This window comes from Modicisalibacter luteus DSM 23508 (genome assembly GCF_000378505.1).
Classification (GTDB): Bacteria; Pseudomonadota; Gammaproteobacteria; order Pseudomonadales; family Halomonadaceae; genus Modicisalibacter; species Modicisalibacter luteus.
Genome location: NZ_KB899993.1, coordinates 1 through 112,848, shown reverse-complemented (window position 1 = coordinate 112,848; position 112,848 = coordinate 1). Strand labels below are relative to the sequence as shown.

The 112,848-nt window shown below is 58.7% G+C and carries 114 protein-coding genes and 2 tRNA genes (1 of these 116 only partly in view); 42 read left to right on the top strand and 74 right to left on the bottom strand.

Annotated features, from left to right (window positions below):
• Positions 1–639: the 3' portion of a posphoenolpyruvate synthetase regulatory kinase/phosphorylase PpsR gene (gene ppsR / locus F568_RS0108875; protein WP_019018366.1), read on the top strand. Its footprint begins 195 nt before the window's first position; only the last 639 of its 834 coding nucleotides appear in the window; the start codon falls outside the window, past its left edge; its stop codon occupies positions 637–639.
• Positions 640–645: 6 nt separating this feature from the next.
• Here the strand turns inward: ppsR and F568_RS0108870 are convergent, their stop codons facing one another.
• The 6 genes from F568_RS0108870 to F568_RS0108845 all read right to left on the bottom strand — a co-directional run bounded on the left by F568_RS0108870 (position 646) and on the right by F568_RS0108845 (position 6,815).
• Positions 646–2,046, bottom strand: coding sequence for an MATE family efflux transporter (locus tag F568_RS0108870; protein WP_019018365.1), 1,401 nt, complete (start codon positions 2,044–2,046; stop codon positions 646–648).
• A 61-nt stretch (positions 2,047–2,107) separates the two neighbouring features.
• Entirely contained in the window at positions 2,108–2,692 is a 585-nt protein-coding gene (locus F568_RS0108865; protein ID WP_019018364.1) for a DJ-1 family glyoxalase III, read from the bottom strand.
• A 76-nt stretch (positions 2,693–2,768) separates the two neighbouring features.
• Complete coding sequence (mmsB, locus tag F568_RS0108860; protein WP_019018363.1) at positions 2,769–3,674, bottom strand: 3-hydroxyisobutyrate dehydrogenase; 906 nt, start codon at positions 3,672–3,674, stop codon at positions 2,769–2,771.
• A 33-nt stretch (positions 3,675–3,707) separates the two neighbouring features.
• Positions 3,708–4,817: an enoyl-CoA hydratase/isomerase family protein gene (locus F568_RS0108855; protein WP_019018362.1), complete on the bottom strand. Its 1,110-nt coding sequence runs from the start codon at positions 4,815–4,817 to the stop codon at positions 3,708–3,710.
• A 2-nt stretch (positions 4,818–4,819) separates the two neighbouring features.
• Positions 4,820–5,608 (bottom strand): enoyl-CoA hydratase, encoded by a 789-nt coding sequence (locus F568_RS0108850; RefSeq protein WP_019018361.1) that lies wholly within the window; start codon positions 5,606–5,608, stop codon positions 4,820–4,822.
• A 37-nt stretch (positions 5,609–5,645) separates the two neighbouring features.
• On the bottom strand, positions 5,646–6,815 hold the full coding sequence (locus tag F568_RS0108845) for an acyl-CoA dehydrogenase family protein (RefSeq protein WP_019018360.1): 1,170 nt from the start codon (positions 6,813–6,815) through the stop codon (positions 5,646–5,648).
• A gap of 195 nt (positions 6,816–7,010) precedes the next feature.
• On the opposite strand from F568_RS0108845, the gene F568_RS0108840 reads away from it, so the two are divergent.
• Positions 7,011–7,460 carry a MerR family transcriptional regulator gene (locus tag F568_RS0108840; RefSeq protein ID WP_019018359.1) on the top strand — a complete coding sequence of 150 codons (450 nt, stop codon included), beginning with the start codon at positions 7,011–7,013 and terminating at the stop codon, positions 7,458–7,460.
• A 46-nt stretch (positions 7,461–7,506) separates the two neighbouring features.
• Positions 7,507–9,219: an AMP-binding protein gene (locus F568_RS0108835; RefSeq protein WP_019018358.1), complete on the top strand. Its 1,713-nt coding sequence runs from the start codon at positions 7,507–7,509 to the stop codon at positions 9,217–9,219.
• A gap of 51 nt (positions 9,220–9,270) precedes the next feature.
• Here F568_RS0108835 and F568_RS0108830 read toward each other — a convergent pair whose 3' ends face one another.
• The 4 genes from F568_RS0108830 to F568_RS0108815 all read right to left on the bottom strand — a co-directional run bounded on the left by F568_RS0108830 (position 9,271) and on the right by F568_RS0108815 (position 12,569).
• Positions 9,271–9,999 (bottom strand): S-methyl-5'-thioinosine phosphorylase, encoded by a 729-nt coding sequence (locus F568_RS0108830; protein WP_019018357.1) that lies wholly within the window; start codon positions 9,997–9,999, stop codon positions 9,271–9,273.
• A gap of 39 nt (positions 10,000–10,038) precedes the next feature.
• Complete coding sequence (locus F568_RS0108825) at positions 10,039–10,617, bottom strand: hypoxanthine-guanine phosphoribosyltransferase (RefSeq protein WP_019018356.1); 579 nt, start codon at positions 10,615–10,617, stop codon at positions 10,039–10,041.
• Positions 10,618–10,729: 112 nt separating this feature from the next.
• Entirely contained in the window at positions 10,730–11,746 is a 1,017-nt protein-coding gene (gene nagZ / locus F568_RS0108820; protein WP_019018355.1) for a beta-N-acetylhexosaminidase, read from the bottom strand.
• A gap of 166 nt (positions 11,747–11,912) precedes the next feature.
• Complete coding sequence (locus F568_RS0108815; protein ID WP_019018354.1) at positions 11,913–12,569, bottom strand: TetR/AcrR family transcriptional regulator; 657 nt, start codon at positions 12,567–12,569, stop codon at positions 11,913–11,915.
• A gap of 203 nt (positions 12,570–12,772) precedes the next feature.
• Here F568_RS0108815 and lexA point away from each other — a divergent pair, with 203 nt between their 5' ends.
• Entirely contained in the window at positions 12,773–13,417 is a 645-nt protein-coding gene (gene lexA / locus F568_RS0108810; RefSeq protein ID WP_019018353.1) for a transcriptional repressor LexA, read from the top strand.
• A gap of 13 nt (positions 13,418–13,430) precedes the next feature.
• Positions 13,431–14,486 (top strand): DNA polymerase IV, encoded by a 1,056-nt coding sequence (gene dinB / locus F568_RS0108805; protein ID WP_019018352.1) that lies wholly within the window; start codon positions 13,431–13,433, stop codon positions 14,484–14,486.
• 89 nt (positions 14,487–14,575) lie between these two features.
• On the opposite strand, the gene purU is transcribed toward dinB, so the two are convergent.
• Positions 14,576–15,430, bottom strand: a complete 855-nt coding sequence (gene purU, locus F568_RS0108800) for a formyltetrahydrofolate deformylase (protein ID WP_019018351.1) — start codon at positions 15,428–15,430, stop codon at positions 14,576–14,578.
• A gap of 240 nt (positions 15,431–15,670) precedes the next feature.
• On the opposite strand from purU, the gene F568_RS0108795 reads away from it, so the two are divergent.
• Complete coding sequence (locus F568_RS0108795) at positions 15,671–17,260, top strand: ribonuclease J (RefSeq protein WP_026300426.1); 1,590 nt, start codon at positions 15,671–15,673, stop codon at positions 17,258–17,260.
• A gap of 110 nt (positions 17,261–17,370) precedes the next feature.
• Here F568_RS0108795 and F568_RS0108790 read toward each other — a convergent pair whose 3' ends face one another.
• The 7 genes from F568_RS0108790 to mobA all read right to left on the bottom strand — a co-directional run bounded on the left by F568_RS0108790 (position 17,371) and on the right by mobA (position 22,675).
• Complete coding sequence (locus F568_RS0108790) at positions 17,371–17,658, bottom strand: H-NS family histone-like protein (protein WP_019018349.1); 288 nt, start codon at positions 17,656–17,658, stop codon at positions 17,371–17,373.
• A gap of 181 nt (positions 17,659–17,839) precedes the next feature.
• Entirely contained in the window at positions 17,840–18,829 is a 990-nt protein-coding gene (gene moaA / locus F568_RS0108785) for a GTP 3',8-cyclase MoaA (RefSeq protein ID WP_019018348.1), read from the bottom strand.
• Positions 18,826–19,278 (bottom strand): molybdopterin synthase catalytic subunit MoaE, encoded by a 453-nt coding sequence (moaE, locus tag F568_RS0108780; RefSeq protein WP_019018347.1) that lies wholly within the window; start codon positions 19,276–19,278, stop codon positions 18,826–18,828. The genes moaA and moaE overlap by 4 nt, the downstream gene beginning before the upstream one ends.
• Positions 19,279–19,280: 2 nt before the next feature.
• The gene (gene moaC, locus F568_RS0108775) at positions 19,281–20,147 is read right to left on the bottom strand and encodes a cyclic pyranopterin monophosphate synthase MoaC (RefSeq protein ID WP_019018346.1); all 867 of its coding nucleotides are present in this window, start codon (positions 20,145–20,147) and stop codon (positions 19,281–19,283) included.
• Between the two features lies 1 nt (position 20,148).
• Positions 20,149–21,402 carry a molybdopterin molybdotransferase MoeA gene (moeA, locus tag F568_RS0108770; protein WP_019018345.1) on the bottom strand — a complete coding sequence of 418 codons (1,254 nt, stop codon included), beginning with the start codon at positions 21,400–21,402 and terminating at the stop codon, positions 20,149–20,151.
• A complete protein-coding gene (mobB, locus tag F568_RS0108765) occupies positions 21,402–21,968 on the bottom strand; it encodes a molybdopterin-guanine dinucleotide biosynthesis protein B (protein WP_019018344.1) in 567 nt (188 codons plus the stop codon). Before mobB ends, moeA begins: the two co-directional genes overlap by 1 nt.
• A gap of 92 nt (positions 21,969–22,060) precedes the next feature.
• Complete coding sequence (mobA, locus tag F568_RS0108760; RefSeq protein ID WP_019018343.1) at positions 22,061–22,675, bottom strand: molybdenum cofactor guanylyltransferase MobA; 615 nt, start codon at positions 22,673–22,675, stop codon at positions 22,061–22,063.
• A gap of 224 nt (positions 22,676–22,899) precedes the next feature.
• Between mobA and F568_RS0108755 the strand changes: the two genes are divergently transcribed.
• Complete coding sequence (locus F568_RS0108755; RefSeq protein ID WP_019018342.1) at positions 22,900–23,481, top strand: helix-turn-helix domain-containing protein; 582 nt, start codon at positions 22,900–22,902, stop codon at positions 23,479–23,481.
• A 48-nt stretch (positions 23,482–23,529) separates the two neighbouring features.
• Here the strand turns inward: F568_RS0108755 and F568_RS0108750 are convergent, their stop codons facing one another.
• From F568_RS0108750 to F568_RS0108690, 13 genes are all read right to left on the bottom strand, one after another.
• Positions 23,530–24,774 (bottom strand): uracil-xanthine permease family protein, encoded by a 1,245-nt coding sequence (locus tag F568_RS0108750; protein WP_019018341.1) that lies wholly within the window; start codon positions 24,772–24,774, stop codon positions 23,530–23,532.
• 379 nt (positions 24,775–25,153) lie between these two features.
• Positions 25,154–26,893, bottom strand: a complete 1,740-nt coding sequence (locus tag F568_RS0108745) for an ABC transporter substrate-binding protein (RefSeq protein WP_026300425.1) — start codon at positions 26,891–26,893, stop codon at positions 25,154–25,156.
• Between the two features lie 55 nt (positions 26,894–26,948).
• A complete protein-coding gene (locus F568_RS0108740; RefSeq protein WP_019018339.1) occupies positions 26,949–27,221 on the bottom strand; it encodes a DUF2160 domain-containing protein in 273 nt (90 codons plus the stop codon).
• 11 nt (positions 27,222–27,232) lie between these two features.
• Positions 27,233–28,126 carry a carbohydrate ABC transporter permease gene (locus F568_RS0108735; RefSeq protein ID WP_019018338.1) on the bottom strand — a complete coding sequence of 298 codons (894 nt, stop codon included), beginning with the start codon at positions 28,124–28,126 and terminating at the stop codon, positions 27,233–27,235.
• Position 28,127: 1 nt separating this feature from the next.
• The gene (locus F568_RS0108730; RefSeq protein ID WP_019018337.1) at positions 28,128–29,009 is read right to left on the bottom strand and encodes a carbohydrate ABC transporter permease; all 882 of its coding nucleotides are present in this window, start codon (positions 29,007–29,009) and stop codon (positions 28,128–28,130) included.
• Complete coding sequence (locus F568_RS0108725; protein ID WP_019018336.1) at positions 29,002–30,102, bottom strand: ABC transporter ATP-binding protein; 1,101 nt, start codon at positions 30,100–30,102, stop codon at positions 29,002–29,004. The genes F568_RS0108730 and F568_RS0108725 overlap by 8 nt, the downstream gene beginning before the upstream one ends.
• 1 nt (position 30,103) lies before the next feature.
• Positions 30,104–31,192, bottom strand: a complete 1,089-nt coding sequence (locus F568_RS0108720) for an ABC transporter ATP-binding protein (RefSeq protein WP_019018335.1) — start codon at positions 31,190–31,192, stop codon at positions 30,104–30,106.
• A gap of 351 nt (positions 31,193–31,543) precedes the next feature.
• Complete coding sequence (upp, locus tag F568_RS0108715; protein WP_019018334.1) at positions 31,544–32,173, bottom strand: uracil phosphoribosyltransferase; 630 nt, start codon at positions 32,171–32,173, stop codon at positions 31,544–31,546.
• A gap of 108 nt (positions 32,174–32,281) precedes the next feature.
• Positions 32,282–32,968: a uracil-DNA glycosylase gene (gene ung, locus F568_RS0108710; RefSeq protein ID WP_019018333.1), complete on the bottom strand. Its 687-nt coding sequence runs from the start codon at positions 32,966–32,968 to the stop codon at positions 32,282–32,284.
• A gap of 9 nt (positions 32,969–32,977) precedes the next feature.
• On the bottom strand, positions 32,978–33,466 hold the full coding sequence (gpt, locus tag F568_RS0108705) for a xanthine phosphoribosyltransferase (protein ID WP_019018332.1): 489 nt from the start codon (positions 33,464–33,466) through the stop codon (positions 32,978–32,980).
• 26 nt (positions 33,467–33,492) lie between these two features.
• The gene (locus tag F568_RS0108700) at positions 33,493–34,041 is read right to left on the bottom strand and encodes an adenine phosphoribosyltransferase (RefSeq protein ID WP_019018331.1); all 549 of its coding nucleotides are present in this window, start codon (positions 34,039–34,041) and stop codon (positions 33,493–33,495) included.
• Positions 34,042–34,049: 8 nt separating this feature from the next.
• Positions 34,050–35,354 (bottom strand): NCS2 family permease, encoded by a 1,305-nt coding sequence (locus F568_RS0108695; protein WP_019018330.1) that lies wholly within the window; start codon positions 35,352–35,354, stop codon positions 34,050–34,052.
• A gap of 177 nt (positions 35,355–35,531) precedes the next feature.
• Positions 35,532–36,152 carry a riboflavin synthase gene (locus F568_RS0108690; RefSeq protein ID WP_019018329.1) on the bottom strand — a complete coding sequence of 207 codons (621 nt, stop codon included), beginning with the start codon at positions 36,150–36,152 and terminating at the stop codon, positions 35,532–35,534.
• Between the two features lie 451 nt (positions 36,153–36,603).
• Between F568_RS0108690 and F568_RS0108685 the strand changes: the two genes are divergently transcribed.
• The 4 genes from F568_RS0108685 to msrC all read left to right on the top strand — a co-directional run bounded on the left by F568_RS0108685 (position 36,604) and on the right by msrC (position 39,731).
• A complete protein-coding gene (locus F568_RS0108685) occupies positions 36,604–37,647 on the top strand; it encodes a methionine ABC transporter ATP-binding protein (RefSeq protein ID WP_019018328.1) in 1,044 nt (347 codons plus the stop codon).
• A complete protein-coding gene (locus F568_RS0108680) occupies positions 37,628–38,281 on the top strand; it encodes a methionine ABC transporter permease (RefSeq protein ID WP_026300424.1) in 654 nt (217 codons plus the stop codon). Before F568_RS0108685 ends, F568_RS0108680 begins: the two co-directional genes overlap by 20 nt.
• Positions 38,282–38,354: 73 nt before the next feature.
• Positions 38,355–39,185 carry a MetQ/NlpA family ABC transporter substrate-binding protein gene (locus F568_RS0108675; protein WP_019018326.1) on the top strand — a complete coding sequence of 277 codons (831 nt, stop codon included), beginning with the start codon at positions 38,355–38,357 and terminating at the stop codon, positions 39,183–39,185.
• Between the two features lie 81 nt (positions 39,186–39,266).
• Positions 39,267–39,731 (top strand): free L-methionine (R)-S-oxide reductase MsrC, encoded by a 465-nt coding sequence (gene msrC, locus F568_RS0108670; protein ID WP_019018325.1) that lies wholly within the window; start codon positions 39,267–39,269, stop codon positions 39,729–39,731.
• A gap of 41 nt (positions 39,732–39,772) precedes the next feature.
• On the opposite strand, the gene F568_RS0108665 is transcribed toward msrC, so the two are convergent.
• Positions 39,773–39,849, bottom strand: a tRNA-Val gene (locus tag F568_RS0108665).
• Positions 39,850–39,866: 17 nt separating this feature from the next.
• Positions 39,867–39,943, bottom strand: a tRNA-Val gene (locus F568_RS0108660).
• A gap of 261 nt (positions 39,944–40,204) precedes the next feature.
• On the opposite strand from F568_RS0108660, the gene F568_RS0108655 reads away from it, so the two are divergent.
• Positions 40,205–41,275 (top strand): endonuclease/exonuclease/phosphatase family protein, encoded by a 1,071-nt coding sequence (locus F568_RS0108655; RefSeq protein ID WP_019018324.1) that lies wholly within the window; start codon positions 40,205–40,207, stop codon positions 41,273–41,275.
• A 28-nt stretch (positions 41,276–41,303) separates the two neighbouring features.
• Here F568_RS0108655 and F568_RS0108650 read toward each other — a convergent pair whose 3' ends face one another.
• Complete coding sequence (locus tag F568_RS0108650; RefSeq protein ID WP_019018323.1) at positions 41,304–42,683, bottom strand: class II fumarate hydratase; 1,380 nt, start codon at positions 42,681–42,683, stop codon at positions 41,304–41,306.
• Positions 42,684–42,892: 209 nt separating this feature from the next.
• Between F568_RS0108650 and F568_RS0108645 the strand changes: the two genes are divergently transcribed.
• Positions 42,893–43,423 carry a carboxypeptidase-like regulatory domain-containing protein gene (locus tag F568_RS0108645; protein WP_019018322.1) on the top strand — a complete coding sequence of 177 codons (531 nt, stop codon included), beginning with the start codon at positions 42,893–42,895 and terminating at the stop codon, positions 43,421–43,423.
• Here F568_RS0108645 and F568_RS0108640 read toward each other — a convergent pair.
• The gene (locus F568_RS0108640) at positions 43,407–44,384 is read right to left on the bottom strand and encodes an alpha/beta fold hydrolase (protein WP_083933004.1); all 978 of its coding nucleotides are present in this window, start codon (positions 44,382–44,384) and stop codon (positions 43,407–43,409) included. The two genes, F568_RS0108645 and F568_RS0108640, sit on opposite strands and share 17 nt — an antisense overlap.
• Before the next feature lie 62 nt (positions 44,385–44,446).
• Between F568_RS0108640 and F568_RS0108635 the strand changes: the two genes are divergently transcribed.
• On the top strand, positions 44,447–44,833 hold the full coding sequence (locus F568_RS0108635) for a Rieske 2Fe-2S domain-containing protein (RefSeq protein WP_019018320.1): 387 nt from the start codon (positions 44,447–44,449) through the stop codon (positions 44,831–44,833).
• A 76-nt stretch (positions 44,834–44,909) separates the two neighbouring features.
• Here the strand turns inward: F568_RS0108635 and F568_RS0108630 are convergent, their stop codons facing one another.
• A complete protein-coding gene (locus tag F568_RS0108630) occupies positions 44,910–45,434 on the bottom strand; it encodes a gamma carbonic anhydrase family protein (protein WP_019018319.1) in 525 nt (174 codons plus the stop codon).
• Positions 45,435–45,644: 210 nt separating this feature from the next.
• On the opposite strand from F568_RS0108630, the gene hmgA reads away from it, so the two are divergent.
• From hmgA to F568_RS0108610, 4 genes are all read left to right on the top strand, one after another.
• Positions 45,645–46,955, top strand: a complete 1,311-nt coding sequence (hmgA, locus tag F568_RS0108625) for a homogentisate 1,2-dioxygenase (RefSeq protein WP_019018318.1) — start codon at positions 45,645–45,647, stop codon at positions 46,953–46,955.
• Between the two features lie 38 nt (positions 46,956–46,993).
• A complete protein-coding gene (locus tag F568_RS0108620; RefSeq protein ID WP_019018317.1) occupies positions 46,994–48,013 on the top strand; it encodes a fumarylacetoacetate hydrolase family protein in 1,020 nt (339 codons plus the stop codon).
• 12 nt (positions 48,014–48,025) lie between these two features.
• Positions 48,026–48,667, top strand: a complete 642-nt coding sequence (gene maiA, locus F568_RS0108615) for a maleylacetoacetate isomerase (protein ID WP_019018316.1) — start codon at positions 48,026–48,028, stop codon at positions 48,665–48,667.
• A gap of 125 nt (positions 48,668–48,792) precedes the next feature.
• Positions 48,793–49,212 carry a secondary thiamine-phosphate synthase enzyme YjbQ gene (locus F568_RS0108610; protein ID WP_019018315.1) on the top strand — a complete coding sequence of 140 codons (420 nt, stop codon included), beginning with the start codon at positions 48,793–48,795 and terminating at the stop codon, positions 49,210–49,212.
• A gap of 33 nt (positions 49,213–49,245) precedes the next feature.
• Here F568_RS0108610 and hda read toward each other — a convergent pair whose 3' ends face one another.
• Together hda and F568_RS0108600 are read right to left on the bottom strand one after the other, a co-directional pair.
• Positions 49,246–49,947 carry a DnaA regulatory inactivator Hda gene (gene hda / locus F568_RS0108605; RefSeq protein ID WP_019018314.1) on the bottom strand — a complete coding sequence of 234 codons (702 nt, stop codon included), beginning with the start codon at positions 49,945–49,947 and terminating at the stop codon, positions 49,246–49,248.
• Positions 49,947–51,023: an AI-2E family transporter gene (locus F568_RS0108600; protein WP_019018313.1), complete on the bottom strand. Its 1,077-nt coding sequence runs from the start codon at positions 51,021–51,023 to the stop codon at positions 49,947–49,949. The genes hda and F568_RS0108600 overlap by 1 nt, the downstream gene beginning before the upstream one ends.
• Positions 51,024–51,131: 108 nt before the next feature.
• On the opposite strand from F568_RS0108600, the gene purM reads away from it, so the two are divergent.
• Positions 51,132–52,208 carry a phosphoribosylformylglycinamidine cyclo-ligase gene (purM, locus tag F568_RS0108595; RefSeq protein ID WP_026300421.1) on the top strand — a complete coding sequence of 359 codons (1,077 nt, stop codon included), beginning with the start codon at positions 51,132–51,134 and terminating at the stop codon, positions 52,206–52,208.
• Positions 52,205–52,942 carry a phosphoribosylglycinamide formyltransferase gene (gene purN / locus F568_RS0108590; protein ID WP_019018311.1) on the top strand — a complete coding sequence of 246 codons (738 nt, stop codon included), beginning with the start codon at positions 52,205–52,207 and terminating at the stop codon, positions 52,940–52,942. Before purM ends, purN begins: the two co-directional genes overlap by 4 nt.
• Positions 52,943–53,091: 149 nt before the next feature.
• On the opposite strand, the gene dcd is transcribed toward purN, so the two are convergent.
• The 3 genes from dcd to F568_RS0108575 all read right to left on the bottom strand — a co-directional run bounded on the left by dcd (position 53,092) and on the right by F568_RS0108575 (position 55,821).
• On the bottom strand, positions 53,092–53,658 hold the full coding sequence (gene dcd / locus F568_RS0108585; RefSeq protein WP_019018310.1) for a dCTP deaminase: 567 nt from the start codon (positions 53,656–53,658) through the stop codon (positions 53,092–53,094).
• 92 nt (positions 53,659–53,750) lie between these two features.
• Positions 53,751–54,551, bottom strand: coding sequence for an iron-sulfur cluster carrier protein ApbC (gene apbC, locus F568_RS22500; protein ID WP_169338669.1), 801 nt, complete (start codon positions 54,549–54,551; stop codon positions 53,751–53,753).
• An 85-nt stretch (positions 54,552–54,636) separates the two neighbouring features.
• The gene (locus F568_RS0108575) at positions 54,637–55,821 is read right to left on the bottom strand and encodes a M24 family metallopeptidase (RefSeq protein ID WP_019018308.1); all 1,185 of its coding nucleotides are present in this window, start codon (positions 55,819–55,821) and stop codon (positions 54,637–54,639) included.
• 138 nt (positions 55,822–55,959) lie between these two features.
• Here F568_RS0108575 and F568_RS0108570 point away from each other — a divergent pair, with 138 nt between their 5' ends.
• On the top strand, positions 55,960–57,282 hold the full coding sequence (locus F568_RS0108570) for an erythromycin esterase family protein (protein WP_019018307.1): 1,323 nt from the start codon (positions 55,960–55,962) through the stop codon (positions 57,280–57,282).
• 99 nt (positions 57,283–57,381) lie between these two features.
• On the opposite strand, the gene F568_RS0108565 is transcribed toward F568_RS0108570, so the two are convergent.
• On the bottom strand, positions 57,382–58,671 hold the full coding sequence (locus F568_RS0108565; protein ID WP_019018306.1) for a coiled-coil domain-containing protein: 1,290 nt from the start codon (positions 58,669–58,671) through the stop codon (positions 57,382–57,384).
• Positions 58,672–58,984: 313 nt separating this feature from the next.
• Positions 58,985–59,398: an alternative ribosome rescue aminoacyl-tRNA hydrolase ArfB gene (gene arfB / locus F568_RS0108560; RefSeq protein WP_019018305.1), complete on the bottom strand. Its 414-nt coding sequence runs from the start codon at positions 59,396–59,398 to the stop codon at positions 58,985–58,987.
• Positions 59,399–59,607: 209 nt separating this feature from the next.
• On the opposite strand from arfB, the gene F568_RS0108555 reads away from it, so the two are divergent.
• Positions 59,608–61,371, top strand: a complete 1,764-nt coding sequence (locus F568_RS0108555; RefSeq protein WP_169338665.1) for a sensor domain-containing diguanylate cyclase — start codon at positions 59,608–59,610, stop codon at positions 61,369–61,371.
• Between the two features lie 12 nt (positions 61,372–61,383).
• Here F568_RS0108555 and F568_RS0108550 read toward each other — a convergent pair whose 3' ends face one another.
• The 4 genes from F568_RS0108550 to F568_RS22495 form a co-directional block, all read right to left on the bottom strand.
• Positions 61,384–61,743, bottom strand: a complete 360-nt coding sequence (locus F568_RS0108550) for a HopJ type III effector protein (RefSeq protein WP_019018303.1) — start codon at positions 61,741–61,743, stop codon at positions 61,384–61,386.
• A gap of 14 nt (positions 61,744–61,757) precedes the next feature.
• Positions 61,758–62,354 carry an exopolysaccharide biosynthesis protein gene (locus F568_RS0108545; RefSeq protein WP_019018302.1) on the bottom strand — a complete coding sequence of 199 codons (597 nt, stop codon included), beginning with the start codon at positions 62,352–62,354 and terminating at the stop codon, positions 61,758–61,760.
• Between the two features lie 48 nt (positions 62,355–62,402).
• On the bottom strand, positions 62,403–63,368 hold the full coding sequence (gene corA / locus F568_RS0108540) for a magnesium/cobalt transporter CorA (protein WP_019018301.1): 966 nt from the start codon (positions 63,366–63,368) through the stop codon (positions 62,403–62,405).
• A gap of 249 nt (positions 63,369–63,617) precedes the next feature.
• Entirely contained in the window at positions 63,618–64,097 is a 480-nt protein-coding gene (locus tag F568_RS22495) for a Mut7-C RNAse domain-containing protein (RefSeq protein ID WP_019018300.1), read from the bottom strand.
• Positions 64,098–64,214: 117 nt separating this feature from the next.
• On the opposite strand from F568_RS22495, the gene F568_RS0108530 reads away from it, so the two are divergent.
• A complete protein-coding gene (locus tag F568_RS0108530) occupies positions 64,215–65,123 on the top strand; it encodes a YihY/virulence factor BrkB family protein (protein ID WP_019018299.1) in 909 nt (302 codons plus the stop codon).
• 3 nt (positions 65,124–65,126) lie between these two features.
• Here the strand turns inward: F568_RS0108530 and F568_RS0108525 are convergent, their stop codons facing one another.
• The 3 genes from F568_RS0108525 to F568_RS0108515 form a co-directional block, all read right to left on the bottom strand.
• Positions 65,127–65,768 (bottom strand): DUF6064 family protein, encoded by a 642-nt coding sequence (locus tag F568_RS0108525; RefSeq protein ID WP_019018298.1) that lies wholly within the window; start codon positions 65,766–65,768, stop codon positions 65,127–65,129.
• Positions 65,769–65,923: 155 nt separating this feature from the next.
• Positions 65,924–66,871: an aldo/keto reductase gene (locus F568_RS0108520; RefSeq protein ID WP_019018297.1), complete on the bottom strand. Its 948-nt coding sequence runs from the start codon at positions 66,869–66,871 to the stop codon at positions 65,924–65,926.
• Positions 66,868–67,332, bottom strand: a complete 465-nt coding sequence (locus F568_RS0108515) for a tellurite resistance TerB family protein (RefSeq protein WP_019018296.1) — start codon at positions 67,330–67,332, stop codon at positions 66,868–66,870. The genes F568_RS0108520 and F568_RS0108515 overlap by 4 nt, the downstream gene beginning before the upstream one ends.
• Positions 67,333–67,427: 95 nt before the next feature.
• Here F568_RS0108515 and F568_RS0108510 point away from each other — a divergent pair, with 95 nt between their 5' ends.
• Entirely contained in the window at positions 67,428–68,498 is a 1,071-nt protein-coding gene (locus tag F568_RS0108510; protein WP_019018295.1) for a serine hydrolase domain-containing protein, read from the top strand.
• 3 nt (positions 68,499–68,501) lie between these two features.
• On the opposite strand, the gene F568_RS0108505 is transcribed toward F568_RS0108510, so the two are convergent.
• From F568_RS0108505 to F568_RS0108495, 3 genes are all read right to left on the bottom strand, one after another.
• Positions 68,502–69,971 carry a phospholipase D-like domain-containing protein gene (locus tag F568_RS0108505; protein ID WP_229804078.1) on the bottom strand — a complete coding sequence of 490 codons (1,470 nt, stop codon included), beginning with the start codon at positions 69,969–69,971 and terminating at the stop codon, positions 68,502–68,504.
• A gap of 141 nt (positions 69,972–70,112) precedes the next feature.
• A complete protein-coding gene (locus tag F568_RS0108500; RefSeq protein ID WP_019018293.1) occupies positions 70,113–71,723 on the bottom strand; it encodes a BCCT family transporter in 1,611 nt (536 codons plus the stop codon).
• Positions 71,724–72,005: 282 nt separating this feature from the next.
• A complete protein-coding gene (locus tag F568_RS0108495; protein ID WP_026300418.1) occupies positions 72,006–72,284 on the bottom strand; it encodes a peptidylprolyl isomerase in 279 nt (92 codons plus the stop codon).
• 170 nt (positions 72,285–72,454) lie between these two features.
• Between F568_RS0108495 and F568_RS0108490 the strand changes: the two genes are divergently transcribed.
• Entirely contained in the window at positions 72,455–73,072 is a 618-nt protein-coding gene (locus tag F568_RS0108490) for a rhomboid family intramembrane serine protease (RefSeq protein WP_019018291.1), read from the top strand.
• 77 nt (positions 73,073–73,149) lie between these two features.
• Positions 73,150–74,619 (top strand): tRNA uracil 4-sulfurtransferase ThiI, encoded by a 1,470-nt coding sequence (gene thiI / locus F568_RS0108485; RefSeq protein ID WP_019018290.1) that lies wholly within the window; start codon positions 73,150–73,152, stop codon positions 74,617–74,619.
• Here the strand turns inward: thiI and F568_RS0108480 are convergent.
• From F568_RS0108480 to F568_RS0108470, 3 genes are read right to left on the bottom strand one after another with little or no spacing between them, the layout of a single operon-like run.
• Positions 74,607–75,374 carry an alpha/beta fold hydrolase gene (locus F568_RS0108480; RefSeq protein ID WP_019018289.1) on the bottom strand — a complete coding sequence of 256 codons (768 nt, stop codon included), beginning with the start codon at positions 75,372–75,374 and terminating at the stop codon, positions 74,607–74,609. The two genes, thiI and F568_RS0108480, sit on opposite strands and share 13 nt — an antisense overlap.
• Positions 75,374–75,916: a DUF421 domain-containing protein gene (locus tag F568_RS0108475; protein ID WP_019018288.1), complete on the bottom strand. Its 543-nt coding sequence runs from the start codon at positions 75,914–75,916 to the stop codon at positions 75,374–75,376. Before F568_RS0108475 ends, F568_RS0108480 begins: the two co-directional genes overlap by 1 nt.
• A gap of 57 nt (positions 75,917–75,973) precedes the next feature.
• On the bottom strand, positions 75,974–78,331 hold the full coding sequence (locus tag F568_RS0108470; RefSeq protein WP_019018287.1) for a DNA polymerase II: 2,358 nt from the start codon (positions 78,329–78,331) through the stop codon (positions 75,974–75,976).
• 399 nt (positions 78,332–78,730) lie between these two features.
• Between F568_RS0108470 and F568_RS0108465 the strand changes: the two genes are divergently transcribed.
• From F568_RS0108465 to metG, 3 genes are all read left to right on the top strand, one after another.
• Complete coding sequence (locus F568_RS0108465) at positions 78,731–79,936, top strand: saccharopine dehydrogenase family protein (RefSeq protein WP_019018286.1); 1,206 nt, start codon at positions 78,731–78,733, stop codon at positions 79,934–79,936.
• The gene (gene nspC / locus F568_RS0108460) at positions 79,936–81,093 is read left to right on the top strand and encodes a carboxynorspermidine decarboxylase (RefSeq protein WP_019018285.1); all 1,158 of its coding nucleotides are present in this window, start codon (positions 79,936–79,938) and stop codon (positions 81,091–81,093) included. Before F568_RS0108465 ends, nspC begins: the two co-directional genes overlap by 1 nt.
• A 122-nt stretch (positions 81,094–81,215) precedes the next feature.
• The gene (gene metG / locus F568_RS0108455; RefSeq protein WP_019018284.1) at positions 81,216–83,258 is read left to right on the top strand and encodes a methionine--tRNA ligase; all 2,043 of its coding nucleotides are present in this window, start codon (positions 81,216–81,218) and stop codon (positions 83,256–83,258) included.
• An 88-nt stretch (positions 83,259–83,346) separates the two neighbouring features.
• Here metG and uxuA read toward each other — a convergent pair whose 3' ends face one another.
• The 8 genes from uxuA to F568_RS0108405 all read right to left on the bottom strand — a co-directional run bounded on the left by uxuA (position 83,347) and on the right by F568_RS0108405 (position 91,960).
• Entirely contained in the window at positions 83,347–84,525 is a 1,179-nt protein-coding gene (gene uxuA, locus F568_RS0108450) for a mannonate dehydratase (RefSeq protein WP_019018283.1), read from the bottom strand.
• Positions 84,526–84,527: 2 nt separating this feature from the next.
• The gene (locus tag F568_RS0108445; RefSeq protein WP_019018282.1) at positions 84,528–85,997 is read right to left on the bottom strand and encodes a mannitol dehydrogenase family protein; all 1,470 of its coding nucleotides are present in this window, start codon (positions 85,995–85,997) and stop codon (positions 84,528–84,530) included.
• Between the two features lie 5 nt (positions 85,998–86,002).
• Positions 86,003–87,283: a TRAP transporter large permease gene (locus tag F568_RS0108440; protein WP_019018281.1), complete on the bottom strand. Its 1,281-nt coding sequence runs from the start codon at positions 87,281–87,283 to the stop codon at positions 86,003–86,005.
• A complete protein-coding gene (locus F568_RS0108435; protein ID WP_019018280.1) occupies positions 87,283–87,855 on the bottom strand; it encodes a TRAP transporter small permease in 573 nt (190 codons plus the stop codon). The genes F568_RS0108440 and F568_RS0108435 overlap by 1 nt, the downstream gene beginning before the upstream one ends.
• A 69-nt stretch (positions 87,856–87,924) precedes the next feature.
• Complete coding sequence (locus F568_RS0108430; protein WP_019018279.1) at positions 87,925–88,893, bottom strand: TRAP transporter substrate-binding protein; 969 nt, start codon at positions 88,891–88,893, stop codon at positions 87,925–87,927.
• 49 nt (positions 88,894–88,942) lie between these two features.
• Positions 88,943–89,965 (bottom strand): Zn-dependent oxidoreductase, encoded by a 1,023-nt coding sequence (locus F568_RS22490; RefSeq protein WP_019018278.1) that lies wholly within the window; start codon positions 89,963–89,965, stop codon positions 88,943–88,945.
• Positions 89,966–90,008: 43 nt separating this feature from the next.
• Complete coding sequence (gene manD, locus F568_RS0108410; protein ID WP_019018277.1) at positions 90,009–91,220, bottom strand: D-mannonate dehydratase ManD; 1,212 nt, start codon at positions 91,218–91,220, stop codon at positions 90,009–90,011.
• A complete protein-coding gene (locus F568_RS0108405) occupies positions 91,217–91,960 on the bottom strand; it encodes a GntR family transcriptional regulator (RefSeq protein ID WP_051087950.1) in 744 nt (247 codons plus the stop codon). Before F568_RS0108405 ends, manD begins: the two co-directional genes overlap by 4 nt.
• A gap of 226 nt (positions 91,961–92,186) precedes the next feature.
• On the opposite strand from F568_RS0108405, the gene F568_RS0108400 reads away from it, so the two are divergent.
• From F568_RS0108400 to F568_RS0108360, 9 genes are all read left to right on the top strand, one after another.
• The gene (locus F568_RS0108400; protein WP_169338664.1) at positions 92,187–93,758 is read left to right on the top strand and encodes a sensor domain-containing diguanylate cyclase; all 1,572 of its coding nucleotides are present in this window, start codon (positions 92,187–92,189) and stop codon (positions 93,756–93,758) included.
• 132 nt (positions 93,759–93,890) lie between these two features.
• Entirely contained in the window at positions 93,891–94,472 is a 582-nt protein-coding gene (gene rsxA, locus F568_RS0108395; protein ID WP_019018274.1) for an electron transport complex subunit RsxA, read from the top strand.
• Between the two features lie 23 nt (positions 94,473–94,495).
• A complete protein-coding gene (rsxB, locus tag F568_RS0108390) occupies positions 94,496–95,131 on the top strand; it encodes an electron transport complex subunit RsxB (RefSeq protein ID WP_019018273.1) in 636 nt (211 codons plus the stop codon).
• Positions 95,124–97,181, top strand: coding sequence for an electron transport complex subunit RsxC (gene rsxC, locus F568_RS0108385; protein WP_019018272.1), 2,058 nt, complete (start codon positions 95,124–95,126; stop codon positions 97,179–97,181). Before rsxB ends, rsxC begins: the two co-directional genes overlap by 8 nt.
• On the top strand, positions 97,178–98,248 hold the full coding sequence (rsxD, locus tag F568_RS0108380) for an electron transport complex subunit RsxD (RefSeq protein ID WP_019018271.1): 1,071 nt from the start codon (positions 97,178–97,180) through the stop codon (positions 98,246–98,248). Before rsxC ends, rsxD begins: the two co-directional genes overlap by 4 nt.
• Positions 98,245–98,886, top strand: coding sequence for an electron transport complex subunit RsxG (rsxG, locus tag F568_RS0108375; RefSeq protein WP_019018270.1), 642 nt, complete (start codon positions 98,245–98,247; stop codon positions 98,884–98,886). The genes rsxD and rsxG overlap by 4 nt, the downstream gene beginning before the upstream one ends.
• Complete coding sequence (locus F568_RS0108370) at positions 98,883–99,587, top strand: electron transport complex subunit E (RefSeq protein ID WP_019018269.1); 705 nt, start codon at positions 98,883–98,885, stop codon at positions 99,585–99,587. Before rsxG ends, F568_RS0108370 begins: the two co-directional genes overlap by 4 nt.
• Positions 99,588–99,636: 49 nt before the next feature.
• Complete coding sequence (nth, locus tag F568_RS0108365; protein WP_019018268.1) at positions 99,637–100,275, top strand: endonuclease III; 639 nt, start codon at positions 99,637–99,639, stop codon at positions 100,273–100,275.
• A gap of 104 nt (positions 100,276–100,379) precedes the next feature.
• On the top strand, positions 100,380–101,141 hold the full coding sequence (locus F568_RS0108360) for a YdcF family protein (protein WP_019018267.1): 762 nt from the start codon (positions 100,380–100,382) through the stop codon (positions 101,139–101,141).
• Positions 101,142–101,176: 35 nt separating this feature from the next.
• Here F568_RS0108360 and F568_RS0108355 read toward each other — a convergent pair whose 3' ends face one another.
• From F568_RS0108355 to F568_RS0108345, 3 genes are all read right to left on the bottom strand, one after another.
• On the bottom strand, positions 101,177–101,848 hold the full coding sequence (locus F568_RS0108355) for a glutathione S-transferase (RefSeq protein WP_026300412.1): 672 nt from the start codon (positions 101,846–101,848) through the stop codon (positions 101,177–101,179).
• Positions 101,849–102,039: 191 nt separating this feature from the next.
• Complete coding sequence (locus F568_RS0108350; RefSeq protein ID WP_019018265.1) at positions 102,040–102,327, bottom strand: HlyU family transcriptional regulator; 288 nt, start codon at positions 102,325–102,327, stop codon at positions 102,040–102,042.
• Between the two features lie 44 nt (positions 102,328–102,371).
• The gene (locus F568_RS0108345; RefSeq protein ID WP_019018264.1) at positions 102,372–103,592 is read right to left on the bottom strand and encodes an argininosuccinate synthase; all 1,221 of its coding nucleotides are present in this window, start codon (positions 103,590–103,592) and stop codon (positions 102,372–102,374) included.
• Positions 103,593–103,804: 212 nt separating this feature from the next.
• On the opposite strand from F568_RS0108345, the gene rnt reads away from it, so the two are divergent.
• Positions 103,805–104,470, top strand: coding sequence for a ribonuclease T (rnt, locus tag F568_RS0108340; RefSeq protein WP_019018263.1), 666 nt, complete (start codon positions 103,805–103,807; stop codon positions 104,468–104,470).
• 102 nt (positions 104,471–104,572) lie between these two features.
• On the opposite strand, the gene F568_RS0108335 is transcribed toward rnt, so the two are convergent.
• Together F568_RS0108335 and F568_RS0108330 are read right to left on the bottom strand one after the other, a co-directional pair.
• Positions 104,573–105,211, bottom strand: coding sequence for an HPF/RaiA family ribosome-associated protein (locus F568_RS0108335; protein ID WP_019018262.1), 639 nt, complete (start codon positions 105,209–105,211; stop codon positions 104,573–104,575).
• A 197-nt stretch (positions 105,212–105,408) separates the two neighbouring features.
• Positions 105,409–105,756: a Grx4 family monothiol glutaredoxin gene (locus F568_RS0108330; protein ID WP_019018261.1), complete on the bottom strand. Its 348-nt coding sequence runs from the start codon at positions 105,754–105,756 to the stop codon at positions 105,409–105,411.
• Between the two features lie 278 nt (positions 105,757–106,034).
• Here F568_RS0108330 and argF point away from each other — a divergent pair, with 278 nt between their 5' ends.
• Together argF and F568_RS0108320 are read left to right on the top strand one after the other, a co-directional pair.
• Positions 106,035–106,955 (top strand): ornithine carbamoyltransferase, encoded by a 921-nt coding sequence (gene argF / locus F568_RS0108325; protein ID WP_019018260.1) that lies wholly within the window; start codon positions 106,035–106,037, stop codon positions 106,953–106,955.
• Between the two features lie 233 nt (positions 106,956–107,188).
• The gene (locus F568_RS0108320; protein ID WP_019018259.1) at positions 107,189–107,371 is read left to right on the top strand and encodes a hypothetical protein; all 183 of its coding nucleotides are present in this window, start codon (positions 107,189–107,191) and stop codon (positions 107,369–107,371) included.
• A gap of 66 nt (positions 107,372–107,437) precedes the next feature.
• Here the strand turns inward: F568_RS0108320 and F568_RS0108315 are convergent, their stop codons facing one another.
• Positions 107,438–108,046, bottom strand: a complete 609-nt coding sequence (locus F568_RS0108315) for a DUF4142 domain-containing protein (protein ID WP_019018258.1) — start codon at positions 108,044–108,046, stop codon at positions 107,438–107,440.
• A gap of 161 nt (positions 108,047–108,207) precedes the next feature.
• Positions 108,208–108,480 (bottom strand): hypothetical protein, encoded by a 273-nt coding sequence (locus F568_RS22485; protein WP_019018257.1) that lies wholly within the window; start codon positions 108,478–108,480, stop codon positions 108,208–108,210.
• A gap of 568 nt (positions 108,481–109,048) precedes the next feature.
• On the opposite strand from F568_RS22485, the gene F568_RS0108305 reads away from it, so the two are divergent.
• Positions 109,049–109,813 (top strand): hypothetical protein, encoded by a 765-nt coding sequence (locus F568_RS0108305; protein ID WP_019018256.1) that lies wholly within the window; start codon positions 109,049–109,051, stop codon positions 109,811–109,813.
• Positions 109,814–110,559: 746 nt separating this feature from the next.
• On the opposite strand, the gene F568_RS24890 is transcribed toward F568_RS0108305, so the two are convergent.
• The 3 genes from F568_RS24890 to F568_RS0108285 form a co-directional block, all read right to left on the bottom strand.
• On the bottom strand, positions 110,560–110,898 hold the full coding sequence (locus F568_RS24890) for a hypothetical protein (protein ID WP_156817386.1): 339 nt from the start codon (positions 110,896–110,898) through the stop codon (positions 110,560–110,562).
• Positions 110,899–111,211: 313 nt separating this feature from the next.
• Positions 111,212–112,234 carry a zinc-binding alcohol dehydrogenase family protein gene (locus F568_RS0108290; protein WP_019018253.1) on the bottom strand — a complete coding sequence of 341 codons (1,023 nt, stop codon included), beginning with the start codon at positions 112,232–112,234 and terminating at the stop codon, positions 111,212–111,214.
• Positions 112,235–112,488: 254 nt separating this feature from the next.
• On the bottom strand, positions 112,489–112,848 hold a 360-nt coding region (locus tag F568_RS0108285; RefSeq protein ID WP_019018252.1), incomplete at its 5' end, for an oxidoreductase.

Sequence of the window (112,848 nt, the reverse complement as noted above, 5' to 3'; positions counted from 1 at the left end):
ATCATCGACACGATCGTCGACCAGACGATTCGCGAAATCATCACTCGCGCACCGGGCTTCAAGGTGGATATCTTCACTACCTTCCTCGCCCCGCTGGAAGAAGAGCTCAATACCCACTCCAGCTATTCGGTCGGACGCACCCACGCCATCGGCCACGACGACGCCTACATGCAGCGTATCGACTCGGTCCAGTTCGCGCTCGATAACGACGATGGCGCACGAGTGCATCACTACGATAAGGCGGACATCATCCTGGTCGGGGTATCACGCTGCGGCAAGACACCTACTTCGCTTTATCTGGCACTTCAGTTTGGCATTCGTGCCGCCAACTATCCTTTCACCGAGGACGACCTCGACGAAGACGGCATGCTAAAGATGCCCAAGGCGCTGGCGCCCTATCGGCACAAGCTGTTCGGGCTGACGATCGACCCACGCCGCTTGGCGGCAATTCGTACCGAGCGCCGTCCCAACAGCCGCTACTGCTCGATCGATCAATGCTTGCAGGAAATTCATCAGGCGGAGTCGCTATTCAAGCGCTATAACGTCCCCTACATCGACACCACGCGCTTCTCGATCGAAGAGATTTCCACGCGCATGATTGCCGAGACGGGCCTGCAGCGACGTATTCGTCCCAGGTAGCCCCTGTTAAACACCTAACCGATGACTAAGGACCGAGCGAATCTGGCGCCACGAAATCACTGCCATGATCACATTGGCGCCGAGCATGCCTGCGAAGATCCCCATGGGTCCGGCTAGCCGGCCACCCAGCCAGGCCAACGGCACGAATAACACGAACAGGCGAATCACCGAGAGAACCAAGGCGCGGCGTGGCCTATGCAGGGCATTGAAAGAAGAGTTGGTCAGGATCACCACGCCTTGCGCACCCAACCCCAGCGGTACCAGCCAGAGGAAAGTACGCAACACTTCACCTACCTCCGGCGTCTGGGCATAACTTTCGGACAGCCAGGGGGCCAGCCCCTGCAGCACGCCCCAGATCAGTAATTGCCAGACAAGGACGAAAGCGAAGCAGCCAAGGATTGCTCGCCTGACGCGTTCCGGCTGGTCGGCCCCTTGGTTTTGGCTGATGAATGGCGACAATGTCATCGATAGGGCCAGCACAACGATCTGGGCAATGGCGTCGATACGCGTTCCTACCCCGAACGCCGCGACGGCGGCATGCCCGTAATCGGCAACGATGCGTGTCACCAGGGCCATGGCAATGGGCGTGAATACGCTGGTAATGGCCGCTGGCAGCGCAATTTTTCCTAATTCGGTCCAGGACGCCATCAATGCGGGAAAAGTTAGTCCACGCAAGTCGATCAATGCCTTGAGATCGCGCTGGGCGAATAGTCCCAGCGTCATCACGCCCCAACTGATCACGGTGGCCAGCGCCGCCCCGCTGACGCCTAGTCCAGGCACCGGCCCTAGACCGAAAATCAGTAGCGGGTCGAGCAACGCATTGAGCAAGGCGGCGGCGCCCATCAATAGGCCAGGTATTAGAGTATTTCCCTGGGCACGCAGCACGCTGTTGAGTACGCGCGGCGCAATCACGAATGCCGCCCCGAAATACCATACGCCCATATAGGCGTGGATATGCGGCATCAATGTCTGATCGGCCCCTAGCGCGGTGAACAATGGTGAAACCGTCATTAACCCAGCCACGCTGACAATGATTCCTACTAGCAATGACAGCAGGAAGGCGTCCGTCGCCCGACGCCGGACGGTTTCCACCTCGCCGCGTCCCAGCCGTCGCCCGACCACAGCGGAAGTGCCGATCCCCAAACCAATCGCCAGACTGATCGCCGCAAAAGACACCGGAAACGTGAACGATACTGCCGCCAGCTCCGCAGTGCCCAGTCGAGAAACGAACCATGCATCGACGAGGTTGAACAGCATCATCGCGATCATGCCAGCGATGACGGGAAGCGACTTGTTGAACAGCGTGGAGGCAATTGGCCCTGTCAGCAGGATAGAGTTGGATGGAGCGCATCGATTCGCGCCGGAAACGGAGGCTGAGTGGGCGGCGGTGCGTTCGCTGGATGGCATGCTTGGGCTCCTGACTCGAGGAGGCCCATTGTGCCCAAGCCGAGTCAGGAGCCCAAGTGAATCAGCAGTGGCGTTCGGACGAAGCGACGTCCACCAATAGACCTTCTGCGATACGCGCCTCGGTTTCCTCATCGACGAGCAGACCCACCAGATGCAGGGCAAACGCCATGGCGGTTGCCGGACCTTGGCTAGTCACCAAACGACGATCCTCGACCACACAGCGCTGGCTGAGGTGACCTCCCGCATCGGCCAATGGTGCCTGAAAGGCAGGATACCCAGTAACGTCGTGCCCACGCACCAGATCGTGTGCGGCCAGCACGACGCCAGGCGCGGCGCAGATCGCCGCAATCCAGCGCTGAGCCTCGCGCTGCTGTAGCAGGCGCTGCTTGAGCGCCTCGCTATCGCGAAGCCGTGACGCTCCAGGCATGCCGCCCGGTAGGACAATGGCATCGAATGTCTGCGACTCATCCACGGCATCCAGCGTGACGTCCGCTGTCAGCAGGGTACCCCGCGCCAAGGTTACATCGACCTCTCGCATGACCGAGGCTACCAATACATCAACTTCGGCACGCCGCAACACGTCAATCACGGTGACCGTTTCGATATCCTCGCTACCGTCGGCTACGGGCAAAAGTACCTTGGCCATATCACCCCCACGTATCGAATGGCTAACCCCTCAAAGGGTAGTCAACAGTCAGCACATCGTATGCATGACAATTCACTCATTCACGCGCATCACCACTCCGATACAGCCACTGGATGCTGGAAAAATCCAACCGACCGTTGCCTTGGGCGGCATGCAGCGCAAATAGATTACGTGCCTGAGATCCCATCGGTACCGTCGCTTTCGAATCCAGCGCCAGGTTCCAGGCCAGCCCGAGATCCTTCATCATTAGATCGACCAGGAAGCCGCCTTGGTATTCCTTCGAGGCCGGCACATTCTCCATTACGCCAGGCCAGGGGTTGTAGACGTTCAAGGCCCAGTTACCGCCGGAACTCTGCTTCATGATCTCGGAGAGCGTGGCCGGGTCGAGACCATTCCTGACGCCAAGCGCCAATGCCTCCGCCGTCCCGCTCATCAGAATTCCCAACAGCATGTTGTTGCAGATCTTGGCGACCTGCCCTGCCCCGGCTTCTCCGGCGTGAAAGATATTCTTCCCCATGGCTTCGAGCACCGGCCGCGCACGCTGGAAGGCGTCTTCGGGACCGCCCACGATGAAGGTCAACGTGCCCGCCTTGGCACCGCCGACTCCACCGGATACCGGGGCATCGAGGAAGGGAACGCCACGCCTGTGTGCCGCCTCGGCGACGGCGCGGGCGTCTTCGGGGGCAATGGTAGAAGCATCGATGACCAAGGGTTGGGTATCGAATGCCTCGAGCAGCCCTGCCTGACCTTCCTGGCCGAGATAGAGCTCGCGCACGTGGATCCCTGCCGGCAGCATTGAGACGATGACCTCGGCTTGGCGTGTCGCCTCGACGGCAGAACCCGACGCCTTGGCACCCTCGGACACAAGCTGTTGCATGGCAGGTTCGACGAGGTCGAATACGGTGACCTCATGCCCGGCCTTGAGTAAATTGCTGGCCATGGGGGCGCCCATGTTGCCCAGGCCAATGAAAGCGATACGCATGAATGTGGCTCCTTGTTGTTGTTAAGTATCGCGCTAGAGGTCACGCAGCGGATGCGATTGAGAGGACCATAGCGGCGCAAAAAAAGCCTCGATGTCACGTTCGGGCACGCTGGCTGTGTCTGCATGGGTCCAGCGCGGTGTCTTGTCCTTGTCAATCAGCAAGGCTCGCACACCCTCGGCGAGATCGCCTTGCCGACAGCACTGGACCGACAGGTTGAGTTCGTCACGAAACGCCTGGGCCAGGCTGCCGCGTTTATGGCGCTCCAGCATGCGCCAGGCGAGATGCGCCGTGATCGGACATCCCGCCGCAAGGCGTTGGCGATTGGCGGCCAACCATGCATCAGCCCGGCTATCACCGAGGATGCGCTTGACGGCCTCAGCGGCACTGCTGGCATCGACAAGCGACTGTATTGCGTCGAGGTGCGCCAGTACCTGCCCCTGCGGAGCGCGCGAGCGCTCCTCGTAATCGTGCAGGATTCTTCTCACGGTGACTTCTGGCAGGTCGAACGATGCATTAGCCAGCGCCTTGATGACGTCCTCGCGATACTCATGAGGAATCAGGCGGTCTGCTAGGCCCACATCGATGGCGTCACGAGCATTGAGTTGCGCCCCGGTCAAGGCCAGGTAGGCCCCCACCCCGGTAGGCATACGATTGAGGAACCAGCTGGCACCGATATCGGGGTACAGGCCGATGGTTATCTCGGGCATGGCAATGCGCGTGGTCTCCGTCGCCACTCGGTGCGCCCCCCCAGCCATAAGGCCCAGGCCACCCCCCATGACGATACCATCCCCCCAGATAATCAACGGTTTGGGATACGTGTGAATGGTATAGTCCAGGCGATATTCCGCAGCGAAGTAGCGGGTAGGATAATCGTCCGTCGTGTCGTCGTTAGATTCGCCGACGATGGCGCGGTAAAGGCCAACGACATCGCCTCCGGCACAGAATGCCTTGTCGCCAGCCCCTTCGAGCCAGACGACGGCCACCTCAGGATCATCGGCCCAACGAGCCAGCCGGTCGCCAAGCAGCTCTATCATCTCGAGAGAAAGTGCATTGAGCGACTTGGGCGCATTAAGCGAGGCCACGCCAATTCGCTTCTCGTCGCGCGTGGCAATTTCCTGGAACTTGACGGGCTGCTCAGCCATGTTCAGCGCTCCCTCTTAACCGGGGTCCACCTGGGCTCACGTTTCTCCAAGAAGGCGGTGACACCTTCCCGCTGATTGGGGTCGTCGAACAGATCGATGAACAATTCGCGCTCGAGCCGAAACCCATCTGATAACCCGCGCTCACGGCTGCTCATGATCAGGGTCTTGCAGTGCTCGAGTGCCTTCGGGCTTTGCCGGGCCACGCCTTCGGCCAAAGCCAGGGCGCGTTCCAGCGCCATGCCTGTCTCGACGACCTCTTCGGTCAAGCCGATGCGCTCAGCAGTTTCGGCATCGACCTGCTCGCCGCACAGAATCATGCGTTTGGCCCAGCCCTCGCCCACCAGGCGAGTGAGATGCTGCGTGCCGCACCCGCACGGCAGCACGCCGACCCGGGCCTCAGGCAATGCCAGTTTGGCCTGGCGCTCTACAATGCGGATATCGCAGGCGAGTGCGCATTCCAGGCCACCGCCCATGGCATAACCATTGACCGCGGCAATGCTGACGCCACGATAATTGGCCAATCGTTCAAAGGCATGCCCGAAACGTACCGCCATGGTCGCCGCCATACCTTTGTCGCCGTCGGCAAAGGTTTTCAGGTCGGCTCCGGCCGAAAAGAATTTTTCACCCTCGCCGGTGATCACCAAGGCAGTAATGCTGGTATCCGCTTCCAGGTCATCGATCAGCCCCTCCAGCTCGAGCAGCGAGTCGTACGTCCACGTATTGGCCGGTGGGTTGCTGATCGTTACACGAGCGATGTGACGATCCTTCTCCAAGATCAGGTTGCGGCTCATCATCTTCTCCTTGTCATTATCGGGTAGCATCGGGCCGTCATTGCTGCAAAGTCTCGACCACGCCGTCATCGAATAGCCGGCGCGACGCGATCAGGCGCATGATCTCGTTGGTGCCCTCCAGAATCTGATGGACTCGGGTATCACGCACCAAACGCTCGAGAGGATACTCCTTGATATAGCCGTACCCACCGTACAATTGCAGCGCCTCGTTACACACGTTGAAGCCGATATCGGTTGCCAGCCGTTTGGCCATGGCGCAGTGCGCCGGCGCCTGCGGGTCTCCCTGATCGAGACGCCAAGCGGCATGACGTACCATTAGCCGGGCACTGACGAGTTCGGTTGCCATATCGGCGAATTTGAACTGCAGCGCCTGGAACGACGCCAGCGTCTTGCCGAACTGCTTGCGGTCGTGAAGGTAGTCGCGCGCTAGTTCCAACGCATGCTGAGCTGCGCCCAGTGAACAGCTGGCGATATTGAGGCGCCCGCCATCGAGCCCCTTCATGGCGAGCTTGAACCCTTCGCCCTCTTCGCCGAGACGATACCCGGCCGAGACGCGCACCTCATCGAAGCTGACCAGGCGCGTAGGCTGGCTTTTCCAGCCCATCTTCTCCTCGTTCTTGCCATACTCGATACCCGCGCTATCGGCCGGCACCAGAAAGGTCGATATACCAGCCGCCCCGGAATCCGGCGCACCAGTACGTGCCATGACCACTAGCACGTCGGTGGCTCCCGCACCGGAAATGAACATTTTGCTACCGGTGAGGACGTAATCTTCGCCATCGCGTACAGCCCGGGTACGCAGATTGGCGGCATCAGAACCGGCTCCAGGCTCAGTCAGGCAGTATGAGGCCAGGCGTTCTCCACTAATTAACGAGGGCAACCAGGTGTCGCGTAGCGTCTCACTGCCCCAGGTAGCGATCATCCAGCTGGCCATGTTGTGAATGGTGAGATACGCCGTAGTCGACACGCACCCCTGGGAGAGCTGCTCGAAGATCAACGAGGCATCGAGACGAGACAGCCCCAGCCCCCCATGCAGCTCGTCGATGTAGATCGCCAGAAAGCCGGCGTCTCCGGCACGCTTGATGACATCGACGGGAAAATGCGCCGTTGCATCCCACTCGGCGGCGTGGGGGGCTAACTCGACCCGAGCAAAGTCGGCAGCGGCCTGCTGTAGCGCGCGCTGGTCGTCACTGAGAGCAAAATCCATCTCTGCGTCCTCATGGTGAGCATGAATATGCCTGGCCCAGCCTTATCATGCCGGTCCGCCATTCAACCTAGCATTTGCTTGGCTGCATGAAAGCTATCGCTTGGTCTACTTTACGTTAACGTAAACCTAATCTAGCCTAGGCACACGGGACGCTGAACGCCTAGTTCCATGCGTCCAGTAAAGCGAGGAAAACACATGCCAGACGCCCCCCATTCCATAGCTACACCTCCCCAGGAGGGCTCACGCTCGCGACGGACTTATACGATCGGCGAGCTCGCCAGACTCTTCGAAATCACTCCGCGAACGATCCGCTTTTACGAACAGGAAGGTTTACTGGAGCCGGAGCGTCGTGGCCAGACTCGCGTCTATCATGACAAGGATCGCGTCCGGCTCAAGCTGACCTTGCGCGGCAAGCGCCTGGGATTCTCGCTGGTCGAGATTCGCGAGGTTATCCAGCTCTACGACCACGCCCCCGACGGCGACGAACGCCAGCTTCGCCGAATGCTCGATATCCTGGCCGACAAACGCGCCGCCATGCAGCAACAGCTGGAGGATATCCGTGTCCTTCAACGCGAGCTGGATGACGTTGAGGCCCGTTGCCAGGAGTCGCTACAGGCCCTAACCCGTCAGCGAGCCAAGGGCTAACGATCAATACCGGTAATGCTTTTCACAACAACAAGCAGGAAGTTCCATGACACGCCACGCCACAACGACAACCGTCTCGCAGCGTCGTCTTAACAGCTATGTCAGCGGTATCAGCGAGCTGCCTCTCAAGGGACAAACCATTGGTGATTGCTTCGATGCTACGGTCGCCAGCCATGGCAACCGCGACGCACTTATCAGCCGACACCAGAACCTGCGCTACACCTGGAACCAATTACAAGAGGTGGTCGAACGGACCGCCCGCGCCCTGCTCGCCATTGGCGTTGCCAAGGGCGAACGCGTCGGCATCTGGGCACCCAACTGTGCGGAATGGACCATCACCCAGTTTGCCACCGCCAAGATCGGCGCCGTCCTGGTCAATATCAACCCCAGCTACCGCACCCACGAGCTCGAATATGCCCTTCGTCAATCAGGAACCTCGACGCTGATTCTGCAAGGCGCCTTCAAGAGTTCGAATTATGTCGACATGCTTGCCGAGCTGGTACCCGAAGTCGATAACGCCACGCCTGAGAGTCTTTCCAGCACGCGGTTGCCGGCTCTTAGACGCATCGTCTGCCTGGACGCTGAGCGCACCCGCCCGGGGATGCTGACCTGGGAGGATCTACTAGCGCGTTCCGAGGACATCGATGCCACTCAACTGGCCGAGCTGCAAGCCACGTTGCAGTTCGACGAGCCTATCAATATCCAATACACCTCAGGTACGACCGGCGCACCCAAAGGGGCGACCCTGTCGCATCACAACATCCTCAACAATGGCTTCTTCGTTGCCGAACGCATCGGCCTGACCTGCGAGGATCGCATGGTGATCCCCGTGCCGCTCTACCACTGCTTTGGCATGGTCATGGGCAACCTGGGCTGCATGACACATGGCGCCGCAATGATCTATCCGGGTGACGGCTTCGACCCGCTGGCCACCTTGCGAGCCGTCAGTGAGGAACGCGGCACGGCGCTCTACGGCGTCCCTACCATGTTCATTGCCGAACTCGAACATCCGGACTTCGAGCAGTTCGACTTGGGATCGCTGCGTACCGGGATCATGGCGGGATCCATCTGCCCCATCGAGGTGATGCGACAGGTCATTGAAAAGATGAACATGCGTGAGGTCAGTATCTGCTATGGCATGACCGAGACCAGCCCCGTGAGTCTGCAGACTCAGACCGACGCACCGCTGGACAAGCGTGTGACTACGGTGGGCACCATTCATCCGCATACTGAGGTCAAGCTGGTCGACCCGACGACCGGCACCGTCGTATCACGTGGCGAGAAAGGAGAGTTATGTACCCGTGGCTACAGCGTGATGCTTGGCTACTGGGACAACCCGGAGGCGACTGCCAAAGCCATTGATAGTGCCGGCTGGATGCATACCGGCGATCTGGCCACCATGGATGAAGACGGCTATGTGGCTATTGCCGGGCGCATCAAGGACATGATCATCCGCGGCGGAGAGAATATATACCCTCGCGAGATTGAGGACTTCCTTTACACCCACCCTGCCATCTCCGATGTGCAGGTCATTGGCGTACCCGACGAGAAATATGGCGAGGAAGTCATGGCCTGGGTCAAGCTGGTTGAAGGTGAAAGCCTCGACGAGGAAGGCCTGCGCACGTTCTGCCAAGGCCAGATCGCGCACTATAAGATTCCACGGTACGTGAAGTTCGTCGATGCATTCCCGATGACAGTGACCGGTAAGGTTCAGAAGTACAAGATGCGGGAGGAAGCCACACACGAACTGGGATTGTGAGCCAATGCCAACGAGCTGGATCAGCGCGTCCCTACGCTGCCCAGCTCGTGATTAACCCAACATCGCGCCGATGACTCGTTTGATCCGCTCAATACCGCTCGAAATGACGGCATCGATTTCGGTCAGGCTGATCTCTCGGTTCGTCACGCCAGCAGCGGGATTGACTACCAGCGCCAAGCAGGCATAGTCGATTTCCAGTTCGCGTGCCAGCGAGGCTTCCGGCATGCCGGTCATCCCAACCAGGTGACACCCGTCACGTGCCATGCGCGCGATTTCTGCTGCCGTCTCGAGGCGTGGTCCTTGGGTGCAGCCATAAACGCCCCCTTTTTCCAGTATCTCGCCAGCCTTCTCGCCTGCGCTCAGCAACTCCGAACACAGGGATGAGGTATACGGCCAGGAAAAATCGATATGCTTGAGCGGTTTGAACCGTCCGTCGAAATAGGTGCACTCGCGCCCAACCGTATAGTCGATGATCTGATCAGGCACCACCAGCGCCCCCGGCGAGAGCGATGGATCTATCCCCCCCACGGCATTCACGCCAACGACGCGCGTCGCCCCGGCCTGCTTCAACGCCCAGAGATTGGCACGATAGTTTATGCGGTGTGGCGGCAACTTGTACGGATGGCCATGACGCGCCAGAAACAGGATGTCGTATCCCTCATACGTGCCATGAACGACACTGGCGGATGCCGCCCCCAGCGGAGTTTCCGCCGAGTGTCGCTTGATCACGTCCAGCCCAGCCATCGTGGTCAGGCCGGTCCCACCGATGATTGCCAGCATCGCTTATTCACCCATCGCCACGAGAAAAGGTGTGATGCGTCACATGCCCTTGGGAGCGAATATCCCCGGCGCATTACGCCAGTAACCCTTGTAATCCATACCGAAGCCGAACACATAGCGATCCTCGACTTCGAGACTGCAGTAGTCCGCCTTGAGATCCGGAATGGCTTTACGATCATGCCGCTTGTCGACCAGCACTGCTGTTGAGATGCTGGCGGCACCGGCTTCCTTACAGTAGTCGAGGATCGCTGACAAGGTTGCGCCTTCATCGAGGATGTCATCGACGATGACGACATGGCGTCCGGCCATGGGAACTTCCGGCGAGACACGCCAGAACAGTTCCCCTCCCCGGGTGCCGCCGCGATAGCGTGTGGCATGCAGATAGTCGACCTCAAGGGGAAAGCCAAGGCGGGTCAACAGATGGCCGGTGGTAATCAGTCCGCCGTTCATCACGCAGTAGAAGACCGGCAACTTGTCACCGAGATTTTCGGTAATCTGCTCAGCCATGCGATCCAGGGCTCGCTCGACCTGTGCCTGGGAAATCAGGCAGTCGGCGTTGTCCATGATTTCACGCATGGTAGCTAGCGATTCGTGAGAGGCAGGGTCAAGCTTAGGCATCGGAGTCCTGATCAATGTCGATGACTTCACGTGTCGCCGCCACGCAGGATCGCTGGCGAGGCGACAGATAGTCGAAACGAACGGCCGCAGCCGCATGGATGATTGCGAAACGTTACGAAGCGCTCGCAAGCGCCTCCAGTCTGGCATGGGTTCGTCGCCAGCGACTTAGCGCAGGCAGGGTGTCGAGCTCCGGACGCGCACGCCCATAGCGCAGCTTGGCCTGGCGCTTCGAGGCCCGCCCCTGGCAGGCGTCGGCCACGGCCAATGCAGCCTCCCGGTCGTTGCAGACCAATACCATGTCGCAGCCGGCCTCAAGCGCGGCATGCGCACGCGCATCCGGCCCGCCGGCGACATGGGCACCAGCCATGGACAGGTCGTCGGAAAAGATAGCTCCCTTGAAGCCCAGCTCCTCGCGTAACATGCCGAGCCAACTGGGCGAGAAGCCAGCCGGACGATCGTCGAACGCCTTGTAAATGACGTGCGCCGGCATGATGCCATCGAGGCGGCTAGCCAGCTTCGCGAACGGGACCAGGTCATGTTCGCGCAGCGCCTGGAGGGAACGATCATCCAGCGGAAGCTCATGATGCGAGTCGGCCTCGACTCCACCATGGCCGGGAAAATGCTTGCCGACTGCTACCATGCCAGCTTCGTGCAGCCCATCGATGAAGGCACCGGCCAAGGCCGTGACTGCCAGAGGATCGCGGGAAAAGCTGCGATCCCCGATTACCTGCGAGCGCCCCACGTCGACATCGAGTACCGGGGCGAAGGTCAGGTCCAACCCGCAGGCGGCCATTTCCATACCCAGCAACCAGCCGGCATCATGACAGAGCTGCAGACCATCCTGAGGCACATCGGCATAGATGCTGCCCAGCTTTCCCATCGAGGGCAGTCGTGTCACGCCTTCCTTCAGGCGCTGAACCCGCCCCCCCTCCTGGTCGATACCCAGCAACAGGTCCGGCCGGATTCGCCGTATAGCGGCACATAGTTCACTCACCTGACCAGCGTCGACGATATTGCGGGCAAACAGAATTACCCCGCCAACCTCCGGGCGCATCAACAGCTTGCGCTCCGCACTGGTCAGCGCGGCACCTTCGAGATCCAGCATTACCGGTCCGAGCGGTTGGGTCATGATCGGGTTCCTTGGCCATGAAGGGGGCCGATTCTAGACCAATGAACGAGGCGACAACAGACGGAATTCATGAATCCGTCTCCAGTGGCGCTTCGCGATAGGCCATGCCCTGCCCGACAATGCAATCAACTATAGCCTATCGCCATGCATCGCTCCGCTTGCACCCTCAGGAGGCCGCTTTAGCCGGCTCAGGGAGGGGCGCATTCATGCCGGCCACGACCACAGGCCTCAACCGGCGAATAAGATCACGCACACTAACGTGTTCGCCATAATCCTTCTCGGCAATATCGCGTAGTGCATCCAGCCCCGACAAGGTAAATATGACGGTGCCGAGCATGAAGTGCAGCCGCCAGAAGCGCTCGGCATCCGGCAAATCCGGCGTGGCCCGACGCACCAGTTCGGCAAAGCGAGTGAACACGCTGCCGTAATGATCCTGAATGAAACGCCTCAGGTGGCCTTGCGCCTGGGTATAGGCCAGCCCCAGCAGGCGCATGAACACCTTGAGGCTATTGCGCTCTGCCGGCACCTCGAGCACGGTTCGCGCCATACACTCAAGAAGCACTTCCAGAGGAATCGGACGCTCTCCATATTCGCTCTCGAGCTCGTCCAACACAGTATGGAAGCGCTCGGTGAATGGATCGAGGTACCGCGCGAAGACAGCCTGAATCAAAGCTTTCTTGGAACCGAAATGATAGTTGACCGCCGCCAGGTTGACCTTGGCCTTGCTGGTAATGTTGCGCAGCGAGGTTTCTGCAAATCCGCGCTCGGCAAACAAGACCTCCGCAGTATCGAGAATACGCGTCACGGTATCGGTCTGGGCCATGAAGTGCCTCTGATTATAAACGGATGTTTAAAACGTCATCCAAATACTACGCAAGTTGCGGTCATACGACAAACGGTTCGAATCAGCCGCAAGCCGGCAAATCATGTGCATTTGCATGAAACCGATTACTGGATACAATGCCAGGCTGTATACTTGAACAAAGCCACGACTGATTTCTCACCGAGCGCAACCGCGGAGGCACCATGACTCGTCCCCTCACCCCGCGCCAGCAGAATGTCTATGATTTCATCGTCAAGACAATGAACGAGCTGGGCTATCCTCCGACCCGCGCCGAGATTGCCCGCGCACTGGGCTTTCGTTCCCCCAACGCTGCCGAAGAGCATCTACGCGCCCTGAGCAAGAAAGGGGTGATTCGTATGATTCCCGGCACATCGCGCGGGATACGTTTGCCTTCACAAGAAGCGGAAGAATCTCCCGGCGAGACGAACAACGGGCTGCCGATCATCGGTGAAGTCGCTGCAGGTAACCCGATCCTGGCCGCCGCACATATCGATCGCTATTGCCCACTGGCACCGGATTACTTCACACCACGAGCGGACTATCTGCTACGGGTTCGCGGGTTATCGATGCGAGACATCGGTATACTGGAGGGCGATCTGCTCGCGGTGCATCGCACCAATCGGGTTCGCGATGGCCAGGTCGTGGTGGCCCGACTCGAAGACGAGGTAACGGTAAAACGCTTTCGACGCGATGGGCATACGGTCTGGCTGCTTCCTGAGAACGATGAGTTCTCGCCCATCGAGATCGATCTGCGCCAGCAGGACCTCGAGATTGAAGGTGTCGGCGTCGGCGTCATCCGGGGCGGTAACGGCCAATCGTTGCACTGAGCCGTCTTAGCGCATGCGCAAGATCCTGCATGCCGATTGCGACTGCTTCTATGCTGCCGTGGAAATGCGCGACGATCCGCGGCTTCGTGATGTTCCGCTCGCCATCGGTGGAAGTGCCGAACGTCGAGGTGTAATTGCCACCTGCAACTACCCCGCACGCAGCTATGGCATACGTTCGGCCATGCCTACAGCACATGCACTTCGTCTGTGCCCCCAGCTTACCTTGCTGCCGCCTGATTTCTCTCGCTACCGCGCCGTCTCGGAGCAGATTCAGGCAATTTTTCATGAGTTAACGCCCCTGGTCGAACCGCTATCGCTGGACGAGGCTTTTCTCGATGTCAGCGACGTGACGCACTTCAAGGGAAGTGCGACCTGGATGGCACGCTGGATCAAGCAGGAAGCCATCAGGCGTACGGGAATTACGGTGTCGGTAGGCGCAGCACCGAGCAAGTTTCTGGCCAAGATCGCAAGTGACTGGGACAAGCCGGATGGATTACGCGTTATTACACCCGATGAGGTCGACACCTTCGTTGCCTCACTGCCAGTCAACAAGCTGCATGGCGTTGGCCCAGCTAATGCAGCCAAGCTCGCGGCCATGAATGTCAGCACATGCACCGACTTGCGCCAGTGGCCGCTCGACACGCTGCTGGAACGTTTCGGCAAGTTTGGCCATCGCCTTTACGGACTGGCTCGAGGCATCGATGAGCGTCCGGTCAAGGTCGAACGGGAGCGCAAGTCGGTGAGCGCCGAAAATACTTTTCACCAGGACCTACCCGACCTGGATGCCTGTCGTGCGGCCTTACCGGCACTGATCGACCGTCTCGACGAACGCCTCGATCGTCACGGTCGCCCACGCGTCAGAGGCCTGTTCGTCAAGGTCCGCTTCGACGATTTCACCCTTACCACCTTGGAATATGCAGGCTGGCAACCAGATCGCGAGCGTTTTCTGTTACTGCTTGAGGAAGCCTGGGCCCGGGGCAGCCGTCCGGTCCGCCTGCTGGGTGTCGGTGTCCGCCTGGCCTCCCCCGACAGTACGCGGCAACTTGACCTGTTCGGGAACCTTCAATAAAACAAGCAGCGCCAAGATTCGCGCACTACGCAGGTCAAAGACACCACGCCCCCCTGGCATCCGATCCAGGGCAACTTGGCACGGTCAGCTCAGGCAAATACAACCGTCTTGTTCCCGTGAATCAGGACACGATCCTGCAGGTGCCAACGCAGCCCCCGGGCCAACACGGCTTTTTCGACGTCGCGTCCAAAGCGCACCAGGTCGTCAGGCGTATGGCAATGGGAAACGCGGTGAATGTCCTGTTCGATGATCGGTCCGGCATCGAGTTCTTCCGTCACATAGTGACTGGTTGCGCCGATAAGCTTGACCCCGCGCTCGTACGCCTGATGGTATGGCTTGGCTCCGGCAAACGACGGCAGGAAGCTGTGATGAATGTTGATGACCCGTCCGGCGTAGCGTTCGCACAACCGCGGCGGCAGGATCTGCATGTAGCGCGCCAATACCACACAGTCCGCCTCTGCCTCATCGACCAGGCGTTCCACCTGAGCAAAGGCCGCCCCCTTGTCATCAGCACTCACCGGAACATGAAGGAAGGGAATGCCATGCCATTCCGCCAAGGGTTTCAGATCCTCGTGATTCGAGATGATACAGGGAATATCGCAATGCAGTTCGCCTGTCTTCCAGCGATACAGCAAGTCGACCAGACAGTGCGATGCCTTGGACACCATTAAAACCACACGTTTGCGACGCGATGCGTCATGCAAGGCCCAGTCCATCTCGAAGCGCTCGGCAATCGGCCGAAAGGCTTCGCGTAACACTTCTGCGCGTGACGCATCTGCATCGACCTGTATTTCATAGCGCATGAAGAAACGTCCGGAGGTCAGATCCGAATGCTGGTTGGCCTCGGTGATGGATCCGCCCTGACTGGCAATAAAGCCGGATACCTGAGCCACGATGCCCAGACGATCGGGACAGGAAACGACCAGACGAAAGAAGTGCGACATGTTGATCCGCTCGGACTCGAAGAATGAAGGGGTCAACGTGCCCTGAGGCACGCGGCCGGCTATTGTAGCGAATTCAGCGACTTTCGGCAGCGCGCATTGTGACGGTTGCCCGCGATCACGTATATTGAGCGATTACATGCTCAATACCTATCGATGATGTCACAAACACGCGTACAGATTCGTCCACGCCGCCGCCCGCCGTTGCATATCCTGCCATTGGGAGGATGTGGCGAGATCGGCATGAATCTGACCCTGTACGGCTACGATGGCGATTGGCTTGCGGTTGATTGCGGGATGATGATTCGTCAGGATTTACCCGATAATCCCTTGCAGGTTCCCAATATTGACGGGCTCCCTGCCTTGGGCATCAGGCCGCGCGCACTCGTGATTACGCATGGGCACGAAGATCATATCGGTGCCGTGGCCTGGTTATGGCCACGATGGGGATGTGACATATACGCTACGCCTCTGGCCGCGGGTCTGCTGCGCACCAAATTTGCCGAGAGAGGCTTGGCGACTGACGCAATCCGCATCGTCGAGCCCGGTGAAGCGCTGGAATGCGGCGCTTTCCTGCTGCGTTATCTGCCGCTGACCCATTCGATTCCCGAAAGCTGTGCGTTGCTGCTAACCACGCCGGCGCACCGCGTACTGCATACCGGCGACTGGAAGCTAGATCCCGAGCCTTTGATCGGCGCCCCGGTCGACGAGCAGCTGTTTCGCTCGTTGCCCCCCATCGATCTGGTGGTTGGCGATTCGACCAATGCCCCACTCCCGGGAAAGTCACGCAGCGAAGGCGATGTGGCCCGCGCCCTGCAAGGCACCCTTTCCGACTGCCAGGGACGGGTCATCGTCTCCTGCTTTGCCAGCAATCTCGCACGCGTGCTCGCCCTGGGACACGCTGCCTCACACTGCGGTCGCCGCGTCAGCCTGATGGGGCGCTCCATGGAGCGCATGGTGCGCATTGCAAGAGGCCTCGGCTATCTGGAAGAGTTTCCTGCATTGGTTCCCGTCAACGACCTGGGCTACCTACCTCCGGAAGAAGTGCTGGTGATTGCTACCGGCAGCCAAGGCGAGCCGAGGGCCGCTCTTTCCCGCCTCGCCCAAGGGCGCCACCCCGATTTCGAGTTGCAGGCCGGCGACACGGTTATTTTTTCCGCCAAGGCCATCCCTGGCAACGAGCGGCATATCGAACGGCTTCACCATGCCCTGCGCCAGCGGGATGTGCGCATACTGGAAGAAATACACCATCCAGAACTGCATGCCTCCGGCCATGCGGCTCAGGACGAGCTGAACCAACTCTATGAATGGATCAAGCCACGATATCTACTCCCCGTCCATGGCGAGCACCGCCATCAGCTTGCGCACCGTGAACTGGCACAAGCGCGAGGTATCGTCGCCCCTTTAACGCCCACCAATGGCGACCTGATCCGCTTCGATGAAGATGGATTGGCCGTAGAGGCGCGTTACGCCCAAGCGCCACGCATCATCACCCAAGATAATATTCAGCCTCTAGAGGGACTGATCGCACCCAAGGGGGACCCCAAGGAGCGACATGGCGATCTATTCCTATGGGTCGCGGTGATACCTGCCGATATGGGATGGGTGCGTATCGGGCGGCTGATTGTCGATTCCAGAGCCACCTCGACGCTGGACGAAACCAGTCTTTCCGATTGGCTAGACGATACACTTTCGCAATCGGAAGCGGACACACTGGCCCAATTGCGCACTCAGTTACAGCCTCGATTGATGCAATGGCTCTCAGACCACTTGCGCCACTTACCGACAGTCCACTTCCAGTTGACCGCTGCAGAAATTGACATGTATCGCTGACGTGGAATGTGTAGCAATATAAGAAAAACGGCGCTTAACGCCGTTTCTCCCCCTAAGCCATAACTATTGTTTCATGTCTTCCGAGCATGATAGGTCACACTGTATCGAGTTCAGGCTTCCTTTTTCTTCGGGGGACGACCACGCCGACGCTTGGGCTGCTCGCCGACAAGATCATCTAACGACAAACCTGCATCGTTAATCGCTTCGCGGATTTCCGCGAGCTTTCGCGCCTTGTCCGTTTCCTCTTCTTGGCGCTTGCGCTCCTCATCCTGTTTCTGCTCGATTACCTCGTTAATAACTTCAGATAATTTATGCAGCTGTTCCATGCTCAACTGACGCGCAGCTGCGCGAGCAACATTCTTGTTTCGGGCAATTCTTTCCAAAGACTCGGTCGACATGACTTCCTCCGTACTGAAGGTCTAGTTATCTTTTTAGCGCTGCATTTATCGTAAAAGTATATGCTCGAAGGGTTAGTTGGCAAGTCAGCGCAAAAAATAACCCGCTACGATTAGCGGGCTATAGAGAAGACTTATTTATCGATGGTCGGACCAATGACCTAGCGTAACGCAAAGGTGCCGTTCAGCCCCCCGTCATGTTCATGAACCTGACCACTTGGACATCTCCATCCGTTGTAAAGTGATGCCTCTCCGGCTTGAGATCCATGGCTTCGATAATGCGTGACTTGAGTGCCTCGATATCACCGGGATAGCGGCGCATGACTTCTCTAAGGTCTACGGAATGCTCGTTGCCAAGACAGAGCAGTAGCCGCCCTTCCACCGTCACCCTTACGCGATTGCAGGTCGCACAGAAATTGTGGCTATGTGGGGAGATGAAACCAATCCGGGTCGCGCTATCGGTCATGCGAAAATAGCGCGATGGCCCCAGTGTAGTCTCCGTTGTTGGAATCAGCTGATACCGGGACTCGATGACTGACTGTACATCGTCGCTTGAGAAGTAGGTCTCAGCACGTGAATGCTCGGAAACGTCGCCCAGCGGCATTTCCTCAATAAAACTGATATCCACCCCTTCCCGACGAGCAAAGTCCACCAGAGGCAAGACTTCATCGTCGTTCCTTCCCTTGAGGATGACAGCATTCAATTTGATGCGCTCAAAACCGGCGTCCTGAGCAGCGTGGATGCCGTCAATGACCTTATCCAGCCGCCCCGTGCGGGTCAGTTTTTTGAAGCGCTCCTCATCCAGCGAATCGATGCTGATATTGAGACGCTGGAGCCCGCCTTCACGCAGCCGGCGAGCCTGCTTGCCAAGCCCGGCACCATTGGTGGTCATGGCAAAATCTTTGAGCCCTTCCAGGCGACCGATCTCTTCCACCAAGTCTTCGATGCCACGCCTGACCAAGGGCTCACCGCCGGTGAGACGAATCTTTTCCACTCCCAGTTCGGTAAAAGCCTTCGCCACCAGTGCCAACTCTTCCAGCGAGAGGACCTGATCGCGAGGGAGAAACGTCATGTCTTCGCTCATGCAGTAGACACAGCGAAAATCACAACGATCAGTGACCGAGATCCTCACATAACGAACGACACGCTGAAAATTGTCGACCAGTTGCGTCATGTCGCCTCCCAGCGTTTCGCATCCTCAATATCCGTATTTCGCTCAGCAACCCAGTAGTGGCCACTGACAGTATGTTCCTTTTTCCAGAACGGAGCGCGTGTCTTCAGATAATCCATAATGAAATCGCAGGCTTCGAATGCGTGCCGACGATGAGCGCTTGCGACGGCAACCATAACGATCGGGTCACCCGGTTCCAGCCGGCCAACACGGTGTATCAACCGTATCCCCTGCAGAGCCCAGCGGGCTTCGGCCTCGGCTACGATGTCCTGCAAAGCCTGCTCTGTCATACCGGGGTAGTGCTCAAGAGTCAGTGCCTGAACGTCAGGTCGTTCATTGAAGTCGCGTACCAGCCCCGTGAAACTGACCACGGCGCCGATATCGGTACGTTTTCGTGTCAGTACCTGCTGTTCGGTACCGACATCGAAAGGCGCGGTCTGGACACTGATCATGGTTATCCTCCGGTCACCGGCGGGAAGAAAGCCACTTCATCACCGTCGGTCAATGACATATCGTCTGCGCTCATGACCTGGTTCACTGCGCAAAGCACCCGCCGCTCACCAAGGAGAGAAAACCGCGTGTCATGTGACTGAAGTGCCTGTTTAAGGCCGGCAACAGTCGGCGATGGCAAAGACTCCAATGGGATATCGATATCGCTGATGCCTAGACGTTCACGCAACTCGGCGAGGAACTTCACCTGTATACATGGCTGCTCGTTGCGTGGCGCGATGCTGATGTGGCCGTCCGGCGATTCGCCGGTAATCATGGGCATATCGCGGTTAGTGGCTGCATCACGGGACGGAGCGGCTAGCGATGAAGGCGCAGTCGCCCTCGGGTCATCAGCAGTCTCGTTACGACGGTAGTCGCCTGACTTGCCACCTGTCTTGGAGAGCAGTCGTACGCTATCGATACGCATATCCTTATCGACCGCCTTGCACATGTCATAAAGCGTGAGGCAGGCAACAGATACGGCGGTTAGCGCCTCCATTTCGACTCCCGTGCGCCCCGTCAGACGGCATGTCGCTTTAACCTCGACACAGGCGTTGGCTTCATCGAGTTCAAAGCCGATTTCCACCTTGGATAATGCCAGAGCATGGCAAAGCGGTATCAACTCATGGGTCTTTTTGGCTGCCTGGATTCCGGCGATGCGTGCCGTTGCCAATACGTCACCCTTGGGCAACCCACCTTCGGCAAGCAGTGCCAAGGTCTCGGATCGCATATGGATACGGCCACCGGCGGTTGCCTCACGGCGGGTTTCGGTCTTGTCGCCGACATCGACCATGTGGGCTTCGCCCCGCGAATTGAGATGGGTCAGGCTCATGTCAGCTCTCGAATGGTTGTATCGTTACGGTCTCACCCGGCTTCACCATGCTCCGGGCCGTGTCGATTTCGATCAGGCAGTTGGCAGCCACCATGGAGGTCAGGATGCCAGATCCTTGTTGCCCGGTGCTGCGCACGTGCAGCTGCCCCTGATCATCGCAGGCATAGACGCCACGCAGGTAATCCACGCGCCCCTCGCGACTGGACAAGTAGTCGTCGGCTACCGCCACCAGGCGTGGCTGGCGCCAGGCCATCTCGCCTTGCATGGTGCGTAGCAATGGCTGGACAAATTGCAGGAACGTCACCATCACAGCGACCGGATTCCCCGGCAGCCCGAAGAAAGGCACTTCCCGCTTGCCCAGCACCCCACATGCCAATGGCTTCCCGGGCCGCATGGCGATACGCCAGAAGCATAGCCGCCCCGCGTCGTGTAACGCGTGCTTGATCCAGTCCGCCTGGCCCACAGACACCCCCCCGCTGGTAATGACCATATCGGCCTCGTCAGCGGCTGTCATCAGCGCCTGCTCAACCTGTCCAGGCTCGTCGGACAGGATGCCCAGGTCGACGACATTGCACCCCAGTGACACGAGCAAACCGTGCAGCGAGAAGCGGTTGGCGTCGTAGATGCCATCCTGGGGCAAGGGGGTTCCGGGCGCTGTGACTTCATCGCCGGTGGAAAAGATAGCAACGTTCGGTCGACGGTAGACAACGGCCCCATCGCACCCCAGGGATGCCAGCAAGCCAAGGTGTTGCGCCTTGAGCCGCGTTCCGGCCGCTAACGCCAACGCGTTCCGGGCGATATCCTCACCCGCCATGCGGACGTTCTGTCCTTGCTTGACCGCCTTGGGCCGTTGGATCTCGACCCAGGAATTTCCTGCATCGCCACCAAATGCGAGCTGCTCTTGCATGATGACGGTATCCGCCCCGGCAGGCAGCGGCGCACCGGTTGTGATGGCTACAGCCTGGCCCTCAGTAATTTTTCCCTCGTAACGCTGGCCGGCCAACGACTCACCGATAACCTCAAGGCGTGTCTGCGTTGCGCTCGACCAGGCCAGGGCAATCCCGTCCAACGCCGCATTGGTATTCTGAGGTACATTGATCGGCGAGTGGATATCCTCGGCCACAACGCGCCCCAGCAACGAGGCCAACGGCAAGCGTTCTGTCGCTAATGGGTGGGGTGTCAGTTCGCGAAGTGCCGCAGCGGCATCATCGACACTGAGCATGCGTTCGCCACGCTCGAAACAAGAATCGCTCATTACCGAGCCTCCCGGCGAGGTTGCCGGCGTTGTGACCAATGCCCTGGCCAGGTAGCTACATACTCAGCTAGCGACGGGATATCGTTGAGCTCCAGCGCCCATACGTCAGCGGGCAAGTCCACCGGCTCGTCGCTGGCAACGGCGAGGATCCAAGGATCATCTTGGGCCAGTAATGGCTTGCCCAACGCCGGGCGATGCAACTCAAGCTTGGGCAGGGGCCACTCCTTGAATCCCTCGACAAGCACCAAGTCCGGCTGCTGCGGGCGCACCTGCTCGATAAGCATGGTCAGTTCGGGCTCCTGTCGTTCAGGCGTTTCCATCATCAGGGCGAACCGCTCCCTGGATGCCACCAGGATCGGGCTGGCTCCGGCATTCCGTAGCCGATAGCTATCCTTGCCTGGCTGGTCGATATCGAAGCTGTGGTGAGCATGCTTGATCACCGCAACCCGCAATCCACGTTGGGCCAAAGCAGGCAGCAACCGTTCGAGCATGGTCGTCTTTCCCGTTCCACTCCAGGCGGCTATGCCCAGCAGCGGTAACGTTTCGTTGCTAAGTTCGAGTGTCATGGCGTCCTAGTGATGCGAGGAAACGTGGTCCTGTGCCATGTAGCGTAACGCGGTCAATGCCTTACTGCGAAGGGCACGGACGCCTATCCTTCTCAAAGTGCCCGTTTCTTCGAGAGCCGACGCATCAGCATGGCACTGTCGTCAGGCGTATTGATATTGGCAAACGCATCGGGGCAATCACTGAAATCGACCTCGCAATAGGCGTGTCTTGCATACCAGTGCCGTATCTTGCGCTCGCCTGCCAGAAGCGCTGTCTCGAGGTCCTCAGCAAGTCCCCGGCGTATCAGGGCAACCACCGGATGTGCCCGCTCGCCGTCATGAGCCATGGCGATGTCATTATCATTAATGCCAGATACCATGCGCGGAACCAGATCGGCGGGGAGCGCTGGGCTATCGCAGGGCACGACAAGCACCCAAGGTGTGGATGCTGCAACAAGCCCACTCCAGATACCCATGAGCGGTCCTTGATAGCCCTCTTTACGATCCGTCACGACGTCGGCGCCCAGCTCACGGTAGGCTGACAGGGAGCGGTTGGCACTGATCATGACCCCGCTGACCTGGTCTTGAAAGCGAATCATGACATGCTCGATCAACGGACGCCCGGCAAGTGGCAACCACCCCTTGTCGATGCCGCCCATGCGCCGGCCTTGTCCGCCCGCCAGGATCAAGAGCGAGAGATATTCAGGTTGTATCGAGTCATCGGGCATTTGTTGATTCAACCAAGCAGGATGCCAAAAACGCGTCGCGACATAGCTGCCGTAACGCTCGCGTAGCGATTCGCCTGCCGGAGCCTCAAGCAGGCCAGTGATACATAGCCTAACGCAGACAATCGATGGACTCATCGATTGAACGCAGGTACCGGCAGCGGCAATTTTGGCAGGGAGAAATAACGCGGTATCATGCCGTCAAGTATGTTCAACAAGGATGGAAAATGAGCGGATTCGATGTAGGGGCACGCCTCAAGCAGCTTCGTCAGAAACGCGGGCTTTCCCAACGTGAATTGGCCAAGCGTGCCGGGGTGACAAACAGCACGATATCCCTTATCGAACAGAACAGTGTCAGCCCTTCCGTCAGCTCATTGAAGAAGATACTGGACGCATTACCTGTGTCGATCAGTGAGTTCTTTGCCGGCGAGGAGTTCGCTAAAGAACAAGTGTTCTATCGTGCCAGCGAGCTGACCGAGATCGGCGATGGCAAGCTATCCTGGCGCCTGGTCGGCGCCCGCCGGCCTAACCGCAGCATGTCGATCATCCACGAGTATTATCCGCCTGGCGCCGACACCGGCGAAGATATGCTTGAACACGAAGGGGAAGAGGGCGGCGTCATCGTGGCCGGAACCATCGAACTTTCCGTCAACGGCGAAGTTCAGTTGCTCACTGCCGGGGATGCGTACTATTTCGACTCCCGACTTCCGCATCGCTTCCGCAATGTCAGCGATAGCGACTGCGTTATCGTCAGTGCCAACAATCCGCCCAGCTTCGCTGAAGGAGGCACAGAAAAGCATCACGGTTGAAGCAGCAGGAGGGAAAGCGGCTCAGCCCTTCCCTCCTCCCAGCCGTACTTAGTGCTCTTCCTTGGCAGGCGGCAACACCAGGTTCAATACAATACCCACCAACGCAGCCAGACTGACGCCTTGCAGGACGAACTGCCCCCCACCGACCTGCATGCCACCGATCCCGAAGACTAGGATCAGGGAGACGACAACCATGTTACGCGGCACGGTCAGGGCCTTCCCTGCCCTGACCAGGGTATTCATGCCCACCACGGCAATCGAGCCGAATAGCAGTGTCATGATGCCACCCATCACTGGTGCAGGAATGGTCTGTAGTAGCGCGCCGAGCTTGGCCACGAAAGCCAGAACGATGGCCACGATTGCCGCGACGATCATGATGCGAGGGTTGAAGTTGCGCGTTAGCGTGACCGCCCCTGTCACCTCCGAATAAGTGGTGTTCGGCGGCCCACCGAACATTGCAGCCACCGACGTGGCCAGACCATCGCCCAACAGGGTCCGGTGCAATCCCGGCTTTTCCAGGTAATTTTTACGAGTTACTGACCCGATGGCGATCATGTCACCGATATGCTCAACCGCCGGCGCGATGGCTACCGGAATCATGAACAGTATCGCTGAAAGATGGAACGTCGGCGCAACGAAATTGGGCAGTTCGATCCAGGCAGCATCACTGACTGGCGTCAAGTCGACCACGCCCATGGCCAGGCCGAGCAGGTACCCGACCAGAATACCCCCCATGATCGGCACGAGCCGCAGTATGCCGCGCCCGAACACGGCCAGGATCAGCGTCACCAGCAGGCTAAGCATCGACAAGGTGATCGCCTGACCGTAACTGATGGTGTCACTGGTATTCCCAATTGCCATATCAACGGCGACCGGCGCCAATGCCAGCCCGATAACCATGATCACCGGCCCCACCACCACCGGCGGCAACAGCCGATGCAGCCAAGCGGTTCCTTTCACCCTGACCAGTTGCGAGATCGCTACATAAACCAGGCCTGCCACAAACAAGCCGCCTAGCGTGGCGGGGATGCCGAAATTGGCTATTGACCCTTGGATCGGCGCGATAAAGGCAAACGACGAGGCCAGAAATACCGGCACACTTTGTCGCGTGACGGCGTGAAACACCAGCGTTCCCGCTCCGGCGGTAAACAGCGCCACGCTGGGGTCTAGCCCGGTCAGCAAAGGCACCAGCACCAGCGCACCAAAAGCCACGAACAGCATCTGTGCCCCGGTCAGCAAGATGCGTGGCAGAGAATCGGCCGGCAAGGTGGCAGCCGATGTATTGTCGGTCATGTCAGGGGCTCCAGAGATTTCATCGGACAATGCGTATCGCGCGGCATTCTAACAGCACCCAGCCCGGTTGGGGCCCAGATCATACCCCGCGCTTCCAACGCTTCTGTTCGATGATTCCCGCCCCCCTGGAGACACAATGCTTACGCTTTTCGCCCAATTCATCTACCCGCGCCGATCATGAGGACAATTAAGATCTGGCCGGGAAGTTGGATATTGCTATCGCGTAGCTACATCACAGCCCCGTTCTGGAAGCAAAAAGCCCCGCTCGGTCATGCCAAGCGGGGCCCTGGGTTCCGTTCAGGCAACCGTTCACACGTTACTGGTCTCCTTGCCGGCCCATGACTGGGCCGGCAGGATACAACACCTGATCACAGGCTTCTCAGCGTGTACCGGCAGCCATCCACTGCTTCATCAACTCGTCGTAGGGCACGGTGGTGCCCTGCGGCATCTCGTTATCCAGCTTGGCCTTGGGCGATCCCGGTTGGGAAAGCCAATATTCAGGATCCCGCTCCTCGTTGAGATTGGGCGCATAGGTTTCGAAGACCTTGGCCCGGGCAAGGCGTGCCATGATGCTGTCCAGATCACCCGCCAGATTGTCGAGCGCTTCCTGTGGCGAAATATCACCGCTCACCGCTGGCGACAGGTTCTGCCACCATAGGGGCGCCATGCGCGGATAGTCAGGAACGTTGGTGCTCGAGGGGGTCCACTGAGACTCGTTGGGGCTACGATAGAACTCCACGAAACCGCCAAGCTTGGGAGCCATTTCGGTCATCTGTTCGGAAAAGATGTCCGATTTGCGAATCGGCGTGAGCCCGGCCATCAACTTCTCGAGCGAGACGGTCTTGGAAACGGCGAACTGGGCGAAAAGCCAGGCAGCCGTGCGTCGGTCCTCAGGGGTGGAGTCGAAGAAGGTCCAGGCCCCTACGTCCTGATAGCCGACTTTCATCCCTTCTTCCCAGTACGGCCCAGTCGGCGACGGCGCCATGCGCCACTTCGGTGTACCGTCTTCCTCGGTGACCGGCAGGCCCGGATCGGTCATGTCCGCGGTAAAGGCGGTGTACCAGAAGATCTGCTGGGCAATGTTGCCTTGCGCGGGAACCGGGCCGGCTTCACCAAAGGTCATGCCGCTGGCCTCGGGTGGCGCATATTCTTTTAGCCAATCGACCATTTTGGTCACCGCAAAGACCGACGCTGGTGAATTGGTGGCCCCACCACGACTCACACTAGCCCCCACCGGTTGGCTTTGTTCATTGACACGAATTCCCCAGTCATCCACTGGGTTGCCGAACGGTACGCCGTGACTGCCCATGCCTGCCATGGAAAGCCAGGAATCGTGGAAGCGCCAGCCCAGCGAGGGATCGCGACGGCCATAATCCATATGGCCATACACCTTGGTACCGTCGATTTCTCCGACGTGTTCCGTGAAGAACTCGGCAATGTCCTCGTAAGCCGTCCAGTTAGTGGGTACGCCCAGGTCATAGCCATAAATATCACGGAACTGTTTCTGGAGATCCTCACGCTGGAACCAGTCATAACGGAACCAGTAAAGGTTGGCGAATTGCTGGTCGGGCAACTGATAGAGACTGCCATCAGGGCCCGTGCCATACTGGATGCCGATGAAGTCGTTGAGATCCAGGCTCGGCAATGTGTAATCGGCCCACTCATTCTTCATGGCCTCGGAAATATTGACGGTGCTACCGTAGCGAATATGCGTGCCGATGGAGTCCGTATCATTGACGTAGCCATCGTAAATGTTGCGCCCCGACTGCATCTGCGTCTGCATGTTATTGACTACATCACCTTCGCCAATGATGTTGTGCGTCAGGTTGATGCCGGTCAGTTCGCTGAAGGCTTTGGCAAGTACATCCCGCTCATAGATATGCGTGGTCAACCCCTCGGCAACCGTATTGATATCCATGCCACGGAACGGCTCGGCCGCCTTGGCAAACCACATGAGTTCTTCGATTTGTTGCTCGCGCGTCAGCGTCGATTCTTGGAAATGCTCGTCGACCAGCCGTTCAGCGATGGCGCGAGTGTCGTTCTCGTCGGCGTGCAGCGCGCCGCTCGCCAGCATGACGCCAGCAGCGAGCAGAGAGAGTCGTATTCTTGTCGGTTTCATAGTGACCTCTTTGTTTGTGGTAGTTCGTCCGTGAATCTGCGGCTCCAAGTGGTTGTCAGCCCCAGCGCATCAACACCAGCACCCAAAGGATGGAAATTCCCAGGGCTATCCAGATGCTCAGTGATGTGAAGCCCACCACCAGCAGATGGATATAGGCAGCGGAAAGCAGCCCAATGAAGAGCCGGTCTCCCCGCGTGGTTTCGATCGGCAGGAACCCCTTGCGCTCGATCGATGGTGATGAGATTTCCCATGCCGTCATCCCAGCCAACATGGCAGCGATGACTGAAAAGAAGATCGCAGTCGGGGTGGTCCAGACCATCCATTCCATGTCGTTCCTCCTCAGGTCCGGCCCAGGGCAAAGCCCTTTGCGATGTGGTTACGCACGAAGTAGACGACGACGATGCCCGGCAGGATGGTCAGCGCACCCGCGGCGGCCAACGTACCCCAGTCGATGCCCGATGCTCCCTTTGTCTGGGTCATCACCGAGGCGATTGGCTGCGCATTGGTGGCAGTCAACGTGCTCGCCAGGAGCAGCTCGACCCAGGAGAACATGAACAGAAAGAACAGCGTGACACCGATGCCCGAACTGATCATGGGAATGAATATTTTCACGAAGAACTTCGGAAAGCTGTAGCCGTCGATGAAGGCCGTCTCGTCGATTTCCTTCGGCACACTGCTCATGAATCCTTCGAGAATCCATACCGCCAGAGGAATATTGAACAAGCAATGCGCCAGCGCCACGGCGATATGCGTATCGAAGAGCCCCACTGTGTAATAAAGCTGGAAGTACGGCAGGAGAAAGACAGCCGGCGGAGCCATCAGGTTGGTCAGCAGCCAGAAGAACAGGTGCTTGTCGCCAATGAACTGATAGCGGCTGAAGGCATAGGCTGCCGGTAATGCTACCGCAATGCTGATGACCATGTTCATCAGTACATAGGTAATGGAGTTCACGTAGCCCATGTACCAGTTCGCATTGGTAAAAATTTTGACGTAGTGCTCTGTCGTGAAATTCTCAGGCCAAAGTGTGAGCCCGCCCAGGATCTCTGTATTGGACTGGAAGGACATGTTGAGCAGCCAGTAGATCGGCAGCAACACGAATACGATATACGCAGCCATCAGGCCCCGACGGCGCCACTTCAGTAGTGCCGAGCGTGACTTACGGCGACGGCGTGCGGCAGTGGTTGCTGCGTGCTTGCGAACGGCATCGGGTGTGCCAATCAGCGAGTCGGTCATCTCAGGCCCCCTCCTGCTTCTTGTCTTTCTGCATGTTCATGATGGCGGTGTAGAAGACCCAACTGACGAGAAGAATAATCAGGAAATAGATCAGAGAAAACGCGGCCGAGGGGCCAAGATCCTGCTGCCCGATCGCCATGGTGGTCAGGGATTGGCTAAGGAAGGTGGTCGAACTCCCGGGCCCGCCTCCCGTCAGCACGAAGGGTTCCGCGTAGATCATGAAGGAGTGCATGAAACGCAGCAGTACACCAATAACCAGTACGTTGGTCAGCTTGGGAAGCTGGATATGTCGAAAGACAGCCCACTGGGAAGCCCGGTCTATGCGTGCGGCCTGGTAATAGGCATCAGGTATGGAGCGCAGACCACTGTAGCAAAGCAGAGCGATGAGCGGAGTCCAGTGCCAGACATCCATGAGGATAATGGTGGCCCAGGCATCCACGGGGCTCGCCGTGATGTTGTAGCCGTACCCGAGTTCGCGAAGGCTCCAGCCCATGAGGCCGATATCACCACGGGTAAAAATCTGCCAGATGCTGCCCACGACATTCCAGGGTATCAGCAACGGCATGGTCACCAGGATCAGTACCGCAGACGCCTGCCACCCCCGCTTGGGCATGATCAACGCAATGCCGATGCCCAACGGCACCTCAATCGCCAGCACCGTGAGCGAGAAGGCAAACTGTCGAAGCACAGCTGCCTGGAGGGCCGGGTCGTTGAGCATTTCCTTGAACCACTCGGTTCCTGTGAAGAACCGGGTATTGGCATCGAAGACGTCCTGAACCGAGTAGTTGACTACGGTCATTAAAGGAATGATTGCAGAGAAGGCAACCAACAGCAGCATGGGCAGGATTAACCACCATGCACGGTTATTCTGGACTTTATTCATGTGGAACCTCCACGCGAAACTCGTCGACGTAAAGGCCGACCCGGTCGTTCGGGAAGCGCAAATACGCCTTGCCGACAGGTGCATCCTGCTCCTCCTCGATGCGCGCCTTGAGAGAAGTCTCACCGAGCTTGAGATAGAGGATTGAGTAGGTGCCGAGGTCCTGAACGTGCTCGACGTCAACGGCCATGCTGCCCTCTACGGCAGTATCGTGAACCTCGATAAACTCGGGACGAATGCCTAGCTTGACGTTCGTCGTACGGACATCTTGCAGTGCCTTGGCGATTTCCCGACCGATATGTAGCTCCGTCTCCCCGGCCATGACCCGACCATTACGCAGCGAGACATCAATGAAGTTCATGCCGGGACTACCAATGAAATAGCCGACAAAGGTATGGTTCGGCGCCTCGAACAGTTCACGTGGCGTGCCAAACTGAACGACTTGCCCCTCGTACATCACGGCGATCTTGTCAGCGAAGGTGGACGCCTCGAGCTGGTCGTGAGTTACGTAGACCATGGTGATTTCGAAGCGCTGATGAATCTCCTTGAGCTTACGCCGCAGTTTCCACTTGAGCTGAGGATCGATCACGGTCAGCGGCTCATCGAACAGAATCGCGGAGACATCGTCACGTACCAGTCCACGACCCATGGAGACCTTCTGCTTCTCGTCGGCAGATAGGTTCTTGGCCTTGCGTTTCAAGTGCGGCGTCAGTTCCAGCGCATCGGCAACCTCCATCACGCGCTCGTGAACCCTGTCTTCCGGCGTCTTCACGTTGCGCAGGGGAAAGGCCAGGTTGTCGTAGACGGTCATAGTGTCGTAGACGACCGGAAACTGAAAAACCTGAGCAATGTTGCGCGCTTCGGGTGGCAATGAATTGACCCGTTCGCCATCGAACAACACCTCTCCACTGGAAGGCTCAAGCAAGCCGGAAATAATGTTGAGCAGGGTCGATTTGCCGCACCCCGAGGGACCGAGAAGCGCATAGGCTCCCCCCTGCTGCCAGACGTGATTCATTTCACGAATGGCATAGTCTCCCGGCTTGGTAGGATTGGGCAGGTAGCTGTGAGCCAAGGATTTCAATGCGATCTCTGCCATCTCAGAGGCCTCCCAGGTGCGTCGGAATATGTACCACGGCCCCATGCCGATCAAAGGCGTAGATCTTGTGCGTCGGGAAGTAGAGTGTGACGGGCGCGCCAACCTTGAAGTCATGCACGCCTGCGAGATGTACCGCCAAGTGAAAGAGTTCGTTATGCACGTGCAAAAAGGTCTCGGAACCGCTGATTTCCGCCAAGTCGACTGACATCTGGACCGCGATATCATCCTCGGCTCGAGGACTGAGTGAGATATGCGAAGCTCGCACTCCGAAGCGATATTCCCCCGGCGGCAAGGAGCGAAGATCCTCCTTGATCGGGAAGTGCAGGCGACTGTCGAACGTCACCTCAGAGCCGGAAATGATTCCGCGCAAAATATTGATGGGCGGCTCCGAAAACATCTCGGCGCTCAGAATGTCACGTGGACGGTGATAAACCTCCTCGGTGCGTCCATATTGCAACAGCCGCCCCTCGTGCAGGACGGCCGTATTGCCTCCCAGCGCCAAGGCTTCGGCGGGTTCGGTCGTCGCATACACGGCGATGCAGTTGCGCTCGCTGAAGACGGCACGCAACTCCTCTCGAAATTCTTCGCGTAGCTTATAATCGAGATTGACCAACGGCTCATCGAAGAGAACGATATCCGCATCTTTAACCAGTGCGCGGCCCATGGCAGTACGCTGCTGCTGCCCACCGGAGAGTTCCAGTGGCAAGCGGTCCAGGAAGGGATCGATATGCAGCATTTCGGCGATTTCGCGAACCCGCCGATCGATTTCGCCACAGCTGACCTTGGCCAGCTTGAGAGGAGAGGCAATGTTGTCGTAAACAGTGAGCCCGGGGTAATTGATAAACTGCTGGTAAACCATGGACACGTTACGCTTGCGTACCGAAACGCCCGTCACGTCACGTCCATGCATTATTACCCGCCCCTGGGTTGGAGAATCCAGGCCTGCCATGAGGCGCATGAGAGACGTTTTGCCTGACAGCGTTCGGCCTAGCAGCACATTGAACGAGCCGGGTTCCAGCTCCAGGCTTATGCCTTCGATGTAGGTTTCTCCGCCGACAACGCGATGGAGGTCTTCGAGGATCAAGGACATACTGTGCTCGGTTGTTCGTTGTTATCGAGGTATTCGTAAGCGGCTAGTCTGAACACTAGCCGAGATTCGAATACAAACACAAATGTCTACAACCGAAAATCAACAGCAAGGCCCAAGAACCCACCCATAAATGAGCGCTTCTTATTGTTTTATAATAAAAAATAGCTCTTATTAGACTTTTGACCAAGATCATAAGAAAGCTAGGCAAAAGAGGCCTTGCCTTCAGAAATGTTCGCTATTGATCACTTCCGAACATCAGTAATGACTAATCAGGCGGGTAAATAGAAAGGGCAGGTATTATTAAGCGGAGCGGCTGACCGGTTTTTCGGCCAGCCGAGGAAACAACCTTATTCAGCGTGTCCCGAAGATTTTGTCTCCCGCATCCCCCAACCCGGGCACGATGTACCCCTTCTCATCGAGCCGTTCGTCAATGGATGCAGTATAAATCTCTACGTCGGGGTGCGCTTCCTGTACGCGGCGTATACCTTCAGGCGCTGCAACCAGCACGATCACTTTCATCAGCGGACAGCCACGTTTTTTCAGCATATCCAGTGTAGCGACCATCGAGCCGCCCGTAGCCAGCATTGGATCGATGACGATAGCCAGGCGTTCCTCGATATCGTTGGTGAACTTCTCGAAGTACGGTACCGGCTCCAGCGTCTCCTCGTTGCGATATAGCCCCACCACACTGATACGTGCGCTAGGGATCAGGTCGGTCACCCCATCCAGCATGCCCAACCCGGCACGCAGGATCGGCACGATAGTAACCTTCTTGCCCTTGAGGTGCTCAACTTCGATAGGCTGGCCACTCCACCCCTGGATAGTTACAGGCTCCACTTCCAGGTCTTGGGTCGCTTCATAGGTCAACAGTTTGGCGACTTCGCCGGCAAGTTCACGAAAGCTCTTCGTGCTGATATCGGCGGTACGCATCAGACCCAGCTTATGCTTGACCAGCGGATGATCGATAGCGTGTACGCTCATGGCGAGATCCCTTGAAGGCAGTTAAAGGAGGGAGGGCACGGACCCGAAATTGCGCGCAATTCTATCGCGACGGGCGCCTCGGGTTAAGGGCCAATCTCCGCCGGCGCATCAAGTCGGGACAGCCGGCAGTTGCCAGTCGATGGAACCACGTCCTTTCGACTCGAGAAAATCGTTGGTGCGAGAAAAATGCCCCTGACCAAAGAACCCCCGGTGGGCGGATAACGGCGACGGGTGTGGTGCGTGGAGTACCAGGTGACGGTTGCGGTCCACGAATGACGCCTTCTTCTGGGCATAGCTGCCCCACAGCAGGAAGACCACATTGGTGCAATGTTCGTTGATGACCTGAATGGCACGATCAGTGAACGTTTCCCATCCTCGGTTCCGATGCGCACCGGCATTGCCTTGCTCGACAGTTAGAACACTATTGAGCAACAACACGCCCTGGCGGGCCCAGCTTTCAAGAAAACCATGATCGACCGGCGAGAAGCCAACGTCCTGCGCAAGTTCTTTGTAAATGTTCTGCAGTGATGGAGGCGTAGGCACGCCTGGGCGCACCGAGAAGCACAACCCATGGGCTTGGCCAGGGCCGTGATACGGATCCTGACCAAGGATCACGACCCGCACCTGGTCCAGGGGCGTCAATTCGAACGCCCGAAACCAGTCCGCCGAATGTGGGTAGATAATCTTGCGCGCCTGTTTTTCCGCCGCCAGATAGTATTTCAGCGACTGCATGTAGGGCGCCTCGAACTCGGCGCCCAGATAACGATCCCAGCTTTCGGGCAGCGGCGATGCCATATAGCGTCCTTAGCGATCCTGGCTGCGAACTTGATCCACCAAGGGCTCCACGTAGGCAATGCCCATATCCCAGGGGAACTGAATCCAGCAATCCTGAGCCACCTCGGTGAGACACTGGTCGACCAGTGGTCGCCCTTCCGGCTTGGCATAGACAGTCACGAAATGCGCCTTGGGCAGCATGTTGCGTACGGCACGTGCCGTCTTGCCAGTGTCGACGAGATCGTCCACCAGCAGCCAGCCTTCGCCATCATGATCGACGCCCTTCATGACATCCAATCCGCCCTGATCCATGTGGTCGTAGCTTTTGATACAGACCGTATCGATCAAGCGAACGTTGAGTTCGCGAGCGATTAACGCAGCCGGAATCAGACCGCCGCGGGTAATGGCCACGATGCCCTTGAAATCCCGCTCGATGAGCTGGTGGCACAAGGCGCGCACATCACGGTGCAACTGGTCCCAGGATACGGTGAAATGCTGATGGTAACGGTTGGCACTCATGATCAGATACTCTGCTGGTCAACGACTCAGTCGTCGTCTTCCGTGAAGGAGCACACAGCGAAGACGCTATGCCCATCTTCACGAATCTTTTGCGAGCCCCCGAGCTCGGGAAGGTCGATGATTGCAGCCGTCTCGACCACCTGGCCACCGCTACGCTGGATCAGCTTGGCTGCTGCCAGCATGGTTCCTCCGGTGGCGATCAAATCATCCATCACCAGGATACGATCACCCTCACGGAACGCATCGGAGTGCAGTTCTACAGTGGCTTCGCCGTACTCCAGGGTATAGGTCTCACTGATGGTCTTGAACGGCAATTTACCTTTCTTGCGCACCGGCACGAAGCTACAACCGAGTTCATAGGCGACTGGGGCACCGATAATGAATCCACGTGCGTCGATGGCAGCAATCGCATCGAGGTCCATGTCCTGATAACGATGCACAAAGCTGTCGATCAGCTTGCGGAAGGCCGACCGATTCTGCAGTACGGGCGTAATATCCCGGAAATTGACGCCCGGCTGTGGCCAGTCGGGCACGGTACGTATCACGGACTTGATGTAGTCGCCGTAGATGCTCATGGGTTTCCTCAATCAAGGAACAGGTATTTCAGGGCAAAGAGAATCGCCAAGACGGTGACGGCAGGGCTGAGTTCCCTGAAGCGCCCCGACAGCGCCTTGATGGCGGCGTAGCTGATGAAGCCCAGTGCAATGCCGTTGGCAATCGAATAGGTCAACGGCATGGACAGCGCAGCCACCAGAACCGGCGCTGCCTCGGTAACATCGTCCCAGTCGGCGCGCGCCAGGCTGCCACACATCAGCACCGCGACATAAAGCAGCGCGCCAGCTGTCGCATAGACCGGAATCGAACCCGCCAAGGGCGCGAAGAATAGACTGATCAAGAACAGCACAGCGACCACTACCGCCGTCAGCCCCGTACGGCCACCTGCCGTAATACCCGAAGCACTTTCAATATAGCTAGTGGTTGAGGAAGTCCCCAGCAGCGCCCCAGTCATGGTTGCAGTGCTATCGGCCATCAATGCCTTGTTAAGGCGCGGCAGCTTGCCTTCCTTGTCGAGCAGGCCGCCACGCTGGGCCACGCCGACAAGCGTGCCGGCAGTATCGAAGAGATCGACGAACAGGAAGGCAAACACCACGCTGATCATGCTGATATCCAGCGCACCGGCCAAATCGAGTTCGAGAAAGACCGGCGCCATCGAGGGCGGCATCGATACGACGCCCCCGAATTCGCTGTGACCGAGCAGGATGGAAATGACGGTGACACCCAGAATACCGATCATCACCGCCCCCATCACACGCAGATAGGCCAACGCGGTGATAATGAAGAAGCCGCCCAAGGTATACAGTGCAGCGGGCTGGGCAATGTCACCAATAGTCAGCAGCGTTGCAGGATGATCGATGACGATCCCCGCGTTCTGCAGGGCTATGATCGCCAGAAACAGGCCGATACCCGCAGCGATGCCCAATCTCAGTGCCATCGGTATCGAATTGATGATCCACTCACGGATACGAAAGATACTGAGCAGCAGGAAAATGATCCCCGACAGGAATACCGCTCCCAACGCGGCTTCCCAGGTATGTCCCATCCCCAGCACCACACCGAACGTGAAGAAGGCGTTGAGCCCCATGCCCGGCGCCTGGGCAATTGGGTAATTGGCCAATAGCCCCATGATCAAACAGCCGATGGCCGCCGCAAGACAGGTCGCGACGAAAACCGCCCCCGGATCCATGCCGGCCTGTGCCAGCACGCTCGGGTTGACGAAGATGATATACGCCATCGTCAGGAACGTGGTGATCCCGGCGATGATCTCGGTGCGTACCGAAGTTTGATGCTCGTCCAGCTTGAAGAAGCTATTCAGTTGTCTTTTTAGCATGTAGGGACCTGCGTACCTGGAACGGAATCCTTGGGGTGCGGAAAAAGCCGCACATGGTACCCAATGGCATCACGCAACGCGAGACACCATGGGTGCAGTAACAAAAGTGGCTTGTCATTTATAAGCAAGTGCTGTGTCAGAAGCCATACGGCATCCCAACGCACCCTGGCGAAGCGATCAACGCAGTATGTCGCTACGGCTCGCCAGAACCCGCTCGACTGTCTCGACAATCGCCTGAGTCTGCGGGTCGATCTCGATATTGACGTGATCCCCAGGAGCTCGGTCACTCAAGGTAGTCCGCGCCAAGGTTTCAGGAATCAGATTGACACAAAAACGGGCGCCCTGAACCTCGCCGATGGTCAAGCTGATACCGTCAATCCCGATATATCCTTTTTCGAAGAGGAAACGCGCATACATGGCGGGGAGCTCGAACCAGAGACGACGGTTGTCGGGCGCTTCGTCAATCTCGGTCAGTTCGGCCATACAGATGACGTGACCGGACATGGCATGGCCCCCGATCTCGTCACCAAAGCGCGCGGCACGCTCGATGTTTACGCGGTCGCCAATATCAAGGCTCCCCAAATTTGTGAGGCGCAGGGTTTCGCGCATCAGGTCGAAACTGACCCGGTCGCCATCGATGCGCGTCACGGTGAGGCAACAACCATTGTGTGCCACCGACGCCCCGATCTCGAGCCCCTTGCGCATGTTGTCACTCATGACGAGGACATGGGTGCGAAATTCGTTCCTTTCCTCGACCGATACAAGTTCGGCCGTGCCTTGCACGATTCCGGTAAACATCACGCTCTCCCCTGGCTAGGGCCGCCAGTCTAGTCAAATAGGCGCTGGATCGTCCACGCTTCGGGTACGGCAACGCATACAAGGCAGAACAATTTTCTGTTTATATCCCTTGTTTCCAGAATATTTTCTACATCAAAGCACCAAACGTTTGCACATCTTCCAAAGAGATTGACACTTTCCCTTGCGCTTCTTAAACTCTTGCGCACATTATTTTAGGCGCCGATTTGTACCCGGATTGCGGGCGCCTCCGGAGCCTCGTGTTCCGGAAAGTGCAGCTAAAAGGGTGTGTCCAGCGTTGATGGCCACCCACCAGGGTGGCCTTTTTTTTCGCTAGCCCGCCACCCTCCCTGCTGTCGAGCACCTTCGCCCGCGCACGACGATCCCACCGGTCCTCGATCGGACAAGCCTCGCCGTTATCGGATTTCCTCAGCGCCGCGATTCGACCAGGACCATGATCACACTCGAGAATATTTCCAAGACGTATGGCAAGGGTCCCCAGGCGGTCCATGCCCTCAAACCCACCGACCTGCATGTAGCGCAGGGGGAAATCTACGGCGTCATCGGCCTGTCCGGTGCCGGCAAATCGACGTTGATTCGCTGCGTCAATCTGCTTGAGCGCCCCACCACCGGTCGCATCTTCGTCGATGGCCAGGAACTCACCTCGCTCGGCAGGCAGGAGCTCAACCAGGCACGCCACCGCATTGGCATGATCTTCCAACACTTCAACCTGCTGGCATCGCGCACGGTCTTTGATAACGTCGCCCTGCCCCTGGAATTGATGGGCGTAGCCAAACGCGAGATACGCGAGCGAGTCCAGCCCCTGCTGGATCTCACCGGGCTGAGTGACAAACATGCCAAGTATCCGGCCGAACTCTCCGGTGGCCAGAAACAACGTGTCGCCATTGCTCGCGCCCTGGCCAGCCGGCCCAAGGTTCTGCTCTGCGACGAGGCGACTTCAGCCCTTGATCCTCAAACCACGCAATCGATCCTCGAGCTGCTCAAAGACATCAATCGCAAGCTCGGGCTGACCATCCTGCTGATCACTCATGAAATGGAAGTGGTCAAGTCAATCTGCCACAAGGTTGGCCTGATTTCGGGAGGCAAGCTGGTCGAGGAGGCCGAGGTAGGCGACTTTTTCACCTCGCCTAGCACACGCCTGGGCCGAGAATTCCTCAACGCCTTTCTGGAACTCGACCCACCCCAGGCCCTGATCGATCGTATGGAGGCCAGACCCGGCCCGCACACTCATCCTGTGGTACGCCTGGCATTTACCGGCGATGCGGTTTCGACACCGCTGATCTCACGCCTCGCCCGCGAATGTAACGTTGATGTAAGCATTCTCGAAGCCAAGGTCGAGTCGATTCAGGAACGCACTCTGGGTCTGATGATTGCGGAACTGATCGGGCCACAGGAAAAGACGCAGCAGGCACTCGCCTACCTCAAGTCACATGACCTGCAAGTGGAGGTGCTTGGCCATGTCCAGCGCAATGCTTGAACTGATCCTGATGGCTACCCTTGATACCCTTTATATGGTGGGTGTCTCGGGCCTTGTCGCCGCCGCCCTTGGCGTGCCATTGGGCGTACTGCTCTACGTGACCCGCCCTCGACAAATCCTGGCCATGCCGACTCTGAACACCGCACTCGGCATGATTACCAATATCGGACGTTCGATTCCGTTCATCATTCTGATGGTGGCGATCATTCCGTTTACCCGCTTTATCGTCGGTAGTTCAATCGGCACCAACGCCGCCATCGTTCCACTGACTCTCGCTGCCATCCCATTCGTGGCACGCCTGGTCGAAGGAGCGCTCAATGAGGTCCCGCCCGGCCTGGTCGAAGCCGCTCAATCCATGGGCGCTACGCCATATCAGATCATTACCAAGGTACTCCTACCGGAAGCTCGCGGCGGCATTATCACCGGGCTGACGATCACCGCGGTTACCCTGGTGAGCTATTCGGCCATGGCCGGCGCCGTTGGCGGCGGCGGCCTCGGCGATCTGGGGATTCGTTACGGCTATAACCGCTTCAACCCCGTCGTCATGCTAATCACCGTTGCCATCCTGGTCGTCATGGTTCAGGGCTTCCAGAGCCTCGGCGACGCCCTGGTCCGCAAGGCGGATCATAAATAGCCGGTTACGGCTTGAAACACTGGCCCGCCATCACCATGGTGACGAGCTACCATCATCAGCAAGGAGATATCGAATGATGCCATCCCTGTCGCAACGTTTCGGCCCCGCCCGCCTGTTAGGCGCAGCGGCCCTGCTCGGCAGCCTCCTTCTCGCCGGCTGCGGCGGTAACGACGAGGCCGAGTCGTCCTCGATCAAGGTCGGCACCGTCGCTGGACCTGAAACCGAAGTCATGCAAGTCGCTAAGCGCCTGGCCAAGGAAAATCACGATCTGGAAGTAGAGATTGTAGAGTTTACGGACTACGTCTCGCCTAATGCCGCCCTGGCCGATGGCAGCCTGGACGCCAACGCTTATCAGCACGAACCTTACATGCGCAGCATGGTCGAGGATCGCGGCTACGACTTCGCCATTGCCGGACGCACCTTCGTCTACCCGATCGGCGCCTACTCCGAGAAGTACGACAGCATCGACGCCCTGCCCGATGGCGCCACCATTGCACTGCCCAACGACCCCTCCAATGAGGGCCGCGCACTGATCCTGATGCACAACGAAGGGCTGATCGAGCTCAAGGATCCGACCAACCTCGAGGCGACGCCGATCGATATCGCCGAGAACCCGCATAACTTCGAGTTCCGGGAAATTGAAGCTGCCCAGTTGCCGCGCGTATTGCCGGACGTCGACATGGCATTCATTAATAATACCTTCGCCCAACCGGCCGGCCTGAGCCTGGACGATGCCCTGATTCGCGAAGGTCCGGAATCGCCCTACGTCAACCTGATCGTGGTGCGCAAGGGTGACGAGGACCGTGAATCAATCCAGCAACTCGTCGATGCCTACCAGAGCGAGGAAGTCGCCGCCAAGGCCGAGGAATTGTTCAAAGGTGCAGCCGTGCCGGGCTGGGAGTGATCCTTCTTAGCTAGGCGCCGCACGTAGAGGCCAGCCCCAGCGCTGGCCTTTTTCATGCTTTGTGGATCCAAGGATATTGCCGTGACCGATTACGCACTTTTGGCCCGCCAACTCGAGGCGCTTCTGGATACCCGAGACTGGCTGACCAACGCCGCCCAGACCTGCGCCTTCCTGATGCAGGAAATCGACGAAATCAACTGGGCGGGGTTCTATCTGCATGTTCGTCCGGAGATGCTGACACTCGGCCCGTTTCAAGGCAAGCCTGCCTGCAATCCTATCCCCTTCAGCAAGGGTGTGTGTGGTGCAGCCGCCCGCACACGTCAGACTCAGCGTGTCGAGGACGTTCACGCCGTGGCCGATCACATTGCCTGTGACGCCGCCTCACGCTCGGAACTGGTCGTACCCATCGTCATTGATGACAAGGTCTGGGGCGTACTCGATCTGGACAGCCCGCGTCAGGCCCGATTCAGCGAGCAGGATCGGCAGGGTATTGAACGACTGGTCGAGATTTTCATTACAGCCAGCGATCTTTCCCACCCAGCCTGAAACGAAAATACCCCGAGGGAAAACCCTCGGGGTATGCAATCTGGTAGGACCAAGCGGATTTGAACCGCTGACCTCCACGATGTCAACGTGGCGCTCTAACCAACTGAGCTATGGTCCTGCAATATCACGGCCTATTGGTAGGACCGAGCGGATTTGAACCGCTGACCTCCACGATGTCAACGTGGCGCTCTAACCAACTGAGCTACGGTCCTTCAGGCGCGCTCCGCGATCACCTCGCGGCAACGGATGCGTATTCTACGTATTTTCAGTTTGATTGCAAGCCAAGGAGCGAAAAAATCGAGAGCGATCAACCCTGTTGCCGGCACTTTTTGACTCATCTTCTAGCCATTTTCTTGTTACCCAACCGCAACAGACTGATGCTTAGAGATAAAACGAATGGCACCATAAGAGCAGAACCGACGACACGCTGGGCATAACACCTCGTTTCGCCTTAAGCCAGGAGGCACTTTTCAATGCTCGATATCGGACTGGGGATCCTCGCTGCGGCCCTGTTGGCCGCAACGCTCGTTCCCTTTCTTCACATACGTTACTGGTGGGTACGCGGTTTCGACTTCCCCCGCCTACAACTTGCCGCACTGGCGGCGGTGGTGGGTGCTGCGCAATGGTTGTGGGGATCGGCCGACTGGCGCTGGTGGTCGATCGCTGCCTGCGCTGCCGTGGCCTTCATCCAGGCGGCACATATCCTGCCCTGGACGCCGCTATGGCCCAAGTCAGTCAGGACCGCGACCAGTAACAAGGAAATGCAGTACCTGACATTGATGGTTTCCAATGTCCTGACGCCCAATCGCAATGCACAGGGACTGCTCGAGCAGATTCACGAACATCAGCCGGAAATCGTCCTTACGCTCGAATCCGATGCGTGGTGGGGGGAGCAGCTCGAGGCCTCCCTCGGCGAGGAATGGCCGTACAGCGTCCGAATACCTCTCGACAATCTCTATGGCATGCATCTCTATTCGCGAATTCCCCTCGAAGAGACCGAGGTCAAGTGGCTGATCCAGAGCGATATTCCGTCGATTCACACCTGGCTGCGTATGCCATGCGGCGCACAAATCCGCTTCCATGCCCTGCACCCGCGCCCCCCAGCCCCCAGCGAAAGCGAACAATCCTTGTGGCGCGATGCCGAGCTACTTTTGGTCGGCAAGGATATTCATCGCCACGAACAGCCTACGTTGCTTGCAGGTGATCTCAATGACGTCGCCTGGTCGCGCACGACACGGCGTTTCTGCCGGGTCAGCGGCATGCTCGATCCACGCCGTGGACGAGGCATGTTCAGCACATTCCATGCCAGCTATCCGCTGATTCGCTGGCCGCTGGATCATATCTTCATCAGCGAACACTTCACCTTGGTCAACATGCAGCGCCTGAAAAACTTCGGTTCGGATCACTTTCCCATTATCGCCACGCTGTGTTATCGACCGGCACGCGCCGACGAGAACGACACGCCCGAGGCTGATAGGGAAGAACGAAAGGAAGCCACCGAAACCATTGAAGAGGCCCGGCAACAGGGGGATGGCGAGGCCTGAGCGCCTCGCCATCCAAGAGAAGATGACGTTATTCGGGGATACCGCCCTGAGTGAGCTGAGCCGGATCGAGCAGACGTTCAAGCTCTTCCCGGTTGAGGTCGGTGTCTTCCTCGGCGACATCCAGGATCGGCCGGCCGGCCTGATAAGCCTTCTTGGCGATGGCTGCGGCGGCATTGTAGCCAATCACCGAGTTCAGGGCCGTCACCAGGATCGGATTGCGCGATAGAGGTGTCTCGATGTTGTCGCGACGCACCTTGAAGGTGGCAATGGCGCGGTCGGCCAACAGACGGCTGGTATTGGTCAGCAGCGTAATCGACGTCAGCAGGTTGTTGGCGATCAGCGGCAGCATCACATTGAGCTGAAAATTGCCGCTCTGCCCCGCCACGGTCACCGCACTGTCGAGCCCCATGACCTGCGCGGCAACCTGGGCGGCGGACTCCGGGATCACCGGATTGACCTTGCCCGGCATGATCGAACTGCCCGGCTGCAGGGCTTCCAGCTCGATTTCACCCAGGCCCGCCAGCGGCCCTGAGTTCATCCAGCGGAGATCGTTGCTGATTTTCATCACCGCGCAGGCATAGGTCCGCAAATGGCCGGATAGCTCGACGGCGGCATCCTGGGACCCCAGGCTGGCAAAGAAGCTGTCATTGGGGCGCAGCTCTAGCCTGGTTTGAGCACTCAACGCCTTGGCCATGCGCTCGGCGAACTCGGGATGCGCATTGATGCCGGTACCCACCGCAGTTCCCCCTTGAGCCAGCCGCCCCAGGCGCTGCTGGCCGTCTTTCAGACGCTCGATGGCCTGGCCGACCTGGCTTGCCCACGCGCCCAACTCCTGGCTCATGCGTATTGGCATGGCATCCATCAGGTGGGTGCGCCCCGTCTTGACGACAGTGTCGAGTTCATCGGCCTTGCGTTCGATGGTGGCCTTCAGATACTCCATGGCCGGCAGCAAGCGATCCTTGACTTCCAGCGCGGCGGACAGATGAATGGCGGTGGGAATCACGTCATTGCTCGACTGGCCCATGTTGACATGGTCGTTGGGGCCGACTTCGGCCCCACTCTTCGAGGCCAGATGGGCGATCACTTCATTGACGTTCATGTTGCTAGACGTGCCCGAGCCGGTCTGGAACACATCGATGGGAAACTGATCCGCGTGCTGGCCATCCACCAGCTGCTGAGCAGCCTCGACGATGGCTTTCGCCCGCGTTTCATCAAGCAGCCCCAAGTCGCGGTTGACCTCGGCGGCCGCCAGTTTAATACGTGCTATGGCCCGGATGAAGGCGGGCGGCATCGGCTGACCGCTGACGGGGAAATTATTGACGGCCCGCTGCGTCTGGGCCCCATAAAGTGCATTCGCTGGGACATCCAGTTCACCCATGCTGTCGCGTTCGATGCGTGTGTCGCTCATAGCACTCTCCTGTCCATTGTGTCCGCGGTTGACCGGGGAATAACTGTACGGCCACCGGCAGCCGTTACCATCGTGATTCGTAGCATCGCTTGCAAGCGGGCGAAACGCATCGTAACCATAGCGCGGGCTTATCGGTTGCCGTTTCAGCCAGTCTTTGTAGACTGCTTCAGAAGATAGTCTCCGTGCCGTAAGCCACAAGGAAACGTGTCATGAAACGATGGATATCTGCTGCCCTGATAGGCGGCCTGCTAGCCGGATGCCAGTTCGTCGGCACCGACCGTGATACCGCCCCCCCCGACATAGAGGATCTCGGTGCTCCAGCCCCCGGGGTTCCGGAGCGGACCGAGCGCCAGGTGGCTTTCCCTGAGAATGAATACGCCAAACTGGAAAAAAGTGGCAACGCCGCCATCACCGGCCAGTTATTCGTTACGACACCCTCGGGCCAGACCGTCTACGGAGCGAACGAGACCGTTTCGGTCGCACCGGCAACGACCTACACGGCCGAGGCCGCCGAAGCCGCCCTGGCCGGCAAGGTTCTCGAAAAACCTGACCCACGTGCCCAGGAGTACACGCATTACGCAAAGACCGACGACCGCGGCTACTTCAAAGTCACAGGCCTGCCCTCCGGCGTATTCTATGTGGCCGGCCGGGTCTCCGTTCCCGGGGGCAAGCGTCACGTCATTATCGATCAGGTACGCTTGAGTTCGGGCGAGACCGCCAAGATCACGCTCGATCGTTAACCCGCTTGCGCCCCGGCAACGCCTCGGCCATCCGTCGGATGAAGGCAGCGCAGGCATCGGGGCGCATGACAGGCAGCATATGCCCCTCCCCGGGCAGCCGTTCCAACGTTAATGAAGGAATATGCGTTGCCATGGGCACACCGTGTCGCTCAGGGTCCAACACCGCATCGGCATCACCGAAGAGAATCCCCACCGGCATGCTCAGCTCGGAATATCGCGCAATCATGGCCGGCATCGGATCGTTGAGTTGGCTCAATTCGAGGCTCAGGGTCGAGAAGGATACTGGACGCAACCCCAGCAAGGCGCCGCCACGATAATAAAAATCCTGCGGTGGAGACTGCGGAGTAAATACGCGGCGCAACGCCCGACGGGCCGACAGGATCGATAGCGGTATTGCAAAGGTCCAGGCGAATCCGCTGCGCAGCCACGCTGAACGGATGGCAATAGGACGAAATTCTCGAGGAATCGCTTGTGATTGCGTCAGCGGGGCGAGTAAAGCCAGGCCACCGACCAGACCTGGGTAATCGAGCGCAACGCGTAAGGCCAGTGCGCCGCCCAGGGAATGCCCCACCAGCAAGGGGCGCTCCAGAGATTCTTGTCGAATGAAGTCCGCTATGCAACGCGCCTGGAGCGCCAGGTCCGTTTCACCCTCGCCGTGCCTGGTCGAGTACCCCATGCCAGGCCGGTCCACCGCCATGACTCGAAAGTCAACAGCAAGTTCATCGACCAGTGCATAGGTGAAGTGATGAAGCTGCCCGCCTACGCCATGAAGCATTATCACCGGCGTGCCCTTGCCCTTTTCCACGACATGCAGCCGGATTACCGGCAGTTCCACGAACCTGCCGGCGGGCGGGATAGCCGCTTCCACACGCTTGGCGATCCGCACCGTCAGCCCCCACGCAACCAGCGTAATTACCAAGATGGCCACGATAACGAGCCCGATGACATCGAGCATAGACATAGCGTACCTTGCAGAAAGAACGTCGTTATTGCCTGCAAGCATAGCTAACCAGGAGCAACCTCATGAAAGCAGCGTGGGAAAACTATAGGAGCGCACCTCCAAAAGGAACTCGCCTGCTCGAGTCACACCGGGTAAAGACCGATCGCCTCCATAGTCTGTCCGTGACGAGCGATAACGGCACCTTTCCGGTCCTGCTGCTGCAGGGCAAGGATGCCATTCAGGCTTTTGTCAATGCCTGCCCCCACCAATTCCTGCCGCTGGATCAGCGCAGCGACAACATACTCAGCAGCGATGGCGAGCTGATTCGCTGCTCGAACCACGACGCCGCGTTTCGCCTCAGTGACGGTGAAGGGGTCGAAGGCCTGGGCTTGGGTGAATGCCTGGATGCCATCCCGACACATATCGACGAACAGGGATGGATCGTTATTGGAGAAGCCAGCACTCACTAAGCGGTTGGTCGCTCAACGAGGCGACGCTTCATGAGCCGGGAAGGCTTCACCCATTCATGTACTAAGGGCGCAGCCATCAGTCGATACGCTCCAGCGCTGTCTTGTGGAGCGCCCCGCGAGCGATATAACCTTCGGCGTTTTTCTTCAGGTTCTCGATAGCTTCTGGGGTCAGTTCCCTCACCACCTTGGCCGGCGCCCCCAGGATCAGCGAGTTGTCCGGATATTGCTTGCCCTCCGTCACTACGGCTCCTGCACCGACCAAACAATTCTTGCCGATAACCGCCCCATTCAAGATAACCGCCTGAATACCGATCAGGGCGCCATCGCCAATGGTACATCCGTGCAGCATGGCTTGATGCCCGATGGTCACGCCTTTACCGATGACCAGTGGAAACCCCGGATCGGTATGCAGCACCGCCCCGTCCTGAACATTGCTTCCCTCGCCCACTTCGATGGGTTCGTTGTCGGCCCGTAGCACAGCCTGATACCAGACACTCGACTGGCGTTTCAGAACCACCTTACCGATCACCGTTGCCGATTCCGCCACGTAAGTTTCTTCGCCAACCTTGGGCGATTGCCCGTCGAGCTTGTAGATCGCCATGCTCCCTGCCCCTTTGCGTTGCGCCTTGATACCTCCTTCTTACCTCAATGAGGTCCAGCACGACATACGGCTTTGGCCGATATGTCTTCATCGCTATACCTATAACGCTCCACTTGACGCGTTTCCTAGCGGCACCTAGCATGGCCTATAGTTTCATTTGAAACTAGATAAAGGCAAGCCAATCGCCGCTCGCCGAACCTGAGGGATGCCATGAACAACAATACCCAGGAATACCTCTGCGGATTCCGCAACCATCATGCCACCGAGGCCCTGCCCGGCGCGCTGCCGGAAGGCCAGAACTCGCCCCAACGCTGCCCCTACGGACTGTATGCGGAACAATTGACCGGATCGGCCTTTACCACCCCGCGCAGTCATAACCTGCGAAGCTGGCTGTACCGCATTTGCCCCTCGGTGGCCCAGAGTGCCTATCGCCCCTTGTCTTCTGGTAAGTGGAATACGGCGCCACCAAGCGCGCCGGCTGCCGATCCCAACCAGATGCGCTGGGACCCGTGCCCGTTGCCCGATGCGCCTACCGACTTCATCGACGGGTTGATGACGATTGCCGTCAATGGCGATGTCGCGGCGCAGACCGGCTGCGGAGTGCACGTCTATGCCTTCAACCGCGATATGACCGAGCGCTTCTTCTACAATGCCGATGGCGAACTGCTGATCGTGCCGCAGCAGGGCGCGCTCGTGCTGCGGACTGAACTAGGCGTGGTGAAAGTAGTTTCAGGTGAGATCGCTGTCATTCCGCGCGGAATCAAGTTTCAGGTTCAGCTCGGCGAGAGCACCGACACGGCACGCGGCTATGTCTGCGAGAACTACGGCAGCCCCTTCGAACTGCCTGGCCTGGGACCGATCGGTGCCAACGGCCTGGCCAACCCGCGCGATTTTCTAACGCCGGTGGCCTCTTACGAGAACGTGGCCGGGGAGTTCGAACTCGTGGCCAAGTTCTCGGGGCGCCTATGGGCAACCAGGCTGGATCACTCGCCGCTGGACGTAGTGGCCTGGCACGGCAACTACGCGCCCTACAAGTACGACCTGGCGCGATTCAACACCATCAACACGGTCAGCTTCGATCATCCCGACCCATCGATCTTTACCGTACTCACCTCGGCTTCCGACACACCGGGGATGGCCAACATCGACTTCGTGATCTTTCCCCCGCGCTGGATGGTGGCCGAGAACACCTTCCGCCCGCCCTACTTTCATCGCAATCTGATGAGCGAGTTCATGGGGCTGATCCATGGCGAATACGACGCCAAGGCCGAAGGCTTCCTGCCCGGCGGAGCGAGCCTGCACAACAGCATGTCGCCCCACGGCCCGGACGCGGAGACCTTCGAAAAGGCCACCGCTGCCGAGTTGGCCCCGCAGCGCCTGGGCGACACCCTGGCCTTCATGTTCGAGAGCCGCTACGTGTACCAGCCTTCCCCAGCTGCCCTGGAAGCCGACTTTCGCCAGCGCGATTACGTCGACGTGTGGGCGGGGCTGCGTTCGCATTTTACGCCCGATCAGCGCTGATCATTGCTACCTGACGACACGAGAACAAGGACCGCTTCATGAAACTCGCCTCACTCAATCAGGGCCGCGACGGCCAATTGATCGTGGTTTCCCGCGACCTGACCCGCGCCGTACGCGTTCCGCAGATCGCCACCACCCTGCAGCAGGCCATCGAGGCGTGGGATACGCTCGCTCCTCAGCTCGAACAGGTCTACGTCGAGCTCAATGGCGGACAGGCCTCGGGCGCCTTCGACCTCGACATGAGCACCCTGCATTCGCCGTTACCACGCACGTATCATTGGGCCGATGGCTCGGCCTACCTGAATCACGTCCAGTTGGTACGCCAGGCGCGCGGTGCCGAAATGCCCGAAACGTTCTGGAGCGATCCGCTGATGTATCAGGGCGGTGGCGACAGCTTCCTGGCACCAACCGAGGACATCGAGGCGGTCAGTGAAGAGCACGGCATCGACCTGGAGGGCGAACTCGCGGTGATCGTCGACGACGTGCCGATGGCCGTCTCGCCCGAACGGGCCGCCAAACACATCAAGCTGATCATGTTGGTCAACGATGTCAGCCTGCGTGGGTTGATTCCAGGTGAACTGGCCAAGGGCTTCGGCTTCTTCCAGTCCAAACCGGCGTCCAGCTTCTCGCCCATCGCCGTGACACCGGACGAGTTGGGTGACGCCTGGCGCGACGGCCGGGTCCATCTACCGCTGACCGTGCACCTCAACGGCGAGAAGTTCGGCGAACCCGAGGCCGGCCCCGACATGATCTTCAGCTTCCCACAGCTCGTCGCCCACGCCGCGAGGACACGTCAACTGGGGGCAGGTGCGATCATCGGCTCGGGTACCGTCTCCAATCCCGGTGTCGACGGCGGCCCCGGCAAGCCCATCGCCGATGGCGGAGTCGGGTACAGCTGCCTGGCTGAAGTGCGTATGGTCGAGAAGATTCTCCACGGCGAGATGGCGACACCTTTCCTGCGCTTTGGCGACCGGGTGCGCATCGAAATGTTCGATCGTCAGGGCCATACCATTTTCGGCGCCATCGACCAACAGGTCGTGCGCTATCAGCCGGCATGAGCGAGGGCCACGATGAAACTCTACGGCTATTTTCGCTCTTCGGCGGCCTACCGGGTGCGCATCGCACTCAACCTCAAGGGGCTGGCCTATGATCAGGTTGCCGTCAACCTAGTCAGTGGTGAGCAGCGCGGCGGGGACAACCTCGCCCGCAACCCCCAAGGGCTCGTCCCGGTGCTTGAAACGGATGACGGAACGCGACTGACCCAGTCGCTGGCGATATGCGAATATCTCGACGAGCGCTATCCCAAGCCGCCACTACTGCCTCCGGATTCCGAAGGGCGCGCCCGGGTGCGCGCGTTGGCGCAGGTGGTCGCCTGCGAGATCCACCCGCTCAACAACCTCAAGGTACTCAAGTACCTGACCGGTGAGCTTGGCACCAGCGAGAAGACTAAGCTGGCCTGGTACCGTCATTGGGTTAGCGAGGGCTTCGATGCATTGGAGACATTGCTCACTGACTCTACCGCTACCGGTGAATTTTGCCATGGCGACACACCGACCCTGGCCGATGTGTGCCTGGTGCCGCAGGTCTTCAATGCCCGGCGTTTCGAGTGCGACATGAGCGCCTATCCGACAATCCGACGTATTGCCGAGCGTTGCGATATTCTGGATGCCTTTAAGCACGCCGCCCCTGCCGCACAACCGGATGCCGGCTGAACCGCGAGGCTGGAAGATAACGAACACAAGCGATACCTTCTGAAAGTGGCGACCGAGGTGCTGTCTCGGCTCGCCATACCGCATCACGCCAAGGACATTTCCATTCAGCGACGGAAGGCAGAACCATGTGGTTTCAAAAAGAAATCAGACTCAAGCCGCACGTTCGGGGCTTTCACCTGATTACGGAGCAGGTGCTGAAAGAACTGCCGGAACTGCAACAGGTTTCCGTCGGCCTGTGCCATGTATTCATCAAGCACACTTCGGCCTCGCTGACGATCAACGAGAATGCCGACCCTACGGTGCGCAAGGACTTCGAGAGCTACTTCAGCCAGGCCGTGCCTGCCGACGAACCCTACTACCAGCACACCCTCGAGGGCAGTGACGACATGCCCGCCCACCTGAAAAGCAGCATTCTGGGCAGCAGCGTGAGCGTGCCAGTGAGCGATGGTCGATTCAACCTTGGCACTTGGCAAGGTATCTACCTATGCGAGCACAGGGATCACGCCAGCAGCAGAACGTTGGTAGTGACATTGCAGGGTGAATGAATAAACGACAAAGCGACGCTCAGCTAATGTCCATCACCAGCCGAGCGCCTGCTTGACGAAAGGAATGGTCAGCTTGCGCTGCGCCGTCAGGGACGCTCGATCGAGACGCTCCAGGGTTGAAAACAGCTCAGGCAAACGGCGCGAGCCGCGATGCAAAATATAACGCGCCACTTCATCGGGAAGCTGCATCCCACGGCCTCGCGCTCGCAGCTTGAGCGCCTCAAAGCGCCCTTCATCATCCAAACGCTGGATCTGGAACGTTACGCCCCAAGTCAACCGTGAGGCCAGGTCCGGCAACTTGACATTCAATTGACGAGGCGCTGCCGGGGCGGAAATGATGAGGCGTTTGCCCGCATCTCGCAGCCGATTGAAACCGTGGAATAGCGCTTCTTCCCAACGCTTTCTGCCGACAACCTGATCGATGTCATCGATCACCATTAGATCCAGGCGCTCGACATCTTCGAGCATATGCGGCGGGAAATGCCCCAGTTCGTTCAATGGCAAATACAGTGCCCGCTTGTCACGACGACTGGCCTCATGGCAGGCGGCCTGCAACAGGTGGCTGCGGCCGGACCCCTCGCCTCCCCAGAGATAGACCAAGGCTTCCCCGCCGTCATCCAACTGGGCCTGTAATGCCGCTACCGCGGCGGCATTGCCGCGCGGCATGAAATTGGCAAAGGTTGCGTCATCGCGCAGGCCGATACCGAGAGGAAGCTGCGCAGGCCCGGTGCTCATCAGAAGTCCTCATCGCCGCCGCGCTGGCCGGCGACATCGTACAAGGTACTGTTTTTGTAGCGTTCGTGTAGATAGCGCAATACTACCATGACAACCGCAGCGACCGGTAAGGCCAGCAGGATTCCGGTAAAGCCGAACAGTTGCCCGCCAGCGAGCACGGCGAAGATGACGGCCACCGGGTGCAGACCGATGCGGTCCCCGAGCAGTAGCGGTTGCAGCACCATGCCTTCGAGCATTTGCCCCACCGCGAATACGGCACCGACCCCGACCAGGTGCAACAAGTCGCCGTATTGAAAGAATGCCACCAGGGCGGCGATCGCCAGGCCAACAATGACTCCCAGATAGGGAACGATGCTCGCCAGGCCGGCGACTACACCGATCAGCACGCCGAACTGGATCCCGATCAGGGTCAGGCCAATAGCATAGATGATGCCAAGGCTGAGCATGACCATCAGTTGCCCGCGAAGGAATGCCGCAAGGACTTCATCACAATCCTTGGCCAGACGCGTCACGGTCGGCTCGAAGCGGCGCGGCAATAGATCCTGAATACGCCCCTTGAGACGATCCCAATCGAGCAACAGGTAGAACGTGACCACGGGAATCAGAGCAAGATTGGCGATCCAGACGATAACCGCCAGGCCGGAACGCGATACCTGCGCCAACAACGTGGCGGCAAAGGTCCCGGTCTCCTTCCAGTTGGCCATAAGAGTCTGGCGCAGCTGATCGAAGTCGGTGGAGAAATCCATGCCGCTGACTGACTGGACCCAGGGTATTACCGTGGATTGAACCCAGGCGAGGATAATCGGAATTGCCTCGACCAACTGGACGAGCTGACGTCCCAGTAGCGGAATGATGATTAGACAGGCCGTGCCGATCGCCAGCGACAGCACCAGGAAAACCACGCTAACGGCCAGCCGCCGCGAGAGCCCCCTGGCTTCCAGCCAGTCGGTCAGCGGGTCGCCCAGATAGGCCAGGATCATACTGACGAAAAACGGCATGAGGATCGGTTCCAGCAGCGCCAGCAGCCAGATGATGGCGGCCAGCCCCAGCAGCGACCAAACTTGGATTCGTGACATTCCGCTTCCCTAGAAATAATGAGAGATCGCCTCGGCGATGCACCCCGTCAGGCGCGATGCTACAATGCGCGCGCTTCCTACCACCAGGCCATTCTGACAGGACACATCATGACTCGCAGCGCTTCCGACAAGCCACAGTCCCCTTCATTGAGCTACAAGGATGCCGGCGTGGATATCGATGCCGGCAATGCCCTGGTCGAGCGCATCAAGGGCGTCGCCAAGCGTACCAGCCGCCCTGAAGTGTTGGGCGGCCTGGGTGGCTTCGGTGCGCTGTGCGAACTACCTGCCGGCTATCGTCAGCCGGTGCTGGTCACCGGCACGGATGGCGTTGGAACCAAGCTGCGCCTGGCCATGGACCTGAACCGTCACGACACCATTGGCATTGATCTGGTCGCGATGTGTGTCAACGATCTCGTGGTGGCCGGTGCCGAGCCGCTGCAATTTCTCGACTACTATGCCACGGGCAAGCTCGATGTCGATATCGCCGCCGACGTGGTCGCCGGCATCGGTGAAGGCTGCCTGCAGGCCGGCTGTGCCCTGGTAGGTGGCGAGACCGCCGAAATGCCTGGCATGTACGAGGGCAGCGATTACGACCTGGCCGGTTTCTGCGTCGGCGTGGTCGAAAAATCCGAGATTCTCGACGGTAGCAAGGTCGCCGAGGGCGACGTCCTGCTGGGACTGGCGTCCTCCGGCCCGCACTCCAACGGCTATTCCTTGATTCGCAAGATTCTCGAGGTCAGCCAGGCCGATCTCAACGTTGATCTCGAGGGACAGCCCCTTGGGGACGCCCTGCTCGCCCCGACCCGCATCTACGTCAAGCCGCTGCTGACGCTGATCAAGGAAAGCGGTGTCGATGTGCATGCACTTTCGCACATCACGGGCGGCGGGTTGCTTGAGAATGTGCCGCGCGTGCTGCCTGCCAACCTGACCGCACGCATCGATGTTCGCGCATGGCAGCGCCCCGCCGTGTTCGACTGGCTACAGGAACAAGGCAACGTCGCCGAACGCGAGATGTACCGTGTGCTCAACTGTGGTATCGGCATGATCGTCGTGGTGTCTTCCGACCAGGCCGATGCAGCGACCGGCCACCTCGAAGCGGCTGGTGAGCGCGTCTATCGCCTGGGCGAGATCGTTGCCCGTGAAGGCGAGGAAGAACAGGTCCGTCTGGAGAATCTCGAGGCATGAGCGACGAGCAGACCACCGACACGCTGAACGACTTCACGGCGGAGCAGGCCGAAGCGCGACGCGTTGTCGTGCTGATCTCCGGCAACGGCAGCAATCTTCAGGCATTGATCGATGCCCAGTCCTATGGCGAACTGGGCGGCGAGATCGTCGCGGTAATCTCGAACAAGGCCGATGCCTACGGTCTGCAACGTGCACGCGATGCCGGCATCGACGCCGTGGTTTTGCCGCATATCGAGTACGATAGCCGCGAGGCCTTCGATGGCGCCCTGATCAAGGTCATCGAACGCCACGAACCCGACCTGATTGTACTGGCCGGCTTCATGCGCATCCTCACGCCGATGTTCGTGCACCGATTCCACGGTCGACTGCTTAACATTCATCCCTCGCTGCTTCCCGATTATCAAGGCCTGAATACTCATGCCCGCGCACTGGCCGACGGCTGCACGGAACATGGCGTCAGCGTGCACTTCGTGACCGAGGAGCTCGATGGCGGACCGGTGGTCATGCAGGCTGTTCTCAAGCTCTGCGAGGGCGATACCGAAGAGAGCATCATTGACAGGATCCATGCCCGCGAGCATTTGATCTATCCGATCGCGGTGCGCTGGTTCCTTGAAGGCCGCCTTCAGCTTGGCCCCAAGGGGCCGGTGCTGGACGGCATGCCCCTACCGCCCCAAGGCATGCGTCTCTCCCACGAGGATGCCGCTGAAGAGCTGGACGAAGAGATCGACGACTAAGCACGTCGATCGCCATGGCTCTACTTCGTGGGGCCATGGCCGCCCTTCACATACGATCAGTTCGGAATACCACCGCCGAAAACAGCCAGGTTGAAACGACACGGCCGAGCCTATGGCTCGGCCGTAAATGCAGCGGCACTACGCCCGCCTCAAGCCCGCGGCAAGGTCACCCCGCGCTGCCCCATATATTTTCCGCCGCGGTCCTTGTATGAAACGTCACAGACCTCGTCGGATTCGAGGAACAGCATTTGCGCTACACCTTCGTTGGCGTAAATGCGTGCCGGCAGGTTGGTAGTATTGGAAAACTCCAGCGTCACATGCCCTTCCCACTCCGGTTCCAGCGGCGTCACGTTGACTATGATACCGCAGCGCGCGTAGGTCGACTTGCCTAGGCAGATAGTCAGCACACTACGCGGAATGCGGAAGTACTCCACGGTGCGCGCCAATGCAAACGAGTTAGGCGGGATCACGCAGACATCGCCCTTGATGTCGACGAAACTCTTCTCGTCGAAGTGCTTGGGATCGACGACTGCCGAGTGGATATTGGTGAAGACCTTAAACTCATCGGCACAGCGCACATCGTAACCGTAGCTGGACGTCCCGTAGGATATTACCCGTTGGCCGTTGACGTGACGAACCTGATCGGCCTCGAACGGCTCGATCATACCTTCGCTCTCGGCCATACGGCGTATCCATCGGTCGGATTTGATGCTCATGGGGCGTCCTTTGGGTTGGCGCAGTAAAAAAACGGGGCCGCTATGATAACGGCCCCGGTGTCAATTAATAAAGAAGAGGAATGGAATGCTCGTCAGTCGCTGAAGGAAATGCTCGGCGACTCGTTGGACTGCCCCTCGACACCTTCGGCCACAGCGCGTGCGATGCTACGGAACGTTTCGGTAATACCGCCGTCGGGCTCGGCCACTACGGTCGGCTTGCCGCCGTCGGCCTGTTCGCGAATCGACAGTTGCAGCGGCAATTGACCCAACAGTTGGGTACCGTACTGCTCAGCGATCCGCTCGCCGCCACCTTCGCCGAAGATCGGCTCACTATGACCACAGTTCGAGCAGATGTGCAGGCTCATGTTCTCGACCACACCGAGCACCGGCACGTTGACCTTGCGGAACATCTCGATACCCTTGCGTGCGTCCAACAAGGCGATGTCCTGCGGGGTGGTGACGATGACTGCCCCGGAAACCGGTACCTTCTGCGCCAGGGTCAACTGGATGTCACCAGTACCCGGTGGCATATCGATGAACAGATAGTCGACGTCATCCCACACCGTCTGGTTCAACAATTGCTGGAAGGCACCTGAAACCATCGGTCCACGCCAGACCATCGGCTCGTTGATGTCGACCATAAAGGCCATCGACATCGCCTGGATACCATACGCCGGCAATGGGTTGAAGCGGTTCTCTCCAGCCATCTTCGGCCGTACGCCCTCGCCGATGCCGAGCATCTGCGCCTGACTGGGGCCATAGATGTCGGCGTCCAGCAGGCCCACGCGATACCCCTCGGCCGCCATGGCCAGCGCCAGGTTGGCCGTTACCGTCGATTTGCCCACACCTCCCTTGCCGGACGCCACGGCGACGATATGCTTCACACCCTCGATCACGGGCTAACTCCTTTTATTCATTCGCCTTTGGTGCCCCGAGTATAACCCCCAACCGATGGGTAAACCCAAGCGCCGATGTCGTCTATTGAACCGATGCGAGTGTCCATGGGTTATCGGTCAACGGCATCGCCCCGTCCTCCGTCACACATACCGTATCGCTACATCCGATGCCCCACTGACCGGGAATACGCAGGCACAGCGGCAAGTGAAAGACCATGCCGGGTTCGAATGTGCGGGAGTGACCTCGGGCGATGAACCCCGAGCCTTCGACCCAGGAAGGCGGAAACTGCGCACCAACCGTGTAACCGAACACGCCGGAAAAGAACGCTTGATCCTGCAGCGGCGCGAGCGCTCTTTCCGCTGCGCGCGCCGCGCTGTCGAAGGGCTCGCCGGGTCGCATGGCATCGAGCAAGGCATCAAAGATATATCGGCAGGTGTCGAAGACACGAATCATTTCCATCGACGGCGTCCCGGCAACGACCGTGCGCATCATGGGCGCGGTATAGCGCTGCCAGGCCGCACCGAACTCGAGGAAGACCGGGTCGTTTTCATTGATTCGACAGCGCTTGTGATTGAGATGAATTACGCTGCTACGCTGGCCGCTGGTCACGATCGGCTGCATGCTCATGAACTCGCTGCCCGCTGCATACAATGCCCGTGCGCCCTCGGCTGCTACTTCGGAGTCCAGCACACCGCTACCGACTGCCTCGATGGCCGCGTCGATCCCCAGTCCGGTCAAGCGCGCACTTTCGGCCAGGCAATCGAGCTCCTCCGCCGACTTGACGATCTTCACGCTCCCCAAAAGGTCGCCGGCATCTACGAACAGGCGCTCCGGCATTCGGGCTTGCAGGCCGCGAATCAAGCCATGTCGCACTCCCCCCTGCCAAGGCTCGATACCGATTCCACCATGGCAACCCGAGAGGGTCTCTATCAGCGGATCCAGAACTTCGTCGATGTTTTCCCAGCGATAGCTACGGATATCGTCAATGCGCGTACATGCCACCGCCGGGCCGGTCTCGATAGAGGGCACCTGCAGGGTCAGGCGGTCTTGGGTCATCACCAGTGCCGTGTGGACGGAAACTTCGAAAGTACTGTAACCGGTGAGATAGTAGATATCGGCAGGAGAGGTCAACAACAGCGCTTCCAGACCGGCCTCATGCATACGCTGACATGTCGCCTGGCGTCGTCGCTGCAACTCGGCTTCGCTGAATGCGCATTCCGACCCAGCCAGTCCACCAAGACGCTCGCGGTACACGTCGATATCCATGCCGCCCCCTCCAAGGAATTCCCTTCTCTCAGCGTAGTACGCCTCGTCACAACATTTCGATACCGAAAGCCGCCTCACGATGCCATCGCAGTTGGCTAGAGTCACAAGGCACGATGCATGCAGCAGGGAGGTATACGCATGACGACGCCACTCGAAAGCGTACGTAACGTGGCACTACGCCTGGAGGGCAGGACGAGCGACTACGACGCCCTATTGGACCAGGTCGGCGATCGACCCATCGTTCTGTTGGGTGAAGCCTCGCATGGCACACGAGAGTTCTATCGGATGCGAGCAGAGATCAGCCGCCGCCTGATCGAGGAAAAAGGATTCGAGGCCGTGGTCGTCGAAGCCGACTGGCCCGATGCCCTGCGGCTCAACCGTTATGTCCGCCATGATAGCGATGATACGTTGATGGGGGCCTTCGCGGACTTCCAGCGCTTTCCGCAATGGATGTGGCGCAACCATGAAGTACGTGACTTCCTGGCGTGGCTTCACGAGTACAATGCCGGGTACGAGCGGCCCCAGCAGGCCGGTTTTTACGGTCTGGACGTGTACAGCCTGCACCGTTCTGCCGAGGCGGTGATCGAATATCTGGAAAGTGTCGATCCCGAGCAGGCGAAACTGGCCCGTCAGGGTTACGCGTGTCTCGATCATGCAGACGACCCCTTCCGTTACGGTCACGATGCCGCACTAGGTATTAACCGGAGCTGTGAGGACTCGGCTGTCAGGCTGTTGGCCGATCTGCTGGAAAAGTCGACCGAATACCTGCGCATGGATGGCCACCAAGCGGCTGACGAGCAGTTCTTTGCCGAGCAAAATGCCCGGGTTGTCATCAATGCCGAGGCCTATTATCGCGCCATGTTCGGCTCCCGGGTGGACACGTGGAATCTGCGAGACGACCACATGACCGACACCCTGGCCGAATTGCATCAGCATCTGCGCAACCAAGGGGGCAAAGGCAAGCTGATCGTCTGGGCTCACAATTCCCATCTGGGTGATGCCAGCAGTACCGAAATGGGATGGGGGCGACATCAGCATAATGTCGGTCAACTGGCCCGTCAGCGCTTCGGGGCGGAAAATACCTTTCTTGTCGGCTTCACCACGCATACCGGCTACGTGTCGGCGGCTCAGGACTGGGACGGACCGGTCGAGCATCGCTGGGTAAGGCCATCGCTTGAAGGTAGTTATGAACGCCTGTTTCATGAAAGCGGGCTGGATCGCTTCTATTTGCCGCTTACTGGTGAACGCACAGCCCCGTTACGAGAAATACGCCTGGAGCGGGCTATAGGTGTCATCTACCGGCCAGAGACGGAGCGTCAGAGCCACTATTTCCAGGCGTCCTTGCCCAGCCAGTTCGATGCCGTATTCCACATTGATGAGACCAGCGCCGTCGAGCCGTTCGAGAAAGGCGAGCTATGGCGTCCCGAAGTCATACCCGACACCTATCCATTCGGCGAATGAGCCATCAGCAGCGGACGGTACATGTCCCTCACAAATAAAAAGCCGGCCGAAAACGGCCGGCTTCATCATGACAGGACAAGCCGTAAGATAGTGGCACGCCTACTCGGAAACGGCGCCGCTCGCCCCCCACTGGGCACCGGATTGTTGAGTGCTACCAGCCTGATTGCCTGACTGCCGAGATTCCGTCTGGCTACCATCAGACTGGCCTTCGGACTGGCTCTGCCCCTGATTCATCTGCCCGGTACTTACACCACTACCGGTGGAACCACTCTGGTCATCACTTTCGCTGCCCTGGCTGCCCTGGCTGCCCTGGCTGCCCTGGCTGCCCTGGCTGCCCTGGCTGCCAGCGGATTGTGATGCCTGTTCACCAGACTGGCTACCCGTCTGGCTCTGGCCCGCGCTGTCGCCACCCTGATCGGAAGAGGAAGACGACTGGCCTGCCTGGCTGCCATCTTGTGCACTACTTTGTGTGGCGGCCTCGACACTCTGGCTCAGCTCGGACAGCGTTTCCTGCATGGCAGCAATACGGGACAGTTCCTGCTGCACGTCAGCGATGCGGTTCTGCAAGGTAGACAGCTGCTCGACACGGGCCTGGATCTGCGACTCCAACTCTTCCAGGCGCTGTTCAGTCTGTTGTACCTGAGAAGCCACTTGCTCCTGTTGCTGCTGGGCCTCGGAAAGCGCCTGACGCTCCTGTTCCAAATTCTCGCGGGTCTGGGCCAACTGCCCTTCTTGCTCGGCCAGCTCCGACTCACGCTGAGAGATCTGCTCTTCCAGCGTACTCAAGCGTTCGCTACGTGCATTGACCTTTTCTTCCAGCTCCGCGTAGCGTCCCTCAAGTTCCGCGGTGCGATCCTGCACGTTCTGCAGTTCGGCCTGAGCATTGCGCAAGCGCTCTTCTGCCGCCTGTGCCTGCCCCGAGACATCGTCGAGATTGACCTGCGCCTGCTGCACCTGGGTCTGCAGGGATTGAAGCTGCTGGTTGGCTTCCTCAACCTGGCCCTGACGCTGCGACAGCTGGTTTTCCGCCTCGCCAACCTGGGTCTGCAACTCGGACAGCCGGTTTTCGGCATTACCGATATCGCTTTGCAGCGAGGCATATTCGCCCTGTGCATTTTCAACGCTGGAATAGATCTCCTCAAACTCGGCGTTGCGCTCACGCAACGTTTGGTTATCCCTTTCCAGCGTAGCGACCCGCTCCTCCAGCGAAGCGCGCTGAGTATTCCACTCCTCCTCCTGAGAGCTGGCGCTGGACGCGATGTATATCGCCACGATTACCGCAATGATCGCCACGATGACGACGGCACGAACCCGATTGTCCTTGAATGGCTGTTGGGACCTGCTGGGCTGATTGGGATTATTTGGCTGGTCCGGCGAGGATTCTGCCATGAATCGTTCTCCTTCAGTTCGGCTTATTGATGGGCTCCGCGGCCAGGCGTGGCCATGGCATAGACGCAGACAGACAATAAACAGACAGAGTTTCTGATCCGTTCTGGGTCATGTCGCCGAGAGAGTGTCGCGTCATGCCGGGCCAGTCGCTGGAAGAACTCGCGAGTGAGTCTGCTGCGCTTTGCAAGGGGTTACCTTTCAGTAGAAAAAAGATGCACTACCTGGAAACACGGCAATCCCGGTTACAGGGGCTTCGCTTCCCCTTACACAAACTTTAGTCCGTCGCCAGCCAGGTTCAAGCCGCTGGGCTTACTCAATAGTCGAGTTTGCGACGTAGCGCCTTGCGCTCCCCCTTGCGTACCTTGCTTTCCACCCGGCGTTTCTTGGCCGCCCGGGAGGGCCTGGTCGGAATACGTTTTTTATGTTGGTGAGTCACGCTTGCCAAGAGGTTACGCAACCGCTCCAAGGCATCCTCACGGTTCTTGTCCTGGGTGCGGTAGGACTGCGACTTTATGACCACGACCCCCTCCTTGGTGATGCGCTGGTCGTTTCGTGCAAGCAACCGCTGTTTGTACTCCTCCGGCAACGAGGAAGCAGGAATATCGAAACGCAGGTGTATAGCCGAGGCCACCTTGTTGACGTTTTGACCACCGGCTCCCTGAGCCCGCACTGGATGCATCTCGATCTCATGATCGGGAATGACGATATGGCGTGAAACCTGCAACATATTGCAATGTTCCTTAAGTATAGTTTGCAAAACAGCAAGGCCTGGTTATCGGCTTGGGGGCTATCGACCGTTCTCATGACCATGTTCGCCGTGACAGTGCAACTGCCACAGCGTTGAACGGCGTGACCACAGAACCATTGAACTTGCCGAGGGCTAGGAGACAATCAGCAACGGCACGCCATTGGCGCGTGTAAAACGAGGCCGTGCCTGTGCGAAGAAGAAAATTTCCCTGTTCCGAGTGCACTTGGCCAAGCCCCCCAGCCACGGCCTGGCGACTCACCATCCTGCTTTTACTCTGGCTGACATCGGTAGCGGTGGCCAACGACGACGTGCCGGGCAGTATCGATATCGGCGCCTTACAGCACCAGCTGCTGCGGGCGCCGACCAGCTACCTCGTCACTGATACCCGGACCTCTCTGCAAGAGGTGCTGAATCGCGATTTCCAGCCCTTGACCAACGGTAGCGTCAATCAAGGCATCAGCTCACGCACTTACTGGTTACGGGTTCGCTTACAAAATACCGAAACCCAGGACCGACGCTGGGTCATGCACCACGAGACCGCTTATCTCGACAATATGACCGCCTATGTCATGGATAGCGGCCAATCACCACAAGAAATCGCCATGACGGATCGCGTTCCCTTTCATGAGCGCTCTCTCCATTACCGCAAGCTGGGCTTTGAGCACACTACGCCGGCAGGCGACTGGAGCGATGTTTACCTGCGTCTGGATTATGCCAAGGCAGACTCCATCAGCCTCAATGTGCATCTATGGGATCACCAGGCGTACGTGCAGAAGCTTCAAGAGGAACATTTGCTGTTCGGCGGGTACTTCGGCATAACCGTGGCCCTATGCCTCATCGCCCTGCTCTTCGCATTCGTCATGCGTGAAGCAACGTACCTCTATTACGCTCTTTTTCTGACCATAAGCGGGCTCATGTGGGCCCAGATTAACGGGTTTGCCTATCAGTATCTTTTCCCTGCTCAGCCCTATTGGCACAATGAAGGGTGCCACATCGGTTACCTGCTTTTCGTAATCATTACCTTTCAGTTCACCCGAACATTCCTGCATACGGCGGAGTATTTTCCGCGTATCAACCGGCTGATGTACGGCCTACAACTGATCATGATACTGGCTATCGGGCTGCGACTGCTTGGCGATTACGGTGTAGTGCTTCACATCGCATACGCCAGCTTGACCCTGCCGCTATTGATGCTGCCTGCCCTGGGCTGGCTCGCCTACCGCAAAGGGATGGTCTATGCCCGCTGGTTTTCGATCGCCTGGCTGGTTTACTCGCTGGGGCTGGCCACCAGTTTGATCAGCGCTTATACACGGCTGCTGCCCTGGGGCATGGAGGCGCTGACATATGCGCAAATTGGCAGCCTGCTGGAGTCGATGTTCCTGCTTGTGGCACTAGGCGAGCGACTCAGATCGCGTGAGGAGGGCCGTCACGAGGCCCTGCGCCAGGCCAACTACGATCCGTTGACCCAGCTTGGCAATCGTCGCTTGTTGGCCCAGCAGTACGACGTCGTGGCACGTCGCTTCGAAAACACGGGGATGCCGGTTTTCCTGCTCATGATCGACCTGGATCACTTCAAGGCACTCAATGATACCTATGGTCACCTGGCAGGGGACCATATTCTTCAGAAGCTTGCCGATCTTCTCAGGGCACATTGCCAAGGCAGCGGCACTTGCGTGCGGCTTGGCGGAGAGGAATTTGCCATGCTGTTACAAGTCCCCGACCAACGAACAGCGCTGGAGATCGCCGAACGAATTCGCCAGGCATTCTGTCGCACGCCTACCCACTATCGAGAACAACACATCGTGCATACGCTGAGTATCGGCCTGGCCCCGGTTCTGACAGCCGAGCGCAAGCTGTCGCTACAGGAAGCAATGATCCAGGCCGACGAGGCGCTCTACCAAGGCAAGGTGAGCAGCCGCAACTGTACGACGGTGTACGAGTCGGCCGCTTGACGGCGCAGCAGATTAACGGCCGTCATTGTCCTGAGGCGTCAACGGATCGGTATCGAAGACGACACCCGACCATCCCGTCTGCATGAACTGGCGAATGTTGCGGTGACCTTCCCCCGACGGATCACCCAGCACTTCCTGACGATAGAACCGCCCAAAGCAGTGCAGCGTCTGTGCTTCGCTAAGCCCATGTCGTCGTGAAAAGGCGAAGATCTTGCACGAGCCGGCATTCTCGCCAGGTGCATTGCTCAGGGGACCATTGCGAAAGCCGGCCGGGATATAGTGGTAATTCGCCTCGATGATTCGCAGAGTATCTTCGAACTCAACGCGATCAGGAGCCGTTTCGAGAACGGCAATCAGGTCATGCAGAGTCATGTAGCGTTACATCCTCAGGTTAACTGATAGATGATGAAGCCCGCCGTGCCAGGCAGCAGAAGGAAACCGATCAAAGCGAGCAAACCATCACGGCCAATCAGCGCCAGCCCGAATAAAGTCAGGGCGGCACCGGCACCATTGGCAGAAAAGGGCACCACTTCCATGAGTGGCATGGCGAACGCGATCAGACTGCAGGTCACCGCCACCGCATACAGGCCGGGGCCGCGCACCAGCATGCTCAGGCGAGGCCTGAGCAGTTTATCGATCCAATAGGCTGGGCGGCGCATCCAGCGGATCCCCCGGGTAAACGTTTTTTCCTCCACGGAGCGCCTGAGCAACCACTGAGGTAGCCAGAAATGGCGGCGGCCGAGGATGAGCTGTACGGAAACCAGCAATACCAGAATGGCCATCAACGTCGGAACACCGGGAATATCACCGATCAGCGGCGCCAAGGTGATCAGGCCGGCTACCAGCAGAAGCGGCCCGAATGACCGATCTCCAATCGATTCCACGATCATCCCTAAGCTGACGCGTTCGCTGTTCCGAGTCGAGGTATCCAAATGCTCGATGAGCTGTTCGAGATCGTTGAATTGCTGCGCGTTGTCATCCATGACTCACCAATTATCCTGAAAGCGTGTCCCTTCCTTGGGAGGCCCTATCTAAAGCCAGCCAGCCTTGCGAAACCGATAATACAACCCACCACAGGCTGTCACCATCAGCCCCAAGGCCATAGGGTAACCAAGTTTCCAGTCGAGCTCCGGCATATGCTCGAAGTTCATCCCCCATATTCCGGCCAGTACCGTGGCGACGGCAAAGATGGCCGCCCACGCGGCCAAGCGCTTGTGTACTTCGCCTTCATCGATGGCCACCATGGATAAATTGACCTGAATGGCTGTGACGATGGTGTCGCGCATCGAGTCTATCGCGGTTTCGATACGATGCAGGTGGTCGTAGACGTCACGATAGTACTCCTGGGTGTTGGTGCTCAGCGTCGGCACCCTGCCCCCGAACAGATGCACCAATGCCTCGGCCAGCGGTGTGACGGCATGCTTGACTTGGGTCGCCTTCCGTTTGAGTTGATAGAGATGCTCGATGTTCTCACGGGCGACATTCTTGACGAAGATGCTTTCCTCGATGGCTTCGAGTTCCGACTCCAGCGCCTCGACAACGGGAAAATAGCGATCGACTACCGCATCCATCAGGGCATAAAGCACAAACGAAGGTCCCAGCTTGAGTAGGTGCGGTTCTCGCTCACAACGGGCACGCACATTCCGGAAATCCTGTTGTGAGCGACTGCGGACCGACAGAATGTAATCCGCCCCGACGAAAACCGCCATTTCTCCATGGTCTATCTCCCCTTCATGCACACTCAGGGTACGCATGTAGGCAAATAGGCACTCGCCATATTCCTCTACCTTGGGTCGCTGATTTCCGTGCAATGTGTCCTCGACTGCCAATTCATGCAGCGAGAAGACGTCTTGCATATGCTCGATATCCTCAGGAGCGGGATCGGCAAGCGCTACCCACACAAAGCAATCCGGCTGCCCCAGATAGTCGGTAATATCCGCTATTTCGATATCGCGGAGACGTCGGCCGCCTTGATACACCACACAATTAACGATCATGGCCGTTCATCTCCTTATCCTTCCCTGGTTAACGCCACTATTCCTACCTGCTACCCCGCGCCACTGATGCTGGCGACAGGTATACGAGTGCCACATACCACGAATACGCCACAGTTTACTGAGCTGGTGCTGACCAACGCTTTCGAAAATGCCAATAAAGAATAGAAGCGGGACATACGTGCTACGCCTACTCTATCTTTCTGTGTAATCGCTAACTTAGCGGCTAGAGCGGGCGGAACTTTAGCCAGGTTACAGCCATTCAGGCAACGCCTGCTGCAACGTTTCACGCATGCGCCAGGTGTGCGTACCGGGCCAGTAAACCCTAAGGCACCCTGGGCAACGCCATACTGGCCCGGGCAAGGTGCGGGCACGTCCGGGCTGCAAGGTGGCGGCTTCGTCCTCGGTGGCATGGCGCAGCGGTGTATTGCAGACCATGCAGCGGGTAAACAGGGCCGGTGGGGGCTCGAGCCGGCAGGTTTCAATGACTTGTCGCAATTGCTCGAGCGGAGCGTCCCGGGTGATCAATACCGAGCGCGCCGGTTGCAGATACTCAACGAGATGCCGGTCACGGGTCAGCAGGATACGCCCCTCGGTGTCGGCCAGGGCAACGAGTTCCGGGTCGTCGATGGCCGGATCGAAAACAGTGTCGAAGTCGAGCACCCGCAACCAGCGGGCCAGACGGCCGAGCATGGCATCGGCAAGAAACCGGGAATTCGTACGCATCGTCATATGTTGTCATGCCTCGACGGGATTGCCGGTTGCAAGGGCCAATGAACGACAGCCACTATGTCTTCATCTCAGTGTTGCATAATCGTCCCGACATACCGAAACGGCGGAATCATTTTGATGCGAGACAATGCCCCGCGGAACCGACGTCTCAGCAAGATCCTTCCCCACTTGGCTCGCTTTGCCCTGCGCGTGCTGCGCATGTTTTTCCATAACCGCGGCATATTGCTTGCCGGTGGGGTCGGGTACAGCGTGCTGTTGTCGGTCGTGCCCCTGTTTGCCGTACTCTGTGTATTACTGACCCACATCGTCAACGAACAGCAACTCCTGGCGATCATTTCGGTCCAGGCCCGCCATCTGGCTCCGGCTCATGCCGACATTCTTCTGGAAGCCGTACGTACCCTGCTGGACTCACGAGACGTGGTCGGCCTCGTCGGCACACTCGTACTGTTATTCTTCAGCTCCTTTGCGTTCCGCATGCTTGAGGATTCGATCAGCCTGATCTTTCACCAGCCCGAAGATCCGGCGAAACGGCGGTTTTGGGTTTCCGCCCTACTGCCTTACGCGTTCATGGTCATGCTCGGCGCCGGCCTGCTTGCCCTCGCCCTACTGGTGATACTGGCCAACGCCTTCAATGCGCTGATCATCGCCCTGTTCGGGATCGAGCTGCATTCCGCGCAACTGGCCACGGCATTGCTCAATCTGTTCAGCTTCCTGGGCATGTTCTTGCTGTTCAGCGCAATCTATAAAGTCATGCCCGTCATACGCATCGGTTATTACCGTGCCTTGGTCGGTGGCTTCGTGGCGGCGCTGCTATGGGAGGTCGTCAGATTGGGGCTGGTGTACTACTTCGCCAACATTTCGTTGGTCAATGCCGTGTACGGCTCCCTGGCCACCATCGTGGTGCTGTTGTTGAGCCTGGAAATCGGGTCGATCATCCTGCTGCTCGGCGCCCAGGTGATTGCCGAACTCGAGCGCAGCGCCAAGGCGGGGTTGCCCTGGTATCTAGACCCCAGCCGGCCCCGCTGACATTCAATTCCGGTGCTGCTGGCGCCATGCAAAAAGCGCCAGGCACAGCATGCTGGCCACAGGAAGCACAATGTCCTGCACCAACCCTAGCCACCATGCCAGCACACCGGCAATCAGCCCCCACCCCACGGGGATGAAGAACAGCAGGTACGTGTAGCGACCCGAGCCCATCAACAGCCCCCCCAAGGTAAACAGCAGTGTCGCCCCCGGCGCCATGGGAAAGTAACGCAGACTCTGCCACGTTTGCCCCATCGCTAGATCGACCAATGGATAGCCAAACAAGGCATAACTCAGCACTCCCAGACCAAGCATGCTCGGCATGTCGCGGGCCGCTCGGTAACGCGGTCGCGCCTTGGCGGTGGCAATGGTGAACAGCACAGCCTGACTCACGAACATGACGGCATAGTACGGTGCTGCGAAATTGAACGGGGCAAAATGCACCAGATGAAAGCCGACCCCCGTCCAGGCCCAGGCCAGCGCCAGAACTCCATTCATCAAACGGGAAGTGGTGACGCTATCTGGCCGTCTGAAGACCATGACGGCTGCAGCCAGAGCAAGCACGTAAAAGCCCAGTTGAACCGGCCATACCGCCTGATTGAACTGCGCGAAGATAGCGAACAGGATTTCGATGGAATATGGCAGCATGACGCAGACCTAGATTCTGTCGGCTAACGATAGCCAGACGAGAAAAATTTCGGCGATAAAACGAGTTTACACAGCATGATGAGCATTGGTCGGACTCGCCTACGAATCGATTAGCAACGCTGTCTGGACAAGCGTGGGCACTTCACAGATAGAACCTAGATTTGCTCGACGTAACGGACCATCCGTTCTCGCATCGCTTGATCAGGCTGTCGACCATACATCGCTCCGGTGTCTTCACGCATATGATCGACCCGGGTGGTGGCAGGAATCGTGCAAGTCACGTCCGGGTGCGAAACGATGAACTTGAGAAGGAATTGCGGCCAGTTCGCGCAGTCAATCTCGTCTGCCCAATCCGGCAGCGGCTTGTCCTGATAACGTTCTATTAACCGCTTCTGGCGAAACGGGCGATTGGCGATGACCGCAATGCCACGCTCCCTGGCCAGAGGCAAGAGGGTATCTTCGGGCTCACGGTCCAGAATGTTGTAAGTCAATTGCACGAAGTCGATGGGCTCGTTGCGCATGATCGACATAAGCTCATCGTGACGGCGTCCGTGCGAGGTCGTCACCCCGACATAACGAATACGGCCCTGCGCCTTGTCGTCCAGCAATTGTGGCAAGTGGGTACGCCAGTCGACCAGGTTATGCACCTGCATCAGAGCGAATGTCTCGACACCCCACAGCCGACGCGACTCAGCCATCTGGGCAGCACCGTCATCCGCCATGCGCGTCCAGACCTTGGTTGCCGCAAACAGATCGTCTGGCTCGCCAAGCTTCTCCAGGCAATACCCGACCACGGATTCCGACGTGCCGTACATGGGCGACGAATCGATGATACGTCCACCCTGCGCGAACAGCTCGGCGACGATCTCGGCGCGCTGGGCCCGCATGGCCTCTAGCTCTCCTACGTTGAAGGTGATCCAGGTGCCCATGCCGACCGCCGGAATCCGCTCCCCTGTGGCAGGGATCGGCTTCATCAAAGGCTTTTCGCGCTCTCCCGGCTGCGCCCGCAGGAACGGTGACCAGCCCAATGCCACCGCAGCACCGCTGCTGGCCAGGCCGTACAGCACGTCGCGCCGGCCCAAGGTAAGTCCCTTCCAGCTCATACGCCCGCTCCGTCGCGCCCTTCCTGGACACGCAACTTGGTACGGATGAAGTCGCTATGACGTACGAAGAGCAGGTCGGCCAGCTTACGGATGCGATGCTCCTCAAGCGCATCCAGTGCGTCATCAGCGTAGGCGAGGCGCCACATCAATTCGACCAGTTCCACCTTGTCGGCATAGTCGTAATGCTCGTTGACCAGACGCACGAACTGGAAATGATCTACGGCCTGCTCGGCCTCCTCGGCGGCAAGGTCCATTAATTCGTCGACTGCAGCACGGTCCAGGGCAAAGCGTGTTTGAAGCATGTTGCGCAGCGCATCGATCTCTGACGCCCCGGTCTGGTAGTCGGCCCGCACTACCTCGCACAGCAGGGCAGCGGTTGCCAGTTCCAACGTTAGGACGCGTTGCGCGTCGTCCTGAGGCGCCAGGGTACGATTGAAAAACTGCTGAATGGCATCAAGCATCAGTACTCCTACCCTTAATGTCAGGATGGCCGCGATTACGGCCTCAAGTCGTTGGACCGCGTTGGGATGAAAGGTTCGCCAGCAAAGGAAGCACCATGCTCGCCATTTCGTATCGTCTGTTCCCTTATAGTAAAACCTTATTGTGTCTGCTGGCCGGGGGGATGCTGACCGCGTCGCCTGTCTGGGGTCAGAGTGGCGACAAGGTCTCCAGCCTGCCCTCCGCCGCCCTTGATGACGCCGTGTCGCGAGCGGCGTCGCTGCCACGGTTGCACAGCCTGTTGGTGGCTCATCACGGCGAGAATGTCATCGAATATACCGCCGAAGGAGAAAGCCTGAGCGAGCCCACCAACATCAAATCGCTGGCGAAAAGCGTCATGTCCGCCATGGTCGGGACTGCCATCCAGCGAGACGTAATCGAGAGCGTCGACCAACCGATCGTCGAGTTGCTGGGGCAGCGCGTGCCCGACGATGCCAGTCCGGGCACCGATAACATCACAGTAGGACACCTACTATCCATGCAGGCCGGTCTGGAGCGCACCTCGGGACCGAACTACAGTGCCTGGGTGGCCAGCGACAATTGGGTGAACTACGTACTGACACGCCCCTTCGTCGCCGACCCCGGCGGACAGATGCTCTACTCCACCGGTAACACACATCTGTTGTCCGCGGCGCTGACGGTTGCCACCGGCCGCGACACCCACGCCTTGGCCCAGGATTGGCTGGGCGAGCCATTGAATATCGCCATCCCGCCCTGGACCCAGGATCCCCAGGGCATCTACATGGGAGGCAACCAGATGGCGCTGTCCCCACTCGCGATTCTCAGGTTCGGCGAGATGTATCGCCAAGGCGGAACCATCGATGGCAAGCGCATCCTGGATCGGGATTGGATCGAGGCCTCGTGGACACCGCGTACACGATCGGTGTTCAACTTCGATCAGTACGGTTATGGCTGGTTCATTACCGAGTTGGCTGGCGAGGACGTCTACTACGGCTGGGGCTACGCCGGGCAAATGCTTTATGTCATTCCTGACCTTGGCCTGAGCGTAGTGATGACATCCAACCCTAACCCACCGTCGCCAGGACAAAGCTACCTGAAAGCCCTGGAAGCCATCGTTGCCGAGGTATTGATTCCGGCTGCGCAGGAAACCCGCTCTGCGGAAAGCTAGCTGTCAGAACGTCGACAGACCCGTAGCCTCCATCAATCGGTACTGCCAGTAACGCCAGCGCGACACGTCGGCATAGGTAGGATAAGGCACGCTCAGGCGCTGTCCCTCCGCGTTGTGCCAATAGCGATCGAACCATCGCGTGGCATCGGCAATGGCTGGCGTTTCCTTCGAAGCGACAAGGCGGACGTTGGTTTCCAGATTCAGGTCATCGAGATTGCGCCGCGTGAAGTTGGCCGAGCCGAGATGAAGCACTGCGTCCCCACTGAGAGAGCGTTTCAGCAACACCTTGGCGTGACACTGTTCACCGTTGGTCGCACACCAACGCACCGGAATCCCCGCCTCATGCAATTCGGCCGCCACCGGCCGGTTAGGGATGCCGGACTTCTCGAAGCCGAAGGCATCCTTGTTAGGATCGAGCAAAACCCTCACCTGCACGCCACGCGCCTGGGCACTCTTCAACGCGTCAACCAGGTCACGATGCGCCAGATAAAACGTAGCGATATCGATGCGGTCGCCGGGCTCGGCACTCTGCACGGCGATGACCAGTGCATCGCCGATCTTACCTTCGGTCAGCAGTTGCAGGCGCGGCCCTCCGGGAGCCACCGCCCCCTTCAACTGCAGCGGATCGAAATCGATATCATCGCCAGACAGATGCGCCACGGCACGCTCACTTTCGAGCAGTTCTGCCACGGCCGGGCCTTGGAAACGCAGGGCCACGTTGCCATGCATGCTACTGGCGTCGTGCGGGTTGGCCGAGGTCACCACTCCCACCCAATCCTCACCAGCATCGGCAACCAGCGTCTTGCGATGGTTGGCCTTGAAGTTGGCCATGGCCAGGTAGCTGCGTAAGGTCACCTGCCCAGGCCCCAGCCGGTTGTCCAGCCAGCCACCTTCCGCGGTGTTGCTCAGCCACTGACAGCACCAGTACCACAGCCCCGACCAGGTCGGATTGGAGGCGCGCAACTCGGTAAGATCGGTGACGATCAGCTTTACGCCTGCCGCCCGTAGTGCGGTTAAATGCTCTAGCGTAAGTCCACCGTACATCGTATTGAGTGGGTCGGTGATGACCACTGCCTCCAGCCCCGGCATCTGTGCCTTGCGCTCGATCAGGGCCCGGGCGAGCTGTGCCGACAGCGGCCGGTAGTCGCCGTTTGCTTCGCCAGCGAAGTCGTTGAACAGGAACATATCCAACACTACCAGGCGCTTGGCCTGATTGATCAGACGCAGCATCTCGTCAAAGATGGCCTGCTCGGACTGCCGATTGCCCTCGGCGTCGAGATAAGTGACATCGGCTAAGAACGCCACGTCGGATACCGGCAACAACGGCGAGGCGACACTAATACCGTCGGGCAAGGGCTTGAAGGATTGATAGATAGCCATGCCGAGATACGCGACGAGCAACACGAGCAGCCAAGGGTAAAACCGTTTCCGCCGTTTCACCGCGGGCCTGTCCGGTGTTTTCCATCTCGTCACTGTTAGGCTCCTGTCGTTAACGTAGTCGCTGATGGTGCGCAGTATACGCGTTACCGGCGACGCACAACGAACAGGAAGGAGGCGAAGCCCAATCCTGCTTATCCGGGCCCGCATCCATTACGTTTTGGCCAGAGCCGCTTCCTATAGTTCGCCTACGCTGGGAGGGTCACCTACCTTGGGCTTGCTGATACTTTCGCTCTTCAGAGCGCGTAACAGAGCAAAGACCATCGCGAACACCAGAAGGAAGATAGGAAGACCGAGCACCGTGATGACCTGCTGTAGTGCATTGAGCCCGGCCTCGCCCGCCAGCACGATGAGCATGGCGGCCACCACGCCTTCGGAAACGCCCCAGAACACTCGCTGACGTACGGGGCCGGGGTCGGCATCGCCGGTACATAGCATGTCGACGACCAGTGAGGCGGAATCCGACGAGGTCGCAAAGAAAATCGCCACTATGACGACCGCCAGGCCCTGAACAAGGGTCGTTAAGGGAAAGTGCTCAAAGAACGCGAACATCGCCAACGGCACACTTTCTTCCACTGCCTCTGATAGCACACCCGCCTGCTCACCGAGGGCGGCGCGTGCTTGCGCCCCTATGCCATCAATTTCCATGGCGGACCAGCCGAAGATCGCGAACCAGATCAACGTGAACATTGACGGGGCGAACAGGACGCCGAGCACAAACTGCCGGATGGTTCGTCCTTTCGATATGCGCGCAACAAAAATCCCGATGAATGGCGACCAAGACACGGTCCAGGTCCAGTAGAAGACTGTCCAGTTTCCCTGCCAGCCCCAGCCCCCATTCTCCGATGTGTATTGCGCGAGCATGTCGTTCCAGAACGCCATTGGGACGAGGTTGGAGCCGTAAATAGCCACTGTCTCGACGATGCCTCTCAATAGGAAAACCGTCGACCCGGTAATCAGCACGAAGACCATCAACGCCGTAGCCATACCGATATTGATGTTGGATAACCGCCTCACACCTTTATCGAGGCCCACCACGATCGAAGTGACGGCAATGCCGGTAAGAATGGCGATGATGATTACCTTGGACGTCACCGAGTCGGCAACACCGGTGAGCTCTGTCAGCCCGGCATTGATCTGCGATGTGCCAAGCCCGACCGACACCGCAACACCGAACAAAGTGCCCAGTACGGCGAAGATATCGATGGTCTTCCCTATGGGGCCGTAAATTCGATCATGCAGGAGCGGATAAAACACCGAACTGACACGAACCGGCAGTTCATAGCGGTAAATGAAATAAGCGAAGGCCAGCCCGGGCAGTGTAAAGATCGTCCAGGTGTGCAGCCCCAGATGATAGATCGAGAACCCCATTGCATCCCGGGCTGCCTCGACCGTATAGGGTTCGACACCATCGTACGGCGGATTGGAGAAATGAGAGATGGGCTCGGCAACGCCCCAGAACATCAGCACAGTCCCGATCCCACCGGCAAACAGCATAGTGAACCACGAAAGGTTACTGTATGCAGGTTTGGCATCCTGACCGCCCAAGCGAATCCGGCCATGCCGACTCATGGCTATCCAAAGCAAGAAGAGCAGCCAGGAATTCACGCCAAAGATGAAGAACCAGCCGAGATTGGTGACGACCCAAGACCGGCCACTGGCGAAAATATCGCGAATTTGCTCGGGTGCCACCAATAGAGCAATCAGAAAAACGATCATGCACCCGGCCGACACGAAAAAAATGGTCGGATCGGTACGCAGCCCAAGGCGCTTGGCTAGCTGTTCCATATGGCAACCTCGCATCATGATTGTTCTGAGTCACGATCTGCTGGCAGCTTGTCACTCACGATCGTGTACTCGTCCGTCATCGGCGATCATTCTTGGTAAGTTGCTTGAGCTTCGCCTACCGGCACTCCTCCTACCTCGGACACTGCCTATCCAAGGACATCCAACACTACGCCACCAACCCAGCATGGTTCGTTCACGGGATTGCGTCCAACTGGCGAGGTGCATAACGCAAGAAGCCGCATGCGGAGCATTCCACATGCGGCTTCTTGGTTGAGCCAGGCATTACGACCGCTGGGTGATTTCCAGCAGATGATAGCCGAACTGGGTCTTGATCGGTCCGTGGACGGTATTCAGATCACCGTTGAACACGACCTGATCGAACTCCGGCACCATCTGGCCCTGGCTGAACGTACCCAGATCGCCGCCACTGCGCCCCGACGGGCAGGTAGAGTGCTGCTTGGCGACCTCTGCGAAATCGCGTCCATTTTCGATCTCGTTCTTGAGCTCTTCACATTTTGCTTCGCTGTCCACCAGAATGTGGCGTGCGCTTGCTTGGGGCATGGTGTAACTCCTGTCGATGTCGGTGTCGTAGAAAACCGCCTGCATCCTGACCTCACGACGCCCGCCTGACAAGCCTTTGACTCAGGCAGCAGCAAGGCGACCACGGTAGCCATCTGGCATGATGAAGATAATCGACGCTATGGATAGCCCACTCTTGAATGGAGACTGACATGCTGGATCTGACTCAAGCCCCGATTACTTTGGTGTTGCTGATCGCCAATGTGGTCGTCAGCTTGTACGTGCTACATCGACGCCCGCAGCTCATCGAGCAGTTGTCGTTTCGCCCGGATCGCATTCGGCGAGGACAATTATATCGTCTGGCGACCGCCGGTTTCGTTCACGTCAATGGCGCTCACCTGCTGGTCAACATGCTCACGCTGTACTTCTTCGGCCCGCTGCTGGAGTACGTGCTGGGCCCGATCGGTTACCTGATCCTCTATTTCGGCTCGGATCTGGCAGCACACGGCCTTTCGATGCTTTTCCATTATCGCAACGCTCGCTATTCAGCAGTCGGTGCCTCGGGAGCAATCAGCGGCCTGGTATTCGCCTTCTGTCTCTACGCGCCTTTCGAGATGCTCTACATCTTCTTTGCCATCCCTATCCCGGCGATTTTCTTTGCCATTGGTTTCGTGGCGATCTCCATGTATGCGATGCGTCGTCGTGACCCGCACCGCGCCGGGGGCCTGGCACACGAAGCTCACCTGGGCGGGGCACTGGGGGGTGTGATCATCACGATCCTGCTGGATTCTTCGGCCCTGCCGCGCTTTCTTCACCAATTGGGGATGTAGCGGTTGGGGTGGGCACGTGGAGGCATAGGACTCGACTTGTTACCATCACGAGCCCACCCGCCACCGACCTCAGCGGCATGCGATATCGAATCAAGCTATTTCCGGAAATCACCATCAAGTCTCGCCCCGTACGTAAGGAGATGGTGCGCTGCCTACGTACTAACGTTCGTAACACCCTTGAGGGCCTCTCTCCCGGCATCCGTGTGGCCGACTGCTGGGATGCGCTGGAAGTTCGTCCACGTCACATCCTCGATGCGCCCACACGCGACGCGCTGGAAGCCGGCTTGACCCGGATCTCCGGTATCCATGAAGTACAGGTGGTGGAAACCCATGCCTTCGTCTCTTTCGAGGATACCGCCGCTAGGCTGGTACCGTTGTGGCGCGACACTCTGGCAGGCCGGCGCTTTCGTGTGCGGGTCAAGCGAAGTGGCCATCATGGCTTCACTTCGGAGGATCTGGAACGTCACTTGGGCCATGCCCTGCTCAACGCGGCCAAGGGGGCAACGGTAGATCTCAGGCAGCCTGACGTTGAGGTGCGCATCGAGCTCAAGGGTAACCGACTGATCTTGGTTGCCCGGCGCCTGCCGGGGCTTGGCGGCTACCCGCTAGGCACTCAAGGCCAGGCCTTGGCATTGATCTCAGGCGGCTACGACTCGCCGGTCGCTGCCTGGCGGCTGCTGCGCCGAGGGCTCAAGACCCATTTCCTGTTCTTCAATCTTGGCGGACCGGCCCACGAGAAAGGCGTACGTGAAGTCGTTCATCACCTCTGGCAACGCTACAGCGCTTCGCACCGGGTCAATTTCGTTAGCGTTCCCTTCGAGGCCATCGTTAGCGAGATACAGCGCAGCGTACCGGCCGGGCTGGCCGGCGTGGTGCTCAAGCGCATGATGCTGCGTGCTGCCAACCGAGTAGCGGCCAGAGCGCGCATCCCGGCATTGGTTACCGGCGATGCCTTGGCGCAGGTTTCCAGCCAGAGCCTCACCAACCTGAGCCTGATCGACGCCGTCAGCGAGAGGCCGATCCTGCGACCCCTGATTGCCAGCGACAAGCAAACCATCATCACCGATGCACGACTCATCGGCACTGACCGCTTTGCCGAGCAGTTGCCCGAATACTGTGGTGTGATCTCCAAACGCCCCAACGTGCGCCCGCATGCGATTCAGATCGAGCGCGCCGAGACAGCATTTGATTTCGCGGTACTCGATGATGCAGTAGCAAACTCGACCGTGACGCGTGTCGACCGGTTAATGGACTCGCCCAAGCCCTTGCCCCAAGTCCAGGAAATAGACACGCCTGAAGGGCTGATAGCGGCAGACGATGTCACCGTGATCGACATCCGGCACCCCGACGAACGCGACGCCCAACCGCTCGAACTGCCCCGCGGCGAGCCGCTGGCGATTCCCTTCTTCGAATTGATGTCGCGCGCAGAGACGCTACCTAGCGACCGCCGTTACCTGCTCTATTGCGCCCAAGGTGTAATGAGCCGGATGCAGGCAATGCAATTGGCCGAGCGAGGAATGAGGCAGTTCGGGGTCTACCGAGCCTGAAATTCGGTATTTTGTGGCGTCAGGAACGCTCGCATGATTTCCGCGACGCGCCCGGGGGCGCTGAACTGCACGGCATGCCCCCAGCCAGAAATCGTTTCTACCTGGGCAGTGCTATGCAGGCGCGCCGCTTCGTCCAGCCAGCGCCGCGGAGCAACGGGGTCGAACTCGCCGCGCACCAGCAACAGGGGTTGGTTCAGCAACGGCAGCTTGTCCTCGATGCGATACGCAAACATGGCCTGCAACTCAGGCACGGCCCGCCAGCCCATCCGTAGGTAATCCCGCGCTACCACCGGGATCAAGGCCAGCCGTTCGAAGGGGATATCGGCCATGAAACGCGGTAACTGCGCATGCAGGCTACGCTTTGCCGGGTCCATTGTCGGACCGATGAGTACCAGCCGCTCAATACGGTCCGGCTCATAGGACGCCGCCTCGACCGCCACTTGGCAGCCCAGCGACTGCCCGACCAATACGACCCGCTCAAGTTGCATCACTTTCAGCCAGCCCAGTAATACCTGGGCCAACGCCTCAATGGATTGCATTTGCCCCTTGCCCGGACTGTGTCCGTGCCCTGGCAGGTCCGGTGCGTAAACGTCAAATGACGTGGCCAGATGTTCCATGATCGGCAGAAAATATCGGCTGGATACACCCAGCCCATGCACGAGTACGACCGACACCCGATCCTGCGATGGCTGGCCAACGGCGCTGCGATAGAACAAGCGCTGTCCGCACGCTTCGATCCAGTGCTTGCTCGTCATTATCCGTTCGGCCTGTCATAGCGCCCAGGGCGCACCACATCGGACAGGCTCGACGCTTCACCGCTTGTGCCCTGCGGAACCACACTGAACGAGCCATCGGTCTCCAGCACCACGGCGTGGGCCTCATCCATTGAGGCCATGCCGTTGGATCTTACCGCAGCTCGTATCTCCTCTTCAGTGACTCGCGCCCGCTTTAGCGCCGTCGGCAAACATTGCCCTTGATAGAACAGCAGCGCAGGCTCACCCGTGACGATTTGGCGCACCCAAGGCACACGCACACTGGTCCAGGTCACGATGAATTGCATGCCGATCAGTAGCGCAAATGCCACCACGCCTTGGCTAAGAGTCACGCTCTTGCTGAGGATGACCGAAGCTAGCGTCGAACCCAGCGCGACGGTAACCACCAGATCGAAAGCATTCATTTTCGACAGCGTGCGCCGCCCCGAGATTCGCAGCAACACAACCAGGCTTGCATAGGCGAGCATGCCGAGAATTCCGGTGCGCCACACTGCCTGCCAGCTATCGAAAAAGATCATATCCATGCTTTTCTCCCGGTTGATAAATCAGGATTAGCGTAGTTCAGTCACGATCCGGTCTCGCTAAAATAGGCCAAGTTGACGGTCGATCAGAGAGTCGAAGGTATCACCGACGAACGGCAGGATCGCATCGGCCACCGGCTGCAACTGGCGAGTCAGGTAGTGCTGGTAATCGATGGGAGAGCGTTGGACTTCCAGTGGCTCTGGCCCGGCCATCGTGATCACGTAGCTGATCCAGCCGCCATTCTGATACTGACGAGGCCGACCCAACCGGGTGTTGTGCTCATCGGCCAGCCGGGCCGCCCGTACATGAGGCGGCACATTGCGCTGGTAATCGGTGAGCTTGCGACGCAGGCGCTTGCGATAGATCAACCGCTCGTCGTACTCCCCGGCCAAAGTGCGACTGACGTAGTCGCGCACGAAGTCTCGGTAGGGTTCATTCAGAAAAACGAGCCGATAGAGTTCTTGCTGGAACATTTTGGCCAGCGGTGACCAGTCAGCACGCACAGCCTCCAACCCCTTGAAGGCCAATCGGTCGCTTCCGTCGGGTTCCCGCACCAGCCCGGCATAACGCTTCTTGCTGCCCGCTTCGGCCCCGCGAATGGTCGGCATCAGAAAGCGCCGGAAATGCGTCTCGAGCTGCAGCTCCAGGGCACTCGTCAAGCCGTACTCCTGCTGAAGAAACGCTTGCCACCAGCGATTGACGTTCTTGACCAAGGTCTGACCGATGCGTGCAGCCTCGTCCTCGCCATGCTCTCGGCCTAACCACACGAATGTTGAATCGGTATCACCATAGATAACGGTATAACCCTCGGCTTCGATCAGCTCGCGTGTGCGCTTCATGATGTCATGGCCGCGCAGGGTAATTGATGACGACAGGCGTGGGTCGAAGAAGCGGCAACCACGGGCACCCAGCACGCCGTAGAAGGAGTTCATGATGATCTTGAGTGCCTGGGCCAGTGGCACGTTACCTTCGCGCTTGGCCGCCTCACGGCCCTGCCACACCCGTTCCACCATGTCGGGCAATGCATGGCGCGTGCGTGAAAAACGCGCGCCGCGAAAGCCGGGCACCGTATCGTCTTTCGGCTCGCCAAGCCCCTGCACCAGCCCGACCGGGTCGATCAGAAACGTGCGAATGATCGAGGGATAGAGGCTCTTGTAATCCAGTACCAGTACCGAGTCATAGAGACCGGGCCGCGAGTCCATGACAAAGCCGCCGGGGCTGTTCTCGCCTCCCTGCGTCCCCAGACTGGGAGCGACGAAGCCGAGCCGATGCATGCGCGGCAAGTAGAGGTGCGAGAATGCCGCCACCGAGCCGCCACTGCGATCGGCGGGCAGACCGGTCACAGAGGCTCGCTCGAGCAGAAAGTCGATCAGAGCGGTTTTTTCGAAGATGCGGGTGACCAGTTCGCAGTCCTTGAGGTTATAACGGGCCAGCGCCGGCTTGTCCTCAGCGAACATGCGCTTGATGTCGTCCATGCGCTGGTAAGGGTTATCGATGGCCTTGCCCTCGCCCAGCAGCGTTTGCGCGACGTTCTCCAGGCTGAACGACGTGAAGCTCCAGGTCGCCGAACGCAACGCTTCGATACCATCGATGATCAGGCGCCCCGGCATGGATGCAAAGAAGTGGTTGGCATTGCTGCCATGCGCTCGCCATTCCATGGGCTCGCCATTCCGCCCCAGCAGTAGCGGCACACCTAACGTTTCGGCATGGCGCTGAAGGATGCGCAGGTCGAACTGCACAACGTTCCAGCCAATGATCGCGTCAGGATCGTGACGTGCCATCCAACCGTTGAGCCGCCGCAGCAAGGTCTCGCGACTCTCGCAATATTCCAGGGTAAAGCCGAGCGTTTCCTCGCCCAGCCCATTCGAAGGTCCCAACATATAGACTTGGCGCTGACCGCAGCCCTCCAGTGCGATGGAATACAGCTCGCCACGCTCACTGGTCTCGATGTCCAACGAGACCAGTGTCAGCCGGGGGCGGTAGTTCGGTGCAGGCTTGAGTTGCGCCTCGACTAACCCATCGTCCGCTGTCTCTCGACCAGTGAAGACAACCGGCGCGGTAATGAAACGCTCCATCAAGTAGCGCTCCGGCGGGCGAACATCGGCCTCGTACGCCTCGATACCCGCTTCACGCAGGCGCCGCTGCAGATTCATCAGCTGGCGATACTGACGACAATACAGGCCAAGCACCGGGCGATGATCGAAGTCGCAGAGATCCAACGGGCGAAGCTCGACACCTTGCTCACTCTGGAGCAGCCTCTCGGCCTGCATTCGCTGATCGGCGGGAATGAACGTCACAGAACTCTGCACAGGGAGGCTGACGTAGCGCGGGCCGGCATCCGTCGCCAGCCAAAACGACACTACGGTGCCCTCAGGGGTGTCTTGCCAATGACGGGTCAGCACAAAGCCTTGTTGCACAGTGATAATTCGTTGGAGAGAGTTATCGGCCATGGTACCGGGAATCAAAAGGCTTGTCGCAACAGAGGGACAGGGTCGTTTCTAGCCTTTTTGGCGATGCTGCACGCGCTAGAACCAAGCCTTGGTTTGTCAGATAGCGCCGTGTCATCGCATCTCAACGAGGTATGTTTACATTGTTAGTGAAAAAGACTTGAGCCCTGCCCTGGAGTTGGCCATTATCGGCGCCCTCTTGCCAGGCTCCTCGGGGCCGGGTGAGGCCATGACGGAGTGACACCGGGCCGGGGATGCGCTCGTTGTTCATTACCGACTAGGCTGTGTCTGAGCAATCGGCAAACGAGCCTGTTCTGGGCAGAGCCTAGATTCGACCACTATTGAACTTTCCGATCTGGAGGCGAACGCATGAGCAAAGCCTTGATTATTGGCGCCGGCGGCGTCGGTGGTGTCGTGACTCACAAGTGCGCGCAGCACCCCGAGGTGTTCCACGAAATTTGTCTGGCCAGCCGCAACGAAGCGAAGTGCAAGGCGATTGCCGACCAACTGGACCGCCCCATCCAGACGGCGCAGGTCGACGCCGATGACGTCGAGGCGCTGGTCGCGCTGATCGAGTCTTTCAAGCCTGATGTACTGATCCATGTGGCCCTGCCCTATCAGGACCTGACCATCATGGAGGCCTGTCTGCGCACCGGCGTGCCCTACCTGGACACTGCCAACTACGAGCATCCGGACGAAGCCAAGTTCGAATACAAGGAACAGTGGGCGTTCCAGGAGCGTTTCGCCAAGGCCGGTAACATGGCCACGCTGGGCTGCGGCTTCGACCCCGGCATGACCAATATATACTGCGCCTACGGCCAGAAGAACCTGTTCGACGAGATCCACCGTATCGACATCCTGGACGCCAATGGCGGCGACCATGGCTATCCGTTCGCTACCAACTTCAACCCAGAGATCAACATTCGCGAGATCACCGCGAATGGCCGCTACTGGGAAAAGGGCGAATGGAAGGAAACTGCGCCGCTAGCCGAGAAGCGCACCTTCGACTTTGACGGTATCGGCGAGAAAGACATCTACCTGCTCTATCACGAAGAGCTCGAATCGCTGTCCCAGAACATCAAGGGGCTCGAGCGCATCCGCTTCTGGATGACCTTCTCCGATAAGTACATCACGCACCTGAAGGTGCTGGAAAATGTCGGCATGACCAGCATCGAGCCGATCAACGTCAACGGCTGCGAGATCTCGCCGCTGCAATTCCTCAAGTCAGTGCTGCCTGACCCGGCGTCGCTCGGCCCGCGTACCAAGGGCAAGACCAACATCGGCGTGATTCTCGACGGCATCAAGGACGGCAAGCGCCGCAAGGTGTACATCTACAACATTTGCGACCACGAGGCCAGCTATCAGGAGGTCAAGTCCCAGGCGATCTCATACACCACCGGTGTCCCCGCCGTGACGGGTGCCATGTTGATGCTGCAGGGCATCTGGAAAGGCGAAGGCGTATTCAACGTCGAACAGCTCGATCCGGATCCGTTCATGGAGCGCATCGGCGACATGGGGTTGCCGTGGCAGATGGTCGAGCTCGACCCCAACGATGATCCGCTGGCTGGTTCGTGATGGCGGAGACGACATACCCCTTCGACATAAACGCCTGCCCGTCGCCGGCCTACGTGGTCGACGACGCCCTGCTACGCCGTAACCTGGAACGCCTGAAGACGGTCCAGGAGCGTAGTGGAGCGAAGATCCTGCTCGCCCTGAAAGGCTTCGCCATGTGGGACACCTTTCCGCTGGTGAGCCAGTATCTGGTGGGCACGACCTCCAGCGGGCAGGATGAAGCTCGCCTCGGCGCCGAAACTTTCGGCGGCGAAGTGCACGTCTATTCACCGGCGTTCACCGAGCCGGAGATGGACGTGGTGCTGCACTATGCGGACCACATCAGCTTCAACTCGCCGCGGCAGTGGCAGCATTTTCGTGACAAGGTTGCGGCGGCGCCACGCCAGATTTCCTGCGGGCTACGGGTCAACCCCGAGCACTCCACAGGCGAAGTCGCCATCTATGACCCCTGTGCACGAGGCTCACGGCTCGGCACCCGGGCTGTGGACGTCAGCCCAGACGTTGTGGACGGTCTGGACGGGCTGCACTTCCATACGCTCTGCGAGCAGAACAGTGACGCGCTGGAAGCCACGCTCGAGGTATTCGAAGCCAAGTTCGGCCAGTATTTGCCAAACCTGCACTGGGTGAATTTTGGCGGCGGTCATCACATTACCCGTGCCGATTACGACATGGATCGGCTGGTCCGGATAATCCGTGATTTCAAGGCGCGCTATCCGCACTTGGAAGTTTATCTGGAACCGGGTGAAGCCATTGCCCTGAACACCGGCTTTTTAGTGTGCAGCGTGCTGGATATCGTCGACAATGACGGGCCTATCGCCATTCTCGACACCTCCGCCACCGCACATATGCCAGACGTGCTGGAAATGCCCTACCGGCCCGAGATCATTGGCGCCGGCGAGCCGAACGAGAAAGCCTACACCTACCGCTTGGGCGGCACTACCTGCCTGGCCGGTGACGTGATCGGCGACTACTCGTTCGACAAGCCACTCGAAATCGGCGACCGACTGATGTTCACTGATATGGCCCACTACACCATGGTCAAGACCACCACCTTCAATGGTATCCGTCTACCGGCTATCTGCCGGGTCGACGAGACGAGCCGCGAGGTGCGCACGGTCAAGACCTTCGGTTACGTGGACTATATGCAGCGCTTGAGCTGAACCATGTGTGGGGCGGGCTTGCGGCCGCCCCACGGATGCACCCAGCGGCCAAGCGGGCTACAATCGCCTTTTCGTCCTTGTCGACGCCCGAATTCTTCGTTTCTTTCAGTCACAGAGCCGCCATGCCCACTACCGCCAACGCCAAGCGCAAGATCCTGGTCACCAGTGCCCTGCCCTATGCCAACGGCTCGATTCATCTGGGCCACCTGCTGGAATATATCCAGACCGATATCTGGGTCCGCTTCCAGAAGAGTCGCGGCAACGAGTGTCACTACGTGTGTGCCGACGATGCCCATGGCACCGCGATAATGCTACGCGCCGAGCAGGAAGGTATCACCTCGGAGCAGCTGATCGAGCGCGTCTCTCAGGAGCATCAGGCGGATTTCTCGCGCTTCGGTGTCGCTTTCGACAACTATCACTCGACCCACTCGGAAGAGAACCGCCTGCATAGCGAGCGCATCTATACCGCGCTACGCGATGCCGGCCACATCTCGACCCGTGACATCGAGCAGATGTACGACCCGGTCAAGGGTCTGTTCCTGGCCGATCGCTTCATCAAAGGCACCTGCCCGAAATGCAAGACGCCGGACCAGTACGGCGACAATTGCGAGGCATGCGGCGCAACCTATACTCCTGCGGAGCTGATCGACCCGGTCTCGGCGATCAGCGGGGCTACCCCGGAAGTCCGCAGCTCTACACACTACTTCTTCAAGCTGCCCGACTTCGAGGAGTTCCTGAAGCGCTGGACCCGTGCCGGCCACGTACAGCCGCAGATTGCCAACAAGCTGCAGGAGTGGTTCGAGGCCGGGCTGAACGAGTGGGATATCTCACGCGACGCCCCCTACTTCGGCTTCGAGATTCCGGACGCCCCGGGCAAGTATTTCTATGTGTGGCTGGACGCCCCCATCGGTTACCTGGCCAGTTTCCAGAGCCTGTGCGAGCGCGAAGGCATCGACTTCGACAGCTATTGGAGGAAGGATTCCGACGCCGAGGTGTACCACTTCATCGGCAAGGATATCGTCTACTTCCACGCCCTGTTCTGGCCAGCAATGCTCGAAGGTGCCGGCCTGCGCACACCGACCGCCATCAACTGCCACGGCTTCGTCACCGTCAACGGCGCGAAGATGTCCAAGTCGCGTGGCACCTTCATCAAGGCCGGGACTTACGCCGAATACCTGAACCCGGAATACTTGCGTTACTACTTCGCGGCCAAGCTGACTTCGCGGGTCGATGACCTCGACCTGAACCTGGAGGACTTCGCCTACCGCGTGAACTCGGACCTGGTCGGTAAAGTGGTCAACATTGCCAGCCGCTGTGCCGGGTTCGTCAAGAAGCTCGGCGGTGGCAAGCTTTCCGAAACCTCGGCAGAGCCCGAATTGCTGGCCCGCTTCATCGCGGCGGGTGACGAGATTGCCGACGACTTAGAAGCCCGCGAGTTCGGCCGCGCCATGCGCAAGATCATGGAGCTGGCGGATGAGGCCAATACCTACATTGCGGACAAGGAACCATGGGCCTTGGCCAAGCAGGATGGCCGTGAGCAGGAAGTACTCGCGATCTGCTCTGTGGGCATCAACCTGTTCCGCCAGCTGATGGTCTACCTGGCCCCGGTGGTCCCGGCCATGGCCGATGAGGCGCGCGCCTTCCTGAATCTCGAGAGTCTTGACTGGCATACCCGCCACGACGTGCTGGAAAACCACGCGATCAATAAGTTCAAGCCGCTGATGACCCGCATCGAGCGCGACAAGATCGATGCCATGATCGAAGCCTCCAAGGAGGATCTCGCGGTGGAAAAGAAACTCAAGGAAACCCCGAAAGGCCCGCTGGCCGAATCACCCATTGCCGACGAAATCGCCTTCGATGATTTTGCCAAGGTGGACCTGCGTATCGTACGTATTGCCAAGGCAGAGTATGTCGAGGGTGCTGATAAATTGCTCAAGCTAACCCTGGATTTGGGCGGCGAGACTCGCACGGTGTTTTCCGGCATCCGCTCGGCCTACGCCCCGGAGGCGCTGGAAGGGCACCTGACGGTGATGGTAGCCAACCTCGCACCACGCAAGATGCGTTTTGGCGTCTCTGAAGGCATGGTGCTGGCCGCAGGTGACGGCAATGGCATCTACCTATTGGAGCCACACAGTGGCGCCGAGCCGGGCCAGCGTGTGACCTGAAACAGGCTTTCTGAGACAAAAAAACGCGCGGCTTGATGGCCGCGCGTTTTTTGTAGACAGGCAATTGCTTGGCGTTTCATGCCCGGTTTTACAAAGACAGGCGTCGAATGGCGGTCTCGACGCCACGCAGCTCGGCCAACCCCTTGAGACGACCGATAAGCGGATAGCCAGGGCGCGTGTTGCGCCGCTGGTCGTCTAGGATATGGTGGCCATGATCAGGCCGGAGCGGCAACCGCGGCCCGCCCTCGCGCTCACGGCGGCGCTCCTCGTCCACGAGCAGCTTGACCACTGACACCATGTCCACATCCCCGCCAAGATGTTGCGCTTCGTGGAAGGACCTCTGATCGCTCGCCTCACGCTGGGTAGCGCGCAGGTGAGCAAAGTAGATTCGGGAGGCGAAACGCTGCCCCATGGCCACCAGATCGATGTCTGCGCTGACACCATACGAGCCCGTACAGAAAGTCAGCCCGTTGGCCGGACTCGGGACTGCATCCAGAATCCACTGGGCATCCTCTGGCGAGGACACCACGCGCGGCAGGCCCAACAGTGGCCGAGGCGGATCGTCAGGATGAATGGCCAGACGAATACCGGCCTCCTCGGCAACCGGAACAATGGCACGCAGGAAATGCCCTAGATTTTCACGCAGGCGCTCGGCGTCGATCGACTCATAGTCAGCCAGCACATCACGAAAACGCGCCAAGGTGTAATGCTCCTCAGCACCGGGCAGGCCTGCAATGATGTTGTTGATCAGCTGATTACGGGCTGATTCGTCGAGGCCATCAAGATATGTCCGAGCCTTGGTCTTTTCGGTATCGCTGTATTCTCGCTCGGAGCCGGGGCGCTCAAGCAGGTACAGGTCGAAGGCGGCGAATGCAGTCTGGTCGAAACGCAGTGCCGTGCCACCTTCCGGCAAGGGCCAGGCCAGGTCGGTACGTGTCCAGTCAAGCACCGGCATGAAGTTGTAGCAGACCACGTCGATGCCGCACTCGGCGAGATTGCGCAACGTCTGCTGGTAGCGAGCGATATAGGTCTCGTAGTCGCCCCGCCGCTGCTTGATATCCTCATGCACCGGCACGCTCTCGACTACGGACCAGCTCAGGCCAGCATTCTCGATCAGTCGCTTGCGCTCAGCAATGGCGTCTACGGGCCATACCTGGCCGTTGGGAACGTCGTGCAACGCAGTGACGATCCCTGAGGCACCGGTCTGGCGAATGTCGCCCAACGTAATAGGATCGCCGGGTCCGAACCAGCGCCATGTCTGTTCCATGCTTAGCTCCTAGAAACCAGTTGATCGAAATCATCCAAGGTAGCGACAACGCCTCGCGCTGTTAGCGAGCGGTAAGCAGCCAGCACAGGCTGGGTAAATCGCCCATCCAGCGCCAGCGCTTTCGGAAAGACAGCTTCCAGTCCCAGAAACGCCGCGACCAGAGCTTCGTCCGAGTTGGCGTGGCGACGATGGAGTTCGGCAAACGTCTCCGCCATGGGGTCATCGACTGCGTGTAACTGTCCATGCAGATCGCGGCCTTGGGTATAACGTATCCATGCCGCCACACCCAAGGCAGTGCAAGCGATGTCGCCGCCTGCGGCGAGCCGCGATTGTGCTCCAGCGAGCCAGCGCTGCGGCAGCTTCTGCGACCCGTCCATGGCAATCTGATGGGTGCGGTGTCGTAGGCTGTCATTGGCGAAACGCGCCAGCAAACGCTCGGCATACGTTTCAAGATCAGTTCCGGGTGGCATAGCCAATGTCGGTGCCGCCTCGTCCTGCATGTAGCGTTTCAGCAAAGCGGCGATGTCATGTCGGCTGACAGCATCGGCCACGGTCTCGACGTCATCCAGCGCGCCCAGGTAGGCCAGCAGCGAATGGCTGCCATTGAGCATACGCAGCTTCATCGCCTCGAACGGAGCCACGTCGTTGACCATCTCGACGCCGTCACGCTCCCAGTCGGGACGCCCCTGCGGGAAATCGTCTTCGACCACCCATTGGCTGAATGCCTCGCAGACCACCGCGGCGGCATCGTCGATACCCAGATCGGCAAGGCGAGTAAAGTCCTGTTCGGTCATGGCCGGAACGATGCGATCCACCATGCTGCTGGGAAAGGCGACATCAGTAGCGATCCATTCGGCCAACGCCGCATCGCGCTGACACGCCAGATCAATTACGGCTTGCCGGGTGCGCTTGCCATTGTCCGGCATGTTGTCACAGGAAAGCACAGTGAATGCAGGAATCCCTGCCCTATGTCGACGAGCCAAGGCCTCGACCAGCATGCCCGGTGCAGTGCACGGCGATTCGGGCTTTTCGATGTCGTGAATGATGGCCGGATCGTTGACCATCAGAGTGCCTTCGGCGGGACTCAGATAATAGCCCTTCTCCGTTACCGTCAGGGTAACGATACGCACCTTGGGGTCACTCATACGGTCCAGCAGCGCTTCTCGACCAGGGCCATCTTCGCCCGCATACAGCGTCTCGCGAATGGCCGCGACCTCTCGAAGCGTTACATGCTCACTGTCGGTGTACTCTGCGACATGATAACGCTGGCCCTGAGCGCGCAACTGCTCGACCAGCCGCCAGTTGGAACGGATGTTGGCGCTGCTGATCCCCCAGCCGCTGCTACCGCCGTGACGCGCCAGGTGCTGCTCGAGATAGACCGCCTGGTGGGCGCGATGGAATGCCCCCAGACCAAGATGAACGATGCCGATGTCGGCTTGGCCATAGTTGCTGGGCACGGTATCTGGTGACATAGCGTTCATTCCCCCATCAACAGATTGGGCAGCCACATCGAGAGCGCCGGGATGTAGGAAACCAGCATCAGGACTACCAGGTTACAGATCAGGAACGGGACGATGGCTTTGGCCACGCTCAGCATTGGCAGCTTGCCAATGCCGGAAACGATGAACAGGCATACCCCAACCGGTGGCGTAGTTAGCCCAATCATAAGGTTGAGTACCGCCATCAGCGCGAAGTGAATCGGGTCCATGCCAACCCCCGTTGCCACGCCCAGCAAGGCGGGAAACAGAATGATCAGGGCGGCGATGGTTTCCATGAACGATCCCACTACCAGCAGGATCAGGTTAAGGATCAGTATCACCACAATCGGGTTGTCGCTGATGGCGAGGATGCCATCGGCCAGCATTTGAGGTATCTGCTGGCTAGTCAGGATCCAGCCGAACAGATTGGCCAACCCAACCAGCAGCATCAGCGAGCCCGAGGTCAGCACGGTATCGACAAACAGCTTCGGCAGGTTGCGCCAAGTGAGTCCCTTGTAGACGAACATGCCGATGACGAAGGCGTAAAGACTGGCAACGATCGACGCCTCAGTGGGCGTAAAAACCCCACCAATGATGCCGTAGAGAATGATGAAGGTCATCAGCAGCGCCCAGAACGCACTACGGCCTTCCGCAACGAGTTCTCGCAGGGTAGAACGGCGCTCGCGCGGATAACCGCGGCGTACGGCCAGAATGTACACGGTGATCATCATGGCCAGTCCCAGCAGCAGTCCAGGAATGGCGCCAGCAAGGAACATCTTGCCGACCGACACGCCGGACAGCGAACCGGCAATGATCATCGGCACACTGGGCGGAATTATCGGGCCTACCGTCGAGGAAGCGGCCGTCACTGCCGCGGCAAAGGGCTTATCGTAGCCCGAGCGTGCCATGCCCGGAATCATCACCGAGCCGATGCTCGCCGCGTCGGCCACGGCAGTGCCGGAAATGCCGCCGAAGATCATCGACCCGCCGACGTTGGCAAGACCCAGACCTCCCCGAATATGCCCCATCAGGGCGTTGGAAAAACGGATGATATGGTCAGTGATGTTGCCGACATTCATCAGGTTGCCGGCCAGCACGAAACCGGGAATGCACAGCAGCACGAAGGAGTCGATGCCGGCATACATCTTCTGCGGCACTATCGTCAGCGAGATACCCTCGAGCAACAGATAGCTCAGCGACGCTATCCCCAGGCAAAAGGCGATGGGTACCCCGATAAGCAGCAGTACCAGAAAGACGCTGAACAGAACGATGACTTCCATTACGAGGCCTCCTGACGGCGAGGCTGTGGCCCACGGACTATGGCCGTGATGGCTTCAATGATTCCGATCCCGCCGTAGAAAGCGGTCAGTCCGAAAAGAAAAACTGTCGAGAAAAAGACATAACGCATGGGCAATCTCAGGGTCGGTGACGTCTGAAAGGCGCCAATCTGGGCGAACTGCCAGGCGTAGGGCACCATTATCAGAGCAAACCCGCCGACTACCAGGCAGACCAGGCCGCGATAAGCCAACTGAGCACGGTATCCCAGGAACTGGTGGAACAGCTCGACGTTGACGTGCCGGTTGTGACGCAACACCAGCCCCGCCGACAGGGCTACCATGTAAATGAACAGATAGCGCGACAACTCCTCGGTCCATGCCGGGGAACTGGGAAGCGCCACGCGGGCGACAATCTGCAAAACCACTACTGCAGCGATCCCCAGCAGGGCAAGCGAAGCCAGCAAGGCGAACAGTTTGTCCAGCCAGCGCAGCAACTGGCCAGCTCTACCTCCCAGCGGTGGGATCGTGGCAATGGCGAGCGGGGTATCCGCCAGTGCCGAGTCGGATTCGCTCATGGTCACCCCCTTAGGTAATGTGCTGGCATTGACGGGGCCGCCAGACAGGCGACCCCGGGTCAGCGTCGGTTAGAGATTCTGGATTGCCTGGTAGAGCGCTTTCTGCTCCTCGTTCAGCGATGCTTCGACGGCAGGCTTGGCCTGCTCGGCGAATGCCTGCTGATCGGCCTCGACGAATTCCATGCCGGCATCCTTGAGTGCCTGCTCGAGACGCTGCTGGTCCTGGGCAAACTTTTCAGCCTCGAAGCTCTGCATTTCCTTGGCCGCGTCGAGAATCACCTGCTGCAGCACTTCGGGCATCGACTCGAGCTTGTTCTTGCCGATGACTACATAAATCCAGCTACGCACGTGATCGGTCATGTTCACGTAGTCCTGAACCTCGCTGAAGCTGGCACTCTCGATCAGCGACAGTGGATTTTCCTGGGCATCGATAGTGCTCTGCTGCAATGCCGTGAAGACTTCGCTGAAGGCCATAGGGGTAGGCTTGGCGCCGAGTGCCTGCCAGGTATCCACGAACAACGGTACGTTGGGCACACGTAGCCTCAGTCCATTCAGATCGCTGGGCTGCTTGATGGGACGGTTGGAGGTCAACTCGCGGGGACCGCGCTCGAACCAGGCAATCGGCACCAGGCCCGTGCGTTCTTCGATCTGAGCTTCGATTTCCTGGCCGACTTCGCCTTCGACCGCCTTCTGCAAGTGGTCTGAATCACGGAAAGCATAAGGAACCGCCATTAGCGCCGCCTTGGGCGCCCAGTTCTGCAAGCTTTCCCCGGTGATGGTTATGTCAGCGGTGCCGAGCTGAATGCTGTTGATCACTTCCATCTCGCTTCCCAATTGCTCATTGGGAAACACCTGCACCTCGATCTTGCCGTCGGAATTCTCCTCGACCTGTTGCTTGAAATGCTTGGCGGCCTGGTTCCAGATGTGCTGTTCGTTGGCCAGGTGGCCGAACTTGAGCGTGTAATCGGCAGCACCGACGAACGGTGAAGCGAGCATGGCCGAACCGAGCAACGTACCGGCGAAAAGGCGTTTGAACATGGCTGTACACTCCTGACGTTGAATTATGGTTGCTATCGTCGTGGGTGGATCAGGCGCTCAGATCGATCAGGACCTTGCGCGCCTTTTCGGGGTGATGGTCGATCATGTGGATCGCCTCACTCATCTCGGCAAAGGGCAGCCGATGGCTGACCAACGCCGTGGCATCGAGTCGCCCGGAGGCTAGCATCTCGATGACTTCGGGAAACTTGCGGTTGTTGAGACGTGAACCGACCAGGGTCAGCTCCTTCTTGATCACCTCGAGTTGGACGAGGTCGCTGGGCGTAGCGTTGAACCCCAGCAGACCGATGCGGCCAGCGGGCGAGGCCATACGCACGATCGAAGGGAACAGCGACGGCACGCAAGCGGCGTCCGCAATCAGTGGCACGCCTTCGCCTCCGGTGCGCTCGGCCATTACCGCCTCGACATCTTCTTTCTGGCCGTTGACGGTATGGCTGGCCCCTAGCTCGCGTGCGGTCTCGAGGCGTGTATCGATGACGTCACATACGGTGATATCGGAGAGTCCTTGGGCACGTGCAACCTGAAGGATGGTGAGTCCGATAACCCCGGCCCCGAATATCAGCAGCCCATCGCCCTCATGCGGTTGCATGCGCTCGAGCACATTGGCGGCAATGGTGTAGGGTTCCACCAGAGCCGCTTGATCGAGGCTGACGTTTTCAGGCAGCCGATGTACGTTGGCCGCCGGCACGCTGACATGCTCCTCGAAGCCGCCGTTGCGGTGCACGCCGATGACCTCCAGTCGAGTGCAGACGTTTGGCCGGCCGATGCGGCAGGGGTAGCATTCGCCGCAATTGATCACCGGGTCGATGCATACTCGCTCCCCCACCGCCACACCTTCGACACTTTCGCCAACCGCCTCGATCACCCCGGCAAACTCGTGCCCGGTGATCCGCGGAAAGCGCACGAAGGCATTATCGCCATGGATGATATGCATGTCGGAGCCGCAGATACCGGCAAAGGCGACCCGTACCAGTACCTCACCGTTTATTGCCTTGGGAGCATCGATATCGACGATGCCGAAGTCATGGGGGGCACGAACCTGAAACGCCTGCATGAATCCACTCTCCTCAATTTGTTAATGAATAGGATGACGTCGCTTACCAATGCCAGAGTGTGCCATCCTCGAGCCGGTTGACCGGCAGGCTGGCACGCTTGTAGGGGTACTTCTTGGCGAGTTCCTCGTCGATGTCGACACCATGCCCCGGCGCTTCACCAACCAGGAAGTGGCCATCCTCGAAGCGGTAGTCATGCGGGAAGACGGCATCAGTAGCTGCGTCGTGCGGCATGTGCTCCTGAATGCCGAAATTGGGCACCCAGGTATCGAAATGGATCGCCGCACCGAGACACACCGGTGACAGATCCGTCGGGCCGTGGAACCCGGTACGGATGTGATAGAGCGCCGCCAAATCAGCAATACGCCGTACGTGAGTGATACCGCCACCGTGGCTGAGCGGCGTACGAACATAGTCGATCCACTGGTTCTCGATCATCTCGCGGTAATCGTGGATCGAATTGAAGACCTCACCAATCGCCAGCGGTGTGGTCGTATGCTCGCGAATCAACTTGAGACTTTGCTGGTTCTCGGCCGGAACGCAGTCCTCCAGCCAGAACAGATGATAGGGCTCTACCATCTTGCCCAGCCGTGCCGCTTCGATGGGCGTCAGGCGGTGGTGAACGTCGTGCAATACATGCAGATCATCGCCAAAGCGCTCGCGCACCGCAGCAAATAGCTTGGGAACATGGTTCAGGTACTTCTCGGTACTCCACACGTGTTCAGCAGGCAGATCCGAATCGGCGGGCTCATAACGCTCTCCTTCGCGCTTGGCCACGCCGTAAATGGTCGGTATACCGGGAACCCCTGCCTGTACCCGCACGGCGCGGTAGCCTTGCTCGACGTGGCGGGCCACTTCTTCGAGACAGCTATCGATATCCTTTCCGGTGCAATGGGCATAGGTCATGACCCGCTCGCGGCTCTTGCCCCCGAGCAACTGATAAAGCGGCATGCCGGCTGCCTTGGCCTTGATATCCCATAGGGCCATGTCCACTGCCCCGATGGCTGACATGGTCACGGGGCCGCGCCGCCAATAGGCTCCGCGATAGAGGTACTGCCAGATATCTTCGATCTGTCCGGCGTCGCGCCCAATCAGAGCGGGCAATACGTGTTCCTCAAGGTAGGCAACTACGGCCATCTCGCGACCGTTAAGCGTCGCGTCACCGATACCGTAAATACCCGCCTCGGTAACGATCTTGAGGGTGACGAAGTTGCGCCCCGGCGAGGTGACGATCACGTAGGCATCACTGATTTTCATGATTGATCCTTGGCTTTCGCTTGGACATGTCTTTCGAGGCCACCCTCGAACATTTCCGGGAAACGCTGCACGAGGTCGGGCAGCGAATGGAGGATTTCACGCTGGTGGGAACGCATGACAAGTGCAGCCCTCTCGACATCCCCCTCGGCAATGGTGTCGACGATTTGGGTGTGCTGATCGATGAGCTTGGGCAATGGTGTCGTGTCGGGAACACTTAAGTAGCGTACCCGGTCGAGCTGAGCCTTGACCTCCTCAGTCACGCGCCATGCCGAGGTGTGCCCCGCGCCTAACGACAGGGTCCGGTGGAAGTCTTCATCGAGCTGAAAAAATCGGTCGAAATCCTCGGGTCCCGCGCACCGTTTCTGACGCTCTATCAGCTCACGGAGCTCGCTGATCACGGCATCATCCAGCCCCTGCTTGGCAGCGGACTTGGCTACGGCAACTTCGATGGCTTCCCTGACGAAGCGCGCCTCCAGCACAGCCTCCTGAGAGATGCGAACGACATAAGTGCCACGCTGCGGACGAATTTCGAGCAGACCGGATTCGGACAGGCGGATGAAGGCCTCGCGTACGGGTTGGCGGCTAACATCGACCGCATCGGCAACTTCCTTTTCGGATAGTGCCCGTCCCGGCTCCAGGACCATGCGTATGATCGATTGCCGTAGCACCTTGTAAAGGCGCTGCCGGACATTGCCGTCGTGCGACGTTTCCTCCCACATCGTACGAAGCGAAGTGTTCATGGCGTGCATCCTTCCGCTCCTGCCTTGTATGACTAGTATGGTAGTATGGCTACAGTTTTAAGCGATGCGACTTTAGTCAGAGGCTCTCCCGGCCACACAAGTCGAATCAGCTTTGAAAGATGTGGGTACGATTAAAGCCTCACTCCTTACGGCCGATAACAATGCGATACCCTGCGTTTTTTATCGGCCTTGAGATGGGGCTTCAATCGATGGCAACTCAATGCACATGAGTCTTTCCTCGCTGCGTCTTCGCTTCCTGCTCGCGTTGACCGCCCTTTGCCTGGCTGCGATGGGTGCCTTGGGCTTGATCGCTCACTTCATTATTCATCCAGCCTTGCTTGAAGAAGAGCGCATGCTTGCGAAGGCCGAGCTCGACCGCCTCGAGAGAACCATGGATAGCGACCGACTCGCGCTGCTGGCCATGGTCAAGGACTGGGCTACCTGGGATGACACTTACAATTTCATGCAGGGGAAGCATACGTCGTACACCAAATCGAATTTCAGCCGCATCATGTTCGAGGACATGAACTATCAGTTCATGCTGTTCTTCGCGACAGATGGCTCGATACAGTGGACAGCCGGCATCGACCCCGTCAGCGACGCCTATGCCTCATGCCCGGGTACCGTGGGAGCATGCGCCTGGGCTGAAAATACCGCCAAACGATTACGCCCCTTGGTTCGCTACCGGCCAGATGAAGGCATGGCGTATATGGACATCACGCCACAGCCCGTTTTTATCGCCCTTTACCCCATCCTGCGTACCGATGAAAGCGGCCCACCGCAGGGTTGGCTCGCTCAAATACGACTTCTTGACGAGAAATGGCAAGCGCATGTCGAGAACCAGACCGGCTTGCCAGTTGTGCTGCGATCCGCCTCTCAGGAAGACCTCAGGCAAGGGCTACGCCTGGATCGGCCTAACGACCATCTCATGACGATTTCGCGGCCTATCACCCGTGTGCCGGGGTCGGAAAGTCTGCTGCTGCAGAGTCATCTCCCCCGTAAGGATTTCTTCACTCAGCTCGCCACCTTTCGTTACGCTCAGTTCTGGACGGCGGGCCTGTTGTTGGCGGTAATTGCGATTGTCCTGATTCTGCTCGAGAGCATGGTATTGCGGCCATTACGCCAATTCGCCACATTCACGCAGAGACTACAGACACGAGATGACAATCTCCCCCTGCCTAATGGTCTGCTTAAGCGTCGGGACGAGCTCGGCACGCTGGCCCGCGAGTTTCAGCAACTTCTGGAATTTCAGCGCCGACAGACCTCTTCCTTGGTTGAGCTCTCCCATCACGACCCGTTGACCGGGCTCGCCAATCGTCGCCTGTTCGATCAGCGTCTCGAGGAGGCCCTGAATCTGACCCAGCGTCGCAGCCAGCCTATGGCGCTGTTGATGGTCGATATAGATTGCTTCAAGGCCTATAACGATCACCTTGGTCATCCGGCCGGTGACGTTTGCCTCAAGGCGATTGCCGATACCATGCAGAGCCAGTTTTCTCAGCCCTTGCAGCTGGTGGCACGCACGGGGGGCGAAGAATTCAGCATTATCCTTCCAGGCAGTAGCGCCACGCTCGCCAATAGATTGGCAAATAGCCTGCGCTTGGCTATCGAGACATTGGGCCTCCCCCATCCCGCATGTGAGGCAGGCAGCGTAACCGTCAGCATCGGTATCGGTCATATCACGCCGGAGCAATCGCGCTCGGCGCAGGAATTGATCGATGCTGCCGATGCCGCACTCTATGCGGCCAAGCAGGCAGGCCGTAACCGTGTGAGCACAGAGGGCGAACAGGTTACGTCCTGACAGGGAAGCGCGATCAAGGTAGGCCCCCCGGCAAGAGGCGCGTATAATGCCGGCCTCAACTCAAGGCACCGATTTTCTTTGGGGTAAGCCCACTGAGAAGGTCCGGTCGCCACTCCGCTGCGGTTGGCTACGATGACGCATTACTTCCTGATCCTGGTCAGTACCGTCCTGGTCAATAACTTCGTGCTGGTGCAGTTTCTTGGACTATGCCCTTTCATGGGCGTGTCCAACAAACTGGAATCGGCCATGGGCATGGCGTTAGCTACGACGTTTGTGCTGACCCTGTCATCCGTTGTCAGTTACCTCACATTCCATTATTTGCTGGCCCCACTGGGACTGGAATATCTGCGTACCATCGCCTTCATCATGGTGATCGCCGTGGTGGTGCAGTTCACAGAAATGATGGTGCGCAAGACCAGTCCCCTGCTCTATCAAGTGTTGGGCATCTTCCTGCCGCTGATCACCACCAACTGTGCCGTGCTCGGAGTAGCGCTGCTATCACTCAATCGCCAGTCAAGCTTCATGGAAGCCAGCCTGTATGGGTTCGGCGCGGCCGTGGGGTTTTCGCTGGTATTGATCCTGTTCGCGGCGATGCGCGAGCGCCTGGCGGTGGCCGACGTGCCCAAGCCATTTCGCGGCGCCGCCATCGCCATGATCACGGCCAGCCTCATGTCGCTGGCCTTCATGGGCTTTAGCGGGCTTGTCCAGGTCTAGATGCCTGAGACGGGAGGATAACGATGCTGGAATGGCTCACCGACCACGGCATACTCGCCGCCATCATCGCCCTGCTGAGCTTGGCGGCGACATTCGGCGCGCTGCTGGGCTTTGCGGGACAGATTTTCAAGGTCGAGAGCGACCCGGTGGTAGAACGTATCGATGAACTGCTGCCACAAACGCAATGCGGCCAGTGCGGTTACCCAGGTTGCAAGCCCTACGCCGAGGCCATCGCTCAAGGCGACGAGATCAATAAGTGCCCGCCGGGTGGCGAAGCGACCATTACTGCCCTGGCCGATCTACTGGGTCGCGATCCCAAGCCGCTGGATGGCGAGGCGCAGGACATCCCCAAGGTCGCTTACATTCGGGAGGAAGAATGCATCGGCTGCACCAAGTGCATCCAGGCCTGCCCGGTGGATGCCATCATCGGTGCCGCCAAGCACATGCATACCGTCATCATCGACGAGTGTACCGGCTGCGACCTGTGCGTCGATCCGTGTCCGGTGGACTGCATTGACATGTTGCCCCATCCCGATCTGGCCAAGCAATGGCACTGGCCACGACCGCCCGGTCCGGGACACCAACCCTCACGTAGCATCGAGGCCACACTGATCGCCAGCGACTCCCATTCCACCCCGGAGGGGCGCGCACATGGCTGATTTCGATTTTCCGGGTGGCATCTTTCCACCGGAGCGCAAAACGCTTTCCAATCGGACACCACTGATTGAAGCGCCATTGCCTACTCAGGTCGTGCTGCCGCTAGCCCAACATGTCGGTATGCCCGCCGAGCCAGTGGTTACCGTCGGCCAGTCTGTGCGCACCGGCGAAATAGTCGCCCGCGCTGAAGGCATGATCTCGGCGCATGTACATGCCAGCATCACCGGTACCGTAACGGCTATTGAAGAGCGTGCCGTGCCACACCCATCGGCGGCGGTAGGAGAATACCAGGCCCTGAGCATCGTTATTGAGGGTGATGGCAAAAGCGATGTCTGGTTGCGCATGGCCTCGCTGGACTGGCGAACCGCAAGCGATGCTGCATTGATCGAACGATTGCAGGCTTCCGGCGTGGTCGGCCTTGGCGGGGCCGGTTTCCCGGCTGCGGTGAAGGCGCAGGTACGCCAACGCCATGCCATCGACACGCTGATCGTCAATGCCGCAGAGTGCGAACCCTACATTTCCGCCGATGATCTGACGCTGCGCACCTATCCTGGCGATGTCCTCGAGGGGGCGCGCATGTTAGCGCGGCTATGCGGCGCCAATCGCATCCTGATCGGCATCGAAGACAACAAGCCCGAAGCGATTGTGGCGCTGCGCCAGGCCCTGCGGAATCTGCCAAGTGATGCGGTTTCCGTCGAACTCCAGGTCGTGGCGACACGCTACCCCAGTGGCGGCGAGCGCCAGCTAGTGCAACGGCTCACCGGACGCGAGGTACCTTCTCGCGGGTTGCCGGCAGATGTCGGCGTGCTATGCCACAACCCGGGTACCCTGTTGGCCTCGCTACGGGCGATACGCGACGGTGAGCCAATGATCTCGCGTATCGTTACGCTGACGGGAGAGGCGCTGGCCCGCCCGGGCAATCTGGAGGCTCGTCTGGGCACGCCATTGCATCAACTGCTCACGTTTGCCGGCGTACGCCCCGAGCGGCTGTCGCAACTGATTCTGGGTGGGCCAATGATGGGCTTTACTCTGGATAGCGATGCCCTGCCACTGGTCAAGACCGGCAATTGTGTAATTGCCGGTACGCCTAAAGAATTCCCGCCGGCGCCGGTCGAGCAGCCATGCATTCGCTGTGGCGCCTGTGAGACGGCCTGCCCCGCCTCGCTATTACCCCAGCAGTTGTACTGGTACAGCAAGAGTCGGGAACACGACAAGGCCGAGCTGTTCAACCTCTTCGACTGTATCGAATGCGGCGCCTGCGCCTTCGTTTGCCCAAGCCACATTCCTCTGGTTCAGTATTATCGTGCCGCCAAGGGCGAGATTCGTCTACGCGAGCAGGAAGCGCGCAAGGCCGAACATGCCCGTCACCGATTCGAATTCCGCCAGGCGCGCATGGCCCGTGAGCAAGCCGAAAAGGAAGCGCGGCGACAAGCTCGCTTGCAACAGGCCAAGGCGTCACGCCCAGCGTCTGGCCTACATGATACGGCCGCGCCCGCCAGTGCCAGCGACACGCATCAGAACGAAAGCCAAGACGCCGCCGCCGAGCTCAAGAAACTCAAAATCGCCCAGGCCGCTGCCAAGGCAGCGGCCAGAAAGGCAGAGAAAGCGTTGGCTCGTGCCAGCGAGGGTGGGCAGAGCCCCTCGGCAGATTTGAACGACCTGGAAACCCAACTAGCTACCGCTCGGGAAAATCTTCACGCCACTGAAGCTCGACTGGCTTCATTGCAATCCCAGCCCTCGACAGCCAGCCAGCCAGTATCGGAAGCGGAACCGACCAACGGCGACAGCAAGAAGCCCTCTGCCCCAGCCAGTAACCAAGGCGAATTTGCCAAGCAGATCCGCCAACGCAAGATCGCCGTCGCCTCAGCCCAGGCCGCCTACCGCAAGGCGGAAAAGGGGCTTCAGGACGCCCAGACCCAGAACGATGACGAGGCTCTGGCATCAGCCCAGCAGAAGCTCGAGCGTGCCAACGGCAACCTGGAACGCGCCCAACAATCCTTGCGCGAGGCCGAGCGTGCTGCCAATGACCAGAAGGACACTTCGACGCCATGAGCCTGATGCACGCCAGCTCTCCGCACACCCGCGCCACGACGTCCACCGGCCGCGTCATGGGTTGGGTCTTGCTTGCCACCCTACCGGGTATGTTAACCGCGACCTATTATTTTGGCTGGGGCGTGCTACTCAACGTATTGCTGGCCGCCATGCTGGGTATCATGCTGGAAGCCGGCGTGTTGCGTTTGCGCCAGCGCCCGCTGGGCATGGCGCTTCGTGACAACAGCGCATTGGTCACCGGCGTGTTGCTTGGCGTTTCACTGCCCCCACTCGTGCCCTGGTGGCTGATCCTGGTAGGCATGGTCGCTGCCATCGTTGTCGCCAAGCACCTCTTCGGCGGACTGGGCCAGAACCCTTTCAATCCGGCGATGGTCGGCTATGCCCTGCTGCTGATTGCCTTTCCGGTCGAGATGACACAGTGGGCCGCGCCTCATGGCTTGTTCGGACAAGAAGCCGTTTCTCCGGGTGAAGCGCTACGCCACTTACTGGGGCTCGCCAGCCCAACCGATGCCATGACCGGCGCCACCCCGCTGGATGCCTTCAAGCACAAGGGCGAGATGATACTTGCCAGTGAGTTCTGGGCCTCCGATCCGCTGCCTTCCGGCACGCTCGGCGCCTGGAACAATGTCGCCCTGGCCTGGCTGGTTGGCGGTGGCATATTGTTCGTCAAACGCATCATTACCTGGCATATCCCGGTGAGCCTGCTGGGTACCCTGACGCTGATGGCTACCGTGCTGTATGCCATCGACCCCAGCCATTTCGCCAGTCCGCTCTTCCACCTGCTGGGTGGCGCTGCCATCTTCGGCGCCTTTTTCATTGCTACCGATCCGGTGAGTGCCGCCACCAGCCGCCGGGGTAAACTCTGGTACGGTGCCGGCATCGGTCTGCTGATCATGGTCATTCGTCCGACCGGGGCCTACCCGGATGCGGTGGCCTTTGCCGTACTGTTGATGAATTTCGCTGTGCCATTCATCGACTACTACACCCAGCCTCGCACTTACGGGCATGCCAGGGCCAACCGCGGCATCAAGGTCCGACAGCTCGATAGCGACGAGGAAACATCATGAGCGAATTGACTCACAGCATTCGTCGCGGTGCCGTGGGGCTTAGCCTGTTCGCCATGGTGACCGCCGGCGTGGTAGGCGTCACCCATTCCCTGACAGCCGGGCGGATTCAGGACAACCGGCTCGCCAGTCAATATCAGGCGCTGGGCCAGGTAATGCCCGCAGAACTGCACGACAACGACCTGCTTGATGGCGCCGTCACTTTGCCCGCCGCAGACTCGCTGGGCCAGCCAGAGCCGTTCACCGCCTGGCGCGCGCGCCACGATGGCCAAGTCCGTGCAGTAATCCTGCCGGTGGTAACACCCAACGGGTACAGCGGTAATATTTCGCTGCTGGTCGGCATCGCTGCCGATGGTTCGCTGACGGGTGTACGCGTACTGGATCACCGGGAAACGCCGGGATTGGGTGACAAGGTCGAAGTCCGTAAGGCCAGCTGGATCGAGCAATTCACCGGCCTGTCGTTGAGCAACCCGCCGGACGAACAATGGGCCGTTCGCCCTGACGGAGGAGTGTTCGATGCGTTCACCGGTGCGACCATTACGCCCCGTGCCGTGGTCGGTGCCGTGCGCCGTAGTCTTGAATACTTTGCTGACAACCGCGCCATGCTACTGGACCGACCCGCAGGAGACGCTTCGCTATGAGCCAGTTCAACGAACTCACCAGAAATGGCCTGTGGAGCAACAATCCCGCCCTGGTCCAATTACTTGGGCTGTGTCCGCTACTGGCAGTCACCAGTACGGTGGTCAATGCACTCGGCCTGGGACTGGCCACGTTGTTGGTGATGATCGGCGCCAACGTATCGGTCTCGTTGATTCGCCATCATGTGCCGGCCAGCGTTCGCCTGCCCGCCTTCGTAATGATTATCGCCGCATTCGTGACCTGTGCTGAGCTGCTGATGCAGGCCTATACGTTCCGCCTCTACCAGATACTCGGCATCTTCATTCCGCTGATCGTCACCAACTGTGCCATCCTCGGGCGAGCGGACGCCTTTGCTGCCAAGAACCCGCTGCTTCCCGCTGCTACTGATGGCCTGATGATGGGCCTGGGTTTCGCTGCCGTACTGGTAGTACTCGGTGCGGTACGCGAACTGTTCGGCCAGGGCACGCTGTTCGCCGGCATGGAACTGCTGCTCGGCCCGGGAGCTGCCAATTGGCAGGTAACGGTGTTCGCCGATTACAGCTTCCTGTTCCTGGTCCTGCCCCCCGGCGCGTTCTTTGCAACTGGATTACTGATCGCCACCAAGAACGTCATCGACGATCGACTGGAGCGTCGGCGTCATCGTCAGCAGGCCACACCGACAAAGGAAAATCGTCGGGTGCGAGTGACCGGCATCATTCGATGACGACGGTTTGTTACACTCCTGCTCCCGAATCTGACACGATGAGCCTCGGATGAACGCCCAGAAACGCCACGATATCTTTGTCCGTCTGCGCGAGCATAACCCCACCCCCACCACCGAACTCAACTGGACGACGCCGTTCGAGCTGCTGACGGCGGTCCTGCTCTCCGCTCAAGCCACAGACGTTGGGGTCAACAAGGCAACGGCGCGGCTGTTTCCGGTCGCCAACACGCCGCAGGCCATCCTCGACCTGGGCATCGACGGCCTGAAGGAACACATCAAGACCATTGGCCTTTACAACACCAAGGCCGAAAATCTGATGAAGACCTGCCGTATCCTGGTCGAGCAACACGCTGGCGAGGTTCCGAAGACGCGCCAAGCCCTGGAAGCGCTACCGGGTGTGGGCCGCAAGACGGCCAATGTGATCCTCAATACCGCCTTCGGCGAACCCACCATTGCCGTGGACACGCATATTTTCCGTGTCTCCAATCGCACCCGCATCGCTACCGGCAAGAACGTCAACGACGTCGAGCAGAAACTGCTGCGCCACGTGCCTCGTGAATTCCGCCAAGATGCCCACCATTGGCTAATCCTGCATGGACGTTACACCTGCGTTGCGCGCAAGCCACGCTGCGGTAGCTGCGTGATCGAGGATCTATGCGAGTTCCCCGACAAGACCGAACTGTTCTGAACACGACGTTAGGCTGGTTTGCGAAACGCGGCAGCTGAGTTACCTTCTGAACGTTGGCCAGCTTGCGCTGGCACATTGTGTGACCAGCCACCAGGCCACTTTGCATGTTGCTCTATGTTCTGAAATACCTGTTTCTTCCTCCGATGGCCAATGCGCTGATGATCCTGGCTGGGCTGGGGCTTTGGAGCCACCATCGACGCTGGGGCATTGGCTTGGTCACACTGGGCCTGGCCACCCTGCTCATCCTGGCTACCCCTTGGGCCAGTTACCTGCTGCGCTGGAGCCTGGAACCCTATGACCCGCCGAGAACGGCCCAATTGAAGGAAGCGCAGGCGATCGTCGTTCTCGGTGGAGGGCGCGACTACGACTCACCAGAGTTCGGCTGGGGCGATGCTCCTGCCAATGCCACTTGGCGACGTCTGGCATATGCGGCCTGGCTGGCGCGCCAGACCGGGCTGCCTTTACTGGTTTCTGGAGGGCGCGTCCATGGAGAAACCATTGCCGAGGCCACACTCATGGCCCAGGCTCTGGAAGAGGTGTTCGGCCTCAAGGCCCGTTGGCAGGAAAGCCGCAGCCGCACCACGGCGGAGAATGCAGCGTTCAGTGCAACCATGCTCAAGCGCGAGGACATCCGTACGGTATTACTGGTTTCACAAGCCTGGCATCTGCCGCGCGCCGTGCCTGAGTTCATTCACGCCGGCATGGTCGTTATCCCGGCTCCTACCGACTTTGCCAGTCAGCCTCCGCCGGGGCTCGCCGCCTGGGTTCCCCGCGCCTATCACCTTCATTACAGCACCCAAGCGCTACACGAATGGCTGGGACGGGCCTTCTACCTGCTGCGCTCCCGGCTAATGCCAGGCTATTAGCCACGCAGCGGGCCTGTGCCGGCTCGATGAATCACTTATCCGGGAAGAGTGAATTTCCCGCCCTTTGCTATTGCTCGTTGATAGGCGGGTCGCTCTCGCATGCGTGCCAGACAGTCCTTGAGGTTAGGGCGTTCACCTAAACCGCCGCGCGCCTCGAGCGCCTGTAGCGGAAAGCTCATCTGGATATCGGCAGCACTGAAATGCTCCCCGGCAAACCATGGCGAGTTGGACAGTTCGCGCTCCAAGAAATCTGCATGCTGGCGAATCTGCGGGTCGAGATATCGCGCCTTGACACCATTGGCCAACATTCGGCCAATGGGCCGGATCAACGCGGGTATCGGTGGCTTGTCCAGGCGCGAGAACACCAGCTTCATTACCAGCGGCGGCATTGCCGAGCCTTCAGCATAGTGCAGCCAGTAGCGATAACGGCGGTACTCGGCGCTACCGTGAGGAGGGAACAGTTGATGCTGAGTGTCGTAGCTGTCTAGGAGGTAATCAATGATCGCCCCCGACTCGGCAACGGTGATCTCGCCATCAGTGATCACAGGCGACTTGCCCAGCGGATGCACCTTCTTGAGCTCGGGCGGGGCCAGCATGGTGTGGGAATCGCGACGGTATGCGATGATGGCGTACTCAAGGCCGAGTTCCTCGAGCAGCCAGAGCGCTCGCTGCGAACGCGAATTTTCCAGATGATGTACCTGGATCATGAAAGTGAGCCCTTGGCCATCGTGAAAGACTGTCATCATGGCGCGCGGAACAGCGCTACGCCATCCCGCTAGTCAACGCTTCCCTCAGGCGGATCATTTCTTAACGGCCGTCGAGCATCTTGTCGTTCAGGCCCAGAAACGAAAAACGACACCCAGAAGGGTGCCGTTTCTCTAACGCTTAGCTATGCCGATCAGCTTTCGAAGATATCGTCGCCACGCTCATCGATGAAGCGTTCGGCCTTGTCGATGGTCAGCTCGGCACAGGCTTCCCGGCTGCCGACCATGTCTGAACGCTCGAAACGATGCTCAAGGGTCTTGCCACCCTCGATCGGTTTTCGGATCCAGCCGCTGACCCGATACTGGCCACCAGCATCCTGCGGGTCCGGCGTGATCAGGTAGCCCCGGTAATCCGTCGCCGGAATCTCTTCGGCATTGACATCGCCACTGCGAAACAGGCCATCGATCAGTTTCTTGAGCATAGCACCTCCCTGGTGTCTACCAAGATATGTCGTCCGGCCTTGCCTTAGCCGGCATTTCGCCCCTTGCCTGCCGCGATGCGCAAGCGCAGCGCATTGAGCTTGATGAAGCCTTCGGCATCCTTCTGATTGTAGGCGCCTGCATCATCTTCGAAGGTGGCAATCGACTCGTCAAACAGCGACTGTTCGGACTTGCGCCCGACCACGCTGGCGCTGCCCTTGTACAGTTTCATGCGCACGACACCATTGACGTATTGCTGGGTCTCGTCGATGGCTGCCTGCAGCATCCTGCGTTCCGGGCTCCACCAGTAGCCGTTATAGATGGTCTCGGCGTACTTGGGCATCAGCTCGTCCTTGAGGTGTGCAGCCTCGCGGTCGAGAGTAATCGATTCGATGGCGCGGTGGGCACGCAACATGATGGTGCCCCCTGGCGTTTCGTAGCAGCCACGTGACTTCATTCCAACGTAGCGGTTCTCGACGATGTCGAGACGGCCGATGCCATTGTCGCCACCCAGCTTGTTGAGCTTGGCCAGCACCTCGTGCGGAGCCAGGCGCTCACCATCGATGGCGACGATGTCACCCTTCTCGTAGGTCAACTCGACGTAGGTGGGCTGATCGGGTGCCGCCTCGGGCGAAACGCTCCAGCGCCACATGTCTTCCTCGGCCTCGGCCCAGGGGTCTTCTAGGATGCCGCCCTCATACGAGATGTGCAGCAGGTTGGCATCCATGGAGTACGGCGACTTCTTCTTGCTCTTGGAGAAGTCGACCGGGATGTTGTGCTGCTCACAATAGTTCATGAGCTTCTCGCGCGAGGTGAGATCCCACTCACGCCACGGCGCGATGACCTTGACGCCTGGCTTGAGCGCGTACGCGCCAAGTTCGAAGCGTACCTGGTCGTTGCCCTTCCCGGTCGCGCCGTGGGAAATGGCGTCGGCGCCGGTCTCGTTGGCGATCTCGATCAGGCGCTTGGCGATGAGCGGGCGCGCGATGGAAGTACCCAGCAGGTACTCGCCTTCATAGATAGTGTTGGCCCGGAACATCGGGTAGACGTAGTCGCGCACGAACTCTTCGCGCAGGTCCTCGATGTAGATCTCCTTTACACCCAGCGCCTGGGCCTTGGCACGGGCGGGCTCGACTTCTTCGCCCTGACCGATGTCAGCGGTAAAGGTCACGACCTCACAGTCGTAGGTTTCCTGCAACCACTTGACGATTACAGAGGTATCCAGACCGCCGGAATAGGCGAGGACGACCTTTTTCACATCGGACATGCGGGGCTCCTTAACTTTCTGGCTTGACGCTATGAGGCAGCAATGCCCGACTGCACGGCAACCGGGCCTGATGGTTCAATCGCCCAAGTATAACGCTCGCTGTCGGCGCCGAACACCGCCGTCCGGGACGCCATGCCGCCAAAGATGCTAAACTCACCGCCAATGTAGCGCGGGGCGACCGCAATCCATCGACGCTGTATTGGGAGAGGTGCATGACCGAGGCGAACGCCCACGTGCTGATGGCTCAGCGCTTTCGTAGTTTTCTGCCGGTTGTGGTAGACATGGAAACCGGCGGTTTCAATGCCGAACGCGATGCCATTTTGGAGATCGCAGCAGTTACCCTGACCATGGACGCTCAGGGCAATCTACTGCCCGATGCCACCTTTGCCTTTCATGTCGAACCTTTCGAAGGTGCGAACATCGATCAGGCGGCTCTCGACTTTACGGGTATCGATCTCGACAATCCGCTGCGCAAGCGAATGGCCCTCAATGAAGCCCAGGCACTGGGTGAAATCTTTCGTCCAGTCCGCAAGGCAATCAAGGCCAACCAGTGCACCCGGGCAATTCTGGTTGGTCACAATGCCTCGTTCGACCATGGTTTCTTGAATGCCGCTGTGAACCGCTGCGGCATCAAGCGTAACCCTTTCCATCCATTTTCCAGCTTCGATACCGCGACACTCTCGGGTCTGGTTTACGGACAAACCGTACTGGCCCGTGCCTGCCGTGCGGCAGGTATCGAATTCGATAATTCAGCGGCGCACTCGGCCCGCTACGATACCGAGCGTACCGCAGAATTGTTCTGCGCCATTGTCAATCGTTTCAAGGATATGGGTGGCTGGGAACTGGCCCAGCGTGAGCAGAGCATGGAAAGCGAATAGGCCGCGCCGGAGAGAGCGGCTCGGTCCGTAAGGGAGAGAATCGATCGGTATCTGGGCCCGGGGGCCCGGCGAGCTTCCTCGTCCGGGCCCGCGCGCTATCACTCAGTGGCGGCGCTCCCAGCCGGCGGGCTGTTCGATATCGTTCTCGACATCCTGTGACCCGGCAACACCGGGCTTGTCCAGAATCTGAACCGTACTAGCCTGGGGTCCGTCTTCTCCCTCTTCGGGCTCGAAGCGCACTTGAGTCCCCACGGTCAGGCGCTCGAAGTCGTTGTGAAGCACAGAGTTGCGATGAAAATAGAACTCCTCGCCACTTAGGCTCTTGATAAACCCATAGCCATCTTCCTCGAACATGCGGACCACTGTCGCAACCGGCGGAATCGGTTCCTCACTATGGTAATGCTTGACCTTGCGTCCCCCGCGTTTGCCGTTCTCCTTCTTCAGCTGCTTTTCCATCGCCTCGAAGGCATGGCGAATAATTGGACGCAACTGCACCTGTGGATCGGTCACCGTATCCGTCTTGTCCGCCACCAACTCACGCTTGGCAGGCAGGGAAACTTCGACGTGAGCACGGTAAGGGTTACCGGTCCGGTGTGGATTCTGTGTCTGCTCGACCACGACACGACAAGCTACGATGTTGTCGCTGAGATGCTCAAGCTTGTCGACACGCGACTTGATGTAATCATCGATCCAGTCGGAGCGGGAAACATGGTTGTAGGTGATTTCCAGTGGGACCTGCATGTACGTAACCTCCCTGGTCATGCTCACTTTACAGCCGATCCTTTTCGGCCGTTCACTGAATCAGCGTGGCTGCGGAAATCAGTCTTTTCAATGATTTCTGGCGATCATTTCGTATCCGAGCGTATCAATTCGTGGATACAGAAAGGCCCGCGAATCATCGATCCGCGGGCCCTTCAAACTAGTGATTCTCGTTTGGATCAGGCTTGATCGTCCTGTTCGGCGCTGGCCTTGGCCGCTGCGTCCTTGATTAGCTTCTCAAGCTCACCGTTTTGGTACATCTCGACGATAATGTCGCAACCGCCCACTAATTCGCCGTGTACCCAAAGCTGAGGGAAGGTCGGCCAGTTGGCGTACTTGGGCAGCTCAGCGCGAATATCGGGGTTGTCCAGGACATTGACGAAGGCGAAACGTTCGCCGCACGCCATCAGCGCCTGGACGGTCTGTGCGGAAAAGCCACATTGCGGAAGCTGCGGCGTTCCCTTCATGTAGATCAGAATGGGATTTTCGCTGATCTGCTGCTTGATGTTCTCCAGAGTGGTGCTCATGTGGCGTTCCTTTCCGGGGCACCGGGCGGGTCAGCGCGATGCCGCGTTGCCGGATGAATGATTTTGCGTGCTTTTCATTCTACTAATGCCGAAGGCCGAAAGCAGCCCCCGCAAGTGCAAGAATGCATGCCGTACATTGCGCTGTGACCCGGCACTGGATAGGATGGTTCCCTTTCGCGCGGTCAGGCATCCAGATGTCGTGGCCCGGGCGCCGACGGTGCACTTCCGCTCCTTCGGCGCCTTTTTCGTTAGCGGTATGTCGATGACAGGAGCTTGCCATGGCGACACGCCACTTTCTAACCCTGCTGGACCTGACCCCGGAAGAGCTCGCCTATCTGATCCGCCGGGCAATCAGCATCAAGAATGGCCTCAAGACCCAAGGCCCTACCTATACGCCGTTCACCAACCGTACCCTGGCGATGATCTTCGAGAAGTCGTCGACACGGACCCGTGTGTCGTTCGAGACCGCCATGGCGCAATTCGGGGGTCATGCGCTTTTCCTGTCGCCGCGCGATACTCAATTGGGCCGGGGTGAACCGATCGAGGATACTGCCCGGGTACTCTCGGAAATGGTCGATGCGGTCATGATCCGCACTTTCTCCCATGCCGGCCTGGAAGCCTTTGCCAAGGCCAGCACGGTACCGGTAATCAATGCACTTACCGATGACTATCATCCCTGCCAGCTATTGGCCGACGTCATGACCTGGACCGAGCGTCGCGGCGCCGTGAAGGGCAAGACGTCCGTGTGGATCGGCGACGGCAACAACATGTGCCACTCGTGGATCAACGCTGCGCGTCAGTTCGATTTCCAGCTCCGTGTATGCTGCCCTGAAGGTTACGATCCCGACCCCGAGATCCTGAGCGCAGCTGGCGACCGCGTCACGCTTCTGCGTGATCCGCAGGAGGCCGTTGTCGATGCTCACCTGATCACGACCGATGTGTGGGCCTCCATGGGGCAGGAAGAGGAACAAGGCGAGCGCGAACGTGCCTTCACCGGTTTTCAAGTCACCGAAGCCATGCTCGACAAGGCGGCGGAGGAAGTCATTTTTCTGCACTGCCTGCCGGCCCATCGCGGCGAAGAGATAAGTGAAACCCTGCTCGACGACCCGCGTGCCGTGGTCTGGCAGGAAGCCGGCAACCGCCTGCATGCCCAGAAAGCTCTGCTCGAATTTCTGATGCTGGGGCGTGTAGAGTCATAGCCATGGCGGTAGCGCGCCAATTGAAGACCTCCCGGTTGCGACAAGGTAATGCTCTAGCACGCCCTTGTCTGTTCGAGCTGGGCCTTACCCCTGTTTCGCCCTGCTCTGAACACTGAGTGTTACCTGACGCAAGCCGCCTTTACTGACTGGTCAACGCCTCATTTCACTTCTAGGGTAGATAGTAAGTCTGGACGTGACGCCCTATGGCCAGCGAATCTCCAAGGAGGCATGACATGGTGACGCATAATGATGAGCGGAACGAAGGCATGGAACCGGGCGATGAAGCCGAACCGGGAACGCCGGGCACGGGTGAAGATATCTGCCGCAAGTGTGACGGCACTGGCCAGCTAGAAGGCAAGGAGTGTCCTGATTGTGGCGGGACAGGTTATGTCATCCGTGGAATCGGCGGGGCCTGACCTGCAATTGGGTATACGTCAGGAAGCTGCTGCGCCCCGCCCTGACTGATCGGGGCGCTTTTCATTTTAGCTATCCCTCGATTCCAATATCTTTTTCAAGCTCTGCTGCGCCTGTTTACGGTGTGCCTCTAGCATGTTGTGGTATTTCTCCAGATAATCGAGCACTTGCCGCTCATCGGCGTTGGGGATTAGTTGCGTTCGTACCACATCCAGCGCAACGCCGTGCAGCACGACCTGTTTTTCCAGATAGGTCTTGTTGAATTCATACCCGGTCAGTCCCGCCATGTCTTCCAGGAAAGCGTTCGCCTGGAATTGGATCCCGTCACTGATTGAACTGGAGGCACCTTCTTCGGTGCCCATGCCCTGCCCCAGTTCGTTCACGACTTGGGTCGATGCAGTGTGATCCTGCAGGATGCGCCGTGCCAGTTCGGTAACTTCTTCGTTCTGGGAATGTTGCAAGGCGAGCTCAGCCTGCTCAGCCTCGCCCAGGTTGATCGTTTCGATGACAAAAAGAATGTTACTGCTGGACATCGGCTCCGGCTTTTCATCCGCCGCAGCTGCAGTACCAGCAACCTTCTGCTCCCTCTCGCTGGGGGTGCTGCAACCGGCTGCAGTGAGGATAAAAGTGCCAATCGCAACGATAGCGAGATGTCCAAACGCGGAATACGGTCTCATGACAGCCTCCTTGCTGGTAGGTCAATACTTTTAGGCATGCTTGCCTGAGTTTGGTTGTTCTTCCCAGCGTGAACAAGCAGGCCATTCGAAACGACGAAGCCTCCCCGAATCCGGGAAGGCCTAGGTTACGACTCTCAGAATGAATGCCGCCGTATGCCTAATCAGTAACTCAGCGTTTCAACGCTTGGTCGTGGAGCATCCATGAGCGCCAGCTTCAGAAGCGAAAGGTCTCGGGAGACGCTGCGGTAGGCGTAACGCTGCATAGTACGAGACACCTCCTGTTTCACCAGACTATGGATATAGTCTTCGTGGCTGGTAATGAACCGTCGACACCGCAGACAGGTCAGTTCGTCTTCGGGTTGGGGATCATTTCCCTCCCAGCGATTGATAGCGCTGCAGTGCGGACAGGTCACTTCCCTTGAGAGATTGAACATACAGGCCTCCTGCCTATGTCTGGCTCATCCGGGGCCGAGGATAACAACCCTTCATGACGGTTTTCTTAACCGCTCCCGTCATTTGCATATTGAACACGAAACTCTCAGGTCGGTGCGGCAAGGCCTTAGCGACACGCGCTCGACGTCAGTATCGTCGCTCTCTAGGTTCGCTCATCCATGCTTGTGAGTAACGCCACAAAGCTTTCGCTTATCTTAAAGACCCCATAACTAGGTGCAGCTTTACATTAGCCTTTCCTTATTGACCTTAACGCTGCCGTCACTTCTTATAACGCCTTGTCGCGCCGGGCAGCCACCAAACGGCTCGAGAGGGGTGAGTCATTCCCCTCTCTAACGTATCATTGGCCTACTTTTGCTAACCGGCACGCCACGCTGTACAGCCGGCCAAACGAATAAAACGCTGAGGCGGATCCTTGATCAGGAAACAGGCTAGCGCCGGTATGCCTGCCATGGCTCCGCACCACGTTTCACTCCCCCTGCCACAAGGCAGGACAACGTTACGCAGGGATGACACATAGTCCCTTACCCAACCCAGCCCATGAGGATCTAGATGACCAACCCCGCTGACCGCAGCACGATCGACGACCCGCTTACCCATGCTATTGCCTTGCAGATGGAAGTCGATCAGCTGCGTGCCGATGTTGCTCGCCTTGAGCGCGAGGTAAAGCAGACAGGCAAATCGCGTGACAAGGCCAAGCAAGAATCCTCTCAACTGAGAGCGCGCAACGAGCGGCTCAGCGACAAGCTCGAGCAAGCCCGGCGGGACGCAAAACAAGCCAAGCATCTCGCCCAGCAGGAACTGCAGAAGCAGGCAGCAAAGAAGAGTCCCAAACGACGCCAGCCCAGTCAAAAGCGGGAAGCCGCACACAGGGAGGAACACTCGGAACGCGTCAGCGACGATGGCAAGATGGTCGTTACACTGGCCAACAACCAAGTGCACATCAGCCAACCAGAGCAGCATTACATGCTTAGCAGCTGGCCTCTGGATGAAACAGACAAGCATGAACTCAAGTTCTGCAGCCTGTTCAATGAAGTTGAGAACGGTGCTTATGGAGAGTTTGCGGTAGCGGCCGCCAATGAGCTGGCGTCCATGTGGCGGTTAGAACATAACTGCCGTCGCACTGAAGATCTTGATGTTCCACCCAGGCTCATCAAGAAACTCAACGAGCTAGACCTTGTTCTGGCTTCAGAGGTTAACTCAGCGCTTGAGGAAGGCAGCCTGGCGAAGGTCAACGGCATCGGCCCCGCCGCGATACAGCAAATCACCCAGGCGCTTGAAAAAGCCTCCATGCAGCCGACCGGCAATGCCAAGTGAAGCCATGTCCCCGAGCCGGCTCATGAACTTTGCCCCGTTGCACTGCTGACGGCTGCCCTGCACGCTGCTGATCTATGAAGGTTCTACTCGCCTCGCCTGAGCTACAGACGAGGCGACCTCGCGCCTGCCTTATTTTCTTGACAGATATCAGCAAAATGCTCTCTAACACTGAACCCGGCATTGGTTCGGCCGATAAAGAATCGCCACGAAAAACAAGCAACTCTTACCCCCTAAGCGCAGGACCATAGATGGCAACTTACTTGGTTGTTTTCGACCTCCTCCTTCCCCAGGAGTACGAGGCATTTTGCAATCAGCTACAGGTCTATCCATGCAAACACGTGACCGATACATGTTACCTGATTGAGATTGAGATTGAGATCAGCTCCGAGCACCTTAGAGACAAGCTGATGCCGTTGATGGGGGAGAGAGACCGGGTATTTATTGCTCGAATAGGGGAGGATTGGGCCAGTGCCGGTACGCAATGTGGTTCGTGGCTGAGTGCTCCTGAGCGAGAACTCATCTGAACTAGCTTGATCGATTAGCGGCAGGGACGCCGCAGTTTCACTTTCTTACAGGCAGCGCACCCGAACATTTCCCCTTGCGGTGCAGGCGTCGCCAGATTCCTTCCTGGCGAATTGATACGCAAAACCCACCCTCCCCTTAAGTGAGACGCGTTATATTCGTCACGTACGACACTGATGTTTCTTTACATGCGCTTCCGGCACTACTTACCCGTGGCCTTCCTGTTACCCGTGCCCTTCCTGGCCTGAAGGTGAGGTGTTTATTTCTGCTGTGGTCGAGCCAACACAATCTTCAAGCACCGAGTAGCTCTCTCCGCCAGACATGGCGATAGCTACACAATGCTTCTTTATTTCTTCAGGGACGGCTCCCCAATGCTTCATCAGGTGCTCGTAAGCGTTCTTTTCAAGATCTATGCAGCCGTCATACACCTCTTCGTTGCCGCCTTCATATTCCGCGACTTCCAAACAATACCCTTCAGCAGCGATGCTTGGGAGATCACGAGCATCAACATTAGCAGCGAAGCATAGCGTTATAACAAAACCGGAAAGCGTCAATGGCTTCATAATTTACCATCCAGTCTCTTATTGTTACAAAAGTACAATTAAGCTTGGCATCTCCACCTAGGGCATTCAAGTATTGTTGGAAAGGTTGCTAGTCTGTTTCTGAATACTCGACACGCTTCTTCTAAGATCCGGTTATAAATTCGGATCCTATCGGGGCGCCAATAAAGCCAGAAGCTTATAGAGGCCCATGTCACCTCTGCCCACTCAAGCTAGTATCCTGATCAGCAGTCGCACGGGCCTACATCGAAATGCCTCAATGGCCCTCAACAAAATGCCCGGCCGATGGCCGGGCATTCAACATCTAGCGCAACCTTCAGGCGGGAGGCAAGGCCGTAAGCACAAGCTTGCCAATAGTATGGCCTTCCTCAAGTTGCCTGTGTGCACGACCAAGATTCTCTGGGGTCAGCGGTCCGACCACCTCACTCCGGGTCGAACAAAGTCTGCCTGCATCGAGATGCTCGGCCAGTATTGTTAAGGCTTTGCCCTGGTGCGCTATATCATGGCCATGCAAAGACCGGGCAAACATGAACTCCCAACTGAATGTCACTGCTTTGCCCTGTAGCAGATTAAGGTCAACGGCCTTGTCTGTCTCTGCAATCGCAACGATGTGCCCCCAAGGACGAATTAGGGTGTTCATGTTGTCCCAGTGATCACCGATGTCATGGCAGTTGAAGATGTAATCGACCTCGGTGTAGCCAGCACGCTGCATGTTATCGATCAGATCATGGTGGCTGACAACCTCATGGGCCCCCATGGAACGACACCATTCGACAGACTGCTCGCGAGAAGCTGTCGCAATCACCTTGATACCGGTCAGTTGGCGCGCTAGCTGAATGGCAATCGAGCCAACACCACCAGCCCCGTTGATGATCAGGAGAGTCTCGTCGCTATGCGTGTCGGCGCCTTGGGCTAGCTTCAGCTTATCGAAGAGTGCTTCCCAAGCGGTCAGGCCGGTCAAGGGAATTGCTGCTGCTTCTTCGGGCGCCAAGTTGCGTGGTGCCTTAGCCGCTAGGCGGGCATCGACAAGCTGGTATTCGGCATGACAGCCAGGCCGCTCGACTTCGCCTGAATAATAGACACGTTCGCCTGGAGCAAATCCTGTCACGTTACTGCCCACGCTTTCCACATGGCCGACTGCGTCCCAGCCAAGCACATGCTGCTGATCCCTGGGCAGGAATGCACCCCGACGAATCTTGGTATCGACGGGGTTAACCGAAACTGCCTCGATACGCACAAGCAGATCCCACTCACCAGGCTGGGGTGTCTCGCGCTCGATAATCTGGAAGGCCTGCTCGGGTGCTGCTTCGGGATGACCGGTAGTGGCGATAGCTCTCACGTCATGCTCCGTTTGAGAAAAGTGCACAGAAATAATCTGTTCCATTGATCAAATATGGGTCAACCAGATTGGAATCAACCACGGATAGCGAGGTGGAGGTTCTGCAGGTATTCAGGAAGGCATCGACTGTACGGACAGCTTTCGTCCAAAACTGACTCAGCAACGACTTCCCCTACGCGGTACGCAGCAACAATCGAGCTGTCACTTCAGGGCTGTGACCAAGGCCGAACAGGACTGCTCGGCCAAGGAAGCTTCTAAAGTTCATGTTCCTTGATGTATGCCTGAGGCTGGAGGATAGAGAAGTCAAATTCCTCAACCGGTTCACCCTCCATCACTCGCTTCGGCCAGGAAGGGTTCGCCAACGCTGATTTACCCAAGGTGATCACGTCGGCCTTGCCATTCGCGATGAGCTCTTCCGCCTTTGCCGGCTCACCTAGCTGACCATTGGCGATAACGGGAACGTGAGTGTAGCGCTTGGCGAGCTCCGTTAGTGTCTCTCCGTCATCGAAAGCCGGGCGCGTCGCATCATATTCGGTGATGTGAATAAAGTCCGGCCCTGCCTTGGCAAGGCTCTCGAAGATGATTCGGGCATCTTCCTTGCCATTGGCCCACTT

What these genes read in the sequence shown, in the direction of transcription:
- F568_RS24890 (WP_156817386.1), bottom strand. Translation starts at nt 110,898, where the DNA reads ATGAAGCCATTGACGCTTTCCGGTTTTGTTATAACGCTATGCTTCGCT.
- F568_RS0108675 (WP_019018326.1), top strand. Translation starts at nt 38,355, where the DNA reads ATGATGCCATCCCTGTCGCAACGTTTCGGCCCCGCCCGCCTGTTAGGC.
- F568_RS0108845 (WP_019018360.1), bottom strand. Translation starts at nt 6,815, where the DNA reads ATGGATTTTGCTCTCAGTGACGACCAGCGCGCGCTACAGCAGGCCGCT.
- F568_RS0108520 (WP_019018297.1), bottom strand. Translation starts at nt 66,871, where the DNA reads ATGAGCTGGAAGGGACTTACCTTGGGCCGGCGCGACGTGCTGTACGGC.
- thiI (WP_019018290.1), top strand. Translation starts at nt 73,150, where the DNA reads ATGCGATATCGAATCAAGCTATTTCCGGAAATCACCATCAAGTCTCGC.
- F568_RS0108830 (WP_019018357.1), bottom strand. Translation starts at nt 9,999, where the DNA reads ATGCTGGCAATCATCGGTGGGACCGGCCTGACCACGATGGCTGGGCTG.
- moeA (WP_019018345.1), bottom strand. Translation starts at nt 21,402, where the DNA reads ATGAGCGATTCTTGTTTCGAGCGTGGCGAACGCATGCTCAGTGTCGAT.
- F568_RS0108695 (WP_019018330.1), bottom strand. Translation starts at nt 35,354, where the DNA reads ATGCTAAAAAGACAACTGAATAGCTTCTTCAAGCTGGACGAGCATCAA.
- F568_RS0108480 (WP_019018289.1), bottom strand. Translation starts at nt 75,374, where the DNA reads ATGACGAGCAAGCACTGGATCGAAGCGTGCGGACAGCGCTTGTTCTAT.
- purU (WP_019018351.1), bottom strand. Translation starts at nt 15,430, where the DNA reads ATGTCGCACTTCTTTCGTCTGGTCGTTTCCTGTCCCGATCGTCTGGGC.
- uxuA (WP_019018283.1), bottom strand. Translation starts at nt 84,525, where the DNA reads ATGGAACAGACATGGCGCTGGTTCGGACCCGGCGATCCTATTACGTTG.
- maiA (WP_019018316.1), top strand. Translation starts at nt 48,026, where the DNA reads ATGAAACTCTACGGCTATTTTCGCTCTTCGGCGGCCTACCGGGTGCGC.
- F568_RS0108725 (WP_019018336.1), bottom strand. Translation starts at nt 30,102, where the DNA reads ATGGCAGAGATCGCATTGAAATCCTTGGCTCACAGCTACCTGCCCAAT.
- mobA (WP_019018343.1), bottom strand. Translation starts at nt 22,675, where the DNA reads ATGCCCGATGACTCGATACAACCTGAATATCTCTCGCTCTTGATCCTG.
- F568_RS0108700 (WP_019018331.1), bottom strand. Translation starts at nt 34,041, where the DNA reads ATGAGCATCTACGGCGACTACATCAAGTCCGTGATACGTACCGTGCCC.
- F568_RS0108430 (WP_019018279.1), bottom strand. Translation starts at nt 88,893, where the DNA reads ATGTTCAAACGCCTTTTCGCCGGTACGTTGCTCGGTTCGGCCATGCTC.
- F568_RS0108515 (WP_019018296.1), bottom strand. Translation starts at nt 67,332, where the DNA reads ATGCTTGATGCCATTCAGCAGTTTTTCAATCGTACCCTGGCGCCTCAG.
- ung (WP_019018333.1), bottom strand. Translation starts at nt 32,968, where the DNA reads ATGGCATCGCCGCTGCCCGAAAGCTGGGATCGTTATCTGGGCGCCGAG.
- purM (WP_026300421.1), top strand. Translation starts at nt 51,132, where the DNA reads ATGACTCGCAGCGCTTCCGACAAGCCACAGTCCCCTTCATTGAGCTAC.
- F568_RS0108400 (WP_169338664.1), top strand. Translation starts at nt 92,187, where the DNA reads ATGAGTCTTTCCTCGCTGCGTCTTCGCTTCCTGCTCGCGTTGACCGCC.
- purN (WP_019018311.1), top strand. Translation starts at nt 52,205, where the DNA reads ATGAGCGACGAGCAGACCACCGACACGCTGAACGACTTCACGGCGGAG.
- mmsB (WP_019018363.1), bottom strand. Translation starts at nt 3,674, where the DNA reads ATGCGTATCGCTTTCATTGGCCTGGGCAACATGGGCGCCCCCATGGCC.
- F568_RS0108650 (WP_019018323.1), bottom strand. Translation starts at nt 42,683, where the DNA reads ATGAGCGACACACGCATCGAACGCGACAGCATGGGTGAACTGGATGTC.
- F568_RS0108635 (WP_019018320.1), top strand. Translation starts at nt 44,447, where the DNA reads ATGAAAGCAGCGTGGGAAAACTATAGGAGCGCACCTCCAAAAGGAACT.
- F568_RS0108500 (WP_019018293.1), bottom strand. Translation starts at nt 71,723, where the DNA reads ATGGAACAGCTAGCCAAGCGCCTTGGGCTGCGTACCGATCCGACCATT.
- F568_RS0108870 (WP_019018365.1), bottom strand. Translation starts at nt 2,046, where the DNA reads ATGCCATCCAGCGAACGCACCGCCGCCCACTCAGCCTCCGTTTCCGGC.
- F568_RS0108610 (WP_019018315.1), top strand. Translation starts at nt 48,793, where the DNA reads ATGTGGTTTCAAAAAGAAATCAGACTCAAGCCGCACGTTCGGGGCTTT.
- F568_RS0108495 (WP_026300418.1), bottom strand. Translation starts at nt 72,284, where the DNA reads ATGCCCCAAGCAAGCGCACGCCACATTCTGGTGGACAGCGAAGCAAAA.
- F568_RS0108730 (WP_019018337.1), bottom strand. Translation starts at nt 29,009, where the DNA reads ATGAATAAAGTCCAGAATAACCGTGCATGGTGGTTAATCCTGCCCATG.
- F568_RS0108465 (WP_019018286.1), top strand. Translation starts at nt 78,731, where the DNA reads ATGAGCAAAGCCTTGATTATTGGCGCCGGCGGCGTCGGTGGTGTCGTG.
- rsxA (WP_019018274.1), top strand. Translation starts at nt 93,891, where the DNA reads ATGACGCATTACTTCCTGATCCTGGTCAGTACCGTCCTGGTCAATAAC.
- nagZ (WP_019018355.1), bottom strand. Translation starts at nt 11,746, where the DNA reads ATGACCCAACCGCTCGGACCGGTAATGCTGGATCTCGAAGGTGCCGCG.
- F568_RS0108790 (WP_019018349.1), bottom strand. Translation starts at nt 17,658, where the DNA reads ATGTCGACCGAGTCTTTGGAAAGAATTGCCCGAAACAAGAATGTTGCT.
- F568_RS0108490 (WP_019018291.1), top strand. Translation starts at nt 72,455, where the DNA reads ATGCTGGATCTGACTCAAGCCCCGATTACTTTGGTGTTGCTGATCGCC.
- F568_RS22485 (WP_019018257.1), bottom strand. Translation starts at nt 108,480, where the DNA reads ATGTTCAATCTCTCAAGGGAAGTGACCTGTCCGCACTGCAGCGCTATC.
- manD (WP_019018277.1), bottom strand. Translation starts at nt 91,220, where the DNA reads ATGAAAATCAGTGATGCCTACGTGATCGTCACCTCGCCGGGGCGCAAC.
- F568_RS0108350 (WP_019018265.1), bottom strand. Translation starts at nt 102,327, where the DNA reads ATGCTCAAGAAACTGATCGATGGCCTGTTTCGCAGTGGCGATGTCAAT.
- gpt (WP_019018332.1), bottom strand. Translation starts at nt 33,466, where the DNA reads ATGAGTGCCAACCGTTACCATCAGCATTTCACCGTATCCTGGGACCAG.
- F568_RS0108835 (WP_019018358.1), top strand. Translation starts at nt 7,507, where the DNA reads ATGACACGCCACGCCACAACGACAACCGTCTCGCAGCGTCGTCTTAAC.
- F568_RS22490 (WP_019018278.1), bottom strand. Translation starts at nt 89,965, where the DNA reads ATGCAGGCGTTTCAGGTTCGTGCCCCCCATGACTTCGGCATCGTCGAT.
- F568_RS0108510 (WP_019018295.1), top strand. Translation starts at nt 67,428, where the DNA reads ATGCTCGCCATTTCGTATCGTCTGTTCCCTTATAGTAAAACCTTATTG.
- F568_RS0108640 (WP_083933004.1), bottom strand. Translation starts at nt 44,384, where the DNA reads ATGTCTATGCTCGATGTCATCGGGCTCGTTATCGTGGCCATCTTGGTA.
- F568_RS22495 (WP_019018300.1), bottom strand. Translation starts at nt 64,097, where the DNA reads ATGACGATGCGTACGAATTCCCGGTTTCTTGCCGATGCCATGCTCGGC.
- F568_RS0108865 (WP_019018364.1), bottom strand. Translation starts at nt 2,692, where the DNA reads ATGGCCAAGGTACTTTTGCCCGTAGCCGACGGTAGCGAGGATATCGAA.
- F568_RS0108825 (WP_019018356.1), bottom strand. Translation starts at nt 10,617, where the DNA reads ATGCCTAAGCTTGACCCTGCCTCTCACGAATCGCTAGCTACCATGCGT.
- hmgA (WP_019018318.1), top strand. Translation starts at nt 45,645, where the DNA reads ATGAACAACAATACCCAGGAATACCTCTGCGGATTCCGCAACCATCAT.
- F568_RS0108755 (WP_019018342.1), top strand. Translation starts at nt 22,900, where the DNA reads ATGAGCGGATTCGATGTAGGGGCACGCCTCAAGCAGCTTCGTCAGAAA.
- dcd (WP_019018310.1), bottom strand. Translation starts at nt 53,658, where the DNA reads ATGAGCATCAAATCCGACCGATGGATACGCCGTATGGCCGAGAGCGAA.
- upp (WP_019018334.1), bottom strand. Translation starts at nt 32,173, where the DNA reads ATGAGCGTACACGCTATCGATCATCCGCTGGTCAAGCATAAGCTGGGT.
- F568_RS0108565 (WP_019018306.1), bottom strand. Translation starts at nt 58,671, where the DNA reads ATGGCAGAATCCTCGCCGGACCAGCCAAATAATCCCAATCAGCCCAGC.
- F568_RS0108645 (WP_019018322.1), top strand. Translation starts at nt 42,893, where the DNA reads ATGAAACGATGGATATCTGCTGCCCTGATAGGCGGCCTGCTAGCCGGA.
- F568_RS0108620 (WP_019018317.1), top strand. Translation starts at nt 46,994, where the DNA reads ATGAAACTCGCCTCACTCAATCAGGGCCGCGACGGCCAATTGATCGTG.
- F568_RS0108720 (WP_019018335.1), bottom strand. Translation starts at nt 31,192, where the DNA reads ATGTCCTTGATCCTCGAAGACCTCCATCGCGTTGTCGGCGGAGAAACC.
- F568_RS0108315 (WP_019018258.1), bottom strand. Translation starts at nt 108,046, where the DNA reads ATGAGACCGTATTCCGCGTTTGGACATCTCGCTATCGTTGCGATTGGC.
- F568_RS0108545 (WP_019018302.1), bottom strand. Translation starts at nt 62,354, where the DNA reads ATGGATGACAACGCGCAGCAATTCAACGATCTCGAACAGCTCATCGAG.
- moaE (WP_019018347.1), bottom strand. Translation starts at nt 19,278, where the DNA reads ATGATCAGTGTCCAGACCGCGCCTTTCGATGTCGGTACCGAACAGCAG.
- F568_RS0108440 (WP_019018281.1), bottom strand. Translation starts at nt 87,283, where the DNA reads ATGGAAGTCATCGTTCTGTTCAGCGTCTTTCTGGTACTGCTGCTTATC.
- F568_RS0108320 (WP_019018259.1), top strand. Translation starts at nt 107,189, where the DNA reads ATGGTGACGCATAATGATGAGCGGAACGAAGGCATGGAACCGGGCGAT.
- rsxG (WP_019018270.1), top strand. Translation starts at nt 98,245, where the DNA reads ATGAGCGAATTGACTCACAGCATTCGTCGCGGTGCCGTGGGGCTTAGC.
- F568_RS0108685 (WP_019018328.1), top strand. Translation starts at nt 36,604, where the DNA reads ATGATCACACTCGAGAATATTTCCAAGACGTATGGCAAGGGTCCCCAG.
- F568_RS0108405 (WP_051087950.1), bottom strand. Translation starts at nt 91,960, where the DNA reads ATGAACACTTCGCTTCGTACGATGTGGGAGGAAACGTCGCACGACGGC.
- F568_RS0108600 (WP_019018313.1), bottom strand. Translation starts at nt 51,023, where the DNA reads ATGTCACGAATCCAAGTTTGGTCGCTGCTGGGGCTGGCCGCCATCATC.
- F568_RS0108345 (WP_019018264.1), bottom strand. Translation starts at nt 103,592, where the DNA reads ATGTCCGATGTGAAAAAGGTCGTCCTCGCCTATTCCGGCGGTCTGGAT.
- argF (WP_019018260.1), top strand. Translation starts at nt 106,035, where the DNA reads ATGGCGACACGCCACTTTCTAACCCTGCTGGACCTGACCCCGGAAGAG.
- dinB (WP_019018352.1), top strand. Translation starts at nt 13,431, where the DNA reads ATGCGCAAGATCCTGCATGCCGATTGCGACTGCTTCTATGCTGCCGTG.
- metG (WP_019018284.1), top strand. Translation starts at nt 81,216, where the DNA reads ATGCCCACTACCGCCAACGCCAAGCGCAAGATCCTGGTCACCAGTGCC.
- rsxD (WP_019018271.1), top strand. Translation starts at nt 97,178, where the DNA reads ATGAGCCTGATGCACGCCAGCTCTCCGCACACCCGCGCCACGACGTCC.
- F568_RS0108735 (WP_019018338.1), bottom strand. Translation starts at nt 28,126, where the DNA reads ATGACCGACTCGCTGATTGGCACACCCGATGCCGTTCGCAAGCACGCA.
- F568_RS0108360 (WP_019018267.1), top strand. Translation starts at nt 100,380, where the DNA reads ATGTTGCTCTATGTTCTGAAATACCTGTTTCTTCCTCCGATGGCCAAT.
- F568_RS0108370 (WP_019018269.1), top strand. Translation starts at nt 98,883, where the DNA reads ATGAGCCAGTTCAACGAACTCACCAGAAATGGCCTGTGGAGCAACAAT.
- F568_RS0108330 (WP_019018261.1), bottom strand. Translation starts at nt 105,756, where the DNA reads ATGAGCACCACTCTGGAGAACATCAAGCAGCAGATCAGCGAAAATCCC.
- F568_RS0108475 (WP_019018288.1), bottom strand. Translation starts at nt 75,916, where the DNA reads ATGGATATGATCTTTTTCGATAGCTGGCAGGCAGTGTGGCGCACCGGA.
- nspC (WP_019018285.1), top strand. Translation starts at nt 79,936, where the DNA reads ATGGCGGAGACGACATACCCCTTCGACATAAACGCCTGCCCGTCGCCG.
- hda (WP_019018314.1), bottom strand. Translation starts at nt 49,947, where the DNA reads ATGAGCACCGGGCCTGCGCAGCTTCCTCTCGGTATCGGCCTGCGCGAT.
- mobB (WP_019018344.1), bottom strand. Translation starts at nt 21,968, where the DNA reads ATGACACTCGAACTTAGCAACGAAACGTTACCGCTGCTGGGCATAGCC.
- F568_RS0108840 (WP_019018359.1), top strand. Translation starts at nt 7,011, where the DNA reads ATGCCAGACGCCCCCCATTCCATAGCTACACCTCCCCAGGAGGGCTCA.
- F568_RS0108815 (WP_019018354.1), bottom strand. Translation starts at nt 12,569, where the DNA reads ATGGCCCAGACCGATACCGTGACGCGTATTCTCGATACTGCGGAGGTC.
- F568_RS0108850 (WP_019018361.1), bottom strand. Translation starts at nt 5,608, where the DNA reads ATGAGCCGCAACCTGATCTTGGAGAAGGATCGTCACATCGCTCGTGTA.
- F568_RS0108630 (WP_019018319.1), bottom strand. Translation starts at nt 45,434, where the DNA reads ATGGCGATCTACAAGCTCGACGGGCAATCGCCCAAGGTTGGCGAAGAA.
- F568_RS0108690 (WP_019018329.1), bottom strand. Translation starts at nt 36,152, where the DNA reads ATGTTTACCGGAATCGTGCAAGGCACGGCCGAACTTGTATCGGTCGAG.
- nth (WP_019018268.1), top strand. Translation starts at nt 99,637, where the DNA reads ATGAACGCCCAGAAACGCCACGATATCTTTGTCCGTCTGCGCGAGCAT.
- F568_RS0108445 (WP_019018282.1), bottom strand. Translation starts at nt 85,997, where the DNA reads ATGTCACCAGATACCGTGCCCAGCAACTATGGCCAAGCCGACATCGGC.
- arfB (WP_019018305.1), bottom strand. Translation starts at nt 59,398, where the DNA reads ATGTTGCAGGTTTCACGCCATATCGTCATTCCCGATCATGAGATCGAG.
- corA (WP_019018301.1), bottom strand. Translation starts at nt 63,368, where the DNA reads ATGATCGTTAATTGTGTGGTGTATCAAGGCGGCCGACGTCTCCGCGAT.
- F568_RS0108855 (WP_019018362.1), bottom strand. Translation starts at nt 4,817, where the DNA reads ATGGCTGAGCAGCCCGTCAAGTTCCAGGAAATTGCCACGCGCGACGAG.
- F568_RS0108550 (WP_019018303.1), bottom strand. Translation starts at nt 61,743, where the DNA reads ATGACTCTGCATGACCTGATTGCCGTTCTCGAAACGGCTCCTGATCGC.
- F568_RS0108355 (WP_026300412.1), bottom strand. Translation starts at nt 101,848, where the DNA reads ATGATCCAGGTACATCATCTGGAAAATTCGCGTTCGCAGCGAGCGCTC.
- F568_RS0108680 (WP_026300424.1), top strand. Translation starts at nt 37,628, where the DNA reads ATGTCCAGCGCAATGCTTGAACTGATCCTGATGGCTACCCTTGATACC.
- moaA (WP_019018348.1), bottom strand. Translation starts at nt 18,829, where the DNA reads ATGACGCAACTGGTCGACAATTTTCAGCGTGTCGTTCGTTATGTGAGG.
- F568_RS0108795 (WP_026300426.1), top strand. Translation starts at nt 15,671, where the DNA reads ATGAATCTGACCCTGTACGGCTACGATGGCGATTGGCTTGCGGTTGAT.
- F568_RS0108570 (WP_019018307.1), top strand. Translation starts at nt 55,960, where the DNA reads ATGACGACGCCACTCGAAAGCGTACGTAACGTGGCACTACGCCTGGAG.
- rsxC (WP_019018272.1), top strand. Translation starts at nt 95,124, where the DNA reads ATGGCTGATTTCGATTTTCCGGGTGGCATCTTTCCACCGGAGCGCAAA.
- F568_RS0108525 (WP_019018298.1), bottom strand. Translation starts at nt 65,768, where the DNA reads ATGCTGCCATATTCCATCGAAATCCTGTTCGCTATCTTCGCGCAGTTC.
- rsxB (WP_019018273.1), top strand. Translation starts at nt 94,496, where the DNA reads ATGCTGGAATGGCTCACCGACCACGGCATACTCGCCGCCATCATCGCC.
- rnt (WP_019018263.1), top strand. Translation starts at nt 103,805, where the DNA reads ATGACCGAGGCGAACGCCCACGTGCTGATGGCTCAGCGCTTTCGTAGT.
- F568_RS0108745 (WP_026300425.1), bottom strand. Translation starts at nt 26,893, where the DNA reads ATGAAACCGACAAGAATACGACTCTCTCTGCTCGCTGCTGGCGTCATG.
- F568_RS0108575 (WP_019018308.1), bottom strand. Translation starts at nt 55,821, where the DNA reads ATGGATATCGACGTGTACCGCGAGCGTCTTGGTGGACTGGCTGGGTCG.
- F568_RS0108305 (WP_019018256.1), top strand. Translation starts at nt 109,049, where the DNA reads ATGACCAACCCCGCTGACCGCAGCACGATCGACGACCCGCTTACCCAT.
- F568_RS0108740 (WP_019018339.1), bottom strand. Translation starts at nt 27,221, where the DNA reads ATGGAATGGATGGTCTGGACCACCCCGACTGCGATCTTCTTTTCAGTC.
- lexA (WP_019018353.1), top strand. Translation starts at nt 12,773, where the DNA reads ATGACTCGTCCCCTCACCCCGCGCCAGCAGAATGTCTATGATTTCATC.
- F568_RS0108530 (WP_019018299.1), top strand. Translation starts at nt 64,215, where the DNA reads ATGCGAGACAATGCCCCGCGGAACCGACGTCTCAGCAAGATCCTTCCC.
- F568_RS0108335 (WP_019018262.1), bottom strand. Translation starts at nt 105,211, where the DNA reads ATGCAGGTCCCACTGGAAATCACCTACAACCATGTTTCCCGCTCCGAC.
- moaC (WP_019018346.1), bottom strand. Translation starts at nt 20,147, where the DNA reads ATGAGCCTGACCCATCTCAATTCGCGGGGCGAAGCCCACATGGTCGAT.
- F568_RS0108655 (WP_019018324.1), top strand. Translation starts at nt 40,205, where the DNA reads ATGCTCGATATCGGACTGGGGATCCTCGCTGCGGCCCTGTTGGCCGCA.
- F568_RS0108750 (WP_019018341.1), bottom strand. Translation starts at nt 24,774, where the DNA reads ATGACCGACAATACATCGGCTGCCACCTTGCCGGCCGATTCTCTGCCA.
- F568_RS0108435 (WP_019018280.1), bottom strand. Translation starts at nt 87,855, where the DNA reads ATGAGCGAATCCGACTCGGCACTGGCGGATACCCCGCTCGCCATTGCC.